At 71.9% G+C, this 115,343-nt stretch carries 82 protein-coding genes, 2 tRNA genes, 5 pseudogenes and 2 riboswitches (1 of these 91 running past the window's edge); of the genes and pseudogenes, 54 read left to right on the top strand and 35 right to left on the bottom strand.

Annotation, left to right across the window (positions count from 1 at the left end; genetic code table 11):
- From ACFYPJ_RS29110 to ACFYPJ_RS29070, 9 genes are all read left to right on the top strand, one after another.
- On the top strand, positions 1 to 114 hold the final stretch of the coding sequence (locus tag ACFYPJ_RS29110; protein WP_389023346.1) for a hypothetical protein. It extends 258 nt beyond the left edge of the window; the window shows 114 of its 372 coding nt (coding positions 259–372); the start codon falls outside the window, past its left edge; its stop codon occupies positions 112 to 114.
- A gap of 41 nt (positions 115 to 155) precedes the next feature.
- Positions 156 to 455, top strand: a complete 300-nt coding sequence (locus ACFYPJ_RS29105; protein WP_389023343.1) for a hypothetical protein — start codon at positions 156 to 158, stop codon at positions 453 to 455.
- Between the two features lie 15 nt (positions 456 to 470).
- Entirely contained in the window at positions 471 to 917 is a 447-nt protein-coding gene (locus tag ACFYPJ_RS29100) for a hypothetical protein (RefSeq protein ID WP_389023340.1), read from the top strand.
- 33 nt (positions 918 to 950) lie between these two features.
- Positions 951 to 2,870, top strand: coding sequence for a hypothetical protein (locus tag ACFYPJ_RS29095; RefSeq protein WP_389023337.1), 1,920 nt, complete (start codon positions 951 to 953; stop codon positions 2,868 to 2,870).
- Entirely contained in the window at positions 2,870 to 3,367 is a 498-nt protein-coding gene (locus ACFYPJ_RS29090; protein ID WP_389023334.1) for a YbaB/EbfC family nucleoid-associated protein, read from the top strand. Before ACFYPJ_RS29095 ends, ACFYPJ_RS29090 begins: the two co-directional genes overlap by 1 nt.
- Positions 3,360 to 3,695, top strand: a complete 336-nt coding sequence (locus ACFYPJ_RS29085) for a hypothetical protein (RefSeq protein ID WP_389023331.1) — start codon at positions 3,360 to 3,362, stop codon at positions 3,693 to 3,695. Before ACFYPJ_RS29090 ends, ACFYPJ_RS29085 begins: the two co-directional genes overlap by 8 nt.
- A gap of 28 nt (positions 3,696 to 3,723) precedes the next feature.
- Positions 3,724 to 21,678, top strand: a complete 17,955-nt coding sequence (locus tag ACFYPJ_RS29080) for a hypothetical protein (protein ID WP_389023328.1) — start codon at positions 3,724 to 3,726, stop codon at positions 21,676 to 21,678.
- A 3-nt stretch (positions 21,679 to 21,681) separates the two neighbouring features.
- Positions 21,682 to 23,160 carry a hypothetical protein gene (locus tag ACFYPJ_RS29075; RefSeq protein WP_389023325.1) on the top strand — a complete coding sequence of 493 codons (1,479 nt, stop codon included), beginning with the start codon at positions 21,682 to 21,684 and terminating at the stop codon, positions 23,158 to 23,160.
- 286 nt (positions 23,161 to 23,446) lie between these two features.
- Positions 23,447 to 23,818 carry a hypothetical protein gene (locus tag ACFYPJ_RS29070; protein ID WP_389023322.1) on the top strand — a complete coding sequence of 124 codons (372 nt, stop codon included), beginning with the start codon at positions 23,447 to 23,449 and terminating at the stop codon, positions 23,816 to 23,818.
- A 349-nt stretch (positions 23,819 to 24,167) separates the two neighbouring features.
- Here ACFYPJ_RS29070 and ACFYPJ_RS29065 read toward each other — a convergent pair whose 3' ends face one another.
- The 5 genes and pseudogenes from ACFYPJ_RS29065 to ACFYPJ_RS29045 form a co-directional block, all read right to left on the bottom strand.
- The gene (locus ACFYPJ_RS29065) at positions 24,168 to 25,034 is read right to left on the bottom strand and encodes an ABC transporter ATP-binding protein (RefSeq protein ID WP_389023319.1); all 867 of its coding nucleotides are present in this window, start codon (positions 25,032 to 25,034) and stop codon (positions 24,168 to 24,170) included.
- On the bottom strand, positions 25,031 to 26,113 hold the full coding sequence (locus tag ACFYPJ_RS29060; RefSeq protein WP_389023403.1) for a FecCD family ABC transporter permease: 1,083 nt from the start codon (positions 26,111 to 26,113) through the stop codon (positions 25,031 to 25,033). The genes ACFYPJ_RS29065 and ACFYPJ_RS29060 overlap by 4 nt, the downstream gene beginning before the upstream one ends.
- A gap of 38 nt (positions 26,114 to 26,151) precedes the next feature.
- The gene (locus ACFYPJ_RS29055) at positions 26,152 to 27,156 is read right to left on the bottom strand and encodes a FecCD family ABC transporter permease (RefSeq protein WP_389023316.1); all 1,005 of its coding nucleotides are present in this window, start codon (positions 27,154 to 27,156) and stop codon (positions 26,152 to 26,154) included.
- 107 nt (positions 27,157 to 27,263) lie between these two features.
- Complete coding sequence (locus ACFYPJ_RS29050; protein WP_389023313.1) at positions 27,264 to 28,313, bottom strand: ABC transporter substrate-binding protein; 1,050 nt, start codon at positions 28,311 to 28,313, stop codon at positions 27,264 to 27,266.
- 148 nt (positions 28,314 to 28,461) lie between these two features.
- A pseudogene (locus ACFYPJ_RS29045) lies at positions 28,462 to 28,761 on the bottom strand (5-methyltetrahydropteroyltriglutamate--homocysteine S-methyltransferase); the annotation flags it as partial.
- A gap of 82 nt (positions 28,762 to 28,843) precedes the next feature.
- A riboswitch (cobalamin riboswitch) is annotated at positions 28,844 to 29,020 on the top strand.
- Between the two features lie 54 nt (positions 29,021 to 29,074).
- On the opposite strand from ACFYPJ_RS29045, the gene ACFYPJ_RS29040 reads away from it, so the two are divergent.
- The 5 genes from ACFYPJ_RS29040 (at position 29,075) to ACFYPJ_RS29020 (ending at position 34,399) form a co-directional block, all read left to right on the top strand.
- A complete protein-coding gene (locus tag ACFYPJ_RS29040) occupies positions 29,075 to 30,127 on the top strand; it encodes an ABC transporter substrate-binding protein (RefSeq protein ID WP_389023310.1) in 1,053 nt (350 codons plus the stop codon).
- Positions 30,124 to 31,137: a FecCD family ABC transporter permease gene (locus ACFYPJ_RS29035; protein ID WP_389023307.1), complete on the top strand. Its 1,014-nt coding sequence runs from the start codon at positions 30,124 to 30,126 to the stop codon at positions 31,135 to 31,137. Before ACFYPJ_RS29040 ends, ACFYPJ_RS29035 begins: the two co-directional genes overlap by 4 nt.
- Complete coding sequence (locus ACFYPJ_RS29030) at positions 31,134 to 31,955, top strand: ABC transporter ATP-binding protein (RefSeq protein WP_389023304.1); 822 nt, start codon at positions 31,134 to 31,136, stop codon at positions 31,953 to 31,955. Before ACFYPJ_RS29035 ends, ACFYPJ_RS29030 begins: the two co-directional genes overlap by 4 nt.
- Positions 31,936 to 32,322, top strand: a complete 387-nt coding sequence (locus tag ACFYPJ_RS29025) for a (2Fe-2S) ferredoxin domain-containing protein (protein ID WP_389023301.1) — start codon at positions 31,936 to 31,938, stop codon at positions 32,320 to 32,322. Before ACFYPJ_RS29030 ends, ACFYPJ_RS29025 begins: the two co-directional genes overlap by 20 nt.
- A 262-nt stretch (positions 32,323 to 32,584) precedes the next feature.
- Entirely contained in the window at positions 32,585 to 34,399 is a 1,815-nt protein-coding gene (locus ACFYPJ_RS29020; protein WP_389023299.1) for an ABC transporter ATP-binding protein, read from the top strand.
- Between the two features lie 19 nt (positions 34,400 to 34,418).
- Here the strand turns inward: ACFYPJ_RS29020 and ACFYPJ_RS29015 are convergent, their stop codons facing one another.
- The 4 genes from ACFYPJ_RS29015 to ACFYPJ_RS29000 are packed head-to-tail and all read right to left on the bottom strand — an operon-like array spanning position 34,419 to position 38,392.
- Positions 34,419 to 34,946 carry an NUDIX hydrolase family protein gene (locus tag ACFYPJ_RS29015; protein ID WP_389023399.1) on the bottom strand — a complete coding sequence of 176 codons (528 nt, stop codon included), beginning with the start codon at positions 34,944 to 34,946 and terminating at the stop codon, positions 34,419 to 34,421.
- A gap of 42 nt (positions 34,947 to 34,988) precedes the next feature.
- Positions 34,989 to 36,134, bottom strand: coding sequence for an amidohydrolase family protein (locus ACFYPJ_RS29010; RefSeq protein ID WP_389023296.1), 1,146 nt, complete (start codon positions 36,132 to 36,134; stop codon positions 34,989 to 34,991).
- Positions 36,135 to 36,136: 2 nt separating this feature from the next.
- Positions 36,137 to 37,540 (bottom strand): glutamine synthetase, encoded by a 1,404-nt coding sequence (locus tag ACFYPJ_RS29005; RefSeq protein ID WP_389023293.1) that lies wholly within the window; start codon positions 37,538 to 37,540, stop codon positions 36,137 to 36,139.
- Positions 37,541 to 37,579: 39 nt separating this feature from the next.
- On the bottom strand, positions 37,580 to 38,392 hold the full coding sequence (locus tag ACFYPJ_RS29000; protein ID WP_389023290.1) for an SAM-dependent methyltransferase: 813 nt from the start codon (positions 38,390 to 38,392) through the stop codon (positions 37,580 to 37,582).
- A gap of 303 nt (positions 38,393 to 38,695) precedes the next feature.
- On the opposite strand from ACFYPJ_RS29000, the gene ACFYPJ_RS28995 reads away from it, so the two are divergent.
- The 3 genes from ACFYPJ_RS28995 to ACFYPJ_RS28985 all read left to right on the top strand — a co-directional run bounded on the left by ACFYPJ_RS28995 (position 38,696) and on the right by ACFYPJ_RS28985 (position 41,767).
- Positions 38,696 to 39,880: a thiolase family protein gene (locus ACFYPJ_RS28995; protein WP_389023287.1), complete on the top strand. Its 1,185-nt coding sequence runs from the start codon at positions 38,696 to 38,698 to the stop codon at positions 39,878 to 39,880.
- 225 nt (positions 39,881 to 40,105) lie between these two features.
- A complete protein-coding gene (locus tag ACFYPJ_RS28990; RefSeq protein ID WP_389023396.1) occupies positions 40,106 to 40,879 on the top strand; it encodes a sulfite exporter TauE/SafE family protein in 774 nt (257 codons plus the stop codon).
- 129 nt (positions 40,880 to 41,008) lie between these two features.
- A complete protein-coding gene (locus ACFYPJ_RS28985; RefSeq protein WP_389023284.1) occupies positions 41,009 to 41,767 on the top strand; it encodes a cobalt-precorrin-6A reductase in 759 nt (252 codons plus the stop codon).
- Positions 41,768 to 41,812: 45 nt separating this feature from the next.
- On the opposite strand, the gene cobF is transcribed toward ACFYPJ_RS28985, so the two are convergent.
- Together cobF and ACFYPJ_RS28975 are read right to left on the bottom strand one after the other, a co-directional pair.
- Positions 41,813 to 42,586 carry a precorrin-6A synthase (deacetylating) gene (cobF, locus tag ACFYPJ_RS28980; protein WP_389023281.1) on the bottom strand — a complete coding sequence of 258 codons (774 nt, stop codon included), beginning with the start codon at positions 42,584 to 42,586 and terminating at the stop codon, positions 41,813 to 41,815.
- A gap of 55 nt (positions 42,587 to 42,641) precedes the next feature.
- Complete coding sequence (locus ACFYPJ_RS28975; RefSeq protein WP_389023279.1) at positions 42,642 to 43,175, bottom strand: DUF309 domain-containing protein; 534 nt, start codon at positions 43,173 to 43,175, stop codon at positions 42,642 to 42,644.
- 131 nt (positions 43,176 to 43,306) lie between these two features.
- On the opposite strand from ACFYPJ_RS28975, the gene ACFYPJ_RS28970 reads away from it, so the two are divergent.
- Both ACFYPJ_RS28970 and ACFYPJ_RS28965 read left to right on the top strand, forming a co-directional pair.
- Positions 43,307 to 43,380, top strand: a tRNA-Pro gene (locus tag ACFYPJ_RS28970).
- Between the two features lie 85 nt (positions 43,381 to 43,465).
- Positions 43,466 to 44,017: pseudogene (locus ACFYPJ_RS28965) on the top strand (endonuclease/exonuclease/phosphatase family protein); the annotation flags it as partial.
- A gap of 114 nt (positions 44,018 to 44,131) precedes the next feature.
- Here ACFYPJ_RS28965 and ACFYPJ_RS28960 read toward each other — a convergent pair.
- The 4 genes from ACFYPJ_RS28960 to ACFYPJ_RS28945 all read right to left on the bottom strand — a co-directional run bounded on the left by ACFYPJ_RS28960 (position 44,132) and on the right by ACFYPJ_RS28945 (position 49,225).
- The gene (locus tag ACFYPJ_RS28960; RefSeq protein WP_389023276.1) at positions 44,132 to 45,574 is read right to left on the bottom strand and encodes a hypothetical protein; all 1,443 of its coding nucleotides are present in this window, start codon (positions 45,572 to 45,574) and stop codon (positions 44,132 to 44,134) included.
- A 470-nt stretch (positions 45,575 to 46,044) separates the two neighbouring features.
- Positions 46,045 to 46,941, bottom strand: a complete 897-nt coding sequence (locus ACFYPJ_RS28955; RefSeq protein WP_389023273.1) for a carbohydrate ABC transporter permease — start codon at positions 46,939 to 46,941, stop codon at positions 46,045 to 46,047.
- Complete coding sequence (locus ACFYPJ_RS28950; protein WP_389023270.1) at positions 46,938 to 47,915, bottom strand: carbohydrate ABC transporter permease; 978 nt, start codon at positions 47,913 to 47,915, stop codon at positions 46,938 to 46,940. Before ACFYPJ_RS28950 ends, ACFYPJ_RS28955 begins: the two co-directional genes overlap by 4 nt.
- Entirely contained in the window at positions 47,912 to 49,225 is a 1,314-nt protein-coding gene (locus tag ACFYPJ_RS28945; RefSeq protein WP_389023267.1) for an ABC transporter substrate-binding protein, read from the bottom strand. Before ACFYPJ_RS28945 ends, ACFYPJ_RS28950 begins: the two co-directional genes overlap by 4 nt.
- Before the next feature lie 960 nt (positions 49,226 to 50,185).
- On the opposite strand from ACFYPJ_RS28945, the gene ACFYPJ_RS28940 reads away from it, so the two are divergent.
- The 4 genes from ACFYPJ_RS28940 (at position 50,186) to ACFYPJ_RS28925 (ending at position 53,554) form a co-directional block, all read left to right on the top strand.
- Complete coding sequence (locus ACFYPJ_RS28940) at positions 50,186 to 51,205, top strand: sugar ABC transporter substrate-binding protein (protein ID WP_389023264.1); 1,020 nt, start codon at positions 50,186 to 50,188, stop codon at positions 51,203 to 51,205.
- Positions 51,205 to 52,281, top strand: a complete 1,077-nt coding sequence (locus tag ACFYPJ_RS28935) for an ABC transporter permease (RefSeq protein WP_389023261.1) — start codon at positions 51,205 to 51,207, stop codon at positions 52,279 to 52,281. The genes ACFYPJ_RS28940 and ACFYPJ_RS28935 overlap by 1 nt, the downstream gene beginning before the upstream one ends.
- A 4-nt stretch (positions 52,282 to 52,285) precedes the next feature.
- Positions 52,286 to 53,197, top strand: a complete 912-nt coding sequence (locus ACFYPJ_RS28930; RefSeq protein ID WP_389023258.1) for an ATP-binding cassette domain-containing protein — start codon at positions 52,286 to 52,288, stop codon at positions 53,195 to 53,197.
- Positions 53,198 to 53,356: 159 nt separating this feature from the next.
- Positions 53,357 to 53,554 carry a hypothetical protein gene (locus ACFYPJ_RS28925; protein WP_389023255.1) on the top strand — a complete coding sequence of 66 codons (198 nt, stop codon included), beginning with the start codon at positions 53,357 to 53,359 and terminating at the stop codon, positions 53,552 to 53,554.
- Between the two features lie 81 nt (positions 53,555 to 53,635).
- On the opposite strand, the gene ACFYPJ_RS28920 is transcribed toward ACFYPJ_RS28925, so the two are convergent.
- The 3 genes from ACFYPJ_RS28920 to ACFYPJ_RS28910 form a co-directional block, all read right to left on the bottom strand.
- Positions 53,636 to 54,640: a Gfo/Idh/MocA family oxidoreductase gene (locus ACFYPJ_RS28920; protein ID WP_389023252.1), complete on the bottom strand. Its 1,005-nt coding sequence runs from the start codon at positions 54,638 to 54,640 to the stop codon at positions 53,636 to 53,638.
- A gap of 116 nt (positions 54,641 to 54,756) precedes the next feature.
- Positions 54,757 to 55,533: an SDR family oxidoreductase gene (locus ACFYPJ_RS28915; protein WP_389023249.1), complete on the bottom strand. Its 777-nt coding sequence runs from the start codon at positions 55,531 to 55,533 to the stop codon at positions 54,757 to 54,759.
- Between the two features lie 14 nt (positions 55,534 to 55,547).
- Complete coding sequence (locus ACFYPJ_RS28910; protein ID WP_389023247.1) at positions 55,548 to 56,711, bottom strand: phytanoyl-CoA dioxygenase family protein; 1,164 nt, start codon at positions 56,709 to 56,711, stop codon at positions 55,548 to 55,550.
- A 205-nt stretch (positions 56,712 to 56,916) separates the two neighbouring features.
- On the opposite strand from ACFYPJ_RS28910, the gene ACFYPJ_RS28905 reads away from it, so the two are divergent.
- The gene (locus ACFYPJ_RS28905; protein WP_389023244.1) at positions 56,917 to 57,948 is read left to right on the top strand and encodes a LacI family DNA-binding transcriptional regulator; all 1,032 of its coding nucleotides are present in this window, start codon (positions 56,917 to 56,919) and stop codon (positions 57,946 to 57,948) included.
- On the opposite strand, the gene ACFYPJ_RS28900 is transcribed toward ACFYPJ_RS28905, so the two are convergent.
- Complete coding sequence (locus ACFYPJ_RS28900; RefSeq protein ID WP_389023241.1) at positions 57,929 to 59,089, bottom strand: Gfo/Idh/MocA family protein; 1,161 nt, start codon at positions 59,087 to 59,089, stop codon at positions 57,929 to 57,931. The two genes, ACFYPJ_RS28905 and ACFYPJ_RS28900, sit on opposite strands and share 20 nt — an antisense overlap.
- Positions 59,090 to 59,200: 111 nt before the next feature.
- On the opposite strand from ACFYPJ_RS28900, the gene ACFYPJ_RS28895 reads away from it, so the two are divergent.
- Complete coding sequence (locus ACFYPJ_RS28895) at positions 59,201 to 60,211, top strand: LacI family DNA-binding transcriptional regulator (protein WP_389023237.1); 1,011 nt, start codon at positions 59,201 to 59,203, stop codon at positions 60,209 to 60,211.
- 157 nt (positions 60,212 to 60,368) lie between these two features.
- Positions 60,369 to 60,442 (top strand) — tRNA-Pro (locus ACFYPJ_RS28890).
- 146 nt (positions 60,443 to 60,588) lie between these two features.
- Here the strand turns inward: ACFYPJ_RS28890 and ACFYPJ_RS28885 are convergent.
- A pseudogene (locus ACFYPJ_RS28885) lies at positions 60,589 to 60,810 on the bottom strand (SAM-dependent methyltransferase); the annotation flags it as partial.
- Positions 60,811 to 60,892: 82 nt separating this feature from the next.
- Here ACFYPJ_RS28885 and ACFYPJ_RS28880 point away from each other — a divergent pair.
- Entirely contained in the window at positions 60,893 to 61,504 is a 612-nt protein-coding gene (locus tag ACFYPJ_RS28880; RefSeq protein ID WP_389023234.1) for a TetR family transcriptional regulator, read from the top strand.
- A gap of 59 nt (positions 61,505 to 61,563) precedes the next feature.
- Here the strand turns inward: ACFYPJ_RS28880 and ACFYPJ_RS28875 are convergent, their stop codons facing one another.
- The 3 genes from ACFYPJ_RS28875 to ACFYPJ_RS28865 form a co-directional block, all read right to left on the bottom strand.
- Positions 61,564 to 61,689: a hypothetical protein gene (locus ACFYPJ_RS28875; protein ID WP_389023232.1), complete on the bottom strand. Its 126-nt coding sequence runs from the start codon at positions 61,687 to 61,689 to the stop codon at positions 61,564 to 61,566.
- Positions 61,683 to 62,960 (bottom strand): YeeE/YedE family protein, encoded by a 1,278-nt coding sequence (locus ACFYPJ_RS28870; RefSeq protein WP_389023230.1) that lies wholly within the window; start codon positions 62,958 to 62,960, stop codon positions 61,683 to 61,685. Before ACFYPJ_RS28870 ends, ACFYPJ_RS28875 begins: the two co-directional genes overlap by 7 nt.
- Before the next feature lie 507 nt (positions 62,961 to 63,467).
- Entirely contained in the window at positions 63,468 to 64,274 is an 807-nt protein-coding gene (locus ACFYPJ_RS28865) for a hypothetical protein (protein ID WP_389023229.1), read from the bottom strand.
- 374 nt (positions 64,275 to 64,648) lie between these two features.
- Here ACFYPJ_RS28865 and ACFYPJ_RS28860 point away from each other — a divergent pair, with 374 nt between their 5' ends.
- From ACFYPJ_RS28860 to ACFYPJ_RS28825, 8 genes are all read left to right on the top strand, one after another.
- On the top strand, positions 64,649 to 64,768 hold the full coding sequence (locus tag ACFYPJ_RS28860; RefSeq protein WP_389023226.1) for a putative leader peptide: 120 nt from the start codon (positions 64,649 to 64,651) through the stop codon (positions 64,766 to 64,768).
- A 105-nt stretch (positions 64,769 to 64,873) separates the two neighbouring features.
- The gene (locus ACFYPJ_RS28855; protein ID WP_389023224.1) at positions 64,874 to 65,758 is read left to right on the top strand and encodes a glutathione S-transferase C-terminal domain-containing protein; all 885 of its coding nucleotides are present in this window, start codon (positions 64,874 to 64,876) and stop codon (positions 65,756 to 65,758) included.
- Positions 65,759 to 65,835: 77 nt separating this feature from the next.
- Positions 65,836 to 65,945: riboswitch (SAM riboswitch) on the top strand.
- Between the two features lie 358 nt (positions 65,946 to 66,303).
- Positions 66,304 to 67,284, top strand: a complete 981-nt coding sequence (locus ACFYPJ_RS28850; protein ID WP_389023222.1) for an amino acid ABC transporter permease — start codon at positions 66,304 to 66,306, stop codon at positions 67,282 to 67,284.
- Between the two features lie 220 nt (positions 67,285 to 67,504).
- Positions 67,505 to 68,521: a transporter substrate-binding domain-containing protein gene (locus ACFYPJ_RS28845; protein ID WP_389023219.1), complete on the top strand. Its 1,017-nt coding sequence runs from the start codon at positions 67,505 to 67,507 to the stop codon at positions 68,519 to 68,521.
- 191 nt (positions 68,522 to 68,712) lie between these two features.
- Complete coding sequence (locus tag ACFYPJ_RS28840; protein WP_389023217.1) at positions 68,713 to 68,808, top strand: putative leader peptide; 96 nt, start codon at positions 68,713 to 68,715, stop codon at positions 68,806 to 68,808.
- 114 nt (positions 68,809 to 68,922) lie between these two features.
- Positions 68,923 to 70,164, top strand: a complete 1,242-nt coding sequence (locus ACFYPJ_RS28835) for an LLM class flavin-dependent oxidoreductase (RefSeq protein ID WP_389023214.1) — start codon at positions 68,923 to 68,925, stop codon at positions 70,162 to 70,164.
- A 20-nt stretch (positions 70,165 to 70,184) separates the two neighbouring features.
- Positions 70,185 to 71,564, top strand: coding sequence for an NtaA/DmoA family FMN-dependent monooxygenase (locus ACFYPJ_RS28830; RefSeq protein WP_389023211.1), 1,380 nt, complete (start codon positions 70,185 to 70,187; stop codon positions 71,562 to 71,564).
- Positions 71,561 to 72,652 (top strand): LLM class flavin-dependent oxidoreductase, encoded by a 1,092-nt coding sequence (locus ACFYPJ_RS28825; protein WP_389023209.1) that lies wholly within the window; start codon positions 71,561 to 71,563, stop codon positions 72,650 to 72,652. Before ACFYPJ_RS28830 ends, ACFYPJ_RS28825 begins: the two co-directional genes overlap by 4 nt.
- Before the next feature lie 178 nt (positions 72,653 to 72,830).
- Here the strand turns inward: ACFYPJ_RS28825 and ACFYPJ_RS28820 are convergent, their stop codons facing one another.
- On the bottom strand, positions 72,831 to 73,946 hold the full coding sequence (locus tag ACFYPJ_RS28820; RefSeq protein WP_389023207.1) for a M12 family metallopeptidase: 1,116 nt from the start codon (positions 73,944 to 73,946) through the stop codon (positions 72,831 to 72,833).
- 70 nt (positions 73,947 to 74,016) lie between these two features.
- Between ACFYPJ_RS28820 and ACFYPJ_RS28815 the strand changes: the two genes are divergently transcribed.
- Positions 74,017 to 75,972 carry a LuxR C-terminal-related transcriptional regulator gene (locus tag ACFYPJ_RS28815; RefSeq protein WP_389023204.1) on the top strand — a complete coding sequence of 652 codons (1,956 nt, stop codon included), beginning with the start codon at positions 74,017 to 74,019 and terminating at the stop codon, positions 75,970 to 75,972.
- Positions 75,973 to 76,009: 37 nt separating this feature from the next.
- Here ACFYPJ_RS28815 and ACFYPJ_RS28810 read toward each other — a convergent pair whose 3' ends face one another.
- Positions 76,010 to 78,613: a CHAT domain-containing protein gene (locus ACFYPJ_RS28810; protein WP_389023201.1), complete on the bottom strand. Its 2,604-nt coding sequence runs from the start codon at positions 78,611 to 78,613 to the stop codon at positions 76,010 to 76,012.
- 132 nt (positions 78,614 to 78,745) lie between these two features.
- Between ACFYPJ_RS28810 and ACFYPJ_RS28805 the strand changes: the two genes are divergently transcribed.
- The 3 genes from ACFYPJ_RS28805 to ACFYPJ_RS28795 are packed head-to-tail and all read left to right on the top strand — an operon-like array spanning position 78,746 to position 81,380.
- Positions 78,746 to 80,185: a S8/S53 family peptidase gene (locus ACFYPJ_RS28805; protein ID WP_389023198.1), complete on the top strand. Its 1,440-nt coding sequence runs from the start codon at positions 78,746 to 78,748 to the stop codon at positions 80,183 to 80,185.
- A complete protein-coding gene (locus tag ACFYPJ_RS28800) occupies positions 80,182 to 80,823 on the top strand; it encodes an RNA polymerase sigma factor (RefSeq protein WP_389023195.1) in 642 nt (213 codons plus the stop codon). The genes ACFYPJ_RS28805 and ACFYPJ_RS28800 overlap by 4 nt, the downstream gene beginning before the upstream one ends.
- Before the next feature lie 5 nt (positions 80,824 to 80,828).
- Positions 80,829 to 81,380 (top strand): hypothetical protein, encoded by a 552-nt coding sequence (locus tag ACFYPJ_RS28795; protein WP_389023393.1) that lies wholly within the window; start codon positions 80,829 to 80,831, stop codon positions 81,378 to 81,380.
- Between the two features lie 223 nt (positions 81,381 to 81,603).
- Here the strand turns inward: ACFYPJ_RS28795 and ACFYPJ_RS28790 are convergent, their stop codons facing one another.
- From ACFYPJ_RS28790 to ACFYPJ_RS28770, 5 genes are all read right to left on the bottom strand, one after another.
- Positions 81,604 to 82,401, bottom strand: a complete 798-nt coding sequence (locus ACFYPJ_RS28790) for an N-formylglutamate amidohydrolase (RefSeq protein ID WP_389023192.1) — start codon at positions 82,399 to 82,401, stop codon at positions 81,604 to 81,606.
- A 261-nt stretch (positions 82,402 to 82,662) separates the two neighbouring features.
- Positions 82,663 to 84,882: an NADP-dependent isocitrate dehydrogenase gene (locus ACFYPJ_RS28785; RefSeq protein ID WP_389023189.1), complete on the bottom strand. Its 2,220-nt coding sequence runs from the start codon at positions 84,880 to 84,882 to the stop codon at positions 82,663 to 82,665.
- Positions 84,883 to 85,269: 387 nt separating this feature from the next.
- Positions 85,270 to 86,376: a mechanosensitive ion channel family protein gene (locus ACFYPJ_RS28780; RefSeq protein ID WP_389023187.1), complete on the bottom strand. Its 1,107-nt coding sequence runs from the start codon at positions 86,374 to 86,376 to the stop codon at positions 85,270 to 85,272.
- Between the two features lie 270 nt (positions 86,377 to 86,646).
- Positions 86,647 to 87,411, bottom strand: a complete 765-nt coding sequence (locus ACFYPJ_RS28775) for a crotonase/enoyl-CoA hydratase family protein (RefSeq protein WP_389023184.1) — start codon at positions 87,409 to 87,411, stop codon at positions 86,647 to 86,649.
- 66 nt (positions 87,412 to 87,477) lie between these two features.
- On the bottom strand, positions 87,478 to 88,455 hold the full coding sequence (locus ACFYPJ_RS28770; protein ID WP_389023181.1) for a YbhN family protein: 978 nt from the start codon (positions 88,453 to 88,455) through the stop codon (positions 87,478 to 87,480).
- Positions 88,456 to 88,730: 275 nt separating this feature from the next.
- Between ACFYPJ_RS28770 and ACFYPJ_RS28765 the strand changes: the two genes are divergently transcribed.
- Together ACFYPJ_RS28765 and ACFYPJ_RS28760 are read left to right on the top strand one after the other, a co-directional pair.
- Positions 88,731 to 90,608 carry an ABC transporter ATP-binding protein gene (locus ACFYPJ_RS28765; protein ID WP_389023390.1) on the top strand — a complete coding sequence of 626 codons (1,878 nt, stop codon included), beginning with the start codon at positions 88,731 to 88,733 and terminating at the stop codon, positions 90,606 to 90,608.
- 101 nt (positions 90,609 to 90,709) lie between these two features.
- Positions 90,710 to 91,054: a GNAT family N-acetyltransferase gene (locus ACFYPJ_RS28760; protein ID WP_389023178.1), complete on the top strand. Its 345-nt coding sequence runs from the start codon at positions 90,710 to 90,712 to the stop codon at positions 91,052 to 91,054.
- Between the two features lie 688 nt (positions 91,055 to 91,742).
- Here ACFYPJ_RS28760 and gndA read toward each other — a convergent pair.
- On the bottom strand, positions 91,743 to 93,182 hold the full coding sequence (gene gndA / locus ACFYPJ_RS28755; RefSeq protein ID WP_389023176.1) for an NADP-dependent phosphogluconate dehydrogenase: 1,440 nt from the start codon (positions 93,180 to 93,182) through the stop codon (positions 91,743 to 91,745).
- A gap of 276 nt (positions 93,183 to 93,458) precedes the next feature.
- Between gndA and ACFYPJ_RS28750 the strand changes: the two genes are divergently transcribed.
- Positions 93,459 to 94,811, top strand: a complete 1,353-nt coding sequence (locus ACFYPJ_RS28750; RefSeq protein ID WP_389023174.1) for a transglycosylase family protein — start codon at positions 93,459 to 93,461, stop codon at positions 94,809 to 94,811.
- On the opposite strand, the gene ACFYPJ_RS28745 is transcribed toward ACFYPJ_RS28750, so the two are convergent.
- A complete protein-coding gene (locus ACFYPJ_RS28745) occupies positions 94,801 to 96,012 on the bottom strand; it encodes a DMT family transporter (RefSeq protein WP_389023171.1) in 1,212 nt (403 codons plus the stop codon). The genes ACFYPJ_RS28750 and ACFYPJ_RS28745 overlap by 11 nt on opposite strands.
- Before the next feature lie 228 nt (positions 96,013 to 96,240).
- Between ACFYPJ_RS28745 and ACFYPJ_RS28740 the strand changes: the two genes are divergently transcribed.
- The 4 genes from ACFYPJ_RS28740 to ACFYPJ_RS28725 all read left to right on the top strand — a co-directional run bounded on the left by ACFYPJ_RS28740 (position 96,241) and on the right by ACFYPJ_RS28725 (position 102,731).
- On the top strand, positions 96,241 to 97,062 hold the full coding sequence (locus ACFYPJ_RS28740; protein ID WP_389023168.1) for a (2Fe-2S)-binding protein: 822 nt from the start codon (positions 96,241 to 96,243) through the stop codon (positions 97,060 to 97,062).
- Between the two features lie 225 nt (positions 97,063 to 97,287).
- Positions 97,288 to 99,609, top strand: coding sequence for a GH92 family glycosyl hydrolase (locus tag ACFYPJ_RS28735; RefSeq protein WP_389023166.1), 2,322 nt, complete (start codon positions 97,288 to 97,290; stop codon positions 99,607 to 99,609).
- Between the two features lie 144 nt (positions 99,610 to 99,753).
- Positions 99,754 to 101,100 carry a wax ester/triacylglycerol synthase family O-acyltransferase gene (locus tag ACFYPJ_RS28730; protein WP_389023163.1) on the top strand — a complete coding sequence of 449 codons (1,347 nt, stop codon included), beginning with the start codon at positions 99,754 to 99,756 and terminating at the stop codon, positions 101,098 to 101,100.
- Positions 101,101 to 101,237: 137 nt separating this feature from the next.
- The gene (locus tag ACFYPJ_RS28725) at positions 101,238 to 102,731 is read left to right on the top strand and encodes an SDR family NAD(P)-dependent oxidoreductase (protein WP_389023160.1); all 1,494 of its coding nucleotides are present in this window, start codon (positions 101,238 to 101,240) and stop codon (positions 102,729 to 102,731) included.
- A 56-nt stretch (positions 102,732 to 102,787) separates the two neighbouring features.
- On the opposite strand, the gene ACFYPJ_RS28720 is transcribed toward ACFYPJ_RS28725, so the two are convergent.
- Positions 102,788 to 103,183 carry a hypothetical protein gene (locus ACFYPJ_RS28720; protein WP_389023157.1) on the bottom strand — a complete coding sequence of 132 codons (396 nt, stop codon included), beginning with the start codon at positions 103,181 to 103,183 and terminating at the stop codon, positions 102,788 to 102,790.
- A 452-nt stretch (positions 103,184 to 103,635) separates the two neighbouring features.
- On the opposite strand from ACFYPJ_RS28720, the gene ACFYPJ_RS28715 reads away from it, so the two are divergent.
- Both ACFYPJ_RS28715 and ACFYPJ_RS28710 read left to right on the top strand, forming a co-directional pair.
- Complete coding sequence (locus ACFYPJ_RS28715; protein ID WP_389023155.1) at positions 103,636 to 103,809, top strand: hypothetical protein; 174 nt, start codon at positions 103,636 to 103,638, stop codon at positions 103,807 to 103,809.
- A 58-nt stretch (positions 103,810 to 103,867) separates the two neighbouring features.
- Positions 103,868 to 104,354, top strand: a pseudogene (locus tag ACFYPJ_RS28710) (GNAT family N-acetyltransferase).
- 68 nt (positions 104,355 to 104,422) lie between these two features.
- Here ACFYPJ_RS28710 and ACFYPJ_RS28705 read toward each other — a convergent pair.
- Positions 104,423 to 105,766 carry an amidase gene (locus tag ACFYPJ_RS28705; RefSeq protein WP_389023153.1) on the bottom strand — a complete coding sequence of 448 codons (1,344 nt, stop codon included), beginning with the start codon at positions 105,764 to 105,766 and terminating at the stop codon, positions 104,423 to 104,425.
- A 325-nt stretch (positions 105,767 to 106,091) separates the two neighbouring features.
- Here ACFYPJ_RS28705 and ACFYPJ_RS28700 point away from each other — a divergent pair, with 325 nt between their 5' ends.
- A complete protein-coding gene (locus ACFYPJ_RS28700; protein WP_389023150.1) occupies positions 106,092 to 108,464 on the top strand; it encodes an alpha-L-fucosidase in 2,373 nt (790 codons plus the stop codon).
- Between the two features lie 264 nt (positions 108,465 to 108,728).
- Here the strand turns inward: ACFYPJ_RS28700 and ACFYPJ_RS28695 are convergent, their stop codons facing one another.
- Positions 108,729 to 109,775 (bottom strand): LacI family DNA-binding transcriptional regulator, encoded by a 1,047-nt coding sequence (locus ACFYPJ_RS28695; protein ID WP_389023147.1) that lies wholly within the window; start codon positions 109,773 to 109,775, stop codon positions 108,729 to 108,731.
- A gap of 250 nt (positions 109,776 to 110,025) precedes the next feature.
- Here ACFYPJ_RS28695 and ACFYPJ_RS28690 point away from each other — a divergent pair, with 250 nt between their 5' ends.
- The 5 genes and pseudogenes from ACFYPJ_RS28690 to ACFYPJ_RS28670 form a co-directional block, all read left to right on the top strand.
- Entirely contained in the window at positions 110,026 to 111,318 is a 1,293-nt protein-coding gene (locus ACFYPJ_RS28690; protein WP_389023144.1) for an ABC transporter substrate-binding protein, read from the top strand.
- A gap of 6 nt (positions 111,319 to 111,324) precedes the next feature.
- Positions 111,325 to 112,221, top strand: coding sequence for a carbohydrate ABC transporter permease (locus tag ACFYPJ_RS28685; protein WP_389023141.1), 897 nt, complete (start codon positions 111,325 to 111,327; stop codon positions 112,219 to 112,221).
- The gene (locus ACFYPJ_RS28680) at positions 112,218 to 113,123 is read left to right on the top strand and encodes a carbohydrate ABC transporter permease (RefSeq protein ID WP_389023138.1); all 906 of its coding nucleotides are present in this window, start codon (positions 112,218 to 112,220) and stop codon (positions 113,121 to 113,123) included. Before ACFYPJ_RS28685 ends, ACFYPJ_RS28680 begins: the two co-directional genes overlap by 4 nt.
- 44 nt (positions 113,124 to 113,167) lie before the next feature.
- A complete protein-coding gene (locus ACFYPJ_RS28675; protein ID WP_389023135.1) occupies positions 113,168 to 114,424 on the top strand; it encodes a glycosyl hydrolase in 1,257 nt (418 codons plus the stop codon).
- A gap of 287 nt (positions 114,425 to 114,711) precedes the next feature.
- Positions 114,712 to 115,343 (top strand): annotated as a pseudogene (locus ACFYPJ_RS28670) (alpha-mannosidase); the annotation flags it as partial.

Raw genomic sequence — 115,343 nt, 5'->3', positions numbered from 1 at the left:
GACCAGGGTGAAGAGGAGGCCCTGACCCATGCCAAGACCGGCTTCGACACCGCCGGCGTCGAAGCCGGCATCGTGAACGTCCTGAACGGCGGCGGTACCGGCACCGGCAGCTGACGCCTTCTCACGTACTGCTCCACAAGCTGAAGGGAACCACGATGTCGGGCAACATCAAGATCCAGTGGAATGGTCTCGCCGACGCCACGCATGACATGCAGGTACTCACCGCCAACATGCGCCAGGCGATGGAGGAACTGGTGGCGGGCGTCGAGGCCCTCAACAACGCTGCCCAAGGCAACTCGGGGGACTCCTGGCGCCTCGTCAAGGACCAGCTCAACAACGCGATCAACCAGATGGACTCGGCGTTCAACCAGGGCCACCAGACCCTCACGAACATGAGCGACACCCACCAGGCCCATGACTGCCGGGGCGCCACGGTCATGCAGCCGGTGCTGTGACGAGGAGTCAGTGACATGGGTGATGAGGGAACGGGCACCTACAAGGTCACCGAGGACTACCTGAGGAGCTTCGCGAGCACTCAGCTCCAGCAGTTCATCGAGGAATACCAGGGCAACCATGCGGTGCAGACACTCCGCGGCTATGCCGGGGAGACGGCGTACAGCGAGCCGGGCCGCGACCGGATCTACGCCGGATCAGCCGGTGGTGTGCACAGTGCCTACGTGCTGTCCGACAAGTTCGCGCAGTTCAGCGCGTCGCTCGCGCAGCAGCTCGGCAGGTTCAAGGACGGCTTCGTGACGTTTCAGCGGGGACTCAACGATGTCGATCTGACGCTGAAGGACGGCGAGGACAGCGCGGCGGACATCTCGAAGGGGTCGTTCGACGCGGCCACGGCCCAGGCGTTGGGCCAGTTCGGCGGCACGGCGCCGGGCGGCGGCTCGGGCAGCAGCAAGACCGCTTAGCAGGAGAACAGCGCGAGGGGGGAAGCCGGAGCAGTGGCCGGAACGTACAACTGGGAGACGGCGCTCGCCACGTACTCCAACACGGCTCCGACCAGCCGGATGGAGATCGGCGGGAGCGGGGGGAGCTACGCGAGCTGGTTCGACAAGACGCACTTCTACTTCGGGGGGTCCAGCGGTGCGACCGAGAAGTCGACCGACTACGACCTGTGGATGGACGCGTCGTGGAACGTCAGCAAGAACGGCAACACCACCACGTACTACTTCAGGATGGGTATCAGGCTCAGCCGCCTGGTCGGCACCAATGACGCCGACACGCCCCTCTACAAGTTCGTCCACGAGCCGATCCAGTGGCTGGAGCCCGCTCTGACCGAGGGCGGCAGCGACGTGATCAAGCTGCACAGCTTCGACGACGCCGGCATGGCCGTGCGCGGCACCCAGCAGTTCCTCGCCCAGTGGGCGCAGAAGATCAAGGGCTGGGCCGACGGCGTCGACGTCGCCGACTCCGACTTCCAGGGCACGTCTGCCGGATCGTTCAAGAACATGCTCCTCGGCATCTACGGCGAACTGACGGACGTCGTGCGGCAGATGACGATCCCGTCCGACTGGACGGCTGAGCTCGACGGCGCGCGCACCCAGCTCGTCAACACCACGACACAACTGCACGCCGCGCACGACGCCTGGCTCAACACTCCCGAGTCCATGCCGGTCAACGTCCTGCGCCCGGTGTTCGGGATCACCGCCATGGGGTTCTACGGGTACCTGAACTCGGCCCTGATGAGTGGAGACGGCCCGACCGCTGCACTGCAACTGGCCATTGACCAGATGAACCAGGGCGACCCCAAGGACCAGGGCTTCTGGGACCGGATGCAGGAGACGGCCAAGAACGGCTGGCTCGGGCACGTCGGCTCGATGCTGGACCCGGCGGCGCAGCAGGCCGCGGGCGCGCTCGATCAGGCGTACCTTCAGACGAACGAGGACATCCGCACCATCACCGCGCCGCCGTGGCTGACGCCGTACGGCGGTGGTGCCGCAGGTCCGGGCGGTGGGCCTGGTTCTGACACTTCGACCGACTCCGACGGACCCGAAGGTTCCGGCGCCGATCAGCCGGGCGGCGGCGCGGATCCGACGGGTGACGACGCCAACGGGAAGGGCACCGGCCAGGACCAGCCGGGCGGCGTTCAGCCCGGCGGGATCGACACCTCCGGTCTCACCGACCCCACGAAGGGGAGCGGCACCGGCCCGGACAGCGGCGTCACCGGCAACGGCGTCGACAGCAGTGGCCTGAAACCCGGCGAGACCTACAACGCCGACAACCTCCCACCCGGTTCGACGGTCACCTCGAACGGCACCGTCATCGGCCCGAACGGGAAGGTACTGACGAACCCCGACGGCAGCACCGTCAAGGTGCCGCCCGGCACCAAGGTGACCGGGAGCGGCCTCAACCCCGGAAAGCAGTCGAGCACCAGCCTCAGGCAGCAGGCCGAGGAACAGGAGCGCCTGCGCGCACAGGAGTTGAAGGCACAGCAGGAGGCTGACAAGCAGGCTGAGGCGCAGCAGCGCCAGTACCAGCAGGCGTTGGAGAAGGCCCGCCGGACGGTCCGCTCGTCCGGCGTCGAGGAGGAGCTGAAGGGCGGCAGCAGCGGCCACCTGGCGTACCGCACCAGGAACGCCGACGGCTCGGTCTCCGAGCGCAACCCCCTCACCGGCGAAGTGCTCCCGGCGAGCGCGTCCAAGGTCCGCACCGCCTCCAACGACCCCAGCGTCGCTGCCACGGAGGAAGCCGCCAGGAGCGGGCAGCGCGCCTCGTCGCAGACGCCGATGATGCCCGGCAGCGGGGCGGGAGCCGGGGCCGGAGCGGGGCCGGGCCAGTCCCGGGACCGCAAGAGTTACCTGGACGAGGACGAGGACACCTGGGGCACCGCGGAGTGCACGTCGACGGGGGTGATCGGCTGATGGCGGATCAGGGCAACGGCGGCCGGGCGCAGGGCCCGAGCGGCGCGCGGGAGCAGTTCGAGTCAATCCTGGGCTCCTCCCTCCAGGAACAGCTGGGCGACATCCAGCGGCAGGTCCGCGAGCACGCCCGAAAGCTCGCCGACGTGCAGCGCGAGCTGGCCGAGCGGACGGCCACCGCGCGCTCCAAGGACCGCGCGATCAGCGTCACCGTCGGCATTCAGGGCGAGGTCCAGGAGATCAAGTTCCACAACGAGGACTACCGCCAGATGGACCCGGTCCGGCTCGGCAAGACCCTCGTCGAGCTGATCGGCAGGGCACAGGCCGAGGGCGCCGAGGCGGCGCGCGCGGCGTTCGAACCGCTGCGTGGCAAGGGCGCCGAGATGCGTCGGTCCATGCTGGCCGGCTCGCCCATCGAGGACATGCTCGCTCCGCTGAGGGACATGACGAAGGGCTACCGGCCCGCGCCCAAGGAGCGGAGGGGCGACGGCGATGGGTGACGACAACGAACTGAAGGCCGGCGACGCCACCTGGAAGGGGTTCGCCCACTACGAGAACCTCGGCACGGCGCTGTCGAGCGCGCACGACCACGTCGCCGCCGTCAACGACCTGAACACCCGCGGCGGCGGCGACGGGAAGGACGACTCCTCGAAGCAGTACCAGGACCAGATCGGCAAGGGCATGCCGCCGCTCACCGACACCCTCAAGATGCTGGACACCCTGGTCACCAACCTCGGCCAGAGCGGTCAGGACGTGAAGAAGATCTTCGCCGAGGCCGAGGAGCAGGCCACCCAGCTCGCCAAGGACTGGAAGGCGGCGGCCGGGTGAGAAGGCGCACCACCCTGCGGCGGGGCCCGTGCTGACCCCTTCGCCCGAGGCGCAGACACTGCTGCTGATCTTCTCCGGCGAGAAGTGGCCGACGATCAACGAGGACCTGCTGCGGGAGGCCGCGGACCACTACGACGGGTTGGAAGGCAACTTCAACGACCTGCAGACGTACCTCGTCGAGGCCGAGAAGTACATCCAGGAGAACTTCTCCGGACAGGCCGCCGAGCAGTTCGCCTCGTACGCCGGTTACCTGACCGGTGGCGAGCAGCCCATCCTGCCCGCCTGCGGCGAGCAGGCGAAGGGCCTGGCCAAGCTGGCCCGGGACACCGCGAACCAGACCGAGTACGCGAAGTGGATGATCCTCGCCCAGGTCATCGAGCTGATGGTGGAGATGGCGTTCGAGGCCGCGGTGTCCTGGGTCCCGGGCCTCAACCTGTTCGCGCATTCACTGGTCACGCTGGCCGAGCTGATGGTCAAGCTGGTCACCAAGGAAGTCATCAGGGCGCTGATCCGGAGCATTCTGATCCACACCGCGATCAGCACCGCCATGGGCGTCGCGATGGACGCCATCATCCAGCTGATCCAGTTCGGTCAGGGCAACCGCCACGAATGGGACAAGGACGCGACGAAGGGCGCGGCCGCGTTCGGTGCCCTGCAAGGCGTGTTCAGCGGCATTGTCGCCCCACTCGGCGGCGCGCTCGGGAAGAAGATCGGCAACATCCTCGGCAGCGACGCGGCGAAGTGGCTCAGCCACCAGATCGCCGACCACCTCGGCACGCTGGCGGGCAACGACGCGGGGAAGGCAGGGCTGGCGAGGGCCCTCGCCGACATTCTCGGCGGGGCGGACGGGGACCTGGCGAAGTCACTCACCACGAAGGCGGTGGCGGACGCGACGGACGGCGCCACCAAGACGATCAACGACAGCTTCGTCACGAAGGTCGGGAACGCCTTCGCCAAGCACGGCTTCGACGGTCTTGAGGGGAACGCGGCCCGCAACGTGGGGGAGAGCTGGGCGCGTTCGCTCAACAAGCACTGGGCGACGGACGTCACCGTGCAGGACGTGTCCAAGAACATCGCCAGGGATCTGCGGGAGGACGTCGGCAACACGGTCAGCAAGGAAGCGCGGGACGTCCTCTCGCACTCCGTGGTCCATGACGTGGCGACGTCCGTCAGCTCCTCGGCGATGAAGGACACGCTGAGCCGGATGGACCGGTTCGGCTACGCGGCGGGCCTGTACGGGACGGAGGCGCTGGTCGAGGCCGGCGGGCAGAACCTGGCCGAGGGCACGTACAACCTCATGACGCAGGGGCAGTTCACCACGAGCTGGGAGACGTTCGTCTCGGGCGTGGGACCGAACCTGTTCAGCCATGCGATGCGGCACACGATCGTGCAGCCGTTCCTGGCCGGCTCAAACTCGGCGCTCGCCAACTTCGTCAAGGGGCTCGACTCCAAGCTCGACACCCTGGACAGGCCGCCGGGTGAGTACGGGCCGATGCTCACGCCGAACAATGCGTCGGCGCCGCCGGCGGCGGGCCCGACGCCGGCATCGGCACCGGGGGCGGCCGGGGCGCCGTCGAAGGTGTCCACGACGTCCAGCACGCCTGCGTCCAGCTTGTCGTCGGCGGGATCGCCGCAGCCGCAGACGACGCAGACCGTACCCGGCACGAACACGACGAAGACCGCGCCCACGGGGTCCGTGAACAACACGAGCGCGCCGGCGCACCAGCCGCCCGCGCCACCGCGGCCCACCAGGACGGCCACGTCCTCGTCGACGACCTCACCCACGTCTACGTCCACGCCCGTGTCCACGTCGACGTCCGAGCCCGTGCGCCGGCCGTCGGGCTCCGGGACCTGGCAGGAGGATCCCCCGTCCCTCTCCGAGAACGAGCGCGTCGACGACAGCACGAGTCACCACGACGTGCCCGACCACAGCGGGACGCATCCCTCGCAGTTGACGCCCGGCCAGGTCGCCAGGGCGCTCGCGGTGCCTACCGCCACCGCGAACCTGTCCGCGTCCACGACCACCCCCGACGTCGAGTCGGACGAGATCACCACCCCGGCCCCGGGCGACAGCGGCGGCCAGGACAGCGCCGACGATCTTCCGGTCTTCTCCCTCACTCACCCCGACGGCACGACGGAACCCCTCCCTCTGCCGGACGGCGAACCGGACGTCGGGCACAGCGAGAACCTCACCGACCCGGCCTCGGCCCCCACGCCGGCCATCACCGTGCCCCAGCCCGACGGCACGTCGAAGACCGTCCACGTCCCCGGATTTCTGGAGGACGTGGCTGCTTACGCCGCCCCCGGCGAGATGCCCTTCAGCGGCGTCGTCGGCGGCCACCTCGCCGTCCGCTTCGGCGGCCCCACCCCCACCGTCCTCGCCGCCGACCTGGCCACGACGGCCGGAGTCGAGCTCGACGACCCCGACGCCCTCGTCGCGGCCCTCGCCGACCAGCCACACACCTTCCTCGGCGACGGCCGCCGTTTCGCCGCCAGACTCCCGGACGGCAGCACCCGTGAACTGATCGTCAAAGCGATACCCGACCGGGACAACTGGAGCATCGTCACCGACGACGGCCCCCAGGACCCCTTCAAGTACGACACCGCCCACCGCTCCCAGCAGAACGAGGGCCTGTCCTACGCGGAATCCAGCAACTTCCAGGCCCCGCTGTCGATGGGGCTCGGCGCGATCGGGGCACCTGTCGCCCGGATCACCGCCGTGCCCGGGGCGGCCACCGGACGGGACCACAACCTCACCACCCAGCAGTCGGCGCAGCGCGAGACCCGCAGCCACGGCGCGTCGGTCAGCCTCCGCACCCACCTCCGCTTCGAGCTGACGGTCCGCGACCTATCCGCCCCCGAGCCGTCGGCCACACGTGTGGTCCGCACGCACAACGTTCCGCACGGCCTCGACGTCCGGATACCCGAGGGCCACACCACCGGTACCCGGCCCGACCCGCGCAAGGACCGGGTACCGACGTCCTTCAGGACCGAGTCCGGCGAACGGGCGGTCATCGAGCGCACCGAGCACTACTTCAATTTCCGCGACGTGACGGACTGGGTGCTCCAGCACACAGGCTCCGAGGTCGGCAGCGACAACTACCGGGCCGTCGTCGACTACTTCTCCTCCGAGCACTTCACCCAGATGGACAGCCGCGACCCGGTCCCGTCGCTGCGGTTGCACAGCCGAAAAGGCGCGTTCGCCGGGACCGTCACCGTCGACCGCCCCCGGCCCGGCCGCCACTGGGTGATCGACGCCCTGCCCGACTTCGAGCTGCGCGACACCCGCCAGTACACGCAGAAGAACGAGAGCAGCGTCCAACGCGACCACACCCTCGACACCTCGGTGTTCCTCGGCGCCCAGACCGACCCCACGGGCTTCGCCGACGCGTTCGCCGCACCGCGTGTCCAGCTCGGCGCGACGTTCACCTACAGCCACTCCTCGCGCGGGACCACGTATCTCGGTGGTCCTGCCGGCGCCAAGCACGCCGAGCGCTCACCGAAGGACGTCCGAACGGCGCTCGTCCTGCGCGAATCGCAGGTCACGGTGCATCTGCCGGACGGTACGCACGAGACGTTCACCATCGGCAGCATGGTGCGGATGCCGGTCAGCGAGGCCCAGCGGCTGGCCGGATGGGACAACCAGGAGTCGCTGCGGGGCGGCGTCAACCCGCCGGAGAAGCCCGTGTACTGGGGCGACGGCAAGATCACCATGCTCGGTCCTGGCCGGACGGGTGAGATCCACGTGGATGTCTCCGCGCCCCACCCGGACGCGGAGATCCCCGACCCTCGTACCCAGGATCAGAAGCTCGTCGACTCGGTGCTCGACGATCTGAAGAAGGCCGCCCCGGGTCTGCCGCTCGCCGACCCGGCCGACGCGGAGCGCGGCTACCCGCAGCGCAGCTGGTTCAAGCGGCTGTTCGGCCTCGGTACCGCGGCCGCCCACGGCGTGGCGAACACCCGGGCCGTGATGGCGGCCCTCTCCCAGCAGGGACTGCGGGACGGCATGCACCAGGCCGCTGCCCCGGAGGGCATCCGGGTGCCACTGCTCGGCCCCACGTTCTTCACCGAACGCGGCTTCGCGCTGATCATCCGGGCCGACCTCGACAGCCCGGACTACGCGAGCAGCGCCCGCCGCACGGTCACCAACGCGTACGGCGGCGGGGAGCGGTTCGACACCAGTCGGCAGACCACCCACTCCTATATGGCCGGCGCCGAGGCGAGCTTCGCCGCCCGCGAGGCCAAGAAGGACGAGTTCGGCACGCCGTTCGGCATCGGCACCGGTGGCATCGGCGGGCGCGGCGGGCGGCAGACCACCCGGCAGGTGAAGTCCGGGGGGACCTCGACCGTGGAGGACCTGTTCGTGCCCGGGCCGGGCGTCGACAGCTACGACTTCGCGGGCACCCTGAAGCTGAGCCTCCAGCGCTCCGCATTCCCCCAGCCCGTCGTCCAGGCCCTGACGCTCGGCGGATGGCGGGCCCTGGCCAGGTACGGAAGCGAGGCGCGGTTCCCCGTGGTGCGGTGGCTGCACGAGCGGGCGCGGCTCGGCGGACTCCACCCCATGCCGGGCGAGCGCGACAGCGACAGCATCCCGAGCGAGCACCAACCCCTCCCCATTGCCTCCCACCCACTGGCGTTCGCCTTCGACGTGCCGGACGGCATGTCGCGGACGAGGACGCTGCCGGAGAGCGACCGGGACCGGTTCGCCGGAAACCAGCAGGCCCGCCCGCTGCTCCCGGACGAACAGGCGGCCCCCGAGGACGAGATCTCCTCCCGGGGGCTGGCCGCCGTCACCCTGACGACCCGATCGGACCCGGAACTCCTCACGTCGGCGCTCACACTCGCCCAGCACACCTCAGGGGATGCCTGGCGGCCGGCCCACCCGGGCACCGCGCTCTCCGAGCGGATCCGCCGGTACTTCGGGCAGCACTCCCTCACCGCCCTCTCCGACCAGGTGTTCTCGCCCGGCGGCCACACCCTGGCCAACCTCCACGACAAGGGCGCCTTCTTCGCCGGCGACGAGTCGCTCTCCGTCACCGGGATCCGCCACAACATGACGGTGGTGGGCAAGCCGTTCACCGCGTCGCCCGAGACGAACACCGCGCTGGAGCAGGCGTTCGGCTGGTCGTGGGGACGGGCGAGCGGTGTCACGATCGGCACCACCGGGATGTTCGCCGGGCTGGAATCGGTCGGTGACGCGACGTTCACGGGCCAGGGCGGGGTGGCCAGCACCCTGTTCCAGAAGTTCTGGTCGCGTACCAAGGGCTCCTCGGTCACGGCCACCCGCGACCTCAACCAGGTGCTGGGCAACGACCGATGGGTGCTGGTCGTGGGCGACGCCGACTACCGGATCGGCGCCCGCCACAAGCCGCTGGGCATCTTCGGCCGCCCACTCGGCTGGTTCACGGGGAGCCGCGAGTCCGCCGCGCGGGTCATGCGGAAACCGGGCGGCTGGGTCGGGGTGATCCGGGAACGGGACGCGATCAGGTCCGGCCTGCTCGACGACCTCCCCAAGGCGGTGCTCGACGAGCACAGGACGGTGCCCGACGGCCGCCCCGGACCCGGGGCGGGCTGGCGCCGCCGCGACGACCTCGCGGGCTCCACCCGCGGGACCTTCGTGCACCACGCGCCGCAGGACGCCGCCGCACTGAAGCAGCTCGGGGAATCCCTGGACCGGGCGGGGATCGCCGAACAGACCCGGCACTCCATCGCGGCCATGGTCTCCGCGCGGACGACCCGCTCCACCATCCAGGCCGGGGGCACGGTCGTCTCGCACGGCCGCACTGCCGCGCTGACCCACGTCAAGATCCTGAATGCGCTCGGCCAGGACGTGAAGATCACCGTCCGTCATGAACGCACCGGGGAATCGGAGAACGGGGAACCGGGGAACGAGCAACTGGAGATCACCGACACGCTGTTCGGCGACCACGAGTACGGGGCGAGCCGCAGCACGTCGGTGGAGATCTCCGTCTCCACGGCGGGTTCCGCCGCGCACAGCGCCAGCGGCGGCGAACAGGTGCGCGTCCCGGGCGGGTCCGCCGGGCCGACCGGGGCCGTCGGACCCGGCTTCAGTGACACCGTGGCCGCGGCCGACTCCGCATCCGGGGTCGCCACTCAGGTGACCACGCTTCCCGGACCGAAGGCGGTGATCACGGCGAAGTGGCGGACCACCGTCACGGTCACCTATCCCGACGGCAGCAACGTCATCGAACCGGCCGGCTGGGAGGCCACCGCCACCACCACGGAGTCCTATCTGCTGCTGGAGCCGGACGCGGACAGCGGACCATCGACGGAGCCGCAGGGTTCGGCCCCGCCTGCCCCGACGGCGCCCCAGAGGCTGCGCCCCACCCCGGCGATGACGATCGCCCGGCCCGCGGTCGGCAAGGACCTCACAGCCCTGCTCACGGTGACCACCGAGCGGAACGAGGCCGCGGCCCGCAAGGGCGACGGCGGTCTCCACTTCCACGAGGTCATCGGCGCGGACATCGTGCAGGGCCTCGCCAAGGTGCTGGTCTCCCGCGCTCACCGCAACGACCGCAACATTCCCCCGGAACACGGCTACACGGGCGACGACCTCCCCCGCCTGGTGAACAGCGCGGCGAACGCGAGCAGCCTCGTGAAGGACGGGAGCGCGGGCGCGGACACGCTCGACAACGCTCTCAACGACATCTCCCTCACCGCCGCCCTCACCTCCGGCGCCGCCCAGAACGGCCTCCACACCCTCACCCTCCCCGACAACAGCATCGTCGGCGGCGTCGACGCCACGCTCGCCCTCGCCGCGCACCTCGACTTCTCCAGGGCCCGCCGCATCACCGTCAGCGGCCAGGCGAAACTCGACGACCTGACCGGTGGCGGCCAGGGGGGTGAGATGTCCGGCGGGACGGGCGAGACGGTGAACGCCGGCCCCGGCGGCGCCGGCACCCTGGCCGTCAAGGACAACCTCACCGCCGCGCCCGGCGTCCCGAGCGCCACGCTCGGCGGCGGCACGGGGGAGACACACCGCCTCGGACAGGCCGAACAGACCCGGCTCAACCTCAAGCCGCCCGCCGGATACGGCCATCTCGTCGCCGTCCCCGCCACCTTCCGTCTCGCCGCCACAGCGAACCGCCACATCCTGGACAGCGCCGTCGCCCGCCCGTTCACGGACCCGGTCGCCCTGCAGTCCGGGACGACGGAGGCGACGGTTCTGGTCTGGATGAGCGACCAGAAGGTGAGGGAACTGGGGCTGGCGCAGCTCAACACCGAGCAGAGCAAGGCTGCGAAGGCGGTGACCGATGCCGAGAAGGCATGGGAGGACAACGACAAGAAGTACTGGGAGGAACGCGGGAGGTACGCCGAGAGGCTGGCCGGGAACGATCGCGACAGCGACGAGAAGGAAAAAGAATACGAAGAGTGTCGCAAGGAGGCCGTCGCCAGGCTCGACGAACTGGCGGTCAAGGTGCACGCCGCCCGCGACGAGTACCTCCGTATCCGTCGCATCACTGACCCCATGTTCCGTGCCGACCCGGGCGCAACCGCCGCCGTGGCGCCGACGTTCGACGAGCGGGTCCGCCACGACCACGACAGGCCGGAAGCGGTGGACCGGCAGCCCGAGTTCACGGAGATGGCGGACACCCACGGAAACCCTGACGCGATCACGATCGACGGGCGGACGTACCCGCTGGTCGAGGTCAGGAATGACGGGCAAGGGTTCTTCAACGCCCTCGGGAAAGGACTCGAACGGGGCGGCGACCCCGACGGATCGCAGGGCCGGGAGCTGCGCCAGAAGCTGGTGGACGGGTTGCGCCGGGCCGGTGAGCTGCTGTCCGGCGCGGATGAGGGTCGGCTCGGGCCCGACCTGCTCAGGGTGTCCCGTTACTTCGTGGAGCTGGCGAAGCTGGCGCCGCCCGATCTGGCGGACGGGTTCGGCACCGGCGACATCAGCGCCGCGGACCTGAACCACCTCCTCGACCAGGCGCCCAAGGCCAGGCGGGAGTTCCAGGACCGTGGCGCCGTCCCGCCGATGAAGCAGGCGCTGACGGAGGTCCAGCGGGCCAGGCTCGCCGCGATCTCCGCGGGCCGGAACGGCGACCGCGAAACGCTCACCGACCACGGCACGACCGATCTCTATCCGGCTCTGGCCGCAGCGCTGTGGCGGGTGCCGGTGACCGTGGCGCACGGCAGGTACCTGCACACGTTCCTGCCGGACGGCGGTGAGGCGGGGGCGGGGGACCGGGAGCGCGGAGTTCTGCTGCACCTGAAGGACGGTACGTACCGGTACGTCGACCAGGGTGGTGAGCTGCCGCAGGAGCAGGAGCAGGAGCAGGAGCAGGAGCAGGAGCAGGAGCAGGAGCAGGAGCAGGAGCAGGAGGCGACGTCGGCGTCGACGTCGAACGACCCGGCCAACGGGCTAGACCCGTCGGAAGAGTCCCCGACCCTGACCTCGACCCCGAGCCCGCTCACGCCCCAGCCCCTGACCCCGCCCCCGGTGAACGGCCCGACGGTCTCCCGGAGCATCTTCGAGGCGCTCAACGTGCCCCAGACCCCCGACGCCCAAGCGCTGCCGCCGCTCGCGACCGAGGAGCCGCCGCTCCCCGCAGTCCCGGCCGACGGCGAACTCGCCGGGCTGGGTGGCCGGTTGAATCTGACGACGACGGAGCTTGCCGCCCTCGACTCGCACCTGACCGAACTCGGCGTCGCCCGGCCCCACTGGGAGAGCCTCGACAACCACCTGCTCCACCAGGGCTCCTCGCTCGCCGAACTGGCCGCCGCCGGCGACCGCGGCCGCATACGCGATGCCGTGGTGCAGTGGCTCGCCACCCCCACCCCGGAGCCGTCCGAGGCCACCCGCGACGCCGCAGACCGGTTCGGCATACCCCCCGTCCGGCTGGAACGGCTGCTCCGCGTCCACGGCTTGTACGACGCGGCCGGCCTCCTCGCCGAACTCGGCGACCGCACGCCGTCGGATTCCGCCGCCGACTGGTTCGACGCCCACCCGGACGCCCTCGCCCGGCTCCGGAACCGGCAGGACACCGCCCGCTTCACGCAGACCGCCGACGAACTGCTCCCCGCGCCCGCCCCCGGCACCGACCATGCCGTGGCCCTCGCCGACTTCCGTGCCTGGCACGCCGGCCACGGTGGCCCCGCCCACCTGGGCCGCACCACCGACGAGCAACTGCACGACGCGGTCGCCCGTTGGTACCTCGACACCGCACACCGTCTCGGCGACCTTCCCGACGGTGTGGCCGCCGGGGCACTTGCCCGCATCGCCCGTGCTGCCGACACCGCGGGCGGGTCCGCCCCCGAGCAATTCGGCCGCGACGCCGCACAGCTCCTCGCCGACGGGGACCTGCCGCACGCCGTCGCCCTCACCACCGCTCTCGGCCCCGCCAACAGCCTCGGCGACGTCCGCGCACTCACCGCGGCCCTGGGCGTCGACGCCGCCTCCCTGCGGCCGTTCGCCCGGCTCCTCGGGTACCACCTGGCCAGGCACACCGCCGCCTCCGACGCGATCGGCGCGGCGACCGCAGCGTTCCGCGTCGACCTCGCACACCGTGGCTTCACCACGGCCGATCTGCCGCTGCTGGCCGCGACGTACGGCACCGGCGAGCCCGTCGGTGCCGTCGGTTCCGCTGTCTCCGCCGCCCCCATCGGGACCGAGCAGTTGGACGCCTTCGCCCACTACCTCGTACACCGCGACACACTCGGCGACACCCCGCACTCCGCAGTCCGCGCCTGGCGGGGGCTACCGCCAGAAGCCGCCGCCGACCACGTCCGGAACTGGCGTGCCAACGACACCGCCGACGGGCACCAGGTCCTGGGCACCGTCGACATCCACCCCCCGACCGACGCTGCGAAGGCGGCCCTCGGACACATCGGGCCGGTCGCGAAGCGCGCCTTCCGCGCGCGCCGCGTCCTCCTCCCCGACGGCACCGTCCGCGCCGAGCTCACCCTCTCCGTCAAGCTGGTCCACGGGCCCGGCGCCGACCACCTCGCGCAGGCCGCCCGGCGCCTCGCGGCGACCTCCGTCGACACCTACCTCAACGCCCCCCGCTATCGGCTCCCGAACGGTGACCTGCTCCACGTCGCGGTGGAGTTCACCGATGCCGACGTTCCCGTCGAGCGGTTGCCGAACGGCTATCTCGACAGCCCGCGCGACGGCGTCCATCTCGTCGACCTGTCCCTCGACCCCGCCGGCCGCATGGAGGCGCGGGACTGGCGGTTGCCCGGCGGCCACCTCTCCGTCCTCGCGCACGAGCTGACCCATCTGCTCGGCCTGCGGGACTACTACCGCGAGCACGCGAACATGCTGCGCCCCGTCTACACCGATCGCGCTCTCATGGCGGGACCGGTCATCGGCGACCGGCACGGGCAGCCCGACATCGGGCCGCTGCAGCGCGGCGGCACCTGGCTGGCCAACCAGCGGCTGATGCCCCGTGATCTGGCGCTGCTCGGTGCGGCCGTCGACAGCGCGTGGCGGCGGGCGGGCCACTCGCCGGGCCCGCACGACCGGGTGCCGTCGCGTCTGCCGCGTGAGGTGGCCGAGCGGGTGCTGCGCGGCAACCCGCGCACCGGCACGCCCGGGCGGCTCGCCCCCACCGGCACCTCGGGCCGCGTCCGGCCCCGGCCGGTGGGCGCCGTCCATCCGAACGGCACCTATCCGATCGCTGCCCGTACGGGCGGTGTCCCGCTGAGCGGCGCCGCCACCGAGCCGGTGATGATGTTCCCCGAGCACTGGTCGCTCGACGAGGCCGCCGCCGCGGCGGTGCACGTCCACCGCGAGCAGCGACGGCTCGGCCGGGTCGAGGAGGGCGCGTTCGAGGGCGTTCACCAGGGCGTCCGGATCCGCGGGCACGCCCTGGCCGACGGCACCATCACCGACTTCGAGCCGTCGCCCCGCCAGGGCGACCTTGCCCCGGCCCTGTTCGCCGACCCGGCCGACGAGCCACAGCCGACGCACTTCGCCCAGGGCGGCGCCCCGCTCGCCACCCTCCGACTGTGGGACTTCCTCGCGCTCGGTGACCGGGCGCAAGGCATCGGTGGCCATGTGCAGACCGACGATCCGGGCGTGCGCCACCAGCCGTTCCACGGCGCCCGGTTCGGCAACGGCACCCGACGAGTCGCTGCCTTCGCCCTCGCCCTGGGCCCGTCGGCCGGTCCCCGGGTCCACACCGACCTGACGTCCCCGGGACCGGCGGTCAGCGTCCTCGACGGCGTCACCGGCCTCAACACCCTGTTCCCGGAGGACTGGAGCGGCGGGCTGCTGGACATCGTCATCGAGGCCGCCCACGAGGGCGCCCTGAGAACCGGGCACTTCGTGCTCCTGCCCACGGGCGGGCACATCTGGCACTCCACGGTGAACGGGGTGCCGATGCACGGCCAGGTCCTCGACGGTGAACACCAGTGGGTGCGCCCGTCCTGGCACCAGCCGGGCGGCCCGGGCGCGGCCGATGTGCTGGCCGAGGCGCGCGGCATCGAGTTCCACACCGGCGGCGGCGCCCACTACCGGATGACCCGGGTGCTCCACCGCGACGGCAGCCAGACCACCTCGCTGGTCCGCGTACTGCATCTGCCGGGCGACCAGGACACCGGCGGCCTTGCCGAGATGGTGCGGAGCACCGCGCTGGCCGCGAGCCACGTCGCCGGGCTCGGTTCGACGGACCACCATGTGGAGGTCGAGTTCGACGGCCTGGCCGACGGGGCCGACGCCGCGCTGGTGGACCGGGCCATGACCGGGGGCGCGAACGACCTGGCCACGCTCCTTGACGCCGACCTCGGCGAGGCGTTCCTCACCGCGCCGCGGAGCCTCGACCCCGGCGCGTGGCAACCACCCGAGGGCGTCCCGGACAACGCCACCTGGCGTGCCCTCACCTCTGCGGTCCTCGATCTCCAAGGGGCCAACGCACTGGTGCACGAACCCGGCGCCGCCGCCCTCGTCCAGCTCCACACCGCACCGGAACTCGCGCCCCACGCCGACCGCGACCGCAGTGAACAGGACCTCATCGGGGCCACCGACCGTTACTTCACCGAGGACGCGGGCCGCCACCGGACGATCCCCGGACCATTGCGCGGGACCTGGACGAACAACCGGCTCCGGCTGGCCGCCCTGCAACATTCCCGCACCGCCCGCCCGGTCCCCGGCGCGTCCGGCCCGGACTTTGTGGTCCTGGAGGCGTTCCCCGAGCCGGACGTCCGCCTGGAGGTCCGGTACGAGCGGAGCGGCGACGGTACGTGGAAGATCGCCGACTACCAGCTCCAGGCGGACGACGGCTCCCGCGCGCCCCGGCCGCTCTGGCAGCCCACTGGGCGGCTTGCGCAGGTAGCGGCCGACCACGGCGTCCACCCCGCGCAGCTGTTCGCCCTCGCCGAGGAGCTGAGGCTCGATCACCACGAGGCGGTGAGCGCGGCGGCGCTCCTGCGCGGCCTCGGCGATCCCCACGCGGTCGCCGCGGAACTGGGGCACCTTGCTGCCGCCCTCGGCAGCGGTGTGTCCGCGGCCGACCTGACCGCCCTGATGAGCGGCCTGGAGACCGGGACCGGGACCGGGGTGGGCGTCGAGCACTGGTGGGATCTCGCCGCCCGTCTGCGCGGCGCCGGACACACGACGGCCGACCTGTTCGCCTCCGGGCCGAAGGGCGACGCCGCCCGGGAACACGCCGCCGCCTGGCAGCCGGGCACACCCCGGCCCGTCCCGGACGCGATCGCGCAGCGGGCCCTCGCCCTCGGCGTCCACCCGCGCCGCCTGGCGCAGCTGATGGACGCGGCGCTGCTCACGGACCCAGCTCTGGTCACGGACCTCACACTGTTCGACCGGCCGGAGCTCACCCCCGAGGAGCAGGCCGAGAGCCTGTGGCGCAGCCGCTTCGACGACTTGGCCCACGCGATCGGCGCGGTCCCGGGCGCCACCGGGGGACGGGACGCCTTCGCCGCATGGTCGGGCCACCGGAACCGGGACGATGCCTTCGACCTGCCGTTCCCTGAGCTGACCCGCCGGCTGGCCCTGTGGCGGCTCGGTCTGGACGGCCCGCACGCACAGCTTCCCGACGGCTCGGACCCGAGGCCGCTCGCCGTCCTCGCCCACCGCATGGGCATGCGCCCCGACCACGCCGCCGTCTATCTGGACGGCCCCGGACGGGCGCGCGGCGACCGCTCACCGACGGCGCGGCTGACCGCGCGGTACCGGACGGCCGACCGCGCCGCCGCCGAGCTGAGCGATGCCGACGAGTTCGTCGAACCCGTCACCGTCCTCGAACTCGCTGATCACCTCGGCATCCGGCCCGGGTTGCTGTGCAGCGTTCCCGGTCTGGACATCGCCGACGGCCGGACCGTCCGCGAACTGCTCCTGGACGGGCGCGACATGCCCGCTGCGGCCCGCGCGATCCGGGTCCGGCTGGACGCCCTCGGCTACAACCCGCAGGATCTCGTCCGGTTCAGGGACACCGTCGTCGATGCCCGCGACCGGCGGGAGCGCCGCAACCGTGAGATGGAGCAGGAATTCGGCGATCAACTCGGCTTGGAGCCCCACCATGTCGCGGCCGTCGCCGACGTCCTGCACGCGTCCTTCGACCTCGCCTCCGCCTGGGAGCGGCTTGAGGCCCAGGCCGAAGAACTCGGCCTCTCCCCGGGGCGGCTGCCCGCGCTGCTGCGACGCGCCGGCGACCTGGGCATCGCTCACCACGAGTGGCGCCGGCTCGCGGAGATCCTGCACGGCCACGACGCCGGACTGGACGACTTCGTCACCGAGCCGTCCGGCTGGCCGGCCGCGGTGTGGATGCACGGCTGGTTCGACGGCGTCGCCGGGCCGCTCGGCGCGGCCGGGCAACTGGCGGAGTTCTCGCGTTGGGCTGGCGTCCACCCGACCGACCTGAGGGACCTGCCGTCGGACGAGCTGCGCGGCGCGATCGCGCTGTGGCGGCAGAGCGAGCCGAACGCGGAGGCCGGACTCGGGGACGGCATGAACCTGTCGGCGCAGGCCGAGGAACAGCTCCGGGACAGCGACACGCCCGACCACGCTCAACGGCCGGTGCCGCAGCGACCGTTCCCGTCCGTCGACCGCGAACGGCAGGTCACGTCGTTCGGAAAGAACGGAAAGAACGGAAAGAGTGGAAAGAAAGGAAATGCCGGCGCCGCGCCGAACGGGTCCGGGAGCGGCAACAAGGGCGGGCAGTCGTCCACCGCCACCGGGAAAAGCGTCCTGAGCCAGCCCGGTTACGCCTCGGGCGACCAGTTCGGCGTCGCCGCGGCGCTGCTGGCGGACCCGAACCTGAAGGTGCTTATCATCACCGGCGAGAAGAAGGCCGCGGAGGAGGCAGCGAAGAAGGCCGCGGCGGCCGGCAAGGAAGCCGCGGAGGAAGCCGCGAAGGAAGCGGCGAAGAAGGCCGTGAAGGCCGCGAAGAAGATCGCCGACTTCTACGCCGAGTCCGGTCTCGCCGGGCGGTACGAGGTGCTCGACCAGGACGAAGCCGAGACGAAGGCCGAGGCGTGGACCGGGCGGAAAGCGAAGAAGGGACTGCCGAGCGTTTCGGACGCCACGAACCGCGTCGCGCGGCAGTACAAGGGGAGCCTGCGCGACAAGCTCCGCGACAACTGGGGCCTGGGCCCGGACGCAGAGCGCGACGCCCACCTCGCCCAATGGCTCGCGACCAAGGGGTTCCCTCCGCTCGGCCACGCCGGCGAGCAGCCCCGGGTGGCCGTGCTGTGGTCGCGGTTCAGCGGCAAGAAGGGCGAGGTGCACATCGAACACGACACCAGCCACATCGGCATGGCCCAGCTCATCGCCGGTCTCGGCGCCCTCGACGCGATCCTCGTCGTCGGTGACAAACGCGAGAGCCGGCAGGGCTTCCCGGACAAGTACGCGCAGATCGCCCGTTACTTCAACGAGGGCATCGTCGGGGGTGCGCCCCTGCCCCGTCCCGAGGGCTTCCGGGCCAAGGTCGTCGATCTCACGGAGTTCTGGAGCAAGCCCGCCGAGGTGGCGTCATGGGGAGGCGACAGCCGCACCGGGCAGTTCCGGCTCTACGACTATCTCCACCGCAGTTTCACCACCCGCCACCTCGGCTTCCGCAGCGGAAACCTGGAGGCCATGGCGCTGCTCGGATTCACGGTCCGCTACCTGGAGGAGCCGGACAGCGTCATCGGCGGGGCCCGCATGGAGGCGTGGCACTCGGTCCGCGTCGACGAGGACGGGCGCCGGCGGACCGCGGAGGGCGGTCAGGCTCCCGGCTACGAGCGGATCGTCGTCGCGAGTCCCCCGACCCGCTCGGGCGCCTACCAGAAGTCGCTGTCGCTGGACGAGCAGAAGGGCGTGCAGAAGCATGCCGCGTGGCATCAGGACGAGACGACGAGGGCGGACAAGCATCCGCTGGTGAATCCGGGGAATCCCAAGGTCCGGAAGTCCGCTCCCCGGGGCTTCACGGTCTCCGACCTCCACAACATCGACGCCTACCTGCGCCACGGTGATCCCGCGTCCGGCATTCCGGAGGAACTCGGCCGGGCGGTCACGGAGTTGGAAACCCGGCTCAGAGCGGCTGAGCGGGCGGTCGGCGAGGCGAACTCGGCGCTGGAGAAGCGGCAGAAATCCAAGCTGGTGGAAACCGCCGACGCGAAGGCGCGTGAGGCGCGGGCGGCCGCGACCGAGGCAATGGAGCGGGCGAAGCAGTCCTCAACGGAGGACCCGCTCGTGAAGGCGGCCCTGGGCAAGCTCAAGGCCGCCGAGCACAAGCTGGAGAAGGCCGAAGCCGCGATGGAAGACGCCGTCCGCCACGTCACGACGGCCGAGAGGAATCTGGAGACCGCCAGGCGCGAAGCAGCCGTCCGGTTCCGCGACCTGGCCCGGGACCGTGGCAGCCTCCTCGTCCTGCGTGCCCGGACCCTCTACGCCCACCGCCACGCTGATGTCCTGGTGCTGCCCGCGGAAGACGACGACGGCGCTTTGGAACAGTCCGGCACCGGGGCTGCCTCCGATGGCTTCGACGGCGGGCCCGGCCCCTCCGAGAACCGCTCCGCGCACCATATGGACCTCTCGGACGGCCCGGACCTCACAGACCTTTCGGCTCCACTGGGCCTCGCACACCTCTCGGATCCACTGGGCCTCGCGGACCAACTGGGCCTGAGCCCCGAGGAGTCGGCGAGCATCGGCGATCTCCTCCAGCACACCACCGACCCGGACGAGGCAGCCGAACTGCTGCACAGCTACGCCCTGCGCACCATGGATCACCCCACCGCCGAGGATCTGGCCGCGCTGGTCCGGGACATGACGGCAGGGGACATGCCCTGGAGTGTGTGGCCTGAGCACCCGGCGCTGAGCCACCGGCCCGAGGGAGGCGCAGCGACTCCGCCCCGCGTCAACCTCGACATCGACCCGGAGAAGGACGAGATCCTGATGCTCCGGGACGGCGGGACGAGCAGGGAGGCGGGCTATCTGCGCGGACTGCTGGCCTCCGAGAACCTGGTACCGGCCTTGGGGAACCTGAAGGACGGCGGCACCCTCCATGTCATCGGCCACGGCCACCAGATGGGCGACGGGGCGCACCTCGCCGACGGCATTTCCCGGATGCTCCGGAGCCGGGGCCGCAAGGACGTCCGTGTCCACCTGATCGTCTGCCGGGCAGCCGACGCCAAGGGCAAGCCGCTCTCTCCCGCGGAGAAGACGGCGCTCGCGCACGGCGTGGCCGAGGTTCGGGCCTCCCGGGCGGACGTCCTCATGGAGCACACGGATGCGTCCGGGAATCACGAGGACCGTTCCGCGATCCCCGTCGCGTACCTGCGCGCGCTGTTCGCGGGCAGCCGCTCGGGCGGCGCGACGCTCTCGGGCGACTTCACGACCGTGACGGAGGACGCCATCTTCAACGCGCTCGCCGGAAGCCTTGCCGCCCTCGACCAGAATGCGGACCCGCCGGTTCGGCGTGAGGTGACGGATGACGATCCGGATGTCCTGCTGGACAGCACCGCGGTGTCCGGAGCGACGTCGTTCGGGACGGGGGCGGAAGCGGAAAAGGAATCGAAGAACACCGAGATATCTGTGGCGTTCGACGGGATACCTGCAATCGCCGGCCGCAGCGAAAAGGACGACGGAACGTCGATCATCCACATCAAGCTTCTGGTCAGCCTGAAGCGTCTCACGAAACCAAATGAGACGAGCAGGACGAGCGTGGACAAGGCGCTTGAGCGGTTCCTCCACGCCGCGTCGCCGGAGGGGTCGAAAGAGGGATTCAGAGGGATGCAGTTCGGGAAGCGGCTCATCGCTTCCGGCGTTCTGAAGACCGTGCGGGAGGAAGCCGAGGACCGGGACTCCGTGGCGGGGACAGTGATGCAGTTCGACCTGTCCCTGTACGACTTCGCGCACCGCTCGTTCGACAAGGAACCCACGGTTCCCGGCGTCCGGAAGCCGGGCGATCATCTGACGATAGACAATTCCCTTCCCTTGCTTCTGGTGCTTGCCAAGAAGGATCCCGCATCTCTCGGAGACTTTCTGTTTAAGCGGCACGGCCTGAAGAAGCCGCAATTCGAAGAACTGATGAAAGCGTACGGATTCGGGAAGATCGATAATATTCACTTCCGTCCTGACCTGTCGGATCAGGTGGGGGATCGGCACCCGGTGTACAAATCGGTGTCGTTGAGGTCCTTCCGGGATTATCTCGATCGCACATGTGAGATGTCCGGAATCTCCGAGTATCTGCGGAAGGAGATCTCGGACTCGATGGATCGCGTGGTCGGGAAGTTCGGAGTCGGGGACGACCGCCTGTTCCTCGCGGCAACCGAGATGCGGCACTTCGCCAAGTTCATGGTGATGACGCGGACCTTGACCGACCGCTCCGTGTCCGACGAGATCAAGGGTCTGGCCAAGAGCCAGGGTGAACTGAGCCTCGACGGCTCCGTCCACGTGGAGGCGCAGGGGCAAGGATTTCAGGAGGCGTTCATGAAGCTCATCGGGAAGGCGGATGAGCCGAAGGATTTCTGGCACGAGATCGTTGGTTGGACCAGCCAAGAGGAAGAGGGAAAGTAGGTCATGGCGGCAAACAGGACTGAGAGCGGCGAGGCGGGGGGCGAAAGGCCCGCCCCGGAGGAGCGCGAGGCGCCGGCGGCGCGTCAGCCTCGTTCCACGGCGTCCGTCAGCGGGGGAGTGATCGGCGCGGCCCCGGAGGCGGCAGGAGCGGCTCCTGAGCCCGAGGCCGGGGCGGACGGGGAGAGCGGGGGCGCGGCCGAGACAGAGGCGGAGGCCGAGCCGGAAATGGCGGAGGAGGTCGCCTCGGCGCTCCGCGGGAGTGGCGCGGCGAATCCGCCGGAGTCCCATGCCGGAGGGGCTGAGTCCGAGGCCGAGCGCGGCTCGGATCCCGCCGGGACGGCGAAGGGGGAAACCGAGGAGCCGTCGCCCGAGGCGGAAGTCCCGGAAACGGTGATGGCCACCGCGACGCCTGCCCGAGCCGCCGCACCTGCCGCTTCCGGCCTCGCCCGGCTCTCCTGGCTGCGCTCCCGCCGGACCTCGACCGCCACCGCCACCGCCACCGCAACCGCCGCCGACGGCGGCTCGGGCGACGGAGACCCGGGCACCCGGGCGGCGGCCGCCCCGGGGAACCTCAACCGGATTTCTCCTCCCATGGTCGCCGCCGCCGCGATCGGCGGCGTCATCCTCCTCGCGGCGCCGTTCGTCATCAGTGCCAACTCAGGCGACGACTCGAAGGACAAGAAGAACCACAACACCGCCGCCGGATACGCCGGACCGCACTCCTCCCCGTCCGGATACGTGCCGAGCGCGCAGCCCGACGCCGGCAAGTCGTCCGGGACCAAGGCCAGTGCGACGCCGAACCCGCCGGCGCCCAAGGCCGGCTCGGTCGCCGACGCTGCCGGACAGGGCGTATCGGCCGACAAGCCATCACCCGACGGGGCGCACAAGTCGCCCGGCACGTCCGGGTCCGGCTCCAAGGCCGCCGGGCAACCCGCCGCGGGCGCGGAGTCCAAGCCCAAGGCATCCCAAGTCTTCTCGGCCTACGCGGGCCCGCACTGCTCGGGGTCCGGCGCCTCCTACAGCGAGCACGGCTCGTCCAGCGTGTCCGAGGACGAGTGGACGACCGCCATGGGCGGCTACGCGTCCAACGGCTGCACCGGGCGGTTCCGCTCCGTCCCGATGTCCGGCGAGGGGAAGGACGCGGGCAACTACGCCACCTGGGCCTTCAACACGGGCGGCCGCGTCACCTCGGGTACGTGCAGCGTCAGCGTGCACATCCCGGACTCGTCCGACATCCGGCACGTCGGCGGCGACCCGTCCTACTACACCGTCCACTCCGGAGGCAGCGCCTCCGGGACACAGCTCGCGAGCTTCACCATTGACCAGACCAGCCAACCCGGGCAGTGGGTGGCGGCCCCGAGCGTGAAGATCAGCGACGGCAGGCTGGCGGTCGTCCTGCATGACCGTGGCAACGACTGGAACTCCCATGGCGCGACGGATGCGCACCACGCGGCGGACGCGGTTTACGTGAAGTGCACCTGACGGCCCTGCAAACCGCCCCGGAGCCCCGGCACCCCGTTCAGTTGGGGGGCCGCGGCTCCAGGGCGGGGCAGCTTGGCGGCGTGGCCTCGTCCTGACCGATCTCAGAATCGAGAAGCCGAGTGAGTGGCTCGGCTGTGACCGTGACGGTCACCGTGGAGCCGTGCTCGCCCCGCTGCTGCTCCAGGCCGCGCAACGAGCCCGCGCGAGTGGCTGTTCCCTGGACGAACTGGTGCGGTTGTTGAGCGTTGCAATGCCGGAGTGACCATGGTGCCGCACGGTCGGCGGGGTGATCCGCATGGTCTTCACGCTGTTCTGGTACCGGGAGGACGGCCCGGACCCGGCGGACTCCTGGATGCGGATCACCAACAACATCATCAGCCTTCCCAACGGGGGCAAGGTCTTCTACGACGGCTACCAGTGGCCGCACGACCACAACGTCATCAACGGGCCGCTCAACGACGACCTCGGCGACGGCGACATCCAGGCGGAGCCGGACCTCGACGACGGCTACACGCTGAGCCCCGACAGCCCCGCGCGCGGCAACGTCGCCGCCCACACCGCGTCCACCGACTTCTACGGCACCCCGACGGGTGACGGACCCACCAGCGACATCGGTGCCGTCGTCGCCGACGACCACGCCGGGGGACTCTCCGCATGACCTCCGGCACCACTCCTTCGTACCCCACGTCCCTCCAGGAGGTGACCGCACCACCCGTGTGGGCGCTCGGTCACCCGAGCGACGACGGCATCAACCTCAACGAGATCCCGCTCGCCCAGGCGACGTCGTCCCTCGGGTTCGTCGTGATCCTGCTCCTGTTCTCGCCCTCCTGGCGCGAACTGCCCCGCGGGCTGGCCGTGTTCGATCGAGTGATCACGTTCTTCAACAACCGGGCCGTCACGATCTATCTCTGGCACAGCGCCATGATCGTCACCGCGGGCGTGCTGCTCGACCGGTTGTGGGAGATCCCCGGTTGCGACGATCGTTTCGGCCGGCACCTGTTCGAGCACTACCAGGTGTGGGTGTTCGTGCTCGTCTGGCCACTGGTCTGCGTCATGATCCTGTGTACCGGATGGGCCGAGGGCTGCCAGGGAACGGCGGGGACCACCAGAGGGCTGCCGGTGACCGGGTCGGGGACGACGACCGAGCCCAGCCCGAAGACGTCCTCGACCAGCTCCGCGGTGACGATGTCGCGTGGCGGCCCCTGCGCGATGACGTGGCCGTCCTTCATGGCGATGAGATGGTCGGCGTAGCGGGCGGCCTGGTTGAGGTCGTGCAGGACGGCGACGACGGTGCGTCCGCGCTCGTGGTTGAGCCGGCGTATGAGGTCGAGCACTTCCACCTGGTGGGCGATGTCGAGATACGTCGTCGGCTCGTCCAGCAGGAGCAGTTCCGTCTCCTGCGCCAGGGCCATGGCGATCCACACCCGCTGCCGCTGCCCGCCGGACAGTTCGTCCACCGGCCGGTCGGCGAGTGCGGTGGTACCGGTGTGCTCCAGCGCTTCCGCGACAGCGTGTTCGTCGGCCTCGGACCACTGCTGCCACCACTTCTGGTGCGGCTGGCGGCCGCGGGCCACGAGGTCGGCGACGGTGATGCCGTCCGGCGGGACGGGGCTCTGCGGCAGGACGCCGATGGTCCGGGCGAGCCGGCGGCCCGGTACGCGGGCGATCTCGGTCCCGTCGAGCAGCACCGTGCCGTCGCGCGGCTTGAGGAGCCTGCCGAGTGCGCGCAGCAGCGTGGACTTGCCGCAGGCATTGGGGCCGACGATGACGGTGACCTGCCCGTCGGGGATGTCCAGGTCCAGCCGGTCGACGACGACCCGGTCCTCGTAGGCCAGCGTCAGGGACCTGGCGGTGAGTCGGCTGGTACGGCTCATGAGGTGGTGCCTCCGGTGCGGCTGCGGGTGCGGCTGATCAGCCACATCAGGTAGGGAGCGCCCACCGCTGCGGTGAGGACGCCGACGGGGAGTTCGACGGGGGAGAACAGGCGCCGGGCCAGCAGGTCCGCGACGACCACCACGAGGGCGCCCGCCAGCGCTGAGGACAGCAGCGGGATCTGCGCCGTACGGGTCAGGCGGCGGGCGATCTGCGGGGCGAGGAGGGCGACGAAGTCGATGGGGCCGGTGGCGCCGGTCGCCACTGACGCCAGGACGACGCCGAGCGCGGTCAGACCGAGCCGTACCCGGTCCAGCCGGATACCGAGCCCCATGGCCGTGTCGTCGTCGAAGGACGCCCCACGCTGGGCCCTGGCCGCCCACAGGGCCGCCGGGACCGCCAGGAGCAGGACCGCCGCCAGGGGCGCCGCCTGGTCGTAGCCGCGGCTGTTGAGCGAGCCCGTCAGCCAGACCTTGGCCTGCTGCGCGACGAGGAAGTCGCCCTTGGTGAGGAACAGTTGGGTCAGCGAGCCCAGGGCGACCGAGATCCCGATGCCGACGAGGACGAAGCGGGACGCGTGCATCCCGCGGCGCCAGGCGAAGACATAGACCAGCAGCGCCGCCGCGAGGCCGCCCGCGACCGACACGTACGGCAGCGCGGTGGCGGAGACGAGGCCGAAGCTCATCGCGGCGACCGTCGCCACGCCCGCGCCGTGCGTCACGCCGATGACGTCGGGGCTGGCCAGCGGATTGCGCGCGACGGTCTGGACCAGGGCGCCGGCGACCCCGAAGGCGACCCCGGCCAGCAGGCCCACGACCAGCCGCGGCAGCCGCAGCGTGCCGACGACGAGCCGGTCGGGACTCGGCCTGTCGAGCAGGACGTTGACGACCTCCGTGGGGGAGACGAAGGACTCGCCGACGCAGAGGTACGCCACGACGGCCGCCGTCAGCAGTACGGCGAGCGCGGCGGCGACGAGCACCGCTCTGCGGTGGACCAGGAAACTGGCGCGCGCGGTACGCAGCACGGCGTGCCCTGCCGGGCGTACGGAACGCGCGGCGGACGCTGCCGCTGTTTTTGTCATGCCGGCCGTCGGGGCGGTTGCCGGGCCGGTCGTGCGGCTCATGCGGCGACTACCTTCCTGCGGCGCACCAGCGCGATGAGGAACGGCACACCGAGCAGGGCGGTCATGACGGCCACCGGCACCTCCGAGGGCGGGAAGACGATACGGCCGAGCACGTCGGAGGCGAGGATCATCACCGGGCCGAGCAGGGCCGACACCGGCAGCACCCACCGGTGCGCCGTACCGACCAGCGCCCGTGCGATGTGCGGGACGGCCAGGCCCGTGAACGCGATCGGCCCGACGGCGGCCACGGCCGCGCCCGTCAGCACGGTCGCCCCGACCGCGCCCAGGACGCGGAGCAGGGCCACGTTGTGGCCGAGGGCCTTGGCACTGTCGTCGCCGAGCGCGAGCGCGTCCAGGCCGCGGGCCAAGGCACCGGCCAGCACCAGGCCGGCCACGACGAACGGCCAGATCTGACCGACGACGTCGCCGTCCCGGCCGCTGATGGAACCGACCTGCCAGAAGCGGAATTCGTCCAGGGCGCGTGCGTTGGTGGTGACGATGCCGGAGACCACGGCGGCGAGGAAGGCGTTCGTCGCGGCGCCCGACAACGCGAGTTTGACGGGGGAGGCGCCGCGGTAGCCGCCGGCGGCGACGGCGTAGACCGCGACGGCCGCCAGCACCGCGCCCGCGAAGGCGAACCAGATGTATCCGAGGAGCGTGTGCACGCCGAGGAACGCAATCGCGCACACCACCCCGGCGGACGCGCCCTGGCTGACGCCCAGGATGCCGGGTTCGGCGATCGGGTTGCGGGTGACCCCCTGCATGACGGTCCCGGCGACGGCGAGGGCCGTACCGGCCAGCACACCGATGACGGTACGTGGCACCCGTAGCGCCCGCACCACCTGGGCGTCGTCACTGGTGCCGCCGTGCAGCAGTGCCTGGAACACTTCGCCCGGGGCGATCTGGCGACTGCCCACGGCAAGGCTCAGCAGGACGGCGATCAGCAGCATCGCCGAGGAGCCCGCGAGCCAGGCGATGCGGCGACGGGTCGGTCGCGCCATGTGCCGCGCTCACTCTCTCTTTCCGGATGGGGGTAAGGGGCCGTCGCACGCCGGACGCGGGCAGGCACGGGGCCCGCCCGCGTCCGGCCCGCGGCGGCATCACGGGCTTACGCCGTGAGGTGCTGCTCCAGGTCGTCGAGGACCGCGTTGGCCGCGGTCACTCCGAGCCCGAGGTACCAGGTCTCGTCGGAGACGTCGAAGGCGTGGCCGTCCTTGACCGCCTTCAGGTTCTTCCACAGCGGGTTGCCCTGGGCCTTGGTCTTGTCGGTGGCCTTCGGGTCGCCGTAGACGCCGGTGAAGATGTAGTCGGCGTCGGCCTGATCGATGTTCTCGGCGCTGACCTCCACGGCCAGGTCCGCGATGTCCTGGTTCTTCGGCCGCGGGATGCCGACATCGTCGAGGATGGTGCCGATGAAGGAGTCGTTCGCGTAGAGGCGGATCTTGCCCTCGGGCATGTAACGCACCATCGACACGCTTGGCTTGTCGGCGCCGAGCTTGGTCCCGAGGGCCTTCGCCTTCGACTCGTACGCTGCGAGGTTGGCCTTGGCCTGCGCGGTCTTGTCCAGCGTGGCCGCGTTGAGGAGATAGTTCTCCTTCCACGTGAAGCCGGGGCGGATGGAGAAGACGGTCGGCGCGATCTGTGACAGCTCGTCGTAGGAGTTGGCGGCGCGCAACTGGCTGCCGAGGATCAGGTCCGGCTTGAGCGCGGCGATGGCCTCCAGATTGAGGCTGTTGATGGTGCCGACGTTCGTGGGCTTGCCCGCGCCGCCCTTGAGGTAGGACGGGAGTTCCGGCGAGCCCTCACTGGGCGCAAGACCGACCGGCTTGATGCCGAGCGAGACGACGTTGTCGAGTTCGCCGACGTCCAGGACCACCACCCGCTTGGGCTGCTCCTTGATGACCGTAGTGCCCATGGCGTGGGTGATGGTGCGCGGCCACTCGCCCGGTCCGGCCTTCGTGCCCATCGCGGCGGTCTTCTGTGCGGCGTCCCCGAAGTCCTTGCCGCCCTGCGCCACCGACTTCGAGTCCTTGGCCCCGGCCGCCGCGGAGGTCCCTGCGCTGTCCTTCCCACCGCCGGACCCACCGCACGCCGTGAGGGACAGCGCGGCCACGAGGGCGCCGGCGACGGCGGCTGCGCCGCGGCGTCGAAGAGACATGGGTGCTCCTGAAGCTGTGATGAAACGTTCAATACTTAGGCGAGGCATACCTTACTATTGGGCTCGGTGGCTTCGGTAGCCGGGGGGTGCGAGAGGTCCTCCACGGCCTGAGGAGGGGGCGGCGGCAGGTGCTCCACGGCCTGAACGGCGGATCGTGGACGCAGCGGGTGCCGTAGGACTGGACCCAGCCCTGCTGGGTGGCGAGGCAGCCCGTCAGCTGGTCGGCGAAATACTGCACCATGTCGTTGCGCTCGGCCTCGCCGTGCACCAGGACGTCCAGGCGCGCCTTCTCCTGGGAGGCGACCACCTCGCCGATCTCCGCCTTGCTGCGTTCGCCGTAGCCGGACGAGTCGATCCGCCCGGCACGCAGGTCGGCGCGGGCGGTGCGCAGTTGCCCGGTCTGCGGGCACGAGCCGATGGTCGTGGTCGGCAGCAGGACGGCAGGGAGCCGGGAGGGTTGCGTCCGGCATCCGGATGGTGAGCCGGCACACGCGGGTGACCGATCGCACCATCTGACCGTACGGCGGACTTGATAGCCTCGGTGGGCCAGTCGAGCCACACCCGAGGCCAGGGAATCCGGTGCGAACCCGGAACTGACGCGCAGCGGTGAGGGGGACGGGCGGGGCACGACGCCACTGGGAGACCGGGAAGGCGCCCCGACCGGACGAACCCGAGTCCGAAGACCTGCTGGCACCTTCGCGCCCCGGCGCGGAGGGACGTCCGTAGGCCAGGCTCCGCGTACGAGCCCCGACTCCAGAGGCATGCCCGTGCTCCGCACCCCCGCCCTTCCCCGTACCCCGGCGCTTCTCCTCGCGTCCGCTCTGCTGTTCACCGCCTGCGGCTCCTCCGGCGACGACGACGCGAAGCCGGAGGAAATCTCAGCCGCCGGCTACCCGGTGACGCTGGACAACTGCGGCCACCAGGTCACCCTGAAGTCGGCGCCGAAGCGGGCCGTCTCCCTCAACCAGGGCACCACGGAGATCCTGCTCTCCCTCGGCCTCGCCGACCGCATGGCCGGTACGGCGACCTGGACCGACCCGGTGATGAAGGGTCTGGAGAAGGCCAACGCGTCCGTGCCGCGCCTCGCGGACAACGCGCCCTCCTTCGAGAAGGCCCTGGACGCCGAACCCGACTTCGTCACCGCCTCGTTCGTCTCCACCCTCGGCAAGGGCGGGGTCGCCACCCGCGAGCAGTTCGAGAAGCTGGGCGTGCCCACCTACGTCTCGCCGTCCGACTGCTCCGCGGGCAAGGACAACGACAGCGGCGGCGACGGATCGCGCAGCGAACCGCTCACCCTCGACGCCGTCTACGGGGAAATACGAAACCTGGCACGTGCGTTCGGCGATGAGAAGCGCGGCGAGAAGCTCGTCGCCTCGCTGAGGAAGCGGGTGAGCACGGCCACCGCCGGACTGCACGCCTCGGACATCTCCCTCATGTACTGGTTCGCCAACTCCCAGTCGCCCTACCTCGCCGGCTGCTGCGGGGCTCCCGGCGCCATCACCCGCGCGGTCGGCGCGAAGAACGCCTTCTCCGACACCCACGACGAATGGCCCCAGATCAACTGGGAGACCGTCGCCGACCGCGACCCCGACGTCATCGTGATCGGCGACCTGACCCGCAGGCAGCAGACCGCGGAGACCGCGAAGGCCAAGATCCGCTTCCTGGAGACCAACCCCGCCACCCGCAATCTGACGGCCGTGAAGAAGAAGCGGTACGTCCCGTTGAGCGGGCAGGCGATGAACCCTTCCATCCGCACGATCGAGGGGATCGAGAACGTCGCCGCCGGTCTGCGTGGCCTCGGGTTCGCCAAGTGAGCGTCCGCTCGCTGCTGTTGACGGGTGGGGGACCGGCCGCGCTGCTGGTGTCGATCGCCGTGGCCGTGACGATCGGCCCCGCCGACATCTCCACCGGTGACGTCTGGGCGTCCGTCGCGGCCCATCTCGGCCTCGGCGACAGCACGTTGGCGCCGCTTCGGGACGGAATCGTGTGGAACCTGCGGATGCCGCGCACGCTGCTGGCCGCCGTGTGCGGGGCCGGACTCGCCGTGTGCGGGGCGGTCATGCAGTCGTTGCTGCGCAACCCGCTCGCCGACCCCTTCGTGCTCGGGGTCTCCTCCGGCGCGTCCACCGGAGCGGTCGCCGTGGTCGTGCTGGGCGTGGGCGGGGGAGCGGTGTCCCTGTCGGCGGGCGCCTTCCTCGGCGCGCTGCTCTCCTTCGGCCTGGTGCTGCTGCTCAGCCACACCCTCGGCGGCTCCACCGACCGGGTCGTCCTGTCCGGGGTCGCGGCCATGCAGTTGTTCTCCGCGCTGACCTCCTTCACCGTCCTCACCTCGGCGGACGCGGAGACCACCCGGGGCGTGCTGTTCTGGCTGCTCGGCTCGCTCACCGGCGCCGACTGGGGACAGGTACTGCTCTGCACCGTCGTCCTGGCGGTGGTCCTCGTCGTCTGCCTCGGGTACGCCCGTACGCTCGACGCGTTCGCCTTCGGCGAGGAGGCCGCCGCGGGACTCGGGATCCGGGTCGCCCGCACCCGCCTGGTCCTGCTCTGCGCGACCGCCCTGCTCACCGCCACCCTGGTCAGCTGTGCCGGCGCGATCGGCTTCGTCGGCCTGGTCCTGCCGCACGCCACCCGCGCCCTCACCGGCTCCGGGCACGCCCGTCTGCTGCCGGTCACCGCGCTGACCGGGGCCGTCTTCCTGGTGTGGGTGGACACCCTCGCCCGAACCGTCCTCGACCCCCAGGAGGTCCCGGTGGGCGTGGTGACGTCCCTCATCGGCGTGCCGGCATTCGTCGCCGTCCTCCATCGCGGACGGGGAAGGGCATGACCAGCCTGCGAGCGGACCGCGTCGTCCGGCACATCGGCGGCAAGGTCGTCGTCGACGGCGTCACCCTCGCCCTGCGGCCGGGCGAGACCGTCGGTCTGCTCGGCCCCAACGGCTCGGGGAAGTCCACACTGCTCAGACTGCTGGCCGGGGTCCTCTCACCCACCGCCGGGGTCGTGACCCTGGACGGGCGCCCGCTCGCCGAGGCCGGCCGCCGCGCCACCGCCCGCCGGGTCGCCACTGTCGAGCAGCACGCCCACACCCTGACCGAACTGACGGTCAGGGACGTCGTCGCGCTCGGCCGCATTCCGCACCGCCGTGCCTGGACACCCTCGACGACGGCCGACGCGGTGGCCGTGACCGAGGCACTGGCGCGCACCGGACTGACCGACCGGGCCGACCAGTCCTGGCACACCCTGTCCGGCGGCGAGCGCCAGCGCAGCCAGATCGCCCGTGCCCTCGCCCAGGAACCCCGCGAGCTCCTCCTCGACGAACCGACCAACCACCTCGACATCCAGCACCAGCTCGACCTCCTGGACCTGATAGGCGGGCTGCCGGTCACCACGGTGATCGCCCTGCACGACCTCAACCTCGCCGCGATGTACTGCGACCGCCTGCTCGTCCTGCGCGACGGCCGCGCGGTCACGGAGGGCACCCCCGCCGGGGTTCTCACCCCCGGCCTCATCGAGCAGGTCTACGGCGTCCGTGCCGAGGTCACCCACGAACCCGGCCACCCTGTGATCCGCTTCTTGCGCTCGGCCGCCCGGGACGGATCTCTCCCGAAGAGGAGCGTGACGAGCGATGCCCCGACAGAGCCCTGAAGCAGCCGGCACGGAGCACACCACCGCCCGACCCGCTCCGTGCCGAGTTGTCGTCTGCCGGGACTGCTGCTGCGGAACCCCGAAAGTCGCCGGCGTGGATCACGACCACCAACTCGCCCGCCTGGCCGAGGAGGTACCCGTACGGGTCTCTGACTGCCTCGATGTGTGCGAACACGCCAACGTGATCGTCGTCCAGCCCTCCGCCGAGGCCCGCGCTGCGGGAGCCCGCCCGGTCTGGCTCGGCCTCGTCAACGACCCCGAAGCCACCGACGACATCGCCCGCTGGGTACAGGCGGGTGGCCCTGGCGTCGCCCCGTGCCCCGACATCCTCGGCCTCTACGTCTTCATGGCGCCCCGCAGGGCGTGACGATCGGCAGGCAGAACCCGGCGACGACGATCGCGGTGTCCAGCCACACGGCCGCGGTCCAGCCGCCGGTGCCGTCGCGCAGGACCCGCCGATCGCAGGTCTGCCCACATGGCGCATTGGGTGCGGTCCGGCAGAAAACGCGTGGACGTCGCGAGCGCGCCCGAGGGACACTGCCGGTCCTCCTGGTCCGCTCCTGACGTTCCCGGCCGCCGTGGTGTGCCGCGTGGGGTTGCGGGCTGTCCTACTACATCACAGGGTTGGGATGGGACCGCCTGATTCAGAGACGACACAACCGCGCAAGGGCTCGGTGCTCCTTGCGCTCCGGTACTACGGACGGGAACTGGCGCGGCTGCGCCGGCTCACGGTGCCCGCGATGCTGCTGCCGGCGCTCGGCAACATCGGCATCGCCTACGTCGGGCCGCTGATCGTCGCCAAACTCGTCGCCGACATCGCCGACAACGGCCGCCCCGGCATCGGCATGGCACTGCCGTACGTCCTCGGCTTCGCCGGCGTCCTGCTGTTCGCGGAGGCGCTGTGGCGGATCGGCCTGCACTGCCTGAACCGTATCGATGCCCTCGGTATCGAGCACCTGTACGTGATCGGCATGGACGAACTGTTCGCCCAGGACGCCGCGTTCTTCCACGACAACTTCGCCGGGTCGCTGACCAAGCGGGTGCTGAGCTTCGCCACCCGCTTCGAGGAGTTCGTCGACACGCTGACGTTCAACGTGGCGGGCAGCTTCGTGCCGCTGATCTTCGGCTCGGTCGTGCTGTGGCGGTACGAACCGCTGCTCGTGGTCGGCCTGCTGACGATGATCGTGGTGACCGCGCTGTGCGTGGTGCCGCTGATCCGCCGCCGCCAGGCCCTGGTCAGCCGACGTGAGGAGGCGATCGCCCGGGTGTCCGGCCATGTCGCCGACAGCCTGATGAACATGGACACGGTCCGGGCGTTCGCCGCCGAGGGACGCGAGGCCGCCGAGCACCGCTCCCGCGTCGCGGCGTCGCGCCGGCTCACCCTGCGGTCCTGGGACTACGGCAATCTGCGCATCGACACCCTGGTCGCGCCCATGTCCGTACTGACCAACGTGCTGGGCCTGCTGATCGCGGTCGCGTTCGCCGGGCGCGGGCACGGTGTGGAGGCCGTCGTGGTCGCCTTCACGTACTACACCAACGCGACACGGATCATGTTCGAGTTCAACCAGATCTACCGCCGTCTGGAGAGCTCGATGACGGAGGCCGCGCAGTTCACCGAACTCCTGCAGAGCGCGCCGACGGTGCTGGACCCGGTGATGCCGGAGCCGCTGTCGTCCTGTCCGGCCGAGGTCCGGTTCGAGCGGGTGACCTTCGCCCACGGGGGCGCCGATCCGCTGTTCGAGGGCCTCGACCTGGCCGTGCCCAGCGGGGCGAAACTCGGGCTCGTCGGCCGCTCCGGCGGTGGCAAGACCACGCTCACCCGGCTGCTGCTGCGGATGACGGACATCGACTCCGGCCGGATCCTGATCGGCGGTCAGGAGATCAGCCGGCTGCGCCAGGCGGACCTGCGCAGCCTGATCGCCTATGTGCCGCAGGACCCGGCGATGTTCCACCGCACGCTGCGGGACAACATCGCCTTCGCGCGGCCCGACGCCACCGACGCCGAGATCCGCCGCGCGGCCGAGGCGGCGCACGTCACGGAGTTCGCGGACGCGCTGCCGGACGGCTTCGGGACCATGGTGGGCGAGCGCGGCGTGAAACTGTCCGGCGGACAGCGTCAGCGGGTCGCCCTCGCCCGGGCGATCCTGCGGGACGCGCCGATCCTCCTGCTCGACGAGGCGACCAGCGCCCTCGACTCCGAGAGCGAGATCCTGGTCCAGAAGGCGCTGTGGCGGCTCATGGAAGGGCGGACGGCACTGGTGGTGGCGCACCGGCTGAGCACGGTGGCCGCCATGGACCGGCTCGTCGTGCTCGACCGCGGGCGGATCGTCGAGCAGGGCACCCACCACGAACTGCTCGCGGCGGAAGGCGCCTACGCGAAGCTGTGGCAGCACCAGTCGGGCGGCTTCCTCGACGGCACCCCGCCGCGGGCCGACCTGCACTGAACGCCCCCGCGTACGTCGGTCAGGGCACCTGGCCGACGTACGCGAGGGCCTGCTTGAGCAGCGCCCCGTGCCCGCCCGGCATCTCGCTCTGCACCGCCTCCGACGCGGCCTCCTGCGGGGTGAACCACACGAGGTCCAGTGCGTCCTGGCGGGGGCGGCAGTCGCCGGTCACCGGGACGACATAGGCGAGGGACACCGCGTGCTGGCGCGGATCGTGGTACGGAGTGACCCCCGCGGTCGGGAAGTACTCGGCGACCGTGAACGGCTGGAGCGAGGCCGGGACCCGTGGCAGCGCCACCGGGCCCAGGTCCTTCTCCAGATGCCGCAACAGCGCGTCGCGGACCCGCTCGTGGTGCAGGATCCGGCCGGAGACCAGGGTCCGGCTGACCGTGCCGTCCGGTCCGATGCGCAGCAGCAGACCGATGCTGGTGACTTCGCCGCTGTCGTCCACGCGCACCGGCACGGCCTCGACGTACAGGATCGGCATGCGGGCGCGCGCCATCTCCAACTCGTCGGAGGACAGCCAACCGGGGGTGGTTTCGGTCATGTCAGACATTGCTTGATCATACTTTCCGGGTGTGGTGGGCGCTCAGTCGCGGGCGGGGTCGGATGCGGGCAGTCCGTACAGGCGGCGGGCGTTGTCCCGGCCCGCCCAGGCGGCGATCCGCAGGGCGTCGGGCAGGCTCAGCTCGTCGGCGTCCACCCGGTCCTGCAGCAGCGCGGCGAGCCCTTGTCGGAAGCACAGCGCGCCGAGGTGGTGGAACTCGGCCACACCGTACGCGTCGGAGCTGTACAGCAGTTTGCGGAACGGGGTGATCTCCAGCGCCTCCGCCAGGATCGCCCGGGCCCGGACCGGTCCGGCATGGTGCAGGGCCAGCCCGACATCCAGGTACACCTGCTCGAACACCGAAGCGAGATAGGCGGCGTTGCGCTGGTACGGCCAGCAGTGCAGCAGCAGCACGGGCACGGTGCCCCGGATCAGGTGCAGCCAGTCCGTCAGCAGGGCGGGGTCGGCCCGGTGCAGCCGGATGTCATCGTCCCCGAACCCGGTGTGCAACTGCAGCGGCAGCCCCAGGTCGACGGCGGTCCACAGCAGATGCCGTATCAGCACCGGGTCGGCCAGCCGGCCGCCGGCCGCGAGCCAGCGCCGGGCCGCGGCGGTCACCTCGTGGTCCGCGGGCCGCGCCGGATCCAGGGCGAAGCCGGTGCGGTAGGCGGCCACCGACTTCACCGCGACCACGCCCGGCCGGCGTACGCCCTCCTCGGCGGCGGTCCGGAACTCCCGCGCGTACGCGCCCGCCTCGACGCCCCGGCGGGCCACCGACTCGGCGATCCCCTCCAGCCGTACCACCTCGTACGCCGCCGCGCCGGCCGCCCGGGCCAGCTCGGCGGGGGAAGTGAGGGGATGCGGGGTGTAGCCGGTGTCGACGCAGAACGCCTCGGCCGCCGCGGCCGACAGGAGGCGCCGGTTGACCTCCGCCCAGCCCAGGGCGGTGCGCCGGGCCAGGTAGTCGGCGGCGGGCGCGTGCCGGGGCAGGTCGAGCAGGGGCGCGCAGTGCCGGCGCACGGCCACCCCGACGGGCGTGTCGAAGGCCGAGATACCGCTGCCCGGCCAGGTCTCGCCCTCGGTGAGCAGGGACTCGAACGCGGCCGGCGCGAGGTCGGCGGTGACGGCGCCGTGGCAGTGGTGGTCCACCAACGGCAGTGCGTCGAGCGTCTCCCGGACCGCGCCCATCGTCAGTACTTCCAGCGGTAGGCCGCCGCCACCTGCGCGTCGTCCAGGCCCTCGACGGCCGCGGCCTCCCCGAGGCGTACCGCGGTGACCGCGTCGGCCAGGACCGGTCCCAGCGCGGTGCGCAGCACCTTGTCCGCGCGGAACGCCTCCACCGCCGCGGTGAGCGTGGCCGGCAGCCGCCGCACACCCCGGGCCGCGGCCTCGTCGGCGCCGAACCGGGCCGGGTCCCCGGTGACCTCCGCGGGCAGCGGAGCCGCGTCGGTGATGCCGTCGAGACCGGCGGCGATGACGCAGCCGAGCGCGAGATACGGGTTGGCGGCCAGGTCGACCGGTTTGACCTCCAGGTTCGCGTCCCGTTCCCGGCGGCCGGTGGTGCCGGTGACGACCCGCAGCGCCGTCTCGCGGGTCTCCCGGCCCCAGGCGGTGAACACGCCCGCCCACTGGGAGGGCCGCAGCCGCAGATAGCTGGCGGGGCTCGGCGCGGTCACCGCGGTCAGCGCGGGCAGCCGGGCGAGCACCCCGGCGGTGAACGACTCCGCGTCGGCCGTCATCCCGTACCGGCCCCCGCCCCCGGAGTGCAGGTTCACCCCGCCCCGCCAGCAGGAGAGGTGCAGATGGCCGCCGTTGCCGACGCCCGCGGCGAGCACGGCAGGGGAGAAGGACACGCGCAGGCCGTGCCGTTGCGCGACGGCACGGACGGTCTGCCGTACCAGGACGCTCCGGTCGGCCGCCGCCACCGGGTCCAGCGCGCCCACCGACACCTCGAACTGCCCGGCCGCGTACTCGGGATGGATCTGGTCGACCTCCACGCCCTGCGCGGCGAGGGCGGTGAGCAGATCGGCGGTGCAGTCGCTCAGCTCGACCTGCCGGGCGGCACCGTAGGCCGGGCCGGACACCGCGGGCACGAACGTCCCGTCGGGCGCCGTCGCACGGCCGACGGACCATTCGATCTCGACCGCCGCCCGGAAGGTGATGCCGAGCCGTGCCCCGGCGTCCGCCACGATGCGGCGCAGGAAGGTCCGGCTGCACCCGGGATGCGACTCGCCCTCCTGGGTGATCCGGTCGACCGGGGCCCAGGCCCAGCCCGGCTGGCCTGCCAGCTCCACCAGCCGGTCCAGGTCCGGGTAGAGCCGCAGGTCGCCGTCGGGCGAGCCCAGGACGTCCGTGGTGACGATCGAGTCGTCGGCCAGGAACGTGTCGAAGACCGGCGACATGCCGACCCCCCAGGCGGCGGCGTCGGCGAGCCGTGTGGTCGGGACGGTCTTCACCCGGCCGACGCCCGCCGTGTCGACGTAGGCGAGGACGATCCCGCACACGCCGCGTCCGGTCAGTTCGGCGGCGCGCTCCACGGCCCGCTCCACATCGCCGGGACGCCCCCCGGGCACGGGGTCGGCCAGAGTGGTCATACGTCCTCCAAGACGGGGCTCGGCTGCTCGGTCCGGGGGTCAGGGTTTCACGGCCACCACACCGAACTGCGGGACCGCCGCGGGGGAATCGGGTCCCGCGCGCCACTGCGAGCACGGCACCAGTCCCGGTTCGAGCAGGTCCAGGCCGTCGAGGAAGGCGGCCACCTCGTTCTTGCCGCGGGCGATGATGGGCGGCGTGGCGTTCTCGTTCCAGAACTCCATGGCGGCCACGTTGCCTGCGCCGCCGACCTCGCGGTCGTGGGTGGGGTGCGTGAGCACGAGGTGGCTGCCGGAGGGCACCGCCGCCATGACCCGGCGCACGATGTCCCGTGCCTTGTCCGTGTCGATCACGAAGTTCAGGATGCCCAGCATCATCACCGCGACCGGCCGCGACAGGTCGAGGGTCTCGGCGGCCCGCCGCAGGATCGCGTCCGTGTCGTGCACATCGGCGTCGATGTAGTCGGTGACGCCCTCGGAGCTGCTGGTGAGCAGGGTACGGGCGTGCGCCAGCACGATCGGGTCGTTGTCGACGTACACGATCCGTGACGCGGGCGCGATCCGCTGCGCTATCTCATGGGTGTTGTTCACCGTCGGCAGTCCGGTGCCGATGTCGAGGTACTGCCGCATCCCGCGCTCGGCGGTCAGGAACCGCACCGCCCGCCCCAGGAACTCGCGGTCGGCGCGCGCGACCGCCCTGATCACCGGGAACAGCCCGGCGACATGCTCGCCGACCTGCTGGTCGACCTCGTAGTTGTCCTTGCCGCCGATCCAGTAGTTCCAGACCCGCGCGTTGTGCGCCACGGAGGTGTTCAGCTTCACCGGCCCGTCCGCAGGGGGGTGCCCCTCGCTCACGTCTCTGCCCTTCTCATCTGCGGTTGTCCGCCGACATTCTGCCGTCCGGTGATCGCGGCTGTCCCGGGAATCGGACACCGGACGGCCCGGACCGGCCGGGTGGTGCCCGGCGGACGTGCGACGCGGGTGCGGGTGCCCGGGCGCGCAACGGGGCAAACACCGCGGCTCACGCGGGCAGTACGCCGTCCGGGAAGCGGACCGGGGTGCGATCTTCCCAGCGGACCGGCGGACGGACTATAGTTCTAAAACTAGCAGCGCTAATTAAGTTGGCCGGTCCACAGCGCCGTAGTCAGGAGCCCCGCCATGCGTCCCGTCCACTTCGCGGCCGCCCGCCGCACCCCCATCGGCAAGCTGCGCGGAGCGCTCTCCTCCGTGCGGCCCGACGACCTCGCGGCGGCCGTGATCCGCGGCCTGGTGGCCGACGCGCCCGCGCTCGACCCGGCCCGGATCGACGACGTGTACTGGGGCGCCGCCAACCAGGCCGGCGAGGACAACCGCAACGTCGCCCGGATGGCCGCGCTCCTCGCGGGCCTGCCCGAGACCGTGCCCGGCGCCACCGTCAACCGGCTGTGCGCCTCCGGCCTTGAGGCCGTCACCACCGCCGCCCGGGCCGTCGCCGCGGGCGAGGCGGACATCGTCGTCGCGGGCGGCTCCGAGTCGATGAGCCGCGCCCCCTTCGTGCTGCCCCGCCCCGACGAGGCCCTGCCGCACCGGATCGAGACCGCCGACACCCGCCTCGGCTGGCGCCTGGTCAACCCCGCGATGAAGGACCTCCACGGGCTGCTGTCCATGGGGGAGACCGCCGAGGAGGTCGCCGACCGCTACGGCGTCCCGCGCGAGCGCCAGGACGAGTTCGCGCTGCGCAGCCACCGTCTTGCCGCCGCGGCCCGCAGGGACGGCCACTTCGACGGTGAACTCCTGCCCGTGCGGCGCCCGGACGGCGTCGTCGTCGACAGCGACGAGTGCATCCGCGAGGACACCTCGCTGGAGAAGCTGGCCGGGCTGCGGCCGGTGTTCCGCCAGGGCGGCACCGTCACCGCGGGCAACGCCTCACCGATGAACGACGGCGCGGCCGGCCTGCTGCTGGTCAGCGAGGAGGCCCTGGACGAGCTGGGGCTGGAGTCGCTCGGCCGGTACGCGGCCGGCGCCTCCGCGGGCGTCCACCCCGATGTGATGGGCATCGGACCCGTGCCCGCCACCCGCAAGGCGCTGGCCCGGGTCGGCTGGAAGACCGGCGACGTCCAGGCGGCCGAGTTCAACGAGGCGTTCGCCGCCCAGGCCCTGGCCTGCGTCGACCAGCTCGGCATCGACCCCGACCTGGTCAACCCGAGCGGCGGGGCCATCGCCCTCGGGCACCCGCTGGGCTGCTCCGGCGCCCGCATCCTCACCACCCTGCTGCACCGCATGCGCCGTACCGGGGCCAGGCGGGGGCTCGCCACCATGTGTGTGGGAGTCGGGCAGGGAAGTGCGGTTCTGGTGGAGCGGTAGCGCTCCGCCGGGTGCCCCGGCGAGGCGTCGTCTTCGAGTCCTCGGCCTCCCGCACGCACGGGGTACCCCCGGGCGGCGGCGTGGCTGGTCGTGCGGATTCCCGCCGCGGCTCCCCGCGCCGCCGCCGGCACCGCCGTCCTGGTGTCCGGGCGGCGCGGGTGCCACGGCCGACAGGTGGGACGTCCTTACGCAGGTCAGATGCGTGGGCATAACATCGGTCCCCGCATGGACATGATGACGCTCTGGCACATTTCAGGATGGGAGTACGCCGCGCTCGCCTTCGCGGCGCTCCTGGTCGGCTTCTCCAAGACCGCGGTGAGCGGCGCCAACACGGTCAGCCTCGCCGTTTTCGCGGCGGTCCTGCCCGCCCGCGCCTCCACCGGTGTGCTGCTCCCGGTGCTGATCGCGGGCGACCTGCTCGCCGTCGCCACCTACCGGCGGCACGCCCACTGGCCCACCCTGTGGCGGCTGTTCCCCGCCGTCGCGGTCGGCGTGGCGACCGGCACGCTGTTCCTGGTCTGGGCCGACGACGGGATCGTACGGGTCTCGATCGGCGCGATCCTGCTGCTGATGGCCGCGGTCACGCTCTGGCGGCGGCGCCGCGCCGGCTCCGAGGCGGCACCGGACCCGATCGCCACCCGCGCGGGCCGGGTCAAGGCCCGCTCGTACGGCGTCCTCGGCGGCTTCACCACCATGGTCGCCAACGCCGGCGGACCGGTGATGTCGATGTACCTGCTGTCGGCGGGCTTCCGGAAGCTGGGCTTCCTGGGCACGTCCGCGTTCTTCTTCCTGATCGTGAACCTGTCCAAGGTGCCCTTCAGCGTCGGCCTCGGCCTGATCGACGGACGTTCGCTGCTCCTCGACGCCACCCTCGCCGTGTTCGTCGTGCCGGGCGCCCTCATCGGCAAATGGGCCGCGGACAGGATCAACCAGCGGCTGTTCGAACAGCTGGTGATCGCGGCGACGGTGGTGGGCGGCGTCCAGCTGCTGCTGCGCTGACGGCCCCGGGCGCGGCCCGAGCAGCGCGGACGGACCGGCGAACGGGCCCCGTACGTGCTCGGCGGTGCCCCTCGTCTCCGCCGCGCACCCGCGCGGCCCCGGCCACCGGCTCCCCGTACCCTCACTCCCATGCCCGCTCACGTCCTGATTCTCGGCGGTACCACCGAGGCCCGGCTGCTGGCGGCCGAACTGGCGGCCCGTCCCGGGCTCCGGGTGACCACCTCGCTGGCCGGGCGGGTGACCCGGCCCGCGGCCGTCGCCGGGGAGGTGCGCACCGGCGGGTTCGGCGGGGCCGAGGGGCTTGCCGCCTGGCTCGCCGAGCGGCGGGTGGACGCCCTCGTGGACGCCACGCACCCCTTCGCCGCCCGGATCACCGCCCACGCGGCGCGGGCCGCGGCGACGGCCGGAGTGCCGCTGGTGGTGGTGCGCCGCCCGGGCTGGCGGCCGGGCGAAGGCGACCGCTGGCACCCGGTCCCGTCCCTGGCCGCCGCCGCGGAAGCGCTGCCCGGGCTCGGCCGCCGGGCCTTCCTGAGCACCGGCCGCCTGGGCCTGGCCGCCTTCGCCCAGCTGACCGGAGTGCACTTCGTCGTACGGTCCGTGGAGCCGCCCGAGCCGCCGCTGCCGCCGCACACCGAAGTACTGCTGGCACGCGGGCCGTTCACGGTGTCCGACGAGTCGGCCCTGCTGCGCCGGCACCGGATCGACGTCCTCGTCACCAAGGACAGCGGGGGAGCGGCCACGGCCGCCAAACTGACGGCCGCCCGCGAACTGGGACTGCCGGTCGTCCTCGTCGGCAGGCCCCCGCTGCCCGCCGGGGTGACGGCGGTGCCCGACGTACCGGCCGTACTGGCGCAGCTGGACCTCGCCCCGCCGCCGGCGACGGCCTGAGCCGGTCGCCGGCGGTACTCCGCCCCGTTTCCCGCCCGGGCGCCGTCAGCGGTCCCGCCGATTCCGGCGCAGGAGATACGTGTCCATGATCCAGCCCTTGCGCTCGCGGGCCAGGGCGCGCAGCCGCTCGATGCGCGGCCCGGCCTCCGCGACCGGACCGGAGTCCAGGATCTCGTCCGGAGTGCCCAGATAGGCGCCCCAGTAGATGTCGATGTCGTCGTCCGCGTACCGCTTGAACGTCTGCTGGGAGTCGAGCATCACCACCACGTCGTCCACGCCGTCGGGAAAGCCCTCGGCAAGGCGCCGTCCCGTGGTGATCTGCACGGGCCGGCCCACCCGGTTCAGGCCCGTGCGGTGCCGGGCGGCGAGCGCCGAGACACTGCTGATCCCCGGCACCACCTCGTACGCGAAGGCCACCGCACCCCGGGCCAGCACCTCCTCCAGGATGCCGAGCGTGCTGTCGTACAGCGCGGGATCGCCCCACACCAGGAACGCGCCGGTCTCCTCCTCGCCCAGTTCCCCGGTGATCAGCCGCTCGTAGATGTCGGCGCGCGCACCGCGCCAGTCCCCGACGGCCGGCGCGTACGCCGCGCCGCCCGCGCCCCGGTCCCGTTCCGGATCGCGCGCCTCCACCAGCCGGTACGAACCGGCCGGAAGGTGCGCGTCCAGCAGTTCCCGGCGCAGCCGGCTCAGGTCGCCCTTCACCTCGCCCTTGTCGAGCAGGAAGAACACGTCGGTCTCGCGCAGCGCCCGGACCGCCTGGAGGGTGAGCTGCTCGGGGTCGCCCGCGCCGATGCCTATGACATGAATCCGTCGCACGCCCCGAGTCTGCCCCATGCCCGCGGCTGTCCGTGCACGGCGGTCCCGCCCGGCGCTATGCCGTCCGCCGCCCGCGCAGCCGGGGAGCGAGCGCGGCGGCCTCGACGGGCTCCCGGTTCCGCTCGACCGTGCCGGCCAGCTCCCGCGCCCAGGCCGCGAGCCCGGCGACGTCGATCCCGTGGGGCCGCAGGCGCCCGCTGCGGGCGGCCCACTCCTCGACCACCGCCGCACCGCGCCCGAGCAGCCGTGCCCCGCCGGTAACGTTGCCCCGGGCCGCGTGCGTGAGCCCGACCGCCAACTGGGCCAGCCCCCGCCACAGGGCGCGCTCGTCGTCGGGCCCGGACTTCCAGGCGTCCTCGAACACCTCGTGCGCATGGAATGGCCGGCCCGCGTCCAGCAGCGCCTGCGCCTCCGCGACGGTCTGCCGCGGTGTGCGCACGATGCCCTCGGGCTGACGTGCCACGCCCGCCGCGCCGTACGGCAGGGGCCGCCCCAGCCCGTCCCGGGGCCGTGCGTTGCGCGCCCGGCCCGCGTCGTCCCGGTCCCGGGCGCCGGCCGGCCGCCCCGGGGTTGCGCCCGTGGTTCCCATACGGCGATTGTCCCCCGGCGGTGCCCCGCGCCCCACCGGTACGGCGGCCCCGGCGCCGTTTTCGGCGCGGCCCGGGCGGTGGGGTAATGTGCTCCCTGCGCGATCACGCAGATCACCGCGGGACAGCGCATCGGGACGTGGCGCAGCTTGGTAGCGCACTTGACTGGGGGTCAAGGGGTCGCAGGTTCAAATCCTGTCGTCCCGACGTATAGGAGTGACAGGCCAGGGCCGGTTTCGGAGAAATCCGAAACCGGCCCTTGGTCCTTCCTGGGGACCAGTAGCACGCCAGGATCGAGCTGCCGGCCCGCGTCGACGACGATGACGGCCGCCTGGCCCTCTGCACACGGATCGACGCCCCCACACACCGGATCCCGTTCTTCACCACCCACCTCACCTCGGCCGTCGATGCCTCCGCGGTCCGCTGCCAACAGGTCGCAGTCCTCGCCGAGTTCGTCACGGCGCACAGCCGTGGAACCGACTTCCCGCCCGTTGTCACGGGCGACTTCAACGCATTTCCCGACTCCGATGAAGTGCGACAGTTCGGCGGCTAAAAGACGGCACCTGCCGTCCCCGGCCAGGTCTTCCTGGACGCGTGGGAATACGCGGACCCGGCACAACCCTCGGCAACCTGGAACGCGGCCAACCCCTTCGTCGCTGCCGCATTCGATCCCGGCGTCCGCATCGATTACATCCACGTCGGCCCACCAGGCCCTCAAGGACTTGGGGCCGTCAGCTCCGTCCGTCGCGTCGGCGACGAGCCCGTGGACGGCGTGTGGCCGTCCGACCACGCTGCCGTCCTCGCAGACCTACGAGCATCCTCAGATCTGCGCCCGCTGCCCTGACAGAGGCCATGGGTCAGCCTTTGGCCTGCGGATTTCCAAAGAAGGCTGACCTGGATTTCCGTACCGCGAGTGCGAGTGCGTCTGGAAGTGCGATCTCCGGACCGGGGCGAGCGGTCAACGGGTTGACTCGGTCCGCTCGTACACCGTCACCCTGCGGCCGCGGACCCGCACGTCGGCTACCGCCGTGAAGTGTCTCTTCAGCACGGAGATCTTCATCCTGTCCCGTTCGGCGGATACCGGTTTCGCCACCGAATCGGTCAGCAGCAGGATCCGTTGCTGGTCGAGCATGGCGGTGCGAATCTGAGACGGGTTTGTCTCCACGCCTTTCAGCGATCCAGACTTCTCCGGGCTTTCCTTGAGGGCTATGTCTCGTAGACCGGCGAAGGCGCCTGGGGAGACGAATTCGGCATCCCTGCGCTCCGGCGGGATGAAGAGCACCGCACTCCCGGTCTTCTTCAGCCTTTGCACCTTTCCTGCTATGGCCAGGACGTCGTCCACTCGGCTTTGGGGGGACCTCTTGATCAGTGACTGCGGCAGCAGGGCCGCCATCGCCACGACGACGACCAGGGGGAGAATCCACATCGACGCCCTTGGGAAACGAGGCGCGGCTGCCGTGACCGCCGAGCCGATGATCGCGCCGATCAGCAGTGCGAGCCCGAGCAGGCTGAAGAGGACGTACCGGTCCAGGAACAATGGCTGGACGAGAGAAAGACCGATGAGGCAGATCTGCGGCACCGCCAACAGCGGCAGTCCGACGGCTGCCAGTGACAACTGGCCGGCTCGGGGGCGATCACACAGAGCTCCGACGACACCGATCCCCAGCAGGGCCGCCGGACCAATCATCATGTGCCAGGTCAGCGGGGGTATCCATGCCACCTGCGCGGACTGTTCCCGGCTGAAGAGGATCAATGGTGATACGCAGGCCGCAGCGGCCAATGAGGCCGCACTCCAGCGTGTCCACACTGCGCGCGCAGCTCGGGACCAGGCCAGAGTTGCCAGGTGCGCCAACAGGAGAAGGAGTGAGAGCCAGTTCAGCAGCCCGCAGATCAAAACAGTACCGAAGTAGGCGACCCAGTGCGACGTCCGCCCCTGCAGCGTGGTCACAAGCAGCACGGTCGAGACGCCCGCTCCGGCTGCCACGAGCGCATAGGGCCGGCCCTCTTGCAGATAGAACTGCACGGCCGGAAGCAGCCCGAATGCCAGGCCGCCGGCCAAGCCCGCCCATGTCCCGGCCAGCCGTTGACCGATGACCGTGACACAGGCCGCCGCCACCGCGGTGGCCAGGACCGAGGGGAGCCGCAGCGTCGTCGTGGAGGGTCCGAAAAGCTCGAACAGGACATGCATCAGCAGGTAGTAACATCCGTGCACGACATCGATGTTTCCCAGCAAGTGCCCTATCTCGGCGGTGGATCGCTCAGCCACACTCCAGGTCGCGGCCTCGTCCCGCCACACACTGTTCTGCCGGGACAGTCCCCACATGCCGAGGCAGAGAGTCCAAAGCATGGGTATCACCCAGATGGGAACATGGCGGCGCAGAAATACTGTTGGTGATGCCATGTGGCGTGGTCCGACCCTCAAGTCTGCGGTGCAATGACCAAAATCATCAGTCGGTGCACGACGTGGAAACGAGCTTCCGGAGTGGACGCCGGCAGCACGAAAGCTGGAGGGAGACGCGACATCTGACGGCCGACCATGAAGCGTATGCACCGTAGCGCTTCTGCTGCGATTCCGTGAAAGCCAGGGCGATCCAGACGCGCGTTCCGCCGCGGGTGCCGGATCCCGGAACGGACAAGGTCGCCGTCAACAGCGAGCAGGTGACCTCGCCATCGCTGCCGCCGGCGGCATCGGCAGACACCTCCCGGTATGCCAGCTGAGCAGGCGTCTGGTGTGGTGGCGTCCGGTGCGGTCGCCGCTCGGCGGCTTCTGACCTCAAGGCGTACCAGGGCCCGGAAACGGGAGCAGCGGGCCCGGTCGGACGGGGCCCGCTGAATCCGTGTCACCGGTCGGAGCATGCCGCTCCGTCCGGGTCAGCCCTTGTTGGAGCCCAGGGTGAGGCCGCTGACGAACTGGCGCTGGAGCAGGAAGTACACGACCAGCGTCGGGATCGCGGTGAGCAGCGCACCGGCGGCGACCAGGTTGGGGTCGGTGAAGTACTGGCCGGAGAGGTTGTTCAAGGCCGACGTGATCGGCATGTTCTCGCCGGTCGAGATCAGTACGAGTGCCCAGAAGAAGTCGTTGTAGATCCAGATCGACAGCAGGGTGGCCAGCGCGGCCATCGCCGGCTTGCACAGCGGCAGCGTGATCTGCCAGTACAGCCGCCACACCGAGGCGCCGTCGACGAGTGCGGCCTCGGTCAGCTCGTGCGGCAGCGAGCGCATGTAGTTGCTCAGCACGAACGCGCAGAACCCGGACTGGAACGCCACATGGATGAGGACCAGGCCGAGCGCCGAGTCGTACAGCTTGCCGCTGACCGTGATGCCGGGCAGGTCGACCAGGAGGTACAGCCGGTACAGGGGGGTGATGATGACCTGCTGCGGCAGCAGGTTGCCCGCGGTGAAGACCAGCAGCAGCGCCAGGTTGAGCCGGAAGTCGAAGCGGGCTACGTAGAACGCGACACAGGAGGACAGGAACAGCGTCAGCAGTACGGCCGGCACCGCGATCAGCAGCGTGTTGCCGAAGTAGTGCAGCATGTCCGACTGCTGGAACGCGTTGGTGAAGTTGTCCAGGTTCAGCTTGTCCGGCCAGGACACATAGCCCTTCTCGCTGGTCTCGCCGTACGGACGCAGGGCGGAGAAGACCGCCCACAGCAGCGGGGCGAGCCAGGCCAGCGCGGCGCCCGCGAGGAACACGTGCAGCAGGACGCGGGCCGGACGCACGGGCGTGCGCTGCCGGGCGGCGCCGGCCGCGAGGGTGGGGGCGCTCATGACCGCCGCTCCTTCCGGGTGGTGGCCACCAGATACGGGATGATCACGGCGAGCGAGATGACCAGCAGGACCACCGCGATCGCCGAACCGTAGCCGATCCGGCTCGACTCGCCGATGATGTTGTTGGTCACCAGGATCGACAGCAACTCCGTGCCCTGCGCACCCTTGTTGAAGACGAAGACCAGGTCGAATGCGCGCAGCGCCTCGATGATGGTGACGACCAGGACGATCGTGTTGGTCGGGCGCAGCGTCGGGAAGACGACGTGCCGGAACGTCTGCCATTCGCCCGCGCCGTCCAGCGACGAGGCTTCCCGCAGTGAGTGGTCGACGCCCTTCAGCCCGGCCAGGTACAGGATCATCATGTAGCCGGTGTGCCGCCAGGCCGCGGCGATCAGGACCGCCCACAGGTTCAGCTTGGGGTCGCCGATCCAGTCGATGTAGTGACCGGGTTTGTTGGCCCCGATCAGGCTGTTGATGAGCCCCGTGTCGGGGTTGTAGATGAGCTGCCAGACGAAGCCGATGCAGGCCATGGAGATGACCACGGGCAGGAAGAACGCCGTCTGGTAGACCCGGGAGAAGCGGATCTTCTTGTCCAGCTGGGTGGCGAGGAAGAGGCCGAGCGGCGTCGGGATGAGGATGAGCGCCACGAACCAGATGACGTTGTGCTCGACGGCCGGCCAGAACTGCGGGTTGTTGTTGAACAACTCCTCGAAGTTGTGCAGCCCGACCCACTTGATCGAGTCGAAGCCGATGCCGTCCCAGGTGGTGAAGGCGAGTGCGATCGAGGCGAGGGCGGTGACCCAGACGAGGGCCACGTGCAGGACCGTGGGCACGCCGGCCATCAGGCCGAGCGTGAGCCGGTCACGGCGGGTCAGCAGCCGCAGATGGCTACGGGTGGCCCGCTTGGCGTTGGATGCGGACCCCGGAGCCGGCGGGGCCGTCTCCGGGGTTTCCGTGGTCATGTCGGTGCTCATTCGGATGCGAAGATCGTCTTCTTCTGGCGCTCGATGGAGGACAGCACGGTGTCGATGCCCTTGGGGTTCTGGAGGAACTTCTGCAGCGAGGGCTGCATCACCGTGGAGGTGAAGTCCGGGCGGCTGTCGCGGTCCATGAACTGCGTGAGGCTCTTGGCGCCGCTGATCATGTCGAACGCCTTCTTCTGCAGCGCGCTGTAGGAGGAGGTGTCGGCCTTGCTGGAAGCGGCGACCACGCTGGGGTCGGTCTTGAGGTAGGTCTGCTCGGCCTCCGGAGTGCCCAGGTACTCCAGGAGCTTCAGGACACCCGCGTGGTTCTTCGGGGACTTGCTGACCATGTAGCCGTCGGTCGGCGCCTCGACGGTGTCCTGGCCGAACGAGGAGTTCATCTCCGGGAAGGCGAAGAAGTCCAGGTCGTCCAGGTCCGCCTTGTTCGTGAACTGCTGCGCCACGAAGCTGCCCAGCAGGTACATGCCGGACTTCTTCGCCACCAGCGACTGCGCGGCGTCCTGCCAGGTGCGGCCCATGAAACCGTCCTGGTGGTAGGGGAGGATCTCCGTCCAGTGGTCGAAGACAGCCCGCACCTTGGCGTCGGTCCAGGACGTCTTGCCCGCCATCAACTCGACGTGGAAGTCGTAGCCGTTGAGCCGGAAGTTGAGCTGGTCGAAGGTGCCCATGGCGGGCCACGCGTCCTTGTCGCCGAACGCGATCGGGACCAGGCCGTCCTTCTGCATCTGCTTGCACAGCGCGACGAACGCGTCCCAGGTGGTGGGAACTGTGTAACCGTGCTGCTGGAAGACGCTCTTGCGGTAGAAGACCGCCCACGGATACGACGTCATCGGCAGGAAGTAGTACTTGCCGTCCTCGCCCTTGCTGAGCTTCTTCATCGCCTCGGGGAAGTTGTCCCCGATCTTCTGCCACACGTCGTCGATCGGGGTGGCCAGCTTCTTGGCGGCGAAGAACTGCATGCGGTACCCGGCGAACCAGTTGAACACATCGTCAGGAGTGCCCTGAAGATAGGAGTTGATCTGCTCCTGGAAGGTGTTGTGGTCCTTCGTGTTCACATCGACGGTGAGGCCGGACTGCTTCTTGAAGGCCGCGTAGACCTCTTCGAACGCCTTCTTCGGCACCGCGTCCGACGCGTTGGAGCCCACGGTGACGGTCTTCGGGTCAGAAGACGTGCCGCTGCCGCCGCAGGCGCTCAGCAGGGGTATGCCGGCGCCGGCGAGTACGGCTGTACCGCCGACTCCGCGCAGCAGAGAGCGACGGCTGGGACCCTGGACGGTCAGGCCTGACGGGGAGTGACGCATGGCGGCTCCTGAAAGCAGGGGTTCGGGCAAGGGGAGAGCCAGCTCCGAAAGGTCGTCGAAACCGATCAGAAACCAACTCGACCGAACATCGTGGGCGTAATCACAGTCGTATGTACAGCCAGCGTCAATAGGTCGCGTATCTCTTGCCCGAAACGTAACCGACACGAGCGGGGCCTGCCGGGGCGCGGTCCAAGGACCATGGCCTGACCAGCACTTGGCGGCCGGCGGGGGCCGGGAGGCCCGGCGGGCGTGCGCGTGACGCCCGGCGGGGCGGGCCGTGCGGTCGTACGTTCCGCACCGCACGGCCGGGCGGTGTGGTGCCCGCGGCCCCGTCGAGCCGGGGCCGGACACCTCGGCGGCGGCGCGGCGACCGCCCGCCGTCCCCCGGATGCGGTGCGGGGAGAGCCCCGCACTCGGGTCGGATGCGTGACCCGGTGAGGATTATCCGTATTGTTATTTTATGCGGTGAGTTCGGGTGGATGGTTCTGGTTTATCTCTGGACGGGGTGTGGGTGGCGGGCGCCTGGCGGCCTGGGCGACCGTGGACGGCCGGGGCTTCGAGGCGCCCCGCGGGGATGTGAATGCTGACCGTCTTCGTCGCGGGTCGCCAAAAATGGGTCGAGTCGGAAGGTCGTGCGCGGCCGATTTGATCGGGAAAGCGGCCCATCGTGATCAGATCGTAGGGCGCGAGTGACTCGGCCACGCGAGTCGATCCTTAGGCTGTCCCTCGGACCGGGGTCGTCGCCTTTCTGGCGGGGTTCGTGCGGGCCGTGCTGTCGATGGTTTGTATTTACATTCGGACCTTGTTCTGAATTGATGTCTTGACAAAGCATTGACAGCGGCCGTTCCACGGACTTGGATCCCGTCCCAGCGCACAGCAAACGACCCGGACCGTCCCGGGCGGGGATGCGGATCTTCGCGATCCGCCCCTTTCTCGGTAGCACAGTGAGGTGCAGGAAAGATGGACCGCTCTACTCGCTCCCGCTCCGGCCGGCTGGCCCCCATGGTGGCGGTCGCCGCCGCGGCCGCACTGGCCCTCGCCGGCTGTTCGAGCAGCTCCGGCGGGAAGAAGGCCGAAGACGCGGGGACGAACGCCTCCGCGGGCAAGGCCACGACTCCCCGCATGACGGTCGCCCTGGTGACCCACCAGGCCCCGGGCGACACCTTCTGGGACATCGTGCGCAAGGGCGCCGAGGCAGCGGCCGCCAAGGACAACATCAAGCTGGTGTACTCCGCCGATCCGAATGCCGGGAACCAGGCCAACCTGGTGCAGAACGCCATTGACCAGAAGGTTGACGGCATTGCCGTCACGCTCGCCAAGCCCGACGCCATGAAGGCCGTCCTCGGCAAGGCGAAGGCCGCGGACATTCCCGTCGTCGGCCTCAATTCCGGCCTGAACGACTGGCAGAACCTGGGCCTTGTCGAATTCTTCGGCCAGGACGAGACCGTGGCCGGTGAAGCACTCGGCAAGCGGCTGAACGAAGAGGGCGCCAAGAAAGCCGTGTGCGTGATCCACGAGCAGGGCAATGTCGGCCTGACCCAGCGCTGCGACGGCGTGAAGAAGACATTCTCCGGCACCACGGAGACGCTGTACGTGAACGGCACCGACATGCCGTCCGTGAAGTCGACGGTCACCGCCAAGCTCAAGCAGGACAGCGGTATCGACTACGTCGTCGCCCTCGGCGCCCCCTACGCCCTGACCGCGGTCCAGTCGGTCGCGGACGCGGGCAGCAAGGCGAAGGTCGCCACCTTCGACCTGAACAAGGACCTGACCACGGCGGTCTCCAAGGGCACGATCCAGTTCGCGGTGGACCAACAGCCGTATCTGCAGGGCTACCTCGCCGTCGATGCCCTGTGGCTGTACAAGAACAACGGCAACTACAGCGGCGGCGGCGAGCAGCCCGTGCTGACCGGGCCGGCCTTCGTCGACAAGTCCAACGTCGACAGCGTCGCCGAGTTCGCCGCGAAGGGCACCCGGTGATGAACATGGCCCAACAGGCTGAACCGGCGGCGGGCACACCGCCGGCCTCCGGCCCCGGCGGGCGGGACGGCCGTACCGCCGAACGCTCCCTGGCGCTGCGGATCTTGGCCCGCCCCGAAGTCGGCGTCTTCCTGGGGGCGGTGGCCGTCCTCGTCTTCTTCCTGGTCGCCGCGCCCGCGGTCCGCCAGGGCGGCTCGATGGCCACCGTGCTCTACCAGTCCTCGACCATCGGCATCATGGCCCTGCCCGTGGCGCTGCTGATGATCGGCGGCGAGTTCGACCTCTCCTCGGGCGTCGCCGTGGTCTCCTCCGCCCTGACCGCGAGCATGCTCAGCTACCAACTGACCCTGAACGTCTGGGTGGGCGTGATCGTCGCCCTGGTCGTCTCCCTCGCGGTCGGCGCGTTCAACGGCTGGATGGTGGTGAGGACCGGGCTGCCCAGCTTCCTGGTCACCCTGGGCACCTTCCTGATCCTGCAAGGCGTCAACCTCGCGGTGACCAAGCTGGTCACCGGCAACGTGGCCACCGACGACATCAGCGACATGGACGGCTTCGACCAGGCGAGAAAGGTCTTCGCGTCCTCCTTCGACGTCGGCGGCGTCCAGGTGAAGATCACCGTGGTGTGGTGGCTGGTCTTCGCCGCCCTGGCCACCTGGGTGCTGCTGCGCACCAAGTACGGCAACTGGATCTTCGCCGTGGGCGGCAACAAGGACAGCGCCCGCGCGGTCGGTGTCCCGGTCAACTTCACCAAGATCACGCTGTTCATGGCCGTGGGCCTCGGTGCCTGGTTCGTCGGCATGCACCAGCTGTTCTCCTTCAACACCGTGCAGTCCGGCGAGGGCGTCGGCCAAGAGCTGATCTTCATCGCCGCGGCGGTGATCGGTGGCTGCCTGCTCACCGGCGGCTACGGTTCCGCGATCGGCCCGGTCTTCGGCGCCTTCATGTTCGGCATGGTGAACCAGGGCATCGTCTACGCCGGCTGGAACCCCGACTGGTTCAAGGCGTTCCTCGGCGTGATGCTGCTCGGCGCCGTCCTCATCAATCTGTGGGTCCAGCGCACGGCGACCCGGAGGTGACCCGATGACCAGCAACACGACCGGAACCCATGGCGCCGTCCTCCAGGACGCCGCGTCGGCCGAGCACGGGCCGCTCGTCGAACTCCGTGCCGCGGGAAAGTCCTACGGGAACATCCGCGCCCTGCACGGGGTCGACCTCAAGGTGTTCGCGAACCGGGTGACCTGCGTGCTCGGCGACAACGGTGCCGGCAAGTCCACCCTGATCAAGATCATCTCGGGCCTGCACCAGCACACCGAGGGTGACTTCCTGGTGGACGGCGAGCAGGTGCGCTTCAGCACTCCGCGCGAGGCCCTGGACAAGGGCATCGCCGCCGTCTACCAGGACCTGGCGACCGTCCCGTTGATGCCGGTGTGGCGCAACTTCTTCCTCGGCTCCGAGCTGACCAAGGGGCCATGGCCCGTCCGGCGCCTGGACATCGCCCGCATGAAGGCGACCGCCGACCAGGAACTGCGCAACATGGGCATCGTCCTGGACGACCTGGAGCAGCCCATCGGCACCCTCTCCGGCGGCCAGCGCCAGTGCGTCGCCATCGCCCGCGCCGTCCACTTCGGCGCCCGCGTGCTGATCCTGGACGAGCCGACCGCCGCCCTCGGCGTGAAGCAGTCCGGCGTGGTCCTGAAGTACATCGCGGTCGCCCGTGACCGTGGTCTCGGCGTCATCTTCATCACCCACAACCCGCACCACGCCTACCTGGTCGGCGACCACTTCAGCGTGCTGCGCCTCGGCACCCTCGAACTGAGCGCCGAACGCTCCGGGATCACCCTGGAGGAGCTGACCAACCACATGGCAGGCGGTGCGGAACTCACCGCGCTGAAACACGAGTTGGCGCAGGTCCGCGGAGTGGACGTCACGGAGCTGCCCGAGGCGGGCGACGGCACCGCGCCGGTCGCGGAGTCTCCCGACGGGGCGTCCTGACCACGGCGGACCGCGGCGGACAGCGCCGGCCGTGCCCGGTGGGCACGGCCGGCGACTGCCGGACGTCGGGTTCGCCCGGTTCGTCTCCCGGGGAACTCACCGGCCGGTGAAGACGTCAGAGAGACGAGGAGTGCACTCGCCGGCCACGGGGAGGACCGGATGACCCACACGGACACGGCACCACAGGAGCAGCGCCCGGACCCGGCGGCCGAGGCCGCCCTGCGCCGCGCCCGATTCGGCACCCTGCCGGAGCGGGTCCACCCGCGGGAGACGGTGGAGACGAAACAGGCCACGCCCCGGGACCCGGACCGCGACGCCTACCATCCCGACGACTGGCTGGTCCGCTACTGCCTGTGACATTCACCGGGACCCGTGGGCGACCGCGTGTCTTTGGCCGCCCACGGCATCGGCACCCGCCGTGCCGTCGGACTGCCCGGATCAGGCCGAGCGGATCTCCTCGATCGTCACCGGGCGGTGCTCGTGCAGCGACCGGGTGCAGGCGTCCGCGATCCAGCCGGCCTCCAGGGCGTCCTCGATCGTGCACGGGGAGGGCCGGGTGCCGGCCACGACCTCGGTGAACGCGGTCAGTTCCGCACGGTAGGCGGCGGCGAAGCGGTCCATGAAGAAGTCATGCGGGGCGCCGGCCGGGAAGGTCACCCCCGGCTCGACGGAGCGCAGCGGAAGCTTGTCCTCCAGACCGACGGCGATGGAGTCCCGGAAGCCGTGGAGTTCCATGCGGACGTCGTAACCCCGGGCGTTGTGGCGGCTGTTGGAGACGACCGCGATGGTGCCGTCGTCCAGCGTGAGGATCGCGCCGGTGGTGTCGGCGTCGCCCGCCTCCTTGATGTAGTCGGCGCCCCGGTTGCCGCCCACCGCGTACACCTCGGTCACCTCGTGGCCGGTCACCCAGCGGATGATGTCGAAGTCGTGCACGCTGCAGTCACGGAAGATTCCGCCGGAGGCGGCGACGTAGGCGGCCGGCGGCGGGGCCGGGTCCAGCGTCGTCGAGCGAACCGTGTGGAGCTTGCCCAGCTCACCGGCCTGGACCGCGGCCCGCGCGGCGACGAAACCGGCGTCGAAGCGGCGGTTGTAGCCGATCTGGACGGGTACGTCGCTGCCCGCGACGGACTTGAGCACCGCCACGCCCTCCGTCATCGTGCGGGCGACGGGCTTCTCACAGAAGACGGGGACGCCGGCCTCGACGCCGGCCCGGATCAGGTCCGGGTGAGCGTCGGTGGCCGCCGCCACGACGAGGCCGTCCACGCCGGCGGCCAGGACGGCCTCGGGCGAGTCGGCGACCTCGGCCCCGAACCGCTCCGCGGCGGTCTTGGCGGCGTCGGTGAACGGGTCCGCCACGACGAGGGACTCGACCGCGTCCAGTCCGGACAGGGTCTCGGCGTGGAAGGCGCCGATGCGGCCGAGGCCGAGGATTCCGATGCGCATGGTCGTGCAACTCCTTGGTGCTGTGCAGGGTGGTGCGGTTGGGGCTGAAGGTGCAGTTGGGCTGAGGGGGCAGTGTGGTGTCGACGGACGGTGGCCCGGACGGTTGTGCTGGGTGGCTAGTCGGCCGCGCCGAGGACGTTCTGGTCCCAGTCGATCACCGAACCGGTGACCACCCCGGAACGCTCGGACAGCAGGAACACCACGAAATCGGCGATCTCGTCGGGCCGGCCGAGCTTGCCCATCGGCAGCCGGGCCGCGCCCTGCTCGCGCCAGTCGTCCCCGGCGCCGTGGAATGCGCGTTGCGTGGCGTCCTCGCCCTCGGTGTCCGTCCAGCCGATGTTCAGGCCGTTGATCCGGATCCGGTCCCAGCGGTGGGCGTGCGCCGCGTTGCGGGTCAGCCCGACCAGCCCCGCCTTGGCGGCGACGTAGGGGGCGAGGAACGGCTGCCCGCCGTGCGCCGCGGAGGTGATGATGTTGACGATCGTCCCGGGCGCCCCGCGTGCCACCATGTCGGCGACCGCCGCCTGCATGGCGAAGAACGGCGCCTTGAGATTGATCGCGACGTGCGCGTCGAACAGCTCGGGAGTGGTGTCCAGCAGGGTGCCGCGCGCGGTGAGTCCCGCCGAGTTCACCAGGCAGTCGATCCGGCCGTGGGCGGCGGTCACCTCCGCCACGGCCGCCTTGGCCTGTCCGGCGTCGGCGAGGTCGGCGCGCAGATAGCGCGCCCTGCCGCCGGCCGCGGACAGCTCGGCCACCAGCGCCTCGCCCGGCTCGGGGCGCCGCCCGGTCACGGTGACGGCCGCGCCCTCGCGGACCGCGGCCCGCGCGATCGAGGCGCCCAGGCCCTGGCTGCCGCCGTTGACGAGGACGACCTTGTCGTCGAGGAGTCCCATGGATCACTGTCCTTTCAGCCGGCACGCCGCTCGGCGCCGGACCGCAGTTCGTCCCGCAGCGCCCGTGGGGTCCACTCCTCGCGGACCGCCCGCCGTACGACGTCCGCCTGGCTGGGCGGGGCCAGGCCGTCGAGCGGCGGATCGTTGTCCAGGTCGGTGGGGAACGGATAGCCGTCGGCGCTCGCGGCGATCACATGCTCCAGCCACTCCTCGCCCGCGCCCTCGGCGCGGCGCTTCAGCAACACCGGGAAGACCGCGTTCACCACGGCCTGCCGGTCCACCGTCTCCATCGCCCGCCCGAACGCCGACGACACCTGGAGGAGGTTGGCCATCCGGCGGATGTCCGCGGAGCGGTTCGAACCGGCGGCGTGGAAGACCGCGGGGTTGAAGAAGACCGCGTCGCCCTTGGCGAGCGGCAGCTGTACGTGGTGCTCCTCGAAGTACGCCCGGAACTCTGGCAGCCGCCAGGCCAGGTATCCGGGCTCGTACTGCTGCGAGTACGGCAGATAGAGCGTCGGCCCCGACTCGGCCGGCATGTCGCGGTGGGCGACCGCGCCCTGGAGCGTGAGGGCGGGGGAGAGGCGGTGCACATGCGCCGGATAGGCGGCGGCCTCGTTGCCGAGGAAGCCGAGGTGGTAGTCGCGGTGCGGGGACTGGGCCGCCCCACCCGGGTTGACCACGTTGACCTGCGAAGTGACCTGGTAGCCGGGGCCGAGCCAGGCCGTCGAGGCCAGGGCCAGGATGTCGTTGGCGTAGTAGTCGGCGAACGCCTCCGGGTCGTACAGGGCCGCCTTCTCCAGCGCGTTCCACACCCGGTCGTTCGCACCCGGCCGGGCGAAGTGGTCGCCGGCCGTCAGCCCCTCGGCCCGCTGCTCCGCGATCAGCGCGTCGAACACCTCGGTCGCCCGGTCGACGACCGAGTGGTCGGGGAAGGCATGCCGGAAGACCACGACACCGGGGCCGTCGGACAGCGCGCGGGCCAGTTCCGCCGCGACCGCGCGCCGGTCGCCGGCCCCCCGCAGCCGTGCGCTGTCGTAGACGAGGACGTTCCGCTCGACCGAGGAGGCGTACGGGTAGTCGGCCAGCGGCGTGGACCGGCCGACCAGGGCCTGGAGGGCGGCGAGATCGCAGTCCGCTTCGGACAGCCAGGCACGGCCCTGCGCGGTGGCGAAAGACATCGGTGTCCTTCTTTCGGTCACGGAGTGACGTGCGTGCGGTCATAGGGGGTGACGTGCGTGCGGTCGGGGAAGGGGTGTGCCGTCGGTCAGGGGGGTGCATTCGGGCACGGGGGTGACGCGATGCCATTCTTGTCAGTACAAACCCGTCGAACAACCAGCAGCAACCCATCAAAAACCCCTCAAGGAATTCAGGAGTCCGTTTCCCGTGGGCCATCCCTTCCCCCTTCGTGAGATCGCACGTCAGGCAGGTGTGAGCGAGGCCACCGTGGACCGTGTGCTGAACGGCCGGGGAGGGGTGCGGGACAACACCGCGCAGGAGGTGCACCGGGCCATCGCCGACCTGGACCGGCAGCGCACCCAGGTGCGGCTCGTCGGGCGGACCTTCATGGTCGACATCGTGATGCAGGCACCCGAGCGGTTCACCACCGCCGTGCGCGCCGCCCTGGAGGCCGAGCTGCCGTCGCTGCATCCGGCCGTGCTGCGCTCCCGCTTCCACTTCCGGGAAACCGGCCCGGCCGCCGAGCAGGTCGCCACGCTGGACCGGATAGCACGGCGCGGCTCGCAGGGCGTGATCCTGAAGGCGCCCGACGTCCCCGAGGTGACCGCGGCCGTCGGCAGGCTGACCGCCGCGGGCATTCCGGTGGTCACACTGGTGACCGACCTGCCCGCCAGCGGCCGGCTCGGCTACGTCGGCATCGACAACCGGGCGGCCGGCGCCACGGCCGCCTATCTCACCGGCCAGTGGCTCGGTGACCGGCCCGGCAATGTGCTGACCAGTCTGAGCAGCGGCTTCTTCCGCAACGAGGAGGAGCGCGAGATGGGATTCCGCGCCACCATGCGGGCCCTGCACCCGGAGCGCACGCTCGTCGAGATCGCCGAGGGCCAGGGCCTGGACGCCACGCAGTACGACCTGGTGCGGGCCGCCCTGGAACGCGACCCGGAGATCCGCGCGGTCTACTCGATCGGCGGCGGCAACATCGCCACCCTGCGGGCCTTCGCGGACCTGGGCCGGGAGTGCGCGGTCTTCGTCGCGCACGACCTCGACCACGACAACACCCGGCTGCTGCGTGAGCACAGGCTGTCCGCGGTGCTCCACCACGACCTGCGGCACGATCTGCGTGAAGCCTGTCACCTGGTGATGCGCGCGCACGGCGCGCTGCCGCCCGCGGGGCCCACCCTGCCGTCGGCGATCCAGGTGGTCACCCCGTACAACCTGCCTACGACGCCGGCAGGTTGACCCAGGACCCGGTCGCCGCGGACCGTTCCATCGCGTCCAGCGCGGCGGCGCTGCGCACCGCGTCCGCGAGAGTGGTGCCGTACGGGGTGCCCTCGGCGATCGAACGCAGGAACCGGGACGCCTCGACCACCTTGAGGTCGTCGTACCCCATGGCGTTGGCCGCCCCCGGCTGGAAGGCGCCGAACTCGCCCTGGCCGGGGCCGACGTACACCGTGCTGACCGGTTGATCCTGATATGTGGAGCCTTGGCTGATCGCCAGCTCGTTCATCCGGCGGAAGTCCCAGAACACCGCGCCCTTGGTGCCGTGCACCTCGAACCCGTAGTTGTTCTGCTCGCCGACCGAGACCCGGCATGCCTCCAGGACGCCGCGGGCGCCGGAGGCGAAGCGCAGCAGACAGCTGACGTAGTCCTCGTTCTCCACCGGGCCAGGTGCGCCGCCCGAGGCGAGCGCGTGTCCCGCGGTGGCCCCCGTGGGACGGGCCCGCTCCGGGATGAAGACCGCGGTGTCGGCGGTCAGCGACGCGATGTCGCCGAGCAGGAAGCGGGCCAGGTCGGCGCCGTGCGAGGCGAGGTCGCCGAGGACCCCGCTGCCGCCGCGCGCACGCTCGTAGCGCCAGGTCAGAGCGCCGTCCGGATGCGCCGCGTAGTCGCTGAACAGACGGATGCGGACATGGGTGACCGTGCCGATCCCGCCCGAGGCGATCAGCTCGCGGGCGCTCTCGACGGCCGGCGCGTTGCGGTAGTTGAAGCCGACGGTGCCCTGCACCCCGGCCCTGGCGACGGCATCGGCCACCGCCCGCGCGTCCTCGGCGGTCAGGCCCACCGGCTTCTCGATCCAGAGGTGTTTGCCCGCCTCGGCCATCGCGACGCCGATCTCCCGGTGCAGGAAGTTCGGCGCGGTGACACTGACCGCCTGCACGCGGGGGTCCGCCGCCACCTCGCGCCAGTCCCGGGCCGCCGAGACGAACCCGAACTGCGCGGCGGCCTCCTCGGCGCGACCCGGCGCCTCGTCGGCGACGGTGATCAGCCGGGGCCGCAGGGCGAGCTGCGGATAGTGGTGCGGGAGACGGGCGTACGCCTGGGTGTGCACCCGGCCCATCCAGCCGAACCCGACGACGGCGACACCGAGCGCATCCACCATGACAGCCCCTCTTTGGACCGGTCCATACCCTGTCCAGGTCACCCTGAGAGGCGGACAAACCTGGTGTCAAGCCCTTTGACAACCGTCCCGGCGCATGGAACGGTCCAGGGCATGAGGCCGCCGACCATCCGCGACGTCGCCGAGCGGGCCCAAGTCTCCAAGTCGCTCGTCTCCCTGGTGCTGCGTGGCTCCGGCCAGGTGCGCCCCGAGAAGCGCGAGGCCGTACTCAGGGCCGTGCGCGAACTCGGCTACCGGCCGAACGCCGCCGCGCGCAGCCTCAGCGAGCAGCGCTCGCGCACCGTCGGCGTGCTCCTCAACGACCTGCGCAACCCTTGGTTCGTCGACCTGCTCGACGGCCTGAACTCCCTGCTGCACGCGGGCGGCCTGCACATGCTGCTCGCCGATGCCCGGCTGAGCCGCCGCACCGGCGGCCGGCTCACCGGCCCCTTCCTGGACCTCGGGGTCGACGGCCTGGTGGTGGTCGGCACCCTGCCCGATCCGGCGGTGCTCGACGCCGTGGCGGAGCGCCTCCCGGTGGTCGTCGCGGGCGCCCGGGAGCCGGCCCCGCCGGGCGTGGACCTGGTGGCCGGTGACGACGAGACGGGCGCGCGCCTCGCCACCGAACACCTCGTCCGGCTCGGCCACCGGCGCATCGCCCACATCGCGGGCTACGGAGCCGTCGGCGACCTGCGGCGGCGCAGCTTCGAGGCCACGATGCGCGCGCACGGGCTCGCGGACGGCGCGCTCGTCGCCCTCGGCGACATGACCGAGGAGGGCGGCTACCGCACCGCCGTGCGGCTGCTCAGCCGTCCCGGCCGGCCCACCGCCGTCTTCGCGGTCAACGACATCACCTCTGTCGGCGTGCTGTCGGCGGCCGCCGAACTGGGCCTCGCAGTGCCCGGGGACCTCTCGGTGACCGGGTACGACAACACCAGCATCGCCCGGCTGCGGCACGTCTGGCTCACCACCGTCGACCCGGCACCGCACGAGGTCGGACACCGGGCCGCCCGCTTCCTCCTCGACCGCTTCGAGCGGCCCGGAGGCGTCGGCCGGGTGCACCTGGCCACACCGGCGCTGGAGATCAGGGGCACCACGGCGGCGCCCCCCGACCGCACAGGCTGATCCCGCGCCCGGCGCACGGTGTCTCGCGGGCGTCCCCGTCGTACGGGTCGCCCGCTGGCGGAACGGCCTCGTCGCGGCGCGACCGGCATCGGCACCTGTCCCCGTGCGGTAGGGTTTACCTGCGAGATCACGCCGAACGCAGCGCGTGGCATCGCACCGGGACGTGGCGCAGCTTGGTAGCGCACTTGACTGGGGGTCAAGGGGTCGCAGGTTCAAATCCTGTCGTCCCGACTTGCACACGGCAGGTCGAAGGCCGTATCGGGGCTCACCGGTACGGCCTTTCGGTTGTTCCGGCACCGGCCGGGGCCGGTGACTCAGGGCGTTGTGGCGCGTGCGGCGGTCACCGCCAGGGTGGTGTTGTTCATAGTGAACCGTCCGCAGCCGGCGGCCTGGAACGGGCGGGCCGCGATGCCGGTGCCGCAGCCGGCGTCGAGCACGTCGGGACCCGGGCTCGCGGCGACGATCCGCGCCACCAGGGCGTCGGGGTAGCCGGGCCGGGCCCGGTCGTAGCGCTGCGCGTCCGTGCCGAACGACTCGGCGAGCTGCCGGGCCTGGTGCGGTGGTGCGTGGGTGGGCGCGGAGGGGTCTCGCGGTAGAATGGGCGGGCGCCCACCTTAGTGGGCGCCCGCCCACTAAGTACGTGGTCGCCAGCGGACCGACGTACGAGAGGAGCTGTGAACAGTGCCGACTGGGGTGCACCTGCGCGACGCGCGGCAGCAACTGTTCGACGCCGCCGAACGCGTGCTGCTGCGGGACGGGCCGAACGGGCTGACCAGCCGGGCCGTCACCGACGAGGCGGGCTGCGCCAAGGGCGTGCTGCACCGGCACTTCGCCGACTTCGACGCCTTCCTCGCCGACCTCGTGCTCGACCGCGCCGCACAGCTCGAAGCCCAGGCGGGTGCGCTGCGCGAGTCCGCCGGCACCGGGACGGTGGCAGGCAACCTCACCAGCGCGCTGACCACCCTGTTCGGGCCGGTTCCGGTGGCGATCATCCCGCTCATCACCTTCCGGGACGAGCTGCGGGCACGGCTGCGCCTGGCCAGGCCCGGAGGGGGCATCGCGATCCTCGCCCAGGCCACGACTGCCGTCTCCGCCTATCTTGCCGACGAGCGCGACCGGGGCCGCATCGCCGCCGACACCGACGTCGACTCGCTCACCCTGTCCCTGGTCGGCGGCGGGCATCTCCTGTTCGCGGACCGCGACCCCGGGCCGCCGTCCGCCGAGGCCGTCGACAGGTTCGTGACCGCGGTGGTCGCCGACGCCGTGCGACGACGATCGGCCGAGGGCACCTGAGGGGCGACGAACCCGCCGAGGCAGCGGCCGGACCGGGATCCGCGGCGCGGCCGGGTCTCTCAAGTGCGCTGCCGCGAAGCGCTGTTGACGTCGATGGCGGTACCGCGGGCGAACACCGCCTCCGGGAAGGCGACCTCCTGCCGGGAGACCGTCCGCGGCTGGGGGTCTCCCGGCGTGCTCAGCACACGCCGTCGGTCGGCTTCGGATTGGTGAGCCCGAACAGCGGCCGCAGCTTCAACCCGACCCAGGTGCCCATGAGGGCGGTGGCCGCCCAGAGCCAGCCGTGCAGACTGCCGGAGGCGATGCCGTCCAGATAGGCGCCGATGTTGCAGCCGTACGCCATGCGCGAGCCGTAGCCCATGATGACGCCGCCGAGCACGGCGCCGGTCGCCAGCCGGAGCGGGATGCGCCGGTGCAGGGTGAACGCCCCGGCCGCCGCCGACGCGACGAGCGCGCCCACCATGATGCCGATGTCGGTGAGCGAGGTGGTGTTGGCGAGGACGGAACCGTGCAGCGTCGCCGCGCTGGGCCCCGACCAGAACGTCCAGCCGGACGGGTCGCCGCCGAGCGCGCCCCAGATCTTCGAGCCCCACAGTGCGAAGGCGGAGGTGATGCCCCACGCGGAACCGGAGGTCAGCAGCACCAGCGCGTTCAGGCCCGCGAGGACCAGCGCGCCGACCCACAGCGGCCAACTGCCCCGCACGATCCGGGCGAAGCCGCGGGCGGCGGGCACCGATGCCACCGGCGGAGGGGTGCGGCGGCGCTCCACCCAGTAGGTGCCCGCGACGATGAGCGCCAGGACGGCCAGCGTCACCGCGAGTCCACCGCCGTAGCCGAGGCTGGTGTTCAGCGACAGGTTCCCGAGCGAGGGCAGCGCCGTCCAGAGCCCCGAGGTGGCGGCAGCGGTCGTACCGCCGGCGACGAACCCGAGCAGCGTCAGCACGATGGCGCTCTGGCCGCTGCCGACCGCGAAGAGAGTGCCGGAGGCGCACGCCCCGCCCAACTGCATTCCGATGCCGAACAGGAACGCGCCGATCGCCACGCTCAGACCGAACGGGGCGACGGACGCGGTCGCGTGGACCCCTCCGAAGCCCGCCCCGGCCGCCAGGATGGGGGCGAACAGGATGCTCGCCGTGCCGAGCAGCAGCGCGTGGGCCCGCAGCGCCCGGCCCTGGCCGACGGCGACCAACTGCCGCCAGGCGGAGGTGAACCCGAACCGGGAGTGGAACAGGCCGACGCCGAGGGCGAGACCGAGGGCGAAGAGGGCCAGTTCACGCGGGCCCTGGCCGAGCCAGACCCACAGGGCGAGGCCGACGGCGAGAACACCGCCCACCGCGAGCACGGCCGGCTGCGGGGGATCGGCGGGTGCCGGGGGAGGGGCGGTGGGAACGGAAGTACGGCGCAGCCATTGCCTGCGCTGTGCGGGTATCGGGGCGGTGGTCGCGGGTGTGGTCATGGCGGCAGGGAACTCCGTCAGGGCAGAACGGTCCGGGCTCGCGCGGCGGTCGCCGATGCGGCCGTGCGGCGGGCGCACGGGTGTCACGGAGACGCGGTGGGAAGCAGCCGGACCGTGGGGCGGGGTGCGGGCCGACGTCATCGATCGGGGGAGGACCGGCGGCAGCACAAGGGCAGTGACGAGCGCATACCCATCAGGGCATACGAGGATGTACGGGACTTACAGTCCGTCGTCGACGGCGCCCAGTGAGGCGGCCAACAGGCACCTCACGATGGCAGGCTCGCGATAACCTGCGGTCGTCTGCATGACGGGCGCAACCCGGGTGTGCATCGCGGTTATTCCGAGCCCTCGGTCATTTGACGGTCTCTTGCGAGATCTTTGCGTTCTCCTGGTCGGATTCTCGGACGGAATTCTGGCGTGGAATCTCTTGGCGGCGGGACGTCAGCAGCCACGCCTCAGCCGGAGGGTCAGACCCACCCACAGTGTCACCACGTCACATCCTCACTGTCAGTCGAGCAGGCTGGGGTTCGCCGTCGGGGTCCTCCCGGCGAGGACGTCCGTCAGCCGCCGCGCCCCCTCCCGTACGGCCGTCTCGGTGGTCTTGTGCCGGGCACCGACGGGGCCGCCGTTGGTGACGGCTGCCCCGGACGCACCCACCCGCAGCGCCGCGACGTCCAGGGTGAGGGTGGTCGGCTGCCCGCCGGCGGTGCCCCGCACCGTCACGGTGACCCCTTCCCGGGCGTCGACCACGGCGGGCAGACCGGCGGCCACCACCTGGACGGTCCGCTCGCTGCCGTCGGAGCCGGTCGCGGTGAACTGGTCGCACTTCTTCGGCAGGCTGCCCAGCCAGTCGAGGGTCTTCGTCAGCGAGTCCCGGCCGTAGTCGCCGACCTGGTACAGCAGTCGGGAGTGCGGATCGGTGAAGCCGGTGAGTGCCGAGCCGCCGGACGCGCGGCCCAGCAGGCTGTCGGAGTACAGGCTGTCGAGGAGCCGCTGGCATTCGGCGGCGCTGGTCTTCGCCTTGAGGAACGCGGCGACATCGACCTTGTCGACCAGCAGCGTGGTGCGCCAGGAGGCCGCGTCGTTGGCCTGCGTCCAGTGGCCTTCGAGGTCGGCGGTGGTGATCAGCGCGGCCTTCGCGCCCGCCCTGGTCAGCGCCGGGGTGGCGGACGGGCTCGGGGACCGTTCCGCGGCGGGCGAGACGGACACGGTGTCGGAGGCCCCGTCGTCGTTCGCGCAGGCGGCCGCGGTCAGCAGTGACCCCGCGGCCAGGACCGGGGCGAGGACACGCACAGGACGGGACGGACGGTTCATCGCGACTGCCTCCTCGGAACGCGGTACGTCCCCCCACGCCACCACCCCGCACGACGGCCGACCAGCACAGCCGGGCCGTTCGGGTGAAGCGGGGGGAAGGGGGGTGGGGCCAAGAGGATGACGGCGCATCGGCGGTGGCAGGGGCGGCGGTCGGCGTCGGCGGGCGGTGGTGGCGGCGGTCCGCGCCGTGTGGGCGCTGGTGGCGGTGGCGGCCGTCCGCGCCGGGCGGGCGTCGGCTCGTAGCGGGTCCCCGTCGGCGGGAAACCGTTCCCCCGGGCGCAACGGCCGGTGTCCGGGCGGCGGACGCCCCCTTGACGCCGTGCGGAGGCCGATCGACACTCCAGAAGGGAATCCTAGTGAAAAGGTAGGGAAGGATGACGCACCGTGGGACGAGCACCGGCCGCAGCGGCCGCGCGCCCTCGCTCCCGCTGCTGACGTCCCGCCGTCACATCGACCTGCAGCGCGTCTGCAGTGCGATCGGCCGTCCGGCCTGACCGCTCCCTACCGCCCCGGCCCGACAGAGGCCCCCTCACATCCATCGACCGATGACGCTTCGCCGCGGTACGACCGCGCGCCCGCACCCGGGGAGACACATGTCCGTGTCCAGCACGCCACTCGCCGCCGTCCCGTCCGCCCAGCGGCCGGCCCGCTTCCGGGGCAGGATCGGCCGGGACGCCCACAGCGGCCACTACGCCGTGCCGCGCCGCTACCGGCTGCACCTCACCACCGCCTGCCCGGACGGCCTGCGGATCGCGGTGGGGCACGGCCTCCTCGCCCTGGACGACATCTGTCCCATCACCTTCCTCGCCGCCGTCCCCGACTGTCCCGGCGGCGGCCACTCGGCGCTGCGCCCCTTGTACGAGGCCGGCGCGCACCGCTACACCGGGCCGGCCCTCGCGCCGGTGCTCAGCGACGACTGGTCCGGGCGGATCGTCAGCAGCCACGCCTCCGACATCCTGCGCGACCTCGACCGCTGCTTCGGCGACGGGCGTGCCCGGCTCTACCCGAGCGGCGCCGAGACCGAGATCCAGGAAGTGGAACGGCTGTGCGCGCAGGGCATCGAGGCGGCTGCACAGCGTGCGGGCCGGGCCGGCGCCGCCCCGGCCGAACGGGCCACCGCGCTCAACGTCCTGACCGACACCCTGGACTGCCTGGAACGGCGCCTGACCGGGCGGGAGTTCCTGGTCGGCGACGAACTCACCGCCGCCGACGTCGAGTTGTGGGTCGCCCTCGTCCAACTCGACACCGTGCACCGCCACCACCTCGACGCCGCCGCGGTGCACCGGGTGGCCGGCCACCCGGCGCTGTGGGCGCACGCCCGGCGCCTGGCCGCCCGGCCGGCCTTCGGCGCCCACCTCGACCTGGACGGCATCGCCCGCCGTCACCACGCCCGTTGCGCGGGTCTCGAAGCAGCCGGCTCGGCCGTCCAGATCCTGGACTGGGCGCACCACACGGCCGTCGCTCCCGGCTCCCGGCCCAGGTGAGCGGGGAGGCGGCCGGTCCAGCCCGCGGACGGGCGTTGACATGGGCCGGGCGGGCTGGCTTACTTACCGCTCAGAACGGTCATGAGCGTCAGCGACAAGCCCTGGCTTGCTGACCGGCAACCCGCGCACCGCGGTGGGGTGCCCCAGGTGAGGACCGGACCGAATGGTGTTTCGGTAACCGCGAGGGCCCGCAGCGGCCGGAAAAGCGAGTGACGGACATGTACACAGCTCCCCGGACGGCCCCCGGCCGCCCCCAGAGCTGCGTACACCCGTACGCCGGGTTGCTCGTCGCCGACCGCACGATCGATCTGCTCCGCGTGAACAGCGCACTGTGTACCGCGCCGGGCCGCGCCCGCTGCCGGGGCTGACAGCACTTCCAGCCCCCGCGTTCCCCGCCCACACCCATCCCATGGTGTGCCCCCGTCTGTCCGCCCAGCTCCCGGTTCCCGTGCCGTTCCGTGTGCCGCGCCGCGCCGTAGCGCCGTCGCCGTGGCCATGCTGATCCGGCACGGCCACCGGGGCGTCCGAATCCGCCGGAGCCCGTCATGTCCGAACCCCCGGGCGGCGCCGTGTACGTCACCGCGCCGCCGTCGGCCGACACACCGTCAAAAGCCCTGCCCGTGCGGCGAGTCGTGCCGCTGCGCAGGCCCGGACGGTGGATCGCCTCGGCCGTCGTGCTGGTGCTCGTGGCGCAGGCCGCGCACGGACTGGCCACGAATCCCTTCTACCAGTGGGACCGCTTCCACTACTGGTTCCTGCGGCCCACCATCCTCGACGGGCTCCTCATCACCCTCGAAGTCACCGCGTTCAGCGCCGTGCTGGGCCTGCTCGGCGGCGTCCTGCTGGCGCTCGGCAGGCTCTCCGGCAGCCCTGTGCTGCGCGCCGTCAGCTGGACGTACACCTGGCTGTTCAGGTCCGTGCCGCTGATCGTCGTACTGATCTTCCTCTACAACTTCTCGGCCCTGTACCGGACGGTGAGCCTCGGAATCCCCTTCGGGCCCTCCTTCGTCAGCTTCGACGAGTCGAAGCTGGCCACCGACATGGTGGTGGCCGTGGTCGGCCTCAGCCTCAACGAGGCGGCGTACGCGGCGGAGGTGGTCCGCGGCGGCGTCCTCTCCGTCGACCAGGGCCAGCACGAGGCCGCTGCCGCGCTCGGCCTGCCGAAGGGCCGCCAGTTCACCCGGATCGTGTTCCCGCAGGCCCTCAGGTCCATCACGCCGAACTACGTCAACCAGCTCATCGGCCTGGTCAAGAGCACGTCCCTGGTGTTCTACGTGTCGCTGCTCGACTTGTTCGGCTCGGTCCAGACCATGGGCAGCACCTACCCCGGCGACATCGTGCCGCTGTTGCTGGTCGCCACCGTCTGGTACCTGGTCCTCACCAGCGCGGTGTCCGTCGTCCAGTTCTACGTCGAGCGGTACTACGCCCGGGGCGCCACCCGCACGCTGCCGCCGACCCCGCTGCAACGGGCCCGCTCCGGGCTCACCGCGCTGCGCGCCCGACTGCGCCGGGAGGCCGCCGTATGACCGCCGCCCCGTTCGCCGCCGGGCCCGCCGCCGCGCCCGTCGAGCAGGCCCCCGTCGCGCCGGAGGTGCACACCGTGCCCAAGGTCCTGTGACCGCCGCCGGCACCACCCTCGTACCGCCGGCACCACCCCGGGTCCGCACCGCTTGCGCGCCCTTCACCCGTCCTGCTCACCCTCTCTCCTCCACACAGCGACCCCGCACCCAGTGACGAAGGACAGCCATGCCCACTCAGCTCTCCCGACGCGGCTTGATACGCGGCGTCACCGCGGCGGCGGCCGCCGCCACCCTCGCCCCGGTCCTCGCCGCCTGCGGTGGTGACAGCGAGGCTGCCACCACCGACCCCGCGGGCTCGGTCACCGTGGGTCTGCTGTCCAACGGCGCGGCCAGGGAGACCACCGTGCAGGTCTCCGAGGTGAGGTCCGTCAGCGCGAAACTGCCCGCCGCCCTCAGCCGGGGCGGCAAGCTGGTGATCGCGTCCGGCACCCTGCCCTCCGGGTCCGCGCCGCTCGGTTATGTGGGCAGCGACCAGAAGACGCTCACCGGTTGCGAGGTCGACCTCGCCCGGCTGGTGGCCGCCGTCCTCGGCCTCGAACCCGAGTTCCGGCAGGCGACGTGGGAGAACATGTTCATCGCCATCGACAGCGGCAAGTCCGATGTCGGCTTCTCCAACATCACCGTCACCGAGGAGCGCAAGAAGAAGTACGAGTTCGCCTCCTACCGCAAGGACGACCTCGCCTTCGAGGTGCGCAAGGACAGTTCCTGGAACTTCGACGGCGACTACGGGAACCTCGCCGGCAGGACGGTCTCCGTCGGCAGCGGCACCAACCAGGAGAAGATCCTTCTGGAGTGGAAGTCGAAGCTGGCGAAGGAGGGCAAGAACCTCACCGTCAAGCACTACCAGGACAACAACAGCCTCTACCTGGCGCTGAGCAGCGGCAAGATCGACGTGTACCTCGGCCCCAGCCCGGCTCTCTCCTACCACGCGGCGAAAACCGCAGGCACTCCCCAGGCGACCCGTGTCGCGGGCCGGTTCTCCGGGGCCGGTACGACGCTTCAGGGCCTGATCGCGGCGACCGCGAAGAGGGGCAGCGGCCTCGCCCAGCCCCTGGCCGACGCCATCAACCACCTGATCGACAACGGCCAGTACGCCCAGTGGCTCGCCGCCTGGAACCTCTCCGGCGAGGCCGTCGACAGGTCCGAGACCGACCCGCCGGGCCTGCCGCTGGACAACTCCTGACACCGCGTCATGCAGGTCCGGTCACCCGTCCGTCGGGCGAGGAAGGACTTCGTCACCATGCCTCCTTGCACAGGCGGTGCCCCGGCGCCCCCTCACACCGACCCCCGCGCCCCTGGAACATCTCCCGAGGCCTGTGTGTTGTGACTCACGACGACATCCGCGAGGCGCCACCGCGCCCCCTGAAGGAGGAGATGACGGACGTGACGACCGTCCTGCACGCCGTGCACCTCCACTCCCGGCCGCACATCGACCTCCAGCGCGTGGCCGGCGCGCTCTGTCGCCGCTGACCTTCCACCGCCTCCGGCCCCGGGCACCCCTGCCCCGGCGGCCGTCAGCCGCCGTGCCCCGCCCCGCCGCCGGCCGGCGATCCCGTGTACGGACTTCCAGGAAGGCACCCACTCGTGTCCTCGCCCTCTGCTGCCCCCCTGCACCTCGCCGTCGCGCTCGACGGCACCGGCTGGCATCCCGCCTCCTGGCGCGAGCCGGTCGCCCGCCCCCGCGATCTGCTCACCGCCGGCTACTGGGCCGGCCTCGTCGCCGAGGCCGAACGCGGCCTGATCGACTTCGTCACCATCGAGGACGGCCTCGGCCCCCAGTCCTCCCGCCTCCGCGACCGCGACGACCGCACCGACCAGGTACGCGGCCGGCTCGACGCGGTCCTCGTCGCCGCCCGCGTCGCACCGCTCACCCGTCACATCGGTCTGGTGCCGACGGTGGTGGCCACCCACACCGAGCCGTTCCACATCTCCAAGGCGATCGCCACCCTCGACTACGTCAGCAACGGCCGGGCCGGCCTGCGCGTCCGGATCACCGGGCGCCCCGACGAGGCCGCCCACTTCGGCCGGCGCAGCATCCCCGGGATCGACGCCTACGACAGTCCGGCCGCGCAGGACCTGTTGACCGACTGGTTCGACGAGGCCGCCGACTACGTCGAGGTGGTCCGCCGGCTCTGGGACAGTTGGGAGGACGACGCCGAGATCCGGGACACGGCCACCGGCCGTTTCATCGACCGCGACAAGCTGCATCACATCGGCTTCGAGGGCCGGCACTTCAGCGTCAAGGGCCCCTCCATCACGCCCCGCCCGCCGCAGGGACAGCCGCTCGTCACCGCGCTGGCCCACCGGAGCGTCCCGTACCGGCTCGTGGCCCGGCAGGCCGACGTCGGCTACGTCACCCCGCACGACGCCGGACAGGCCCGTGCGATCGTCGCCGAGATCCGGTCCGAGCAGGCCGCCGCCGGCCGCGCCGACCAGCCCCTGCACATCTTCGGCGACCTGCTGGTCCTCCTCGACGACGACCCGGCGAAGGCCGCGGGCCGCCGCGCCCGCCTGGACGAACTGTCCGGCGAGCCGTACACCGCCGACGCCCGGATCTTCGCCGGCACACCTGCCGGACTCGGCGACCTGCTGGCCGAGTGGAGCGAAGCCGGGCTCACCGGTTTCCGGCTGCGGCCCGCCGTGCTCGGCCACGACCTGCCGCGGATCACCCAGGGCCTGGTGCCCGAACTCCAGCGCCGGGGCCTGTTCCGGCACGCCTACGAGGCCGGCACCCTGCGCGGGCTGCTCGGGCTGGCCCGACCCGCCAACCGTTACTCCTCCGGGCACTCGGCTTCGCTCGTGCCCGGCAGCACCCCCATCGCCTGAGCCGGAGGGACCGCACCGACATGAGCAAGCCGCTGAAGCAGATCCATCTGGCCGCGCACTTCCCCGGCGTCAACAACACCACCGTGTGGAGCGATCCGGCCGCCGGCAGCCACATCGAGTTCGGCTCTTTCACCCACTTCGCGCGCACCGCCGAACGCGCCAAGTTCGACTTCCTGTTCCTCGCCGAAGGTCTCAGGCTCCGCGAACAGGGCGGGCAGATATACGACTTGGACGTCGTCGGCCGCCCCGACACCTTCACCGTGCTCGCGGCGCTGGCCGCCGTCACCGACCGGCTCGGCCTGACCGGCACCATCAACTCCACCTTCAACGAGCCCTACGAGGTGGCCCGCCAGTTCGCCAGCCTCGACCACCTCTCCGGCGGCCGGTCCGCCTGGAACGTGGTCACCTCCTGGGACGCCTTCACGGGGGAGAACTTCCGCCGCGGCGGCTTCCTGCCGCAACAGGAGCGGTACTCGCGTGCCAAGGAGTTCCTGGCCACGGCGAACGAGCTGTTCGACTCCTGGCACGGCGACGAGATCCTCGCCGACCAGGCGGCCGGCACCTTCCTGCGGGACGCGCAGGCCGGCGCCTTCGTGCACCGGGGTCGGCACTTCGACATCCACGGCCGGTTCAACGTGCCGCGCTCACCGCAGGGCCGGCCGGTGATCTTCCAGGCCGGCGACTCCGAGGAGGGCCGTGAGTTCGCCGCGGCGAGCGCCGACGCGATCTTCAGCCGGCACGCCACGCTCCAGGCCGGCCAGGCCTTCTACACCGACGTCAAACGCCGCCTCGCCGCCCACGGCCGGCGCCGCGACCAGCTGCTCATCCTGCCCGCGGCGACCTTCGTGCTCGGCGACACCGACGCCGAGGCCGAGGAACTGGCCGGCGAGGTGCGCCGCCGGCAGGTCAGCGGCGCCACCGCGCTCAAGCACCTGGAGTTCGTCTGGAACCGCGACCTGTCCGCGTACGACCCGGAGGGCCCGCTGCCGGAGATCGACCCGAGCACGGACGAGGAGCACATCTCGCGGGGCCGCGCGCAGGTGCGCATGTACCGGGACCCGCTGGCCACCGCCCGCGAGTGGCGGGAGCTGGCGGAGGCGAACAAGTGGTCCATCCGCGACCTGGTCATCAACACCGGCAACCGGCAGACCTTCGTCGGCTCCCCGGCCACCGTCGCCCGGACCATCGACGAGTACGTCCAGGCCGACGCCTGCGACGGCTTCATCCTCGTCCCGCACATCACACCGGGCGGCCTCGACGTGTTCGCCGACACGGTCGTCCCGCTGCTCCAGGAACGCGGCGTCTTCCGCGCCGACTACGAGGGCACCACCCTGCGCGACCACCTCGGTCTCGCCCATCCGGACGACGCGCGGGCCGACCGCCGGCGGGTCGCCTCGTGAAATTCCTGGCCATCACACTGATTGTGCACCGCCCGGATCCGGTCACGGGCGTACAGAAGCCGACGCACGACCGGTTCCGGGAGGTCGTCGACAACGCGGTGCTCGCGGAGGAACTCGGCTTCGACGGCTTCGGTGTGGGGGAGCGGCACGAGCGGCCGTTCCTCTCCTCCGCACCGACCGTCGTCCTCGGCCACCTCGCCGCACTCACCCGCCGGATGCGCCTGTTCACCGCCGTGACGACGCTGAGCCTGCTGGACCCGGTCCGGGCCTACGAGGACTACGCCACCCTGGACCACCTCGCCGACGGGCGCCTGGACCTGATCATCGGCAAGGGCAACGGCACCGCACAGCGCGAGCTGTTCCACGTCACCCCCGAGGACCAGTGGGAGCGCAACGCCGAGAGCTACGAGGTGTTCCGGCGGATCTGGCGCGAGGAGAAGGTGACCGCGAGAACCCGCTTCCGGCCGGAGCTGACGGACGCCGAGGTCTGGCCGCGCCCCTACCAGCAGCCCGTCCGGGTCTGGCACGGCAGCGCCACCAGCAGGCAGAGCGTGGACCTCGCGGCCCGCCACGGCGACCCGCTGTTCTCCGCGAACGTCACCCATCCCGTCGAGCCGTACGCCGAGCTGATCCGCCACTACCGGGAACGCTGGGCGCACTACGGCCACGACCCCGCCGCCCTCACGGTCGGTGCCGGGTCGGCGGGCCTCTGCGTCGCCCCGACGAGCCAGCAGGCGCTGGCCGCGTACCGGCCGGTCTTCGAGAGCAACCTGGCGTTCCAGCGCGCCACGGGCCTGCCGGTGGTCTTCGAGACCCTGGAGGACTTCGCCGCCCGCAGTTCCGCGCTGATCGGCAGCCCGCAGCAGGTCATCGAGAAGGTGCATCGCTACCACGAGCGGTTCGGGCACACCGTGCAGCACGTGTCCGCGGACGCGGCCGGACTGACGGACGCCCGGCACCGGGACTCACTGGAGCTGTTTCAAGCGGAGGTGGCCCCGGTGCTGCGCCGGGACATCCCGGACCCGCCGTTCGACTGGGGCCCGGTGATCGCGCCGCCCCGTCCCGGGCCCGTACCCGGCGCACCCTGAGGGTGACACCTGCCATGGTCGTATGGCGCGGTCGAGAACGTCACCAGCGACATCCAGCCGAGGTACTGCTCCCCCGAACAGTGCCTGAGCGACGTCGTCCCCCGTAGGTGACGTCCTCGACCGCTCCCCCGGGTGCCGGACCGTGGTCCAGGCGCCCGCGTGACGCGGTTCTGTGCTGTCACCAGCACATGACCGCCGTTTCCCCGGTACCCCAAGTGGAGTACAGGCGGACGCGGACGAAATAGCGGCGGCCCTTGACGAGCCTGACCTTGAGCACGGCGTTGTGCGGCGTGCCCCCGTCGTCCTGTCCGGCGAGATAGCGTGGCTCGCCGTCGCGTTCCTCGAAGGCGACGACGACGCTGTCACCGTCACCGAAGGTGCCCACCGCGTAGTCGCGGGTCTCCGGCGGGTCGACGGTGAAGTCGGCCTGTCCGCCCGGCCCCAGGCTGAGCGGCACCGACCGGAACGGCACCAGCGCGCGATGCGGATCCGCCCGGTCGAGCCGGTCCGCGACCGACGGCGGATCGGCGGGCGGGTACCAGCGCAGTACGAACTCCTTGTCGGCCGGGGACAGCGTGCCGGCCGAGTGCAGCCCGCCGCGGTACTGCTCGGGCTCCAGCACCAACCCCGCCTCGAAGGGGTACGCCATGATGGACTGCGGGTCCCAGACCGATCCGTTGACCTCGGCCGCGTCCAGCTTGCGCAGGATGTTGAAGAACGTCCGGTCCCGGTTCCAGAAGTTCGGCGGGCCCGCCAGGTCGGCGTACACCGCCTCGTCGTCCCAGTGGATACCGGCCAGCGGGCTCTGGTGCTCGTGCTGCATGCCGAGCGCGTGCCCTATCTCGTGCAGCGCCGTGGCCCGTTGACCGGGCAGGGTGAGGTCCCAGCCCAGGTTCATGGTGCGCTCGTTGAGACCGACCGCGAGCGCGTCCCGGCCCACTTGCGACCAGGAGCCGTCCCCGTACTGGAAACCGATCCGCAGTTCGGCCTCGCGGCGGTCGGTGACCTCGGCGAACGTCACGCCGATGCCGAGGTCCTGCCACTGCCGGAAGCACTCCCTGACGATGTCCCGCTGTTCCTTGGCGCCGGCCCAGGAGACCCAACGGGTCTCCCCGGACCCCGGCACGTGGATGACCGACCCGTCGCTGTCGGCGTCGTAGAAGCAGTAGTGCAGCACCGTGCCGTTGACCCACATGCGCCGCCCTGCGACGAGCGCGCTCCACCGCTCGGCGGCCAGCCCCGGTGTGAAGGCGGGGGCCGGCTGCTGCGGGAGTGAGCAGTAGCGCTGGGTCATGCGCCAAGACTGCCTCCGCTTGCGGCCCGGCGCCTGAGTCGGGGGCTACTCAAGTCCTCCTGTATCAAGGATGAGTATCCGGACTCTCCATGACGTGACGAATTTCGTGCAGGACGCCAAGACCCTGGAACTGCCCTGGCCGTTCACCGGCCGGGAGGACGAACTCGAAGTGATCCGCCGGTCCCTGACCGCCGGCCGGCACGGCATCGTGGTGACCGGCCCGGCGGGCTGCGGCAAGACCCGGCTGGTCACGGAGGCCGTGCGGGGCAGCGACTGCGTCCGGGTGACCGGGACCCCGCAGACCCGCGGACTGCCCTTCGCCGCGTTCGCTCCGCTGCTGCCCGAGACGGCCTCGCTGCACCGCGCGGTGCGGCTCCTGTCCGGCGTGCGTGTTCTCGTGGTCGACGACGCCCATCTGCTGGACGAGGCGTCGGCCGCCCTGGTCCACCAGCTCGCCGTGCACGGCCGCACCCGCCTGGTCGTGATCGCCGCCGACCGGACCCCCGTCCCCGGCGCGGTGTCCCGGCTGTGGACCGGCGAACTCCTGCCGCGGCTCGCCCTGGAGCCGCTGCCGCACGAGGAGACGGCCCACCTGCTCGCCACCGGCGCCACCCTGGAACCGCTCACGGTGCGCCGGCTGCACCGGGTCTGCGGAGGCGACCTCAGGCTGCTGCGGGACCTGTCGGGCGCGCTGCGCACCCAGGGGCTGCTGACCCGCATCGCCGGCACGGACGAGTGGGCCTGGCGCGGCCCGGTGCCGATGACGCCCACCGTGCGCGAGCGCGTCGCCCGCGTCCTGGACCGCCCGCGTCCCGACGAGCGCGACACCCTGGAACGCCTCGCCTTCGCCGAACCCCTGCCCCTGCACCTGGACGACCTCGGCCTGGACGCCCTCGAACGCGTCGAGGCCGACGGCCTGGTCCACATCGACGACCAGGGCTTCGCCCACCTCGCCCACCCGTTGCACGGCCCGGCCCTGCGCGCCGTCGCCGGACGGCTGCGCGCCAGGCGGCTCGCCCGCACCCCGCAGCAGTGCGCCCGGGCACTCGCCGACGAACAGCACACCCTGGCCCGGCGGATCGCGCAGACGGACGTACGGCCCCATCCGGCCCCGGTGGGGGAGTGGCTGGTCGCGGAGGGCGCGACCGTACCGGCCGGGTACGCGGCGGTACGGGCCCGGTTCGCGCGGCTGCGCGGGGAACTGCTGGAGGCGGCGGCCTGGGCCCGGGAAGGGCTGCGGGAGGCACCCGACGACGCGGCCTGCCGCGGCGAACTCGTGCTCGTCGCCACCCAGTCCGGCGACCCGGGCCGGTTCCACCGCGGCTGGGGCGAGCGGGACTGCGGGGGCGGCGGCCACGCCGCCGGCGGCGCGTCGGCGGCGGACGGCACGGCGGCCTGGGCCGCGGCGGCGCACGGCGACCTCGACGGCGCCGTCCGGGCACTCGGCGGCAGCACCCACGGCCACCAGGACGGAACGCAGGCCGCGGACCACCCGGACGGCGCCGCTGGCCTCGGCGACGGTGACGTGTACGCCCGCTACGACGCCGTACGCCTCGGCGCCCCCGAACTGGCGGCCGGCCGGCTCCCCGGTGACGGCGTGCTGGCCCGGCACGCCGACGCGCTCGCCCGCGGCGACGGGCCCGCCCTGGACCGCGCCGCCGAGGCGCTGGAGGAACGCGGTTTCCTGCTGTTCGCGGCCGAGGCCCACGCCCAGGCGGTACGGGCGCACCGCGACCCGCGCGCCGCCCGCACGGCCCGCACCCGCGCGGTCGCCCTCGCCCGCCGCTGCCAGGGCGCCCGCACCCCGGCGCTGTCCGGTCTGGTCCTCGGTGAACTCACCGCCCGGCAACGGCAGATCGTCACTCTCGCCGCGGCCGGGCTGACCAACCGGCAGATCGCCGAGAAGCTGACGCTGTCCGTGCGGACCGTGGGCAATCACCTCTACAGCGCCTACACCCGTCTCGGTGCCAGCGACCGGGGCGCGCTGCCCTGGCTGGTGGAGCTGCCCGACACCGCCTCGGCCTGACCCGGCGGCCCCGCCGGCCGGCGGGGCCGCGCACCGCTCATGCCGCGCCGAACGCCGCGAACGCCCACCCCGTCGCCTGGTGGACGGCGTCGCCCGGCACCGCCGCCCGCGCGTCGCGCAGGGCCTCGGCCAGGGAGAGCCCCGCGTCGAGGCCCTGGTGCAGGGCGAGCATCAGCGGCACCACCGCGGCGTCGTTGACCGGGGCGCTGCTCGCCACCACCCCGGCCGTGCCCAGCGGGAGCAGCGCGGCGACCAGACCGAGCAACTCGTCGGCGCCGACCGAGGCGAGCCGGGCCGTGTCGCAGCTGGAGAGGATGATCCGGTACGGGCTGCGGGCCAGCCGTTCGAAGTCGTGCACGATGAGCGGCCCGTCGGCCATCCGCAGCGAGGAGAACATCGGGCTGTCCGCGCGGAACGTGCCGTGCGCGGCGATGTGCGCGAGCGCCGCCCCGTCCAGCTCCCGCAGCACCCGCGGCACCCGCGCCTCGTCGTGTTCGAGCACCGTCGCCGCGCCGTTGCGGCCCGCCAGGTCGGGCACTTCGGCGCCGCCCGTCGCCAGCCCCGGCCCCCGCACGAAGACCTGCGGGCCGCCCGGCGGCGCCTCGGTCTCCCGGGCCCGCAGCCAACTGCCCGCCGACGGCGAGACGCTGAGCACCCGGTCGCGCAGCGCGGGCAGCAACGCCCAGGGCACCCGGTGCAGCGCCCCCGGCGGCACGATCACCACCGGGCCGCTGCCCAGCCGGCGCACCGCACCGCCGAGCAGCAACTCCTGGAGCCGCAGGCCCGCCGCCTCCACCAGCGGCAGCCGCGCCTCCGCCCCGGGGTGGGCGAGCCGCCGCAGCCCCGCCTGCACGTGCTCCGCCTCGGTCAGCGCCGCCGCCAGCGCCCCGCCCTCGAACCGCCGTACCCGCCCCTGCCCGCACAGCAGCACATGCACCCGCCCGTCCAGCACGGCGAGTTCGACGAGCGTCGTGTCACCGAGCCGCTCCAGCAACCGGGCCGAGTCGAAGCGGCGGCCGTCGCCGGGCGTGGCGCCGTGCATGTGATGGGTCCGCGAGCGGATGTCCCGTTCCAGGCGCCGCTGTTCGCGTTCCAGGGCGGGCACCGGACGGCCGTCCATCCGGGCGGCCTCCGCGCGGGCGGCGATCTCCCGGAACGCGGTCAGCCCGCTCAGCAGCGACGGGTCGGCGGGCGGCCGGGTCGGCGGCGCGGACAGCACCGTGGCCCGCCAGCGCTCGCTCCACTCCAGCAGCCGCCGCGGACCGCCCCGGGCCAGGACGGCCTGCTGGGCCAGCGCCGCCAGCTCCGCGCCCTGCGCGGTGGCCCGGGCCCGCAACTCCGAGGCGCCCAACGTCATCCGGTGGTCGTCGAGCACGTCGAGCCCGCGCCGGCAGGCCTCCAGCACACCCCGTACCGAGCCGGCCGCCCGCGCCCGCAGCGCCTGCGCCGCCCAGCCCGTCATGCGGGCCAGCGGCGGACCCGCGTTCCTGCTGCGCGCCGCCAGCGCCAGATGCCGCTCCGCGTCCGCCGTCCAGCCGAGGCCGAGCGCCATCCGGCCCGCGAGCAGCGACGCCTCCGGCGCGGCGGGCGAGCCGAAGGACGCCAGCCGTTCGGCGACCGCCGCGGCGTCCGCCACCAGCCGCCCCGAACTGCGCCCGGACGCCATCCGTGCCTCGATCAGCACTAGCCGGGCGTGCGTCTCCCACCAGGAACGCCGCTGCGCCGCGAACAGCCGTACGGCGACGGCGGCGCGGGCGATCGCGGTGTGCGCGTCGCCCGCCGAACGGGCGGCCCGGGCGGCGGCCAGCAGCAGTTCCGCCTTGCGGGTGGACTGCCCGCCGATCCCGTCTAGCGTGGTGATCGCCGTGTCCGCCTCGGCCAGCGCCTCTGGGGCCAGCCCCGCGGCCATCAGCACCTCGCACCGCCGGATGTTGAGCATGAAGGTCGGCGTGCCCAGCTTGGCGTACCGCTCCTCGGCCTCGTCCAGCAGCCGCAGCGCGGCCGGGATGTCGCCCGACCGGAAGGCGGCCAGCCCCCGGCTCTCCACCGCGTCGGCCTTGTCGTGCTCCTGGCCGGTGGTCTCCCACAACTGCTCCGCCGCGGTGAAGTCGGCGTCGGCCCGGTCCACCGCGCCGAGCGCCAGGTGCACGGTGGCCCGCAGCGTCAGCGCCCGCGCCGTCCAGATGACGTCGTCGGCCTGGCGCAGCACGGAGATCGCCCGGCGCACGTCCTCCAGTGCCGTACGGTGTCGGCCGAGCACCCACCAGACGTAGGCGCGGCGGTACAGCACCCGGGCCCGGGTGTGCCCGGTGCCTCGCGCGACGCCCTGTTCGAACGCCGTCAGCCCCTGCCGCGTGCGCCCCGCGTGCACCAGTGCGACCCCGAGCGTGGCCAGAACGTCCGCCTCACGCTCGGCCGAATCCGCACGCGCCGCCAGGTCCCGGGCCCGCCGCAAATGGACGAGGGCGATCCGCAGGTCACCGAAGTCCCGCTGCCAGATGCCGATCACCTGGTGGGCGACGGAGGCGTGCAGCGGCGGCGGGCCGGTCTCCAGCACCCGTTCCGCCCGCGCCAGAGCCTCCATCGGGGCGGCGAACACCATCGGCAGCAGTTCGAGAACCGAGTCGCTAGCCGCTGTCACGCCTCGGATGGTAGTGGTCCAGGGCAGGCACGTCACACGGGTCCGCCGCCGTGAACGGCGGTACGGGCTGTATCAGCGGACGGCTGTCCGGCTCTGTATGAGGACCGCCGTCCCAATGGGGGAGGACACGCCATGGCACCTCAGCGATTCCACGAGCAGTTCGACCAGATCCAGCGCTCGATGCCCGACATCCCACTGGCGATGGGACCGGACGACTCCGCGGAGTTCTTCTACGAGAAGGGCGTCGTCCTCGCCCGCGACGGCGAGGAGGCCCGGGTCGTCGAGGAGACGGTGCGCAACCACTTCGCCGCCAACGCCGGCCTGGTCTCCGACGACGTGCGCAGGGCCGGCCCGGACACCAACCGGACCGGGATCACCCGGATCCGGGTCGGCGACCCCGGCCGCGGGGACCGGGACGGCGACCCGGCGGTCGGGCACGCGCTGCGCGCCCTGCGGGAGGCGGAGGGACGCCGCGGACACCGGCTCGTCAGCCGCAACCACGTGGTCTCGATCTCGGTCAACGCCTGCCCCGGGGACGAACCGGTGCCCGCCCCGGCCGGCGAGGCCCCGAACCCGGCCGCGGACGGCACCCCCTACGACCCGGACACCGCCGTCGGCGTCCTCGTCATCGACACCGGCCTCATGCACGACTACCGCTCCTACCCGCTGCTCGCGCACACCGAGGGCGACGGCCAGATCGAGGAGACCGACGCCGAGGGCGTCCTGCGGCAGTACGTCGGCCACGGCACGTTCATCGCCGGACTGGTCGCCGCCGTCGCGCCCAACACCGACATCACCGTCCGGGGCACCCTGAACGACGCCGGCGCCGTCCTGGAGTCCGAGTTCGGCGCCAAACTCTTCGAGGCCGTCGACCGGGACGGCTGGCCGGACGTCATCAGCCTGTCCGCGGGCACCTCCAACGGCCGTACCGACGGACTGCTCGGCGTCGACGCCTTCATGCGCGAACTGCGCGACCAGGGCACCCTGCTGGTCGCCGCGGCCGGCAACAACGCCAGCGCCACCCCGTTCTGGCCCGCCGCCTACGCCTCGCTGCCCGACTACCAGGACGTCGTGCTGTCGGTCGGCGCCCTGCGCGGCGACGGCGAGATGGGGGCCTGCTTCAGCAACCACGGCCCCTGGGTGACGGCCTACGCGCCCGGCGAACGCCTCGTCAGCTCCCTCACCGGCTTCGACACGCCCGTGCCGTACGTCTACCAGCACACCACCTACGACGCCTGCCGGTTCGGCTTCACCTACGACTGCACCTGCCGGTCCCCGCGCCACCGGGGCGTGCTGAGCGAGGCAGGCGCCGACGCCGCCGCGGGCGACCCGGACCGGGCGACGTTCGAGGGGTTCGCGCACTGGAGCGGCACCTCGTTCGCCACTCCGGTGGCCGCCGGACTCGTCGCCGCCCACATGACCGCGCACAAGGAGAGCGACCCGCGCGCGGCCCACCGGCAGTTGCTGGACGCCACCACCGCGTACGCGGAAGTGCGCGGGGCGCACGTCCCTGCGCTCCGGCCGCCGACCTGGCGCCCGGTCAAGGTCACCCGACCGGCGCGTTCCGCATGACGGCCGGAGGTGCCCTCTGCACGGCGTACGATGACTTGCCGTACACGAGGGGTGGCGCCGTGGAACGAGCAGAGGTCGGCGCGCTGGTCCGGGCCGCGACCGACGGCGACGCGGCGGCCTGGAAAGCGCTGGTGGAAGGACTGAGTCCGTTGGTGTGGGCCGTCGTGCGCGCCCACCGGCTGTCCGACGCCGACGGCCATGAGGTCTATCAGACCGTGTGGTTCCGCTTCGCCCAGAACCTGGCGCGGATCCGGGAACCCGAGAAGGCCGGATCCTGGCTCGCCAGCACGGCCCGGCACGAGTGCCTCAAGGTCATCAAGAGCCTCACCCGGCTGATGCCGACGGACGATCCGCTCGTCCTGGACCGGGTCAGCGAGGACCGCACGCCGGAACAGACGCTCATCGACTCCGAGGAGGCGGCCGCCGAAGCCGAACGCGTCCGTCGCGTGTGGCAGGAGTTCGAGAAACTCGGCGACCGCTGCCGGCAGTTGCTGCGCACCCTGATGGCCTCGCCGCCGCCCAGTTACGTGGAGGTGTCGGCGGCCCTGGGCATCGCGGTGGGCAGCATCGGCCCGCTGCGCCAGCGCTGCCTGCGCCGGCTGCGGGCCCGGCTCGACGACGAACGAGGGGCGGTGTGAACGGCATGCACGAGGAGAACACCGGGCACGGCGGGAACACCGGGCATGGCGAGGACGGCGGGTACGGCGGGGACGGGAGGTACGGCGAGGGCGGCGAGGGGGCGGTCGACTTCGACGAGGCCGAGTTCCGCGACGGACTACTGGAGGAGGAGCTGCGGCAGGCGGCCGCAGTCCTGGACCCCGTCCCCACCGAGCTGCGGCAACTGGCCCTCGACGCCTACGCGCTGCACGACCTCGACGCCCGCGTCGCCGAGCTGATCTTCGACTCGCTGGTGGACGCCCTGCCGGTCAGGGGCGTCCTGGACGCGCCGCGGATGCTCACCTTCCGCGCGGGCGAGCTGACCGTCGACGTCGAGGTCACCGAGCAGGGGCTGATGGGGCAGGTGCTGCCGCCGCAGTCGGCGCGGATCGAAGTGCTCGGCGGACCGCAGACGGCCGTCCCGGTCCCCGTCGACGAGCTGGGCCGCTTCACCAGCGACGCGCGCCTCACAGGCCCGTTCGCGCTGCGGCTGCGCACCGGCGCGGACGTGATCGTCACCGAGTGGCTGCGCGCCTGAGGAGCCGGTCCACCGGCTGACGGGCAGGGGCCCCTGCTGGACGTGCGGGGACGGCCGTTCCCGGACCCTGGCCCGGCGCCGCCGGGACACCCGGCCGGGGCACGGCCGGACGCGGCCCGGGCGGCCGGGCCCGCCCGTCAGCCGGTGGGCGGCGGAGTACGGCCCAGGAGCCGGGCGTGATCCCGCTCCCGGGGATCCCCGGCCGGACGGGAACGCTGGACGGTCAGCGGCCCACGCCGTCCACCAGGGCGGCGAGCGCGCCGGCGAGCCGGTGCAGCCCCGGTCCGGCCGGGCCGCCGGGTTCGGTCATGTAGCCGTCCCGGCGGATCTCCACCATCAGAGCGGCGACCCGGGGCTCCGTTCCGTAGAACTCCAGCGGCACGTAGGTCCCGGCGAAGGGGCTGTCGAGTTCGGTGCCGCCGCACCCGGCGAATGCCTCGCGGGCCAGCTCGGCCAGCGCGGCCGGTGTGTGAAAGGCGTCGGTGCCCAGACAGACCGGGGGCCGGGACCCGCCGCCGTGCAGTTCGTACGGCAGCGGCCAGGTCGGGTAGGAGTGCACGTCGATCACGACGGCCCGGCCGGTCGCGGCCAGCCGGTCCCGTACGGCTTCGGTCATGGCTCGCGCGTACGGCTGGAAGTACCGCTCGACCAGCGGACCGGGGTCGCCGTCCCCGGCCCGCAGCGTCCCCCGCCGGGTGGTCCCGGTGTAGACGGCCCCCATCCCCACGGCGAGCATCTCCTCCCGCTCGTCCGGGAACCGCTCCGGATCCACCACCAGCCGGGACAGCCGGTTCACGAACCGCCAGGGCGTGCTGCCGGCCTGCGCGGCGGCGGCCTCGGCCAGCTCCGCGGTGTGCGCGTCCGTGATGTCGTCCAGCTCCCGTTCCAGCGCGGCGTCGTCCAGCACGATGCCGGCCCGCACGGCCGCCGGGACGGTCCGCGCGGAGTGCGGCACGTGCAGGATCACCGGGGATCCGGCGGCGCCGGGAAGCAGTTCGAAGGACGGTTCGGCGTGGGCCATACGGCTGCTCCCCGGGCGGTCGGCGAGGTGGTGCGCGGTGCACGGTCGAGCGCCACGGTACGCGGTGCGCCTCCCGAGGATCTCCCGCACCGACGCGGCCACTTGCCCCTGACGGGCAGCAGGCGTTCGCTCGGCCCTGGACCGAGCGTTCACGGACGGTGCTCCGCCGGGGCCCGGGGCGCAGGCGGCGGACATGGCTCCGCCCCGGCCGGGCAGTACACCGGCCGGGGCGGAGGCGGGCGGCCCCGGGGGGCCTCAGACTCAGCTCAGGGCGGTGAGCGCTTCGTTCCAGGTGGCCGACGGGCGCATCACCTTGTCGGCCTTGGCCTTCTCCGGCTGGTAGTAGCCGCCGATGTCGGCCGGGGAACCCTGGACGGCGCCCAGCTCGTCCACGATCTTCTGCTCCTGGGCGGCGAGCGTCTCGGCGAACGCGGCGAACGCCTTGGCCAGGTCCGCGTCGTCGGTCTGCCGGGCCAGCTCCTGCGCCCAGTACAGGGACAGGTAGAAGTGGCTGCCGCGGTTGTCGATGCCGCCGACGCGGCGGGTCGGCGACTTGTTCTCGTTGAGGAAGGTCGCCGTGGCGCGGTCCAGGGTGTCGGCGAGGACCTGGGCCCGGGCGTTGCCCGTGGTCTTCGCGTACTGCTCGAAGGACGGCACGAGCGCGAAGAACTCGCCCAGGGAGTCCCAGCGCAGGTAGTTCTCCTTGACCACCTGCTGGACGTGCTTGGGCGCGGAACCGCCGGCGCCCGTCTCGAACAGGCCACCGCCCGCCATCAGCGGGACGACCGACAGCATCTTGGCGCTGGTGCCCAGCTCCAGGATCGGGAACAGGTCGGTCAGGTAGTCGCGGAGCACGTTTCCGGTGACGGAGATGGTGTTCTCGCCGCGCCGGATGCGCTCGACGGAGAACTTGGCGGCCTCCACCGGGGCGAGGATCTTGATCTCCAGACCCTCGGTGTCGTGCTCCGGCAGGTACGCCTTGACCTTCTCGATCAGCACGGCGTCGTGGGCGCGGGTCTCGTCCAGCCAGAACACGGCCGGGTCGCCGGTGGCGCGGGCACGGGTGGCGGCCAGCTTGACCCAGTCGCGGATCGGGGCGTCCTTGGTCTGGCAGGCGCGGAAGATGTCACCCGCGGAGACGGTCTGCTCCAGGACGACCTCGCCGGCCTGGTCGACGAGCCGGACGGTGCCGGTGACCGGGATCTCGAAGGTCTTGTCGTGGCTGCCGTACTCCTCGGCCTTCTGTGCCATGAGACCCACGTTCGGGACCGAGCCCATGGTGGCCGGGTCGTAGGCGCCGTGCGCCCGGCAGTCGTCGATCACGGCCTGGTAGACGCCGGCGTAGCTGGAGTCCGGCAGCACCGCGAGGGTGTCGTGCTCCTGGCCGTCCCGGCCCCACATGTGGCCCGAGGTGCGGATCATGGCCGGCATGGAGGCGTCCACGATCACGTCGGACGGGACGTGCAGGTTGGTGATGCCCTTGTCGGAGTCGACCATCGCCAGCTCGGGGCCCTCGGCCAGCTCGGCGTCGAAGGACGCCTTGATCTCGGCACCGTCGGGCAGGGACTCCAGGCCCTTGAAGATGCCGCCCAGACCGTCGTTCGGGGTCAGACCGGCGGCGGCGAAGGCCGCGCCGTACTTCGCGAAAGTCTTCGGGAAGAAGACGCGCACCACATGACCGAAGATGATCGGGTCGGAGACCTTCATCATCGTGGCCTTCAGGTGCACGGAGAAGAGAACGCCCTCTTCCTTGGCGCGGGCGATCTGTGCGGTGAGGAACTCGCGCAGCGCGGCGACGCGCATCACCGAGGCGTCGACGACCTCGCCCGCGAGGACCGGCACGGACTCACGCAGCACGGTGGTGGAGCCGTCGTCGCCCGACAGCTCGATGCGCAGCGAACCGTTCTCGGAGATCACGGTGGACTTCTCGGTGGAGCGGAAGTCGTCCACGCCCATCGTCGCCACATGGGTCTGGGACTGGTCGGTCCAGGCGCCCATGCGGTGCGGGTGGGTCTTGGCGTAGTTCTTCACCGAGGCGGGCGCGCGGCGGTCGGAGTTGCCCTCGCGCAGCACCGGGTTCACGGCCGAGCCCTTGACCTTGTCGTAACGGGCGCGGATCTCCCGCTCCTCGTCGGACTTGGGGTCGTCCGGGTAGTCCGGCAGCGCGTACCCCTTGCCCTGCAGCTCGGCGACCGCGGCCTTCAGCTGCGGGATCGACGCCGAGATGTTCGGCAGCTTGACGATGTTGGCCTCGGGAGTCCTGGCCAGTTCGCCCAGCTCCGACAGGGAGTCCGGGATCCGCTGGCCCTCGTCCAGGTACTCCGGGAAGACGGCGATGATGCGGCCCGCCAGCGAGATGTCACGGGTCTCCACGGCGACACCGGCCTGCGAGGCGTACGCCTGGATCACCGGCAGGAACGAGTGCGTCGCCAGGGCCGGGGCCTCGTCTGTGTAGGTGTAGATGATGGTCGAGTCAGTCACCGGGTGCTCCGCTCCACGTCTGCAACATTGCTCGACATCAAGATATCTCGTGCGGGCCTCCGGCTCGACAGTGGCTGCCGACTCGGCAGCACCACACGCCCCACGACCGTGGTGATTCCGCCACCCCGCCCCGCGGGGCGGGGCCCCCGTTGCACGGCTCCGCTTCGCCGGCCTGCGTCTGCCGCCGGTTCGCGCTCCCTGGGGGCCGGCGCCGTGCGCCCCGCGATCCCCGCAGGGCCGGACCCGCACGGTCCCGGCACGCGCGGACCGACCCCTGCCCGCCGGCCAGGGGGCGATCAGCCCGCTGGGCCGCGCATTCTCGCGATACGCAGAGGTATGGATGTGTCACGCATGGTGTGCGCCCGCGTGCGACGCGAGGCCACGACGTCAGAGGAGACGGGGGGAGTGGGCGCAGTCCACGTCGTCCGGTTCGTTCTCGTCGGCGCGCTGCTGGGGGAGCACTACCGTCCCCTGCTGGAGCGCGACCGTCCGTGCCGGTGCCGGGATGCGGATGCCCTCCTCGCGGTAGCGCCGGTGCAGGCGCTTGATGAACTCGTGCTTGATCCGGTACTGATCGCTGAACTCGCCCACGCCCAGGATGACCGTGAAGCCGATCCGGGAGTCGCCGAAGGTGTGGAAGCGGATCGCGGGCTCGTGCTCGGGGACCGCGCCGGTGATCTCCGTCATCACCTCCGTGACCACTTCTGCCGTCACCCGCTCGACCTGGTCCAGGTCGCTGTCGTAGGCGACGCCCACCTGCACCAGGATCGTCAGCTCCTGCTCGGGGCGGGTGAAGTTGGTCATGTTCGTCTTCGCGAGCTGGCCGTTGGGGATGACCACCAGGTTGTTGGAGAGCTGCCGGACCGTCGTCTGGCGCCAGTTGATGTCGACGACGTAGCCCTCCTCCCCGCTGCTGAGCCGGATGTAGTCACCGGGCTGGACCGTCTTGGAGGCGAGGATGTGGACGCCCGCGAAGAGGTTGGCCAGGGTGTCCTGAAGCGCGAGGGCCACCGCCAGTCCGCCCACGCCCAGAGCGGTCAGCAGCGGCGCGATCGAGATTCCCAACGTCTGGAGCGTCACCAGGAAGCCGATGGCGAGGACCAGCACGCGGGTGATGTTCACGAAAATCGTGGCCGATCCGGCGACTCCGGAGCGGGACTGGGTGACCGTCCGCACCAGACCGGCGACCACCCGGGCCGTGGCCCCGCTCACCACGAGGATGAGCAGCACCTGAAGGGCCTGCTGGGTGTGGTGCCGCACGGTCGGGGTCAGCGGCAGCACCGCCGAGGCGGCCGCCCCGCCCGCCGCTATCGCCGCCCACGGCACCACCGTGCGCAGCGCTTCCACGACGACGTCGTCGCCGCTCCAGCGGGTCCGCTTGGCGTGCTTGGCCAGCCAGCGCAGCAGCGTCCGGGACAGGAACGCCGCCAGCACGCCCGCCGCCACGGCGATTCCGGCGAGGATCAGGTCGTGCGCGGTGAGTGCGCGGTTCACCGGTCACCTCCGGCGGGGCGACGCGCGGTCGCCCGCGCCTGGAATGGCCGGATGTGAAGTCTCGTCACGTGGTTCACCTGCTCGTTTCCGGGGTGTGCGAGCGCGCCGGACCTACGGTGCGAAGGACCGGCCGCGCCGTTCATCCTGCCGTATCCGTACAGGAGTTCGCACCGTGGACGGCCGGTGCGGACCTCGGGCGGGTGCGCCGGGCGGGGCGCCGCCGTCACCGGAACTCGCGGATTGCGACGCCCCCGGATCCGGATGCGCGGTTCACAGGTCGCTGAAGGAACCGTGCCGGCCGGCGCCCCCGACGAACCGCGCCGCCCCGTCCAGCGCCCCTGCCAGCACGGCCGCCCCGTGCCGGAATTCGCCCCGCAGCGCCTCCGTCTCGGTCAGTCCCTCCTGCTCCAGGACCGACGCCCGGTCGGCGCGCAGACACTCCTGCGGGAAGCGGGCGATGGCCGCGGCGAGGTCCTCCGCCTCGGCGCGGGCCCGTCCGGCGGGCACGACCCGGTCGGCCAGGCCCATCCCGTACGCCTCCCGGGCCGGGACCGGCCGGCCGGTGAGGATCATGTCCAGCGCCCGGCCGGTGCCGATCAGCCGGGGGAGCCGTACCGTGCCGCCGTCGACGAGGGGGACGCCCCAACGGCGGCAGTACACACCGAATACCGCGTCCTCCTCCGCCACCCGCAGGTCGCACCACAGGGCGAGTTCCAGGCCGCCGGCGACGGCGTGCCCGGCGATCGCGGCGATCACCGGTTTGGACAGCCGCATCCGGGTCGGCCCCATCGGGCCGTCGCCGTCCTCGGCCACCCGGTTGGCCCGCTCGGTGCCCAGCGCCTTCAGGTCCGCGCCCGCGCAGAACGTGCCGCCCTCACCCCACAGCACCGCCACCCGGGCCGTCTCGTCGGCCTCGAACGCGCGGAAGGAGGCCGCGAGTTCGGCCGCGGTCGGACCGTCCACCGCGTTGCGGGCCCCGGGCCGGGACAGGACGACGGTGGTGACGTGATTCTCACGCTCCAGGCGGACCGGCACGGACGGCTCTCCTCCCGCGGGCGCCGGCCGGGCCGCACCCGGCCGGCTCGGAGGGCCAACTCTGCCTCAGATCACCTTCAGCCGCACCAGCGCGCCCAGCGTCAGCGCACCCGGCAGCAGCGGCACCCAGACGGTGATGATCCGGTAGGCGAGGACCACCGCGGTGGCGACCGCGACCGGGCCGCCCGCCGCCACCAGGGCCACGATCAGCGCGGCCTCGACGGACCCGAGGCCGCCCGGCGTGGGCACCAGCGCCACCGCCACCGTCGCCGCGAGGTAGGCCAGCGCCATGTGCGCGGGCGCCACCGGCAGGTCGAGTGCCTGCCCCACCGCGGCGAGGCCGGCCGCCTGGAGCGCCGGGAAGGCCAGTGAGCCGCCCCACAGGGCCAGCGCCCGGGACGGACGCGTGTGCACCGAGCGGGCCTCGCCCAGCGCGCTGCGCAGGAAGGACCGCACGGCCGTGCGCAGCCGCCGGACCAACACCAGCGTGCCCGCCGCCACGATCAGCAGCCCGCCGACGATCAGCGCGAGCGGGCCCGCCGCCCCGGCGGGCAGCAGGCCGCCGAGCCGCAGCGCGTGCGGGAAGGCGATCAGCAGGGCGGCCAACAGGCCCACCCGGCCCACGGATTCGGCCAGCAGGTACAGCGCGACCGCGGCCGACGAACGGGCCAGCGGGATCCCGCACACGGTCATGAAGCGCAGGTTGACCGCGCTCGAACCGAGCCCCGTCGGCAGCAGGTGATTGGCCGCGTTCGCCGCCAACTGGGTAGCAAGCAGCCGCCGTTTGGGCAGCGGCTGCACCACCGCTCCCTGCCGGGTGACGGCAGCAGCCACCCAGGTCAGGCAGGTGGCGCCGCCGGCGGCCAGCAGCCAGGGCCAGGACGCGGACCGCAGCTGGCCGAAGCCTTCCACGAGCACGGAACGGTGCTGCACCGCCACCACGACGACGAGTACGAGCGGGGCCAGGCACAGCACTTGGCGGACGGGGAGCCGCCGGAGGAGACGAGGCCGCGGGCGGGGATCGGGGAGTTGTGCCGCTGTCACACCGGGAGAGGCTTTCCGTACCGCCCCAACGGCGGGTAGCCGGATCGGGGACAGCGGATTACATGCGGGAAGCGGGTGGGGGAGGGGCGCGCGGGGTCGTGGTCTCGGGCCGCCGGCCTGGGGCCCCGGCGGCCGTCCGAGCCGCGGCAGGAGGCCGTCAGAGGACTCGGGCCAGGGTCTCCGGCGCGGTCGGGTGGTGTCCGGCTCGGCCCGGGTGGTGTCCGGAAAATATTGACCTCAAGGACGCTTGAGGTTCTACGTTCTCTTCCATGAGCATGGAGACCACAGCCTGGACACAGCTGCACAGCGTGATGACCGCCCAGCAGGAGCGGCGCCCGCTGGCACGTGCCACCCTGCGCCGTATCGCCGTTTTCGCCCGACCCCACCGCCGCCGTATCGCCCGGTTCGTCCTGCTCGGGGTGGCGACGGCACTCCTCGCCGTCGCCACCCCGGTGCTCGCCGGCCGCGTCGTGGACGCGATCGTCTCGCACGGCGAGCAGGCCACCGTCGTCCGGCTGGCCCTGCTGATCGCCCTGATCGCGGTCGCCGAGGCGGCCCTCGGCATCCTCGGCAGGCGACTTTCGGCGACGCTCGGGGAAGGACTCATCCTCGACCTGCGGACGGCTGTGTTCGATCATGTGCAGCGGATGCCGGTCGCGTTCTTCACCCGCACGCGCACCGGAGCGCTCGTCAGCCGGCTCAACAACGACGTCATCGGGGCGCAGCGGGCGTTCAGCAACACCCTGTCCGGAGTGGTCAGCAACGTCGTCACGCTGCTGCTGACCCTGGCCGTCATGCTCACCCTGTCCTGGCAGATCACCCTGCTCGCGCTGGTGCTGCTCCCGGTGTTCGTGATCCCCGCCCGCCGGATGGGCAGCCGGATGGCCCGGATGCAGCGTGAGGCGGCGGCGCTCAACGCGGCGATGGGCACCCGCATGACCGAGCGCTTTTCCGCCCCCGGCGCGACCCTGGTGAAGCTGTTCGGCCGGCCGGAGGAGGAGTCGGCGGAGTTCGCGGCCCGCGCCGGCCGGGTGCGGGACATCGGCATCCGCACGGCGACCGCCCAGTCCGCGTTCATCACCGCGCTCACCCTGGTGTCCTCCCTGGCCCTCGCCCTGGTCTACGGGCTCGGCGGATTCTTCGCGCTGCGCGGCACCCTGGAACCGGGCGCCGTGGTGGCGCTGGCGCTGCTGCTGACCCGGCTGTACGCGCCGCTGACCGCGCTCGCCGGTGCCCGGGTCGAGGTGATGAGCGCGCTGGTCAGCTTCGAGCGGGTCTTCGAGGTGCTGGACCTGAAGCCGCTCCTGACCGAGCGGCCGGACGCGCGGGAGGTGCCCGCCGGGCCGGTGGCCGTGGAGTTCGCGGACGTCCGCTTCGGCTACCCGTCCGCCGACAAGGTCTCCCTCGCCTCCCTGGAGGAGGTCGCCACCCTGGACACGCGCGGCGGCTCCGAGGTCCTGCACGGCGTCTCCTTCCGCGCAGAACCCGGGCAGACCGTGGCCCTCGTCGGCTCCTCGGGGGCCGGCAAGTCGACCATCGCGCAACTGCTGCCACGTCTGTACGACGTCGACGAGGGTGCCGTCAGGATCGGCGGCGTCGACGTCCGCGACGTCAGTGCGGCCTCGCTGAGGGCCACCCTCGGCATGGTCACCCAGGACGGCCACCTCTTCCACGACACCGTACGGGCCAATCTGCTGCTCGCCCGCCCCACGGCCGACGACGCCGAACTGTGGGAGGCGCTGACCCGGGCCCGCCTCGACGAGGTCGTACGGGAGCTGCCCGACGGACTCGGCACGGTGGTCGGCGAACGCGGCTACCGCCTCTCCGGCGGCGAGCGCCAGCGCATGACGATCGCCCGGCTGCTGCTGGCCCGGCAGCGCGTCGTCATCCTGGACGAGGCCACCGCCCACCTGGACAACACCTCCGAGGCGGCCGTCCAGGAGGCGCTGGCGGAGGCGCTGGAGGGACGGACCGCGGTGGTGATCGCCCACCGGCTGTCCACGGTCCGGACGGCGGACCTGATCCTGGTGGTCGAGGCCGGGAACGTCGTGGAACGGGGCACCCACGAGGAACTGCTCGCGGCGGACGGACGGTACGCCGAGCTGTACCGCACCCAGTTCGAGGGACAGGACGCGGAGCTGACAGCGGGCTGAACGCGGCGGCCGGTGCCTGCGGACCCGGCTCGCGGACCGGCGTCGCACTGATCATCATGGGCTACCCTCGGCTGACCGGAAGCAGGAGGGTGTGCGCAGCTGTGAGTGACATCGAGATCCGCGACGACCGGGCGGCGGGCCGTCTGGAGGCCGTCTCCGGTGCCGAGGTCGTCGGCCGCATCGAATACTTCCTCCTGGAGGCACCGGGACGTGCGCTGGTCCCTGTCCACACCGTCGTGGAACCGGCGCACGAGGGCAAGGGCATCGCCGGCTCCCTGGCCCGCGAGCTGTACGCCGTCGCAGACCGCGAGGGCGTGCAGGTGGCCCCGCTGTGCCCGTACGTCGTGAAGTGGGCCGCGCGCCACCCCGCGGAGGCACCCGCGGCCGACGCCGAGCTGCTGTCCGCTGCACACGCCTGGCCGGCGGCGCACCCCGGCCGATTCTGACCCTCCTGAGGTCCGCCGGGCAGGTCCGGCGGACGGCACGGGCTTGGGCGAGTGGCCTCGGCGGTGTCGGGTACCTGGGGACTATCCAGAGGCGATGTGGACTCGCCCAGAGGCGATGTCGAGCCCCTGGCCGGAGGACGTCATGAGCAACCCGCAACCCGAACCCGCGCCCGGACCGGGCCCCCGGCCCCCGGACCCGTACCCGACCCCGGTCCCACCCCCCGAGCCGCCCCCGGCCCCCGAACCACCCCCGCCACCGGGCCCGCCCGCGCCCCGGCCCCCGGGCCCACCCCCAGAACCCTCACCCTCACCGATCCCACCCGGCCCAGAGCCACCCCCCACCCCCGAACCGGGCCCACCCCTGACCTGACCACCACCCCCACAAGGGGCGCGGGGAACTGCGCGCCCACCCGCACTCTTGCGGCAGTCGAACGTCGACCGGCCCGGTCGGTGTCCTGAGGTGTGCCGAGCGATTCACCTCCGGCCCTGGCAGACGCCCCGCCAGGGGGCGCGGGGAACTGCGCGCCCAGCCACACTCATGCCGCAGCCGGACGACGACCGACCCGACCCGCCCCGGAAGGCCCGGAGCCGGGCCACGACCGCAGGGAAGGCCGCGGGCCGGTCCGCCCACAACCGCACCCACCGCCCACAACCGCCCCCCACCCCCCGGCCCAACCCAGCGGAGCGCCTACGCCTCGACCTCAGACCGATCCCCACCCCACAGCGTGTGGAACGAACCCTCCCGGTCCACCCGCCGGTAGGTGTGCGCCCCGAAGAAGTCCCGCAGCCCTTGGATCAGCGCGGCCGGCAGGCGCTCGGCGCGCAGTGCGTCGTAGTAGGCGAGGGCAGCGGAGAAACCGGGGGCGGCGACGCCCTGCCGGGTCGCGGCCACCAGCACCTCGCGCCAGTCGTCCTGCGCTGCCGCGATCTCCTGCGCGAACGTCTCGTCGGACAGCAGGCTCGGCAGGTCCGGCCGGGCGTCGTACGCCGCGCGGATGCGGTCCAGGAACGCCGCCCGGATGATGCAGCCGCCGCGCCAGATGGAGGCGATCGCGCCGAGGTCGATGTCCCAGTCGTACTCCTCGCTGCCCGCGGCGATCTCGTGGAAGCCCTGCGTGTACGACACGATCTTCGACGCGTACAGCGCCTGCTCCACCCGGGCGGCGAAGGCCGCTGCCTCCGCCTCGCCGAGTGCGGCCGGCTTCGGACCGGCCAGGCCCTGCGAGGCCGCCCGCAGCGCCGTGTGGCCCGACAGCGAGCGGGCGAACACGGCCTCGGCGATACCGGAGACCGGGACGCCCAGTTCAAGGGCGATCTGGACGGTCCAGCGGCCGGTGCCCTTCTGTTCCGCCTGGTCCACCACCACGTCCACGAACGGCTTGCCCGTCGCCGCGTCCACATGGGACAGCACCTCGGCCGTGATCTCGATCAGATACGAGTCGAGCCGGCCCGTGTTCCAGGTGCGGAAGATGTCCGCGATCTGGGTGGGGGAGTACCCGGCGACATCGCGCAGCAGCTGGTAGGCCTCGCCGATGAGCTGCATGTCGGCGTACTCGATGCCGTTGTGCACCATCTTCACGAAGTGCCCGGCGCCGTCGGGACCGACATGGGTCACACAGGGCGCCCCGTCCGCGGCCTTCGCGGAGATCTTCTCCAGCATCGGGCCGAGGGAGCCGTACGATTCCTTGGAGCCGCCCGGCATGATGCTCGGGCCGTGCAGCGCACCCTCCTCGCCGCCGGAGATGCCCGCGCCCACGAAGTGGATGCCCTGCTCGCGCAAGTCGCGCTCGCGGCGCCGGGTGTCCGCGAAGTGGGCGTTGCCGCCGTCGATGATCATGTCACCGGGTTCGAGGAGCGGGGCGAACTCCTGGATCACCGCGTCGGTCGGCCGGCCGGCCTTCACCATGATGACCAGGCGCCGCGGCCGCTCCAGCGCCGCCACGAACTCCTCGGCGGTCTCGGCCGGCACGAAGGTTCCCTCGTGGCCGAACTCCTCCACCAGCGCCTCGGTGCGGGACGCAGTCCGGTTGTGCACCGCGACCGTGTATCCGTTGCGCGCGAAGTTGCGGGCGAGGTTGCGGCCCATGACCGCGAGACCTGTGACGCCGATCTGGGCTGAAGTGCTCATACGGATGGCTCCTAGTAGATCCTGGGCATCGGTGGTGCCGGTCGTGCCGTCAGTATTGCCCCTGACCATCCTGACTTGCCGGTAGGCCGACCGCACGTCCTGATTGTTCCGACCGCTTGCGCGGACATGCACTACAAGCCCCGGCTGTCGCAGACGTATTCCAATTGGTGCCGATTCCCGGACACTTGCCCCCCTGGAGCGGCTGATTGCTGTCTTGTCATGGCCAGTTCGCGGCCCTTACCTTTGCCCCTCCTGCTCATGTCGAGGGGGCTCTGAATGGCCGTACGCGGCCGGCATCGCCGGTACCAGCCGAACAGGATCAACCGCGCCTCGCTCACCGCCACGGCAGGCGGTGTCGGCATCGCGATCCCGCTGATCGGCGCCCCGACGGCTCACGCGGCCGACGTGGACACCTGGAGCAAGGTCGCCGCCTGCGAGTCCAGCGGCAACTGGAGCGTCAACACCGGCAACGGGTATGACGGCGGGCTGCAGTTCACGCAGTCCACCTGGGCGGCCTACGGCGGCACGAAGTACGCCCCGCGGGCCGATCTGGCCACCCGGGAGCAGCAGATCGCGGTCGCCGGGAAGGTGCTCGACGGGCAGGGACCCGATGCCTGGCCGGACTGCTCGCCCCGGTCGGGCCTCACCCGGGGCGATGTCTCCGGCACCCCTACGGAGAGCGCCGCGACCCGGGCCGCCCAGAGCGCGATGAGCGAGGTGCAGCCGCAGACCACGCCCCAGTCCCGGGCGGGCAGGGCGCGGATGTACACCGTGGTGCGGGGCGACACGCTCTCCGGCATCGCCTACGAGCACCGGGTGCGGGGCGGCTGGCAGCGGCTGTACTCCGCCAACCGGAGCACGGTCGGCGCCGACCCCGATCTGATCCTGCCGGGACAGCGGCTGGACCTCCAGGCCGAGGCGGTCCCGGCCACCGGGCGCCGCACCGGAACCCGGCCCGCGGAGAAGCCCGCTGAGGCGGAGAAGGCCGCACCGGAGTCGAGGAAGCCGGCCGAGGCGAAGAAGCCGGCCAGCACGAAGAAGGCCACGAAGGCGGAGCGGGCCGAGGCGGAGCGGAAGGCCGCCCAGCAGGCGAAGAAGACCTCTCCCGAGGCGAAATCCAAGGCGAAACCCCCAACGAGACCCGAGGCGAAACCCGATACGAAGAAGGACACCTCGGGGGCGAAGAAGGCGGCCGGCAGCACGCACTCCTCGTCGTCCGGCACCCACTTCCGCGTCGCGCCCGTGAGCGCCGGAACGGGCACGCAGTACCACGCCTCTGGCAGTCACTGGTCGAAGGGCTACCACACCGGAGTCGACTTCCCCGTGCCCACCGGTACCCCGGTCAAGGCGGTCGGGGCCGGGCACGTGGTCTCGGCGGGGTGGGGCGGCTCGTTCGGCTACCAGGTGGTGATCCGGCACGCCGACGGCCGCTACACCCAGTACGCCCATCTGTCGGCGATCTCCGTGAAGGCCGGCCGGCCGGTGACCGCCGGGCAGCGCATCGGCCGTTCGGGGTCCACCGGGAACTCCACGGGCCCGCATCTGCACTTCGAGGTGCGTACGGGCCCCGGCTTCGGCACGGACATCGACCCGCTCGCCTACCTCCGGGCCGGCGGCGTCAGGATCTGACCTCGGCGCAGTGCGGGTCCGGGGACGCCAGCGGCAGGCAGACCCCGCTGTGGAACGGGCCGTAGGAGGCGGAGAGCACGTACGTGGCCGACGTCCCCCCTCCGCCTTCGCGGTCGGGCCCTCCGTCCGGAGGCACGAAGGCCCTCGGCTCGGGCGCCGGACCAGGGTCCGACGGCGTCGTCCTTCGCTCGGCCGCCCGGCCGGGACCCGGTTGCGCGCGCTCCGCCGCACCGCGCTGGTGCGGCAGTCCGGCGAGCGGCTCCCCGGCCGCCACGGGCCCGGCGAGCGCGGACAGAGGCAGCGACCCGGCACCGGCACCGGCCGCGGTCAGCGGCTCGACGGGGAACTGCTCGGCGGGGAGCGGTTCCGCGGGCCTGGTGCGTTCGGTCGTCAGCAGGATCAGGCCGCCCGCCGTCAGCACGCCACAGCCCAGGGCGAGAGCCGTGCCCGCGCCGCCGTGCCGGAACGTCTCGCCGAACAGCGTGATGCCGACCGCGGCGGCCAGCACCGGGTTCACCACGGTCAGCGTGGCGAGCGGCGCGGCCAGACCGCCGCCGCGGTACGAGGCCTGCGACAGCAGCACACCGCCGACGGCGAACACACCGATCACGGCCAGCGACGGCAGGTCCGCCAGGGCGATCCCGTGCGTCCAGTCGACCGCGACGGTCTTGGTGAACACGGAGGACATGCCGAAGGCCGTGCCGGACGCGGTGGCGAGCAGCACGCTGCGCACCGCCCGGTGCCGGCGCACCGCCCGGCCCGCGATCATCAGCGCCACGACCGCACTGCCCGTGACGAGCCCGACCTCCACCTGCTCGGTGCCGTCGAGCGACCGCCCGTCGGACGTGCCGACCAGGGACAGCAGTCCCGCGAGGCCCACCGTGGCCATGACCGCGCCGCGCCAGGCCGTGCCCCCGGCCCTGCGGCCGACGAACAGCGCCGCCATGGGCAGGGCGAACACTATGGTCAGGGCGCCCAGCGGCTGCACCAGGCTGAGCGGGCCGTAGGCCAGGGCCACCACGTGCAGCAGTCCGCCGAGTCCGTTCAGCGCCATCGCCGTCCACCAGTTCCCGCGGCGCAGCAGCCCGTACCGTTCGCCGGGGGAGGAGGACACCGCGATCTGCTCCTGCACGATCGCTCCGCCGGCGTAGGCGACGGCGGAGACGAACGAGAGCACCACGGACAACGCGAGGGCACTCATGAACTGCCCCTCTGCGTGAAGCCGAGGCGCGGGGCCCGGCGCGGCGAACGATCTTCTTCCATGTTCAACACTCTGCCGGTACCGGTGCTTCCCGTCGTCGTACTTGAGCAGGCAATGCGTCCTACCGCGGATGGAGTACGGCCCTGCCCCGGTCATCCCATGGACGGGTGACGCGGGGTGTACACCCCGTTTCACCGTGCCGTTTCGGGCCTGGTACTACTCCTGTCCGTGGACCTCGACCCCGATCTCGCCGCGCTCCGTCCCCTCGGCGGCTTCTTCGTCCTGCGCACGACCGGACCCGCGGGCGCGGCGCCGCCCCGGCCCCTGCCGACGCTCGCGGACGCCTACGACCTGGCGAGCCCGGGCGACGTGACGATGCCGGGTGATGTCACGAGGCCGGGCGGTGCAACGAGGCCGGAGGACGCCACCAGGCCGGACGCGTACGGCAGTCCGCTCGCGCTCCGCGTGGGGGTCGTCGCGCGGCGCCTGCGCGCATCCGAGCCACGGGTGTGCGCGTCCATCACCCAGCAGGGGCTCGCGGCCCGGCTGTGGTCGGTGGCGCTAGGCTGCGCCGCCCTGTACGGCGGTGTCCCCGATCTCGACCCGCGCCTGCTGCGCTGGGACCCGGACGCGGCGGCCCCCGACGACCTGTGGCTGACCGAGGTGCGCGCGCTGCCCGCGACCGCCGCCGTGCTCGCGGAGACCGTCCTGCACGGCCATCTCCGGCCCCTCGGGGAGGCGTTGCGTGCCCGCTACGGGACCGCCGCGGGTCTGCTGTGGGGCAACGCCGGCGCGGCGCTCGCCGGGGCGGCCCGCGAACTGGACCGCTGGGCGCGCGGCAGCGGCCGCGGCGACGTCGCGGACCGGGCCCGCGCGCTCACCGCGGAACTCTTCGCGCACCCGCCGCTGAGCGCCACCGGCATCTTCAGCGGTACGGCCTTCCGGCGCCGCAGTTGCTGCCTCTACTACCGCGTCCCCGGCGGCGGGATCTGCGGCGACTGCTGTTTCACCCGGCCGCCGCGCCCCGCCCCGCCCGCCGTCTCCGGGTGACCGGGAGGTGACACCTGCGGCACCGGCTCCGCTCCCGGAGCGGGCAGGTGACCGAGAAACAGAGGCACCACCGGTCGGGTCGGCGGGCGCCGCGGAGTCGCGCACCGGCGTCCGGCACCGCCGTGCGGGCGACGCGCCGCGGACGGTCCCCGTGGGATCCCGGGCTTGCGGACCCCCGGACCTCAGGATGCAGGCAACGATGTCGAGATCCGGAGGTCATCCGAGATGAGAGTGACCTGGCGACCGCGGCTGTGCCTGGCCGGGGTGATGGCGGCGACCGTGTTGTTCGCCACTCCCGCCGCACGGGCCGCAGAGCCGACCGTCGGCCACCTCACCGACCTGGTCAACCCGTTCATCGGAACCCAGAACGAGGGCAACACCTTCCCCGGCGCCACCGTGCCCTTCGGCATGGTGCAGCTGTCCCCGGACACCGGGCACAGGACCGGCTACGACTACTCCCACGGCCGCATCCGCGGCTTCTCCCTGGTCCATCTCTCGGGCGTCGGCTGCCGCCTCGGCGGCGACCTGCCCGCGCTGCCGACCACGGGCGAGGTCACACAGACGGACTACGCCCGGTACGCCGCCGCGTTCCGCCACGACGACGAGCGGGCGAGCCCCGGCTACTACCGGGTCGGCCTGGCGTCCGGGATCGGCGCCGAACTGACCGCGACCGCGCGCACCGGCGTGCAGCGCTACAGCTTCCCCGCCACCGACAAGGCCAACGTCCTGCTGAACGCGGGTCAGGCGCTGCACAAGGCGGTCTCCAGCAGGGTGGAGATCCTCGACGACCGTACGGTGCGCACCGAGATCACCGGCCGCGGCTTCTGCCGGGACACCCTGCCCTACACCGTGTACACGGTCACCCGCTTCGACCGGCCGTTCACCGCGTACGGCACCTGGGACGGCGGAACCGTCACCCCCGGGTCGCGGACCGGGTCCGGGGGCGCCTACCTGCGCTTCGACACGACCCGGGAGCGCACCGTCACGGCCACCACCGCCCTGTCGTACGTCGACGCGCAGGGCGCGGCGGCCAACCTGCGCGCGGAGGGCCGCCGTTCCTTCGACGCCGTGCGCGACGCGGCCCGGCGGGCGTGGGAGGACCGGCTGGGCACGGTCCGCGTCGTCGGCGGCGCGGAGCAGCAGCGGCGCACCTTCTACTCGTCGCTGTACCGGTCCTTCCTGGCCCCCAACGTCGGCAACGACGCCGACGGCCGCTACCTGGGCTGGGACCAGAAGGCCCACCGCGCGCGGGACTTCACCTACTACCAGAACTGGTCGCTGTGGGACACCTACCGCACCCAGTGCCAGCTCCTCGGCCTGCTCGCCCCGCGGGAGGCCCGTGACATGGCGGTCTCGGTGGTCCGGGTGGGCGAGGAGGGCGGCTGGCTGCCCAAGTGGGGGTACGGCACGGTCGAGACGAACATCATGACCGGCGACCCGGTCACCCCGTTCCTGACCAACGCCTACCAGCAGGGTCTGCTCAAGGGCTACGAGGAGCGGGCCTACCGCGTGCTGAAGCAGAACGCCGACGGCGTGCCGCCGGCCAGGGTGCCGATGGCGGGCCGCGAGGCCAACGCCGAGTACATCGCGCACGGCTTCGCCCCGTACGACAAGGACCGCCCGCGGGCCAAGCTCGGCGACTCGGACTACCACCAGGGCGGCTCGGTGACGCTGGAGTACGCCCTGTCGGACGCGATGCTCGCGCAGATGGCACGCGGCCTCGGCCACACCGCGGACGCCGCACGGTACGCGGCCCGCGCGCGCAACTACCGCAACGTCTTCGACCCCTCGACCGGCTTTTTCCGGGCCCGGGACACCTCCGGCGCCTTCACCGGACCGGCCGACCCGGCGCGCGGCGTCGGCTTCCACGAGGGCACGCCCTGGCAGTACCAGTGGCTGGTCCCGCAGGACCTGCCCGGCATGGTGGACCTGATCGGCGGCACCCGGGCGGCCAACGAGCGGCTGGACGCCTTCTTCGCCTACGACCGGCTGCTGGCCGACCCGGCGGGCACCGCCCGCGAGGTGTGGGTGCACGGCGATCCGTACGCGTACTACAACGCCGACAAGTACAACCCGCAGAACGAGCCCGACCTCATCGCCCCGTACACGTATCTCTCCACCGGCCGGCCGTGGCAGACGACCGACGTGGTGCACGCGGCGCTGACCCTGTTCACCGACACCCCGACCGGCGTGACCGGCAACGACGACCTCGGCACCATGTCGGCCTGGCACGTGCTGTCGTCCATCGGCCTCTTCCCGGTGCAGCCCGGATACGGCACCTGGGGCCTGTCCACGCCCGTCTTCGACCGCGTCGACCTCACCCTGGACCGGCGCCACTGGCCGCGCGGCGGGCTGACCGTCACCGCGCCCGGCACCTCGGCCGCCGACCGCTACATCCAGTCGGCCCGGACCGACGCGGTGCCGTACCAGCGGACGTATCTGACCACCCCCGCGCTGCGCGGTCTGCGCTCCCTCGCGTTCACGGTCGGCCCGCGCCCGTCTGAGTGGGGCACCTCGCCCGGGGCGGCGCCTCCTGCCCTGACGTGACCTCAGGCGCCTCAAGAGTCCCACCCCTTTTGGCGGGGTGGGACTTTAATATGTCGTTAACTATGCGTAGTTTGATAATACTTGACCGTAATTGTGGATCGGGGTTGACTGCTCGTCCACTCACCGCCGATCCGAGGCAAGCCATTGACTTCCGATCTGCTCGCCCCCCTAGACCTGGCGTTCTGGAACATCGAATCCGATCTGCACCCGATGCACCTGGGCGCGCTCGGCGTCTTCACCGCGCACTCGCCCACGGCCGGCGCGCACGCCGCCGACCTGCTCGCCGCCCGTGCCGCCGCCGTGCCCGGGCTGCGCATGCGCATCCGGGACGTGTGGCAGCCGATCAGTTCCCCGCTGGCCCTCCCGCTCGTCTTCGGCGGGGCGGCCCGCGAACCCGATCCCGGCTTCGACCCCATGGACCACGTGCGGCTGCACGAGCCCACCGAGGACTTCCAGACCGTCGCGGGCCGGCTGATGCAGTGCCCGCTGGAGCGCGGCCGGCCGCCCTGGGAGGCGCACGTCCTGCCCGGTGCGGACGGGGTCCGCTTCGCCGTGCTGTTCAAGTTCCACCATGCCCTGGCCGACGGCCTGCGGGCGCTCAAGCTCGCCGCCGGAGTGCTCGACCCGGTCGACCTGGGCCCTGGGCGCGATGCCCGCCCCGCCGAGCCGCCGAGCCGTCCGGTGCCCGACGTGCGCAGACTGCCCGGCCTGCTGCGGGGGGCCCTGTCCGACGTCGGCCGCGCCCTCGACATCGGCGCCGCCGTCGCCCTGTCCACGCTGGACGCGCGCTCCTGCCCGGCGCTGTCCGCCCCCTCCAGCGGCAGTCGCCGCACCGCGGGCGCCGTCCTCGACATCGACGACGTGCACCGGATCCGCAAGGCCGCCGGCGGCACCGTCAACGACGTACTGATCGCCGTGGTCGCCGGCGCCCTGCGCCGCTGGCTCGACGAGCGCGGCGACGGCAGCGAGGGGGCCGCGCCGCGCGCGCTCATCCCCGTCTCCAAGCGCCGCCCGCGCACCGCCCACCCGCAGGGCAACCGGCTCTCCGGCTACCTGATACGGCTTCCGGTGGGCGACCCCGACCCGCTGCGCCGCCTCGGCACGGTCCGTGCCGCGATGGACCGCAACAAGGACGCGGGACCCAACCGGGGCGCCGGTGCCGTGGCGCTGCTCGCCGACCACGTGCCCGCGCTGGGGCACCGGCTCGGCGGCCCGTTCGTCGGCCAGGCCGCCCGGCTCTGGTTCGACATCCTGGTCACCAGCGTGCCGCTGCCCGGCCTCGGCCTGCGCCTCGGCGGGCAGCAGCTGACCGAGGTCTACCCCTTCGCCCCGCTCGCCCCCGGCCAGTCCCTGGCGGTCGCGATCTCGACCTACCGCGGCCGGGTCCACTACGGACTCGTCGCCGACGCGCGGGCCGTGCCCGACCTCGACCGGCTGGCCCGGGCGGTGACGGACGAGACCGAGGCCCTGATCGCGGTCTGCGAGCCCTGATCGCCGCGCCGCCCGGCCCGTACGCAGCAGGTATCCGCCGAACGGGTTTGGCGGTGCGGCCGGGGGCTCCGTAAAATTCCGCCTTCGACGGCAGGCGCGACCGGAGCGCCGTGCGGTGATCAGGGAACGGCAGTGCGATGACGGTGACAGAGGACGGCCCGACGGCCCCGGAGGCGACCTACGAGGCCGGTGAAGAGGCGGCGTACGGGCCGGGCATCGACCCCGAACGCCTCGCCGTGTGCCTCGGCGTGCTGGCGGAACTCGACGGGATCGAGGTCGACCACCCCGACGCGATCCAGGTGCGCCGGGCCACCTCGCACCTCTACCGCACGGTCAAGCAGCGCCGCCGCCAGGAGCGCCGCGCCGCCAAGACCGCCCACGACAAGGCGGTCACCGAGGCCACCGCGACCGGTTCCGCCCAGCGCATCGACGACGAGACCGAGGGCGTCCTGCCTTCCTCCTCGACCGGTCAGGGCCAGATCGCGGGGATACTGCAGCGCCCCCGCTCCTGCTACATCTGCAAGCAGCGCTACGTCGAGGTCGACTACTTCTACCACCAGCTCTGCCAGCAGTGCGCCGCCGAGAACCGGGCCCGCCGGGACGCCCACGCCGACCTCACCGGCAAGCGCGCGCTGCTCACCGGCGGCCGGGCCAAGATCGGGATGTACATCGCGCTCCGGCTGCTGCGGGACGGCGCGCACACGACGATCACGACGCGGTTCCCGAACGACGCGATCCGGCGCTTCAAGGCCCAGCCCGACAGCGACGAGTGGATCCACCGCCTGAAGATCGTCGGCATCGATCTGCGCGACCCCGCCCAGGTGGTGGCGCTGGCCGACTCGGTCGCCGCCGCGGGCCCGCTCGACATCCTGATCAACAACGCGGCGCAGACCGTACGGCGCTCCCCGCAGGCGTACGGCGAACTGGTGGCCGCCGAGTCCGCCCCGCTGCCGGCCGGCGAGCTGCCGGCGGCCGAGGTGATCGGCACCTTCGGCTCCGGCGCGGTCGCCGAGCTGCCGATCGCCGGCGGCGCCCTGACCGCCGCGGACGTGACCTCGCTGGCGCTGGTCTCCGGCTCGGCGTCCCTGGAGCGCATCGCGGCCGGTACGGCGATCGATGCGGGCGGGCTGGTCCCCGACCTGCACGACACCAACAGCTGGATCCAGTCGGTGGACGAGGTCACGCCGGTGGAGCTGCTGGAGGTCCAGCTGTGCAACTCGACGGCGCCGTTCATCCTGATCAGCCGGCTGCGCCCGGCGATGGCCGCTGCGGCGGCCCGGCGGACCTACGTCGTGAACGTGTCCGCCATGGAAGGCGTCTTCGACCGCGGCTACAAGGGCGCGGGACACCCGCACACCAACATGGCCAAGGCCGCGCTGAACATGCTCACCCGCACCAGCGCCCAGGAGATGTTCGAGAAGGACCGCATCCTGATGACGGCCGTGGACACCGGGTGGATCACGGACGAGCGTCCGCACCCCGACAAGATCCGGCTCGCCGAGGCGGGGTTCCACGCCCCGCTGGACCTGGTGGACGGCGCCGCGCGCGTCTACGACCCGATCGTGCGCGGCGAGTCGGGCGAGGACCTGTACGGCGTCTTCCTCAAGGACTACGCACCCGGCAAGTGGTGACCGCGCCCCGGAACCGGGGGCGGGGCGAAGCCACCACAGGCCGCCGGCGGGTGGCGTCAGTCGACGGCGCCCAGCCGGGAGTGCCGTGCCGCCACCAGTTCCAGGACCGTGCGCCAGTCCTCCAGGACCCCCGCGTCGAAGGCGGCGGTCCGGCCCTCCTCGGTCGCGTGGCGCAGCCGCTGGAGATCGTCGTCGGCGGCCGGTCCGCGGTCGCTCACCAGGCCGTACACCCGCTCGCCGAGCAGCGGACGCACGGCCTGCGCGGCGCGGGTCGCCTGCCCCGCCGGGTCACCGGGGCACAGCACCTGCCCGATGCCCGGCACCAGCCCCGCCACCTGGAGCTCCTTGTCGGCGGGGCGGGCGCGGCGCAGCAGCGCGGCGGTGCGCAGCGCGTGCTCGTACCGGCAGGCGTACAGCAGATCCATCAGCTCCTCGACGCTGCGCAGCTCCATGCGTCAGTCCTCCTGCGAGACAGCCGTTGCCTGGCGTCAGCAGATCATGGGGAGCTTGCGACCCGGCCAACGGCACTTGAACTGCACAGCGCTGGGGTCCTGTGTTCGATGGTTGCTCCGAACGGATGATCTTTAGTGGCGCATTACGTTACAAACAGGAGCAAGATGGTGTCGACGGTGCACGGAGTGACGCACAGAAGTTACAGCTTGTTTTCGCTCCCGATCGAGCGGACCCCCGCTCATTTGGTTAGTCTGGTGGATGGCGGACCACACCACCGGGTCCACCCACACCCACGGTCCGTCCCGGGGCCGGTTCACCACAGCCGGCTCTGCTACGAGTGACCGGCGCCACCGCGTCCGAACCGACCCTTCAGGCCCGAGCGGGCGTCGAGCACCGGACCGCACCTTGCCCGGTACGCCCCGAGGGTGACCCGACACATAAGGAGTGCGCGGTGACACCGGAGAAGACGAATTGCGATCAGCGCCCCAAGGAACGCCCGGAGCGGGCGAGCCGCCGGCCCGGAGAGCTCGGCAGCCTCGACGTGTGGGCGCGGTCCGCGCCGATCCGTCTTGCGGGCTACGAGGACGACCTCGCCGAACCCCACATCCTGCCGAGCGTCGACTGACCCAGGGCCGCTTCGGCGCGATCGCCGGCGCATGGGCGTGCGTGCGAGACTCACGCCCATGCTGATCAGAGAGGCCGCGGCCGGCGACTGGCCGCGGATCTGGCCGTTCTGGCACCGGATCGTCGCCGCAGGCGAGACCTACACCTGGGACCCGGACACCCCCGAGGAGACGGCCCGCGCCCTGTGGATGGATCCGGCCAAGAAGGTGTACGTCGCCGAGGACCCGGCGGGCACGGTGCTCGGCTCCGCCCGCCTCGGCCCCAACTACGGCGGCCCCGCGGCCGACGTCGCGGGCGCGGCCTTCATGGTGGACCCCGACCGGGCCGGCCGGGGCGTCGGCCGGGCCCTCGCCGCACACGTCCTGGCCGAGGCCGCCGCGCAGGGCTACCGCGCGATGGTCTTCAACGCGGTCGTCGAGACCAACCCGGCCGTGGCGCTGTGGACCTCCCTGGGTTTTCGGAATCCTCGGTACGGTGCCCGAGGTCTTCGACCACCCCCGGCACGGCCGAGTGGGCCTGCACATCATGTACCGGGCGCTCGACTGACCAGGGCGGCCGGCGTCCGCGCCCCCGTCCCGGCCGGGGGCTCACGCCGGTCGCTCCGTGTCCCGCGCCTACCCGACGGGCGCCGTCCGCCGCCAGGGGCGTATCTCCTCCAACTGCTGGGCGAGGGCCAGCAGATCGCTCTCCGTTCCGGGACGGCCGACCAGTTGCACGGCACAGGGTGCGCCCGAGGGCAGGGTGCCGAACGGGACGGACATCGCGGGCCAGCCGGTCAGGTTCCAGGTCCCGGTCAGCGGCGCGTACCGCCCGTTCACGAGGACGTTGCGCAGCCAGCCCCGCTCGTGCCACGGCCCGGCCGGCGGTGAGTGCCGGGCGAGCGCCGGCGTGAGCAGGATGTCGTGCCCGGCGAAGAACGCGGTCATCCGGGCGCGCAGGCGCTCGCGCCCGCCGTCGGTGGGGACCGAGCCGGCGAACCGGCGGCCCACCGCCGCCTGCACCCGGGTGCGGCGGGCCAGCCGCGCCGGATCGAGACCCTCGGCGTCCTTCGCGGTGCCCGCCGACCAGTGCCGCAGCGCGGTGACACCCAGCGAGGCCGGATACGGCGGCTCGGCACGCCGGACCCGATGGCCCGCCCCGGCCAGCAGGTCCGCCGCCGCCCGGACCGCGTTCGTATACGGCCGGCTGACGAGGACCCCGGCGAGCGGGCTGCGCAGCGACACCGCGATCCGGCGCGGCACCGGCGTGCCAGGCGGCGGGAACGGCACGTCCGCGAGGACCGAGAGGGTCAGCCGCAGATCGCCCACCGTGGTCGCCAGCGGCCCGTTCTCCGCCATGCCGAACCAGTCGCCGTTGCCGATCCCGGCCGGCACCACCCCGTACCCGGGCTTCAGCGTGACCAGCCCGCAGTTGGCCGCGGGGATGCGCAGCGAACCCATGCCGTCGTTGCCGAGCGCGACCGGTGCCATCGCGGCGGCGACCGCGGCCGCGCTGCCGCCCGACGAGCCGCCCGCCGTGCGTGTGACGTCCCAGGGGTTGCGGGCGGTGCCGTGCACGCCCTCCGTGGTGCCGAAGACGCAGAGTTCCGGCACATTGGTGAGGCCCACGACCAGCGCGCCCGCCGCGCGCAGCCGGGCGACGGTGAGATGGTCCGCGGCGGCGGGTGTGTCGGGGGTGGCGGCGGAGCCGTTGCGGCTCGACTCGCCGCGCACGGCGAGGTTGTCCTTGACGGCCAACGGCACGCCGGCGAGGGGAAGTCCGGTCAGATCGGAGCGGGCCGCCAGGTCCTCCGCCTCCGCGAGCACGGCCTCGGCACGGACGGTCCGGAACGCGCCGATCCGGCCGTCCAGCCGTTCGATCCTGGCCAGGTGCTCGGCCACCACCTCGCGGGGCGCGGCCCGCTTCTCTCGTACGGCGGCGGCGATCTCGGCGGCGGTGCGGCCGACCCAACTCGTCACGGGCGCTCCTGGGGTCCGGGGTGTGAGGGAGGGTGCCTACTCGTGAGTACGCAGAGAGAACTGTGCCCCGTCCGGGGCCTCGCGTCGAGAGGCCGTGGACCCCGAACGCCTGCCCTGTCCTCGGGTTTTGCACGCCCTGGCCGGCGGCCGGCGCCGCTGTGACGGGCCGGTCGCCTGCCGGGCGGCTGTCGGATGCCTACCGGGCGTCCGCTGGTCGGCTCCCTGGTCATCCGACCAATGACTCAACTGCTATGACTCCGGCACCCATTGACAGTCATCCGGAACCCGCTCAATCTTCAGACATCCGATGAATGGGGAGCCGCTCATGAGTACGTATCCCAGACGTCAAGTTCTCGGTGCCACGGCGGTGGCCGCCGCCTCGGCCGCCCTGCCGCTCACCGCCGTCCCGCAGGCCCGAGCCGCCACCGAGGCCCCAGCCGGCCTGCAGGCCCGCACCGACGGACCACCCGCCCCCTGGGGCACGGTCCCCGACCCGCTGACGGTGCCGCTCACCGGCCTGTTCGACAACGACGGCATCGACAGCGCGGCCGCCCCGGGCGGTGACTTCGACGGCTCGGGCTACACCTTCCCGGGCGAGGAACTGCCCGCCGGCCGGATCGAGGTCGACGGCGTGCCCTTCGACTTCCCCGCCTCGACCGAGGGCACCCCGAACAACGTCGTCGCCCTCGGCCAGCGCATCGACCTGCCCGCGGGCCGCTACCTGTCCGCCGTCTTCCTCACCGCGGGCAGCTACGGCAACGCCTCCGGCCGGGCCACCGTGCACTACGCCGACGGCACGACCACCAACGCCGGCCTCGGCGGCGCCGACTGGTACGCGGCGGGCGGCTCGCTGTCGACGCCCTACCGGTACCGGCCCGACGGCACGAAGGACGAGCACGGCGTCGGGATCGGGACCTCGGACGTGTGGATCGACCCGCAGCGGGACGCGGTCGCGATCACGCTGCCGGTCACCAACCCGGCAGCGGAGGGGAAGACTGCCCTGCACGTCTTCGCGCTCAGCCTGCAGCCGGTCGCCCAGGGACGGGCGCTGATCCTGCGGGACGCGCGTTCCACCCAGTCCCTCCTGGAGTCCAGCGGCGCCCAGAGCGTCGAGGCCACCGTCCTCAACGCCGGCACCGTCGCCGTCCTCGCGGCCGACGACGTCGCCGTGCGCGTCGACGTGCCGGGCGCCCGGACCGTCGAGCCCGCCCGCATCCGCCGCCTGGGCCCCGGCGAGCAGACCCGCGTCCGCGTCGGCATCCGCAACGGCGCGGGCACCGCACCCGGCACCGTGCAGGACGGCACGGTCCGCGTGCAGGGACGGGGCGCCGAAGCCGCCGCGCTCCAGCGGAAGCTGACCCTCGGCACGGCCGAATACCAGGCCACCGACGGCTCCCTCGCCGGCCACCAGGCGCCCTACTGGTTCCAGGACGCCAAGTTCGGCATCTTCATCCACTGGGGCGTCTACTCCGTGCCCGCCTGGTCGCCGGTCGGCAAGCAGTACGCCGAGTGGTACTGGAACCACATGCAGGACCCGGGCAACGCCGTCCACGCGTACCACCGGGACACCTACGGCGAGGACTTCGCCTACGACGACTTCATCCCGCGCTTCACGGCCGAGAGGTTCGACCCCCGGTCCTGGGTGGAACTGTTCCGGGACGCGGGCGCCCAGTACCACGTCCTCACCTCGAAACACCACGAGGGCTTCGCCCTGTGGGACACCAAGGTCTCCGACCGCAACTCCGTGCGGATGGGCCCGAAGCGGGACCTGGTCAGGGAACTCTTCGAGGCGTCCAGGCGCTACACCCCCGAACTCCACCGCGGGCTGTACTTCTCCATGCCCGAGTGGTTCAACCCCGACAACCCCTGGATGGGACACGCCCCGCGCAACCCGTACACCCTCCAGTCCGTCCCGTACACCGGCTACACCGCGGGCAAGGACTACGTGAAGGACTACCAGGCCGCGCAGATGCTGGAGCTGATCCACGGCTACGACCCGGCGATCATCTGGTGCGACATCGGCGGCGCCAACGACAGCCTGCGGGTCCTCGCCGAGTACTTCAACCACGCCAAGGACCGCGCCCGGCCCGTCGAGGTCGCCGTCAACGACCGTTCGGGCATTTCCTTCCACGACTTCACGACCCCCGAGTACACGACGTACGACAGCACGGTGGTCGCCAAATGGGAGGCCAGCCGGGGACTCGATCCGCGCAGCTACGGCTACAACCAGGCGACCCCGGACTCCGCCTACATGACGACCGAGGAGGTCGTGCACAGCCTCGTCGACATCGTCTCGAAGAACGGCAACTTCCTGCTCGACATCGGCCCCCGCGCCGACGGCACGATCCCGGAGATCATGCAGACCCGGCTGCGGGAGACGGGCCAGTGGCTGCGGGTCAACGGCGAGGCGATCTACGGGACGACGTACTGGTCGTCGATGGCGCAGCTCGGCGAGGACCTGCGCTTCACGGTCCGCCCCGGCGCCGCCTTCTACATCCACTCGCTGGCCGAGCCGGGCGCGAAGCTCACCGTCGAGGCGCCGGTGCCCGTCCGCAGCGGCGACAAGGTGACGATGCTGGGCCATGACCGGCCCCTGACCTGGCACATCAGCAACGGCGCCCTGGTCGTCGACGTCCCCGCGGCCGCCCGGAAGGCGGGCCGGCACGCATGGGTCTTCAAGGTGGAATGGCGCAGCTGACGCAGGGACGGACGCCCACGGCCGAGCGCCGCGGGCCGTGGAGCGGGCCGGTGGTGTCCTCGCTGCCGGCCCGGCACCACGGGGAGGGGCCGCACCGCTCCTCCCCGGCCATGAAGGACGCCGTGGTGCCCAGGGCGACGACCCGTGCGCCGGGCCACGGTCCGCCGCCCGGCGCGAGCGGCCCTGCTCCGGCCCCTGCCGCCCCCGGGCCGCACGGCCCGTCCGCCGCCCGCCGCGGCGCGTGCACCCCGCGGCGGGCCGGACTCAATCCGCCCGCACGACCGCCGTGCTGTCCCGCTCGATCAGCCGTGGCACCGGAACCCGCACGGTCCGCGCCGGGCCGCCGTCCAGCAGTGCCAGCAGCTCCCGCGCCGCCGTGCACCCGAACTCCACGCTGTCCCGCGACAGCGCGGACAGCCACGGCTTGACGATGCGGCACAGCGCCGAGTCCTCCCAGGCCACCACCGACAGGTCGGCCGGCACCGAGAAACCCAGCTCGGACGCGGCGGCCACGCCGGCGACCGCCATCACGTCGTTGTCGTAGACGAGGGCGGTCGGCGCGGCGGCGGAGTCCAGGACCCGGCGCGTGACGGCGGCGGCCTCCGTGTCCGAGTAGTCGGTGGTCACCGACTCCACCTCGCCGAGGCCGCGCCGCTTGGCCTCGGCCCGCAGCGCGCGGATGCGGCGCCGGGTATGGGCGAGGGCCGGCAGCCCCGCGATGTGCACGATCCGGCGATGGCCCAGCGCGGTCAGCTCGTCGACCACCGAGGCCATCGCGCCCGCGTCGTCCGCCCACACGGTGGACAGACCCTGGTGGCCCTCGTCCGGCGCCCCGCCGATCAGCACCGCGGGCAGGCCGAGCTCGTTGAGCAGACCGGGACGCGGGTCCTCGGCCCGCGGGTCGACCACCAGGACACCGTCCACCCGGTGCTCCGCCCACCAGCGCCGGTACACCGCGCACTCGTCGCCGATGTCCTCCACCACCTGGAACAGCAGCCCGAGATGGCGTTCCGCCAGCACTTCCTGGATGCCGGAGACCAACTGCAGGAAGAACGAGTCGACGCCGAGCGTGTGCGCGGGCCGGGCCAGGACGAAACCCACCGTGGCCGCGCCCTCGCCGGAGAGCGCGCGGGCCGCCGTGTTCGGCCGCCAGCCCAGTTGCTCGGCGACCCGTTGCACTCGGGCCCGGGTGGTCTCGGAGACCCCGGGTCTGCCGTTGAGCGCGAAGGACACCGCGCTCTCGGAGACCCCGGCGCGGCGCGCGATGTCCTTCATCGTCGGCCGGCGTGCCGGTGTCCGCTTGGCTGGCACCCTGCCCCCTTCTCCGCCGGCGTCCGCGCGGCGATCCACTAATGCGCTTGAGCGCAAGCACTCTAAAGCGCATTAGCGATCGTGACAATCCCCTTCGCGTACCGGCGGATGCACCGTCGACAGCGATGTGACCAGGGACATCCGGCAACTAATGAATTTAGCTGGCGAAATCCGTTGACTTGCTCGCCGAGCGGCGTGCAATGTCTGGCCGGGCAACTTCGGTCCATCCACTGCAAAGGAGCAAGGGACTGTGCGTATCTCCCGTAGAACCTTCACGACGGCCGCTGTCGCCGCTCTCGTCCTGCCGCTGAGCGCCTGCGGATCGGGCGGTGACGGCGGCGGTTCGACCGATGCCTCGGGCAAGGTCGAGGGTGACATCACCTTCCAGACCTGGAACCTGCGCGCCAACTTCAAGTCGTACTTCGAGGGCGTGATCGCGGACTTCGAGAAGAAGTACCCGGGCACTCACGTCAAGTGGATCGACCAGCCGGCCGAGGGCTACCCCGACAAGCTCAGCGCCGACGCGGCCGGCGGCACCCTGCCCGACGTCGTCAACGTCTCTCCCGACCTGCTCGCCCCGCTCGCCAAGGCGGGCCTCGCCCTCGACCTCGACAAGTCCGCCGGCCAGTACAAGAAGGAGTACCTGGACGGCGCCTGGAGCGGCAATCGGATACCGGGGCTGACCGGCACGTACGCCTTCCCCTGGTACCTGAACACCGGACCGCTGTTCTACAACAAGTCCCTCTTCAAGCAGGCGGGCCTCGACCCGGAGCAGCCCCCGAAGACCTATGACGATCTCTTCGCGGACGCACTGAAGATGGCGAAGCAGAGCAAGGGCAAGGTGGCCACCCTCGCCAATGTGCCCACCATCGAGGACTTCGGCCGCTACGGCGCCCAGCTCATGAACGACCAGGGCACCGGCTTCGCCTTCAACGACGCGAAGGGCGTGGAACTCCTCACGAAATACAAGGAGTTGTTCGACGCCAAGGCCCTCGACCCGCAAGCCCTGACCGCGACCCCGGAGTCCTCGGGGAAGAAATTCCTCACCGGGGCCGTAGCCATGAACCCCGGCAGCGCGCTCGACCTCGGCAACTTCAAGAAGAACGCGCCGAACCTGTACAAGAACATCGGCATCACCGACCAGATCACCAGCACCGGCCACGTCAACATGTACGTGATGGGCGTGATGGTCAACTCCCGGACCAAGCACACGCCCGCCGCCGTCGCCTTCGCGCACTACGTGACCGACGCGCAGAACCAGATGTCGTTCGCCAAGCAGGTCGCCATCTTCCCGAGCACCGCGGGCTCCCTGGACGACCCGTACTTCACCAAGGAGGACGGCACCGACGACACCCGGGTGCGCGTCGCCGCCGCCAAGTCCCTGAAGAACGCCGTGAACTACACACCGGTCCTGTTCAGCGACCAGATGAAGACGGCGCTCGGCAACGAGGTCGCCAAGGCGCTCCAGGGCAAGGAGAGCCCCAAGTCGGCTCTCGACAACGCCGTCAAGGCCTGCGACCAGCTCCTCACGCAGCAGGGCTGAGCGGACATGGCGAATCTCACGGTACGGATCCGGGTACGGCGCCATCTGCCCACCAGCCCCTGGCTGTTCGCCGCCCCGGGGCTGCTGGTCGCCGGCGCCTTCGTGCTCTACCCGTTCCTCTCCACGCTGGTCAACGCCTTCACCGACCGCCGCACCCTGATCCCGGGCCGCTTCGTGGGCCTCGCCAACTTCCGCGAACTGCTCCACGACGACACGTTCTGGACCGCGCTGCGCAACAGCACGCTGTACGTCGCCGTCGTCGTCCCGGCCCTGGTCGTCCTGCCGCTGTTGCTGGCGCTGCTGGTGCAGAAGAACATCCCCGGCATCGCCTTCTTCCGGTCCGCCTTCTACACCCCCGTCGTCGCCTCGATCGTCGTGGTCGGGCTCATCTGGGTGTGGATGCTGGACGACCGCGGCCTGATCAACTCCCTCCTGGGGACCGTCGGGCTCGGCAAGGTCGGCTTCCTCAGCGACCAGTGGCTGCTCCTGCTGAGCGCCATGGCCGTCACCGTCTGGAAGGGCCTCGGCTACTACATGATCATCTACCTCGCCGCGCTGGCGAACGTGCCCCGCGAACTGCACGAGGCCGCCGCCGTGGACGGCGCGGGCGCCGTGCGGCGCTTCCGCACGGTCACCGTGCCCGCCGTGCGCTCCACCATGGTCCTGGTCGCCGCCCTGTCCTCGGTCGCCGCGTTCAAGGTGTTCTCCGAGGTGTACCTGATGGCGGGCCCGAACGGCGGCCCGGCCGGCGAGGACACCACCCTCGTGATGCTCGTCCAGCGCACCGGCACCGGTCTGACCGGCCGGGTCGGCTACGCCTCCGCCCTGTCCGTCGTCGTCTTCGTGGTCACCGTCGCACTGATGCTGCTGGTCATGCGCGCCGACCGGAGGGAGGAGTCATGACCGTCACCGAGAAGACAACGGCCGGGCCACGGCCCGCCACCGGCCGGCCGCCCCGGATCACCGACGAGCACGGCCGTCGGGTCCCCGGCTGGGAACTCGTCCTGCGCTACGTCCTGCTGCTGGTCGTCCTGGCCGTCACCGTCGGCCCGTTCGTGTGGCAGCTGGCCACCTCACTCAAGGGCCCCACCGAGGACATCTTCAGCTCGCCGCCGACGTTCCTGCCCAGCCACCCCACCCTGCACAACTACACCAGGGTCGCCGACACCATCCCCGTCTGGGACTACGCCCTCAACTCGCTGAAGGTCGCCGCCGCCAGCGTCGTCACCAACTGCGTGGGTTCAGCGCTCGCCGGATATGCCCTGGCCCGGCTGCGCTACCGGGGCCGCCGGGTGGCCGTCCTCGTCTTCGTCCTGGCGATGCTCGTGCCCGTGGAGGGCATCATCATCGCCCAGTTCACGACCATGCGGGACCTCGGCCTGAACAACACGCTGACCGGGGTGCTGCTGCCCGGCTGCGTCAACGCCCTGAACGTCCTGCTGATGCGCAACGCCTTCAGCAACCTCCCCTACGAGATCGAGGAGGCGGCCTTCGTCGACGGCGCCAACGCCTGGCAGCGCTTCCTGTGCATCGCCCTGCCCGCCGTCAAGGGCACCCTCGCCGTCGTCGCGATCTTCGCCTTCATGAGCGCCTGGGACGACTTCCTGTGGCCGCTCATCGTGCTGAGCGACCCGTCCAAGTTCACCCTCACCGTCGGACTCAACTATCTGCACGGCACCTTCGCCAACGACGAACGCCTCGTCGCCGCCGGCACGGTCATCGCCGTCGCCCCGCTGATCGCCCTGTTCGCCTGCCTGCAGCGGTACTTCTTCCGCGGCGTCGGCGAGGGCGCGGTGAAGGGCTGAGACACCCGAACTCCCCACGTACGCACTGAAGAACCGGGAACTCCATGTCCTCTGCCGTGCGCTTCGGCGTCAACTACACCCCCAGCCAGGGGTGGTTCCACCACTGGCTCGACTTCGACCCGGACTCCGTACGCGCCGACCTCGACTCGATCGCCGCGCTGGGCCTGGACCACATCCGCGTCTTCCCGCTGTGGCCCGTCTTCCAGCCCAACCGCACCCTGATCAGGCCGCGCGCCATCGAGCACCTGGTGGCGCTCGCCGACGCCGCCGCCGAACGCGGACTCGACGTCAACGTCGACGGGCTCCAGGGCCATCTGTCGAGCTTCGACTTCCTGCCCGCCTGGACCCGGACCTGGCACCGGCGCAACATCTTCACCGACCCGGACGTGGTCGAGGGCGAGGCCCACTACCTGCGCACCCTGGCCGCCGCCCTCGCCGACCGGCCGAACTTCATCGGCATGACCGTCGGCAACGAGGTCAACCAGTTCGCCGCCGGGCCGCACCCCGACCCCGACCGCATCACCCCCGACCAGGCGGAGCGCTGGCTGACCCGGCTGCTCGCCGCCTGCGCCGAGGGCGCCCCGGACAAGCTGCACCTGCACGCCTCGTACGACGCCGCCTGGTACCAGGACGACCAGCCGTTCACCCCCGCGCACTCGGCCCGCATCGGCGACCTGACCGCCGTGCACTCCTGGGTGTTCAACGGCACCGCCCAGCGCCACGGACGGGTCTCCGTGCCGACCGAGCACCACGCCGCCTACCTGGTCGAGCTGAGCAAGGCATGGGCCGACGACCCGCACCGCCCCGTCTGGCTCCAGGAGGTCGGCGCCCCCGCCCCGCTGATCCCGGCCGAGCACGCCGCCGCCTTCACCGAAGCCACGGTCGCGAACGCGCTCGACTGCCCCGGTCTGTGGGGTATCACCTGGTGGTGCTCGCACGACGTCTCCCGTGACCTCGCCGACTTCCCCGAACTCGAATACGGGCTCGGCCTGCTCACCAACGACCGGCGGCCCAAGGACCTCGCCCGCGTCCTCGCGGCGGCGGCCCGGCAGCCGCGGCCGGCGCCCGCCACCCGCGCCACCGCCCTCGTCGTCCCCGCCGATCCGGCCCGGCGTTCCCACTGCGCCCCCGGCGGGCCCGTCTTCGACGCCTTCTTCCGGCTGGTCGCCGACGGGGCCCGGCCCACCACCGTGCTGGACGAGCGGGCGGACGACCGCGACCACCTGGCCGCGCGCGGCATCACCGAAGTCGTCACTCCCGATCAGGTGCTCCCCGCCCCACCGGGAGGCACCCGCCGGTGAACCCCACCACACGCACCGTCCCGCTCGGCGGCCCTGACACCCGCCCGGCCCGCCCTGCCGGTCCCACGCGCCGCCACCCCGCCCACCGGCACCGGAGTCTCTTCCCGTCGGCACCCGGCGCTTTCCCGGCGGGCATACTTCGTGACCGGCCCCCAGCCCGGGCAGGGCGAACGGGAGGCACGATTCGACGTGCGCGCGGTGGGGGAGCTGTACTCCTCGTCGGCCCCCGCGACCGCCACCCACACCTGGTAACCACCAGCTGACGTACGACCTACGGAGCATCCCGTATGCATGACGACCGAAGCCTCGTCGAGGGCCGCCTCAAGCGCGTCCTCGACGAGCGCATCCGTCCCGCCGTCCACCCCGAGTCCGTGCCCCTGAAGGTCACGGTCTGGCACGCCCCCGGCGAACCCGTGCCGGTCGAGGAGGGGCTTGCCGCCGAGACCGAGCCGATCGAGGTGGGCGCGCGCTGGGGTGCTCCGTGGGGCACCAGCTGGTTCCGGGTGACCGGGACCGTCCCGGAGACCTGGGCCGGGCGCACCGTCGAGGCCCTGCTCGACCTCGGCTTCGACGAGAACATGCCCGGCTTCCAGTGCGAGGGCCTGGTCTACCGGCCGGACGGCACCCCGGTGAAGGGCCTCAACCCGCGCAACCAGTGGGTCCGCATCGGGGCGCCCGTCGCGGGCGGCGAGGAGGTACGGCTGCACGTCGAGGCCGCCTCCAACCCCGTCATCCTCGACTACCACCCCTTCCTGCCCACACAGCTCGGCGACAAGGAGACCGCGGGCACCGAGCCGCAGTACACGCTGACCCGCATGGACCTCGCCGTCTTCGACGAGACGGTGTGGAACCTGGTCATGGACCTGGAGGTGCTCGGCGAGCTGATGGCCGAGCTGCCCGTGGAGTCGGCCCGCCGCTG

Origin of the sequence: Streptomyces sp. NPDC006012, from assembly GCF_042871185.1 — a bacterium.
Taxonomy (GTDB): Bacteria; Actinomycetota; Actinomycetes; order Streptomycetales; family Streptomycetaceae; genus Streptomyces.
Note: the sequence above shows the minus strand (reverse complement) of the source record. Positions and strands in the feature narration are given on the sequence as shown.

Coding starts and splice junctions, on each gene's coding strand:
- ACFYPJ_RS29105 (WP_389023343.1), top strand. CDS start 156: ATGTCGGGCAACATCAAGATCCAGTGGAATGGTCTCGCCGACGCCACG.
- ACFYPJ_RS29100 (WP_389023340.1), top strand. CDS start 471: ATGGGTGATGAGGGAACGGGCACCTACAAGGTCACCGAGGACTACCTG.
- ACFYPJ_RS29090 (WP_389023334.1), top strand. CDS start 2,870: ATGGCGGATCAGGGCAACGGCGGCCGGGCGCAGGGCCCGAGCGGCGCG.
- ACFYPJ_RS29085 (WP_389023331.1), top strand. CDS start 3,360: ATGGGTGACGACAACGAACTGAAGGCCGGCGACGCCACCTGGAAGGGG.
- ACFYPJ_RS29075 (WP_389023325.1), top strand. CDS start 21,682: ATGGCGGCAAACAGGACTGAGAGCGGCGAGGCGGGGGGCGAAAGGCCC.
- ACFYPJ_RS29065 (WP_389023319.1), bottom strand. CDS start 25,034: ATGAGCCGTACCAGCCGACTCACCGCCAGGTCCCTGACGCTGGCCTAC.
- ACFYPJ_RS29060 (WP_389023403.1), bottom strand. CDS start 26,113: ATGACAAAAACAGCGGCAGCGTCCGCCGCGCGTTCCGTACGCCCGGCA.
- ACFYPJ_RS29055 (WP_389023316.1), bottom strand. CDS start 27,156: ATGGCGCGACCGACCCGTCGCCGCATCGCCTGGCTCGCGGGCTCCTCG.
- ACFYPJ_RS29050 (WP_389023313.1), bottom strand. CDS start 28,313: ATGTCTCTTCGACGCCGCGGCGCAGCCGCCGTCGCCGGCGCCCTCGTG.
- ACFYPJ_RS29040 (WP_389023310.1), top strand. CDS start 29,075: ATGCCCGTGCTCCGCACCCCCGCCCTTCCCCGTACCCCGGCGCTTCTC.
- ACFYPJ_RS29030 (WP_389023304.1), top strand. CDS start 31,134: ATGACCAGCCTGCGAGCGGACCGCGTCGTCCGGCACATCGGCGGCAAG.
- ACFYPJ_RS29025 (WP_389023301.1), top strand. CDS start 31,936: ATGCCCCGACAGAGCCCTGAAGCAGCCGGCACGGAGCACACCACCGCC.
- ACFYPJ_RS29020 (WP_389023299.1), top strand. CDS start 32,585: ATGGGACCGCCTGATTCAGAGACGACACAACCGCGCAAGGGCTCGGTG.
- ACFYPJ_RS29015 (WP_389023399.1), bottom strand. CDS start 34,946: ATGACCGAAACCACCCCCGGTTGGCTGTCCTCCGACGAGTTGGAGATG.
- ACFYPJ_RS29010 (WP_389023296.1), bottom strand. CDS start 36,134: ATGGGCGCGGTCCGGGAGACGCTCGACGCACTGCCGTTGGTGGACCAC.
- ACFYPJ_RS29005 (WP_389023293.1), bottom strand. CDS start 37,540: ATGACCACTCTGGCCGACCCCGTGCCCGGGGGGCGTCCCGGCGATGTG.
- ACFYPJ_RS28995 (WP_389023287.1), top strand. CDS start 38,696: ATGCGTCCCGTCCACTTCGCGGCCGCCCGCCGCACCCCCATCGGCAAG.
- ACFYPJ_RS28990 (WP_389023396.1), top strand. CDS start 40,106: ATGGACATGATGACGCTCTGGCACATTTCAGGATGGGAGTACGCCGCG.
- ACFYPJ_RS28985 (WP_389023284.1), top strand. CDS start 41,009: ATGCCCGCTCACGTCCTGATTCTCGGCGGTACCACCGAGGCCCGGCTG.
- ACFYPJ_RS28975 (WP_389023279.1), bottom strand. CDS start 43,175: ATGGGAACCACGGGCGCAACCCCGGGGCGGCCGGCCGGCGCCCGGGAC.
- ACFYPJ_RS28960 (WP_389023276.1), bottom strand. CDS start 45,574: ATGGCATCACCAACAGTATTTCTGCGCCGCCATGTTCCCATCTGGGTG.
- ACFYPJ_RS28955 (WP_389023273.1), bottom strand. CDS start 46,941: ATGAGCGCCCCCACCCTCGCGGCCGGCGCCGCCCGGCAGCGCACGCCC.
- ACFYPJ_RS28950 (WP_389023270.1), bottom strand. CDS start 47,915: ATGAGCACCGACATGACCACGGAAACCCCGGAGACGGCCCCGCCGGCT.
- ACFYPJ_RS28945 (WP_389023267.1), bottom strand. CDS start 49,225: ATGCGTCACTCCCCGTCAGGCCTGACCGTCCAGGGTCCCAGCCGTCGC.
- ACFYPJ_RS28940 (WP_389023264.1), top strand. CDS start 50,186: ATGGACCGCTCTACTCGCTCCCGCTCCGGCCGGCTGGCCCCCATGGTG.
- ACFYPJ_RS28935 (WP_389023261.1), top strand. CDS start 51,205: ATGAACATGGCCCAACAGGCTGAACCGGCGGCGGGCACACCGCCGGCC.
- ACFYPJ_RS28930 (WP_389023258.1), top strand. CDS start 52,286: ATGACCAGCAACACGACCGGAACCCATGGCGCCGTCCTCCAGGACGCC.
- ACFYPJ_RS28925 (WP_389023255.1), top strand. CDS start 53,357: ATGACCCACACGGACACGGCACCACAGGAGCAGCGCCCGGACCCGGCG.
- ACFYPJ_RS28920 (WP_389023252.1), bottom strand. CDS start 54,640: ATGCGCATCGGAATCCTCGGCCTCGGCCGCATCGGCGCCTTCCACGCC.
- ACFYPJ_RS28915 (WP_389023249.1), bottom strand. CDS start 55,533: ATGGGACTCCTCGACGACAAGGTCGTCCTCGTCAACGGCGGCAGCCAG.
- ACFYPJ_RS28910 (WP_389023247.1), bottom strand. CDS start 56,711: ATGTCTTTCGCCACCGCGCAGGGCCGTGCCTGGCTGTCCGAAGCGGAC.
- ACFYPJ_RS28900 (WP_389023241.1), bottom strand. CDS start 59,089: ATGGTGGATGCGCTCGGTGTCGCCGTCGTCGGGTTCGGCTGGATGGGC.
- ACFYPJ_RS28895 (WP_389023237.1), top strand. CDS start 59,201: ATGAGGCCGCCGACCATCCGCGACGTCGCCGAGCGGGCCCAAGTCTCC.
- ACFYPJ_RS28870 (WP_389023230.1), bottom strand. CDS start 62,960: ATGACCACACCCGCGACCACCGCCCCGATACCCGCACAGCGCAGGCAA.
- ACFYPJ_RS28865 (WP_389023229.1), bottom strand. CDS start 64,274: ATGAACCGTCCGTCCCGTCCTGTGCGTGTCCTCGCCCCGGTCCTGGCC.
- ACFYPJ_RS28860 (WP_389023226.1), top strand. CDS start 64,649: ATGACGCACCGTGGGACGAGCACCGGCCGCAGCGGCCGCGCGCCCTCG.
- ACFYPJ_RS28850 (WP_389023222.1), top strand. CDS start 66,304: ATGTCCGAACCCCCGGGCGGCGCCGTGTACGTCACCGCGCCGCCGTCG.
- ACFYPJ_RS28845 (WP_389023219.1), top strand. CDS start 67,505: ATGCCCACTCAGCTCTCCCGACGCGGCTTGATACGCGGCGTCACCGCG.
- ACFYPJ_RS28840 (WP_389023217.1), top strand. CDS start 68,713: ATGACGGACGTGACGACCGTCCTGCACGCCGTGCACCTCCACTCCCGG.
- ACFYPJ_RS28830 (WP_389023211.1), top strand. CDS start 70,185: ATGAGCAAGCCGCTGAAGCAGATCCATCTGGCCGCGCACTTCCCCGGC.
- ACFYPJ_RS28820 (WP_389023207.1), bottom strand. CDS start 73,946: ATGACCCAGCGCTACTGCTCACTCCCGCAGCAGCCGGCCCCCGCCTTC.
- ACFYPJ_RS28815 (WP_389023204.1), top strand. CDS start 74,017: ATGAGTATCCGGACTCTCCATGACGTGACGAATTTCGTGCAGGACGCC.
- ACFYPJ_RS28805 (WP_389023198.1), top strand. CDS start 78,746: ATGGCACCTCAGCGATTCCACGAGCAGTTCGACCAGATCCAGCGCTCG.
- ACFYPJ_RS28800 (WP_389023195.1), top strand. CDS start 80,182: ATGACGGCCGGAGGTGCCCTCTGCACGGCGTACGATGACTTGCCGTAC.
- ACFYPJ_RS28795 (WP_389023393.1), top strand. CDS start 80,829: ATGCACGAGGAGAACACCGGGCACGGCGGGAACACCGGGCATGGCGAG.
- ACFYPJ_RS28790 (WP_389023192.1), bottom strand. CDS start 82,401: ATGGCCCACGCCGAACCGTCCTTCGAACTGCTTCCCGGCGCCGCCGGA.
- ACFYPJ_RS28765 (WP_389023390.1), top strand. CDS start 88,731: ATGGAGACCACAGCCTGGACACAGCTGCACAGCGTGATGACCGCCCAG.
- gndA (WP_389023176.1), bottom strand. CDS start 93,182: ATGAGCACTTCAGCCCAGATCGGCGTCACAGGTCTCGCGGTCATGGGC.
- ACFYPJ_RS28750 (WP_389023174.1), top strand. CDS start 93,459: ATGGCCGTACGCGGCCGGCATCGCCGGTACCAGCCGAACAGGATCAAC.
- ACFYPJ_RS28745 (WP_389023171.1), bottom strand. CDS start 96,012: ATGAGTGCCCTCGCGTTGTCCGTGGTGCTCTCGTTCGTCTCCGCCGTC.
- ACFYPJ_RS28735 (WP_389023166.1), top strand. CDS start 97,288: ATGAGAGTGACCTGGCGACCGCGGCTGTGCCTGGCCGGGGTGATGGCG.
- ACFYPJ_RS28725 (WP_389023160.1), top strand. CDS start 101,238: ATGACGGTGACAGAGGACGGCCCGACGGCCCCGGAGGCGACCTACGAG.
- ACFYPJ_RS28720 (WP_389023157.1), bottom strand. CDS start 103,183: ATGGAGCTGCGCAGCGTCGAGGAGCTGATGGATCTGCTGTACGCCTGC.
- ACFYPJ_RS28700 (WP_389023150.1), top strand. CDS start 106,092: ATGAGTACGTATCCCAGACGTCAAGTTCTCGGTGCCACGGCGGTGGCC.
- ACFYPJ_RS28685 (WP_389023141.1), top strand. CDS start 111,325: ATGGCGAATCTCACGGTACGGATCCGGGTACGGCGCCATCTGCCCACC.
- ACFYPJ_RS28680 (WP_389023138.1), top strand. CDS start 112,218: ATGACCGTCACCGAGAAGACAACGGCCGGGCCACGGCCCGCCACCGGC.
- ACFYPJ_RS28675 (WP_389023135.1), top strand. CDS start 113,168: ATGTCCTCTGCCGTGCGCTTCGGCGTCAACTACACCCCCAGCCAGGGG.